Annotated in this window: 119 protein-coding genes and 3 tRNA genes (1 of these 122 running past the window's edge); 53 read left to right on the top strand and 69 right to left on the bottom strand. The window is 59.6% G+C overall.

The window, feature by feature from the left end; genetic code table 11:
• The 15 genes from HUS57_RS02600 to HUS57_RS02530 form a co-directional block, all read right to left on the bottom strand.
• Positions 1-1,234, bottom strand: the 5' portion of a protein-coding gene (locus HUS57_RS02600; RefSeq protein WP_173931379.1) for a terminase TerL endonuclease subunit. 347 nt of this gene lie to the left of the window's left edge; 1,234 of the gene's 1,581 nt are visible here — the first part of the coding sequence; the start codon lies at positions 1,232-1,234; the stop codon falls past the left edge of the window.
• Positions 1,182-1,778, bottom strand: coding sequence for a hypothetical protein (locus HUS57_RS02595; RefSeq protein WP_173931378.1), 597 nt, complete (start codon positions 1,776-1,778; stop codon positions 1,182-1,184). Before HUS57_RS02595 ends, HUS57_RS02600 begins: the two co-directional genes overlap by 53 nt.
• A 119-nt stretch (positions 1,779-1,897) precedes the next feature.
• On the bottom strand, positions 1,898-2,314 hold the full coding sequence (locus tag HUS57_RS02590; protein WP_173931377.1) for a hypothetical protein: 417 nt from the start codon (positions 2,312-2,314) through the stop codon (positions 1,898-1,900).
• A 107-nt stretch (positions 2,315-2,421) separates the two neighbouring features.
• On the bottom strand, positions 2,422-2,706 hold the full coding sequence (locus HUS57_RS02585; protein ID WP_210256047.1) for an HNH endonuclease signature motif containing protein: 285 nt from the start codon (positions 2,704-2,706) through the stop codon (positions 2,422-2,424).
• A 659-nt stretch (positions 2,707-3,365) separates the two neighbouring features.
• Positions 3,366-4,010: a hypothetical protein gene (locus tag HUS57_RS02580; RefSeq protein WP_173931376.1), complete on the bottom strand. Its 645-nt coding sequence runs from the start codon at positions 4,008-4,010 to the stop codon at positions 3,366-3,368.
• The gene (locus HUS57_RS02575) at positions 4,010-4,264 is read right to left on the bottom strand and encodes a hypothetical protein (protein ID WP_173931375.1); all 255 of its coding nucleotides are present in this window, start codon (positions 4,262-4,264) and stop codon (positions 4,010-4,012) included. Before HUS57_RS02575 ends, HUS57_RS02580 begins: the two co-directional genes overlap by 1 nt.
• Before the next feature lie 26 nt (positions 4,265-4,290).
• Positions 4,291-4,800: a helix-turn-helix domain-containing protein gene (locus HUS57_RS02570; protein ID WP_173931374.1), complete on the bottom strand. Its 510-nt coding sequence runs from the start codon at positions 4,798-4,800 to the stop codon at positions 4,291-4,293.
• Entirely contained in the window at positions 4,800-5,189 is a 390-nt protein-coding gene (locus tag HUS57_RS02565) for a hypothetical protein (protein WP_173931373.1), read from the bottom strand. Before HUS57_RS02565 ends, HUS57_RS02570 begins: the two co-directional genes overlap by 1 nt.
• Entirely contained in the window at positions 5,186-5,500 is a 315-nt protein-coding gene (locus HUS57_RS02560) for a hypothetical protein (RefSeq protein ID WP_173931372.1), read from the bottom strand. Before HUS57_RS02560 ends, HUS57_RS02565 begins: the two co-directional genes overlap by 4 nt.
• Positions 5,497-5,688, bottom strand: coding sequence for a hypothetical protein (locus HUS57_RS02555; RefSeq protein WP_173931371.1), 192 nt, complete (start codon positions 5,686-5,688; stop codon positions 5,497-5,499). Before HUS57_RS02555 ends, HUS57_RS02560 begins: the two co-directional genes overlap by 4 nt.
• Positions 5,685-6,554, bottom strand: coding sequence for a DNA (cytosine-5-)-methyltransferase (gene dcm / locus HUS57_RS02550; RefSeq protein WP_173931370.1), 870 nt, complete (start codon positions 6,552-6,554; stop codon positions 5,685-5,687). The genes HUS57_RS02555 and dcm overlap by 4 nt, the downstream gene beginning before the upstream one ends.
• Complete coding sequence (locus HUS57_RS02545; protein WP_173931369.1) at positions 6,551-6,916, bottom strand: VRR-NUC domain-containing protein; 366 nt, start codon at positions 6,914-6,916, stop codon at positions 6,551-6,553. The genes dcm and HUS57_RS02545 overlap by 4 nt, the downstream gene beginning before the upstream one ends.
• Positions 6,913-7,881: a DNA methyltransferase gene (locus HUS57_RS02540; protein ID WP_246727712.1), complete on the bottom strand. Its 969-nt coding sequence runs from the start codon at positions 7,879-7,881 to the stop codon at positions 6,913-6,915. The genes HUS57_RS02545 and HUS57_RS02540 overlap by 4 nt, the downstream gene beginning before the upstream one ends.
• A complete protein-coding gene (locus HUS57_RS02535; protein ID WP_173931368.1) occupies positions 7,878-9,269 on the bottom strand; it encodes a helicase in 1,392 nt (463 codons plus the stop codon). The genes HUS57_RS02540 and HUS57_RS02535 overlap by 4 nt, the downstream gene beginning before the upstream one ends.
• Positions 9,270-9,356: 87 nt before the next feature.
• Complete coding sequence (locus HUS57_RS02530) at positions 9,357-9,743, bottom strand: hypothetical protein (protein WP_173931367.1); 387 nt, start codon at positions 9,741-9,743, stop codon at positions 9,357-9,359.
• A 28-nt stretch (positions 9,744-9,771) separates the two neighbouring features.
• Between HUS57_RS02530 and HUS57_RS02525 the strand changes: the two genes are divergently transcribed.
• A complete protein-coding gene (locus HUS57_RS02525; protein WP_173931366.1) occupies positions 9,772-10,068 on the top strand; it encodes a hypothetical protein in 297 nt (98 codons plus the stop codon).
• A gap of 271 nt (positions 10,069-10,339) precedes the next feature.
• Here HUS57_RS02525 and HUS57_RS02520 read toward each other — a convergent pair whose 3' ends face one another.
• Genes HUS57_RS02520 through HUS57_RS02510 form a run of 3 tightly spaced genes read right to left on the bottom strand, consistent with a single transcriptional unit; the run spans position 10,340 to position 11,300 of the window.
• A complete protein-coding gene (locus HUS57_RS02520; RefSeq protein ID WP_173931365.1) occupies positions 10,340-10,603 on the bottom strand; it encodes a hypothetical protein in 264 nt (87 codons plus the stop codon).
• Complete coding sequence (locus HUS57_RS02515; RefSeq protein ID WP_173931364.1) at positions 10,600-11,079, bottom strand: hypothetical protein; 480 nt, start codon at positions 11,077-11,079, stop codon at positions 10,600-10,602. Before HUS57_RS02515 ends, HUS57_RS02520 begins: the two co-directional genes overlap by 4 nt.
• Complete coding sequence (locus HUS57_RS02510; RefSeq protein WP_173931363.1) at positions 11,076-11,300, bottom strand: helix-turn-helix transcriptional regulator; 225 nt, start codon at positions 11,298-11,300, stop codon at positions 11,076-11,078. The genes HUS57_RS02515 and HUS57_RS02510 overlap by 4 nt, the downstream gene beginning before the upstream one ends.
• A 94-nt stretch (positions 11,301-11,394) precedes the next feature.
• On the opposite strand from HUS57_RS02510, the gene HUS57_RS02505 reads away from it, so the two are divergent.
• Positions 11,395-12,039: a LexA family transcriptional regulator gene (locus HUS57_RS02505; protein ID WP_173931362.1), complete on the top strand. Its 645-nt coding sequence runs from the start codon at positions 11,395-11,397 to the stop codon at positions 12,037-12,039.
• Between the two features lie 130 nt (positions 12,040-12,169).
• On the opposite strand, the gene HUS57_RS02500 is transcribed toward HUS57_RS02505, so the two are convergent.
• Positions 12,170-12,484: a helix-turn-helix domain-containing protein gene (locus HUS57_RS02500; protein WP_173931361.1), complete on the bottom strand. Its 315-nt coding sequence runs from the start codon at positions 12,482-12,484 to the stop codon at positions 12,170-12,172.
• Positions 12,485-12,719: 235 nt separating this feature from the next.
• On the opposite strand from HUS57_RS02500, the gene HUS57_RS02495 reads away from it, so the two are divergent.
• From HUS57_RS02495 to HUS57_RS02420, 14 genes are all read left to right on the top strand, one after another.
• Complete coding sequence (locus HUS57_RS02495) at positions 12,720-12,986, top strand: hypothetical protein (protein WP_173931360.1); 267 nt, start codon at positions 12,720-12,722, stop codon at positions 12,984-12,986.
• On the top strand, positions 12,983-13,243 hold the full coding sequence (locus tag HUS57_RS02490) for a hypothetical protein (protein ID WP_173931359.1): 261 nt from the start codon (positions 12,983-12,985) through the stop codon (positions 13,241-13,243). The genes HUS57_RS02495 and HUS57_RS02490 overlap by 4 nt, the downstream gene beginning before the upstream one ends.
• Entirely contained in the window at positions 13,240-13,743 is a 504-nt protein-coding gene (locus HUS57_RS02485) for a siphovirus Gp157 family protein (protein ID WP_173931358.1), read from the top strand. Before HUS57_RS02490 ends, HUS57_RS02485 begins: the two co-directional genes overlap by 4 nt.
• A 1-nt stretch (position 13,744) precedes the next feature.
• The gene (locus HUS57_RS02480; RefSeq protein ID WP_173931357.1) at positions 13,745-14,419 is read left to right on the top strand and encodes a Rad52/Rad22 family DNA repair protein; all 675 of its coding nucleotides are present in this window, start codon (positions 13,745-13,747) and stop codon (positions 14,417-14,419) included.
• Positions 14,419-14,835 (top strand): single-stranded DNA-binding protein, encoded by a 417-nt coding sequence (locus HUS57_RS02475; protein ID WP_173931356.1) that lies wholly within the window; start codon positions 14,419-14,421, stop codon positions 14,833-14,835. The genes HUS57_RS02480 and HUS57_RS02475 overlap by 1 nt, the downstream gene beginning before the upstream one ends.
• Positions 14,835-15,341: a hypothetical protein gene (locus HUS57_RS02470; RefSeq protein WP_173931355.1), complete on the top strand. Its 507-nt coding sequence runs from the start codon at positions 14,835-14,837 to the stop codon at positions 15,339-15,341. Before HUS57_RS02475 ends, HUS57_RS02470 begins: the two co-directional genes overlap by 1 nt.
• Entirely contained in the window at positions 15,338-15,523 is a 186-nt protein-coding gene (locus HUS57_RS02465; protein ID WP_173931354.1) for a hypothetical protein, read from the top strand. The genes HUS57_RS02470 and HUS57_RS02465 overlap by 4 nt, the downstream gene beginning before the upstream one ends.
• The gene (locus tag HUS57_RS02460; RefSeq protein WP_173931353.1) at positions 15,523-15,942 is read left to right on the top strand and encodes an HNH endonuclease signature motif containing protein; all 420 of its coding nucleotides are present in this window, start codon (positions 15,523-15,525) and stop codon (positions 15,940-15,942) included. Before HUS57_RS02465 ends, HUS57_RS02460 begins: the two co-directional genes overlap by 1 nt.
• Positions 15,935-16,450, top strand: a complete 516-nt coding sequence (locus HUS57_RS02455) for a hypothetical protein (RefSeq protein WP_173931352.1) — start codon at positions 15,935-15,937, stop codon at positions 16,448-16,450. Before HUS57_RS02460 ends, HUS57_RS02455 begins: the two co-directional genes overlap by 8 nt.
• Positions 16,440-17,096: a hypothetical protein gene (locus HUS57_RS02450; RefSeq protein WP_173931351.1), complete on the top strand. Its 657-nt coding sequence runs from the start codon at positions 16,440-16,442 to the stop codon at positions 17,094-17,096. The genes HUS57_RS02455 and HUS57_RS02450 overlap by 11 nt, the downstream gene beginning before the upstream one ends.
• Positions 17,089-17,376: a hypothetical protein gene (locus HUS57_RS02445; protein ID WP_173931350.1), complete on the top strand. Its 288-nt coding sequence runs from the start codon at positions 17,089-17,091 to the stop codon at positions 17,374-17,376. The genes HUS57_RS02450 and HUS57_RS02445 overlap by 8 nt, the downstream gene beginning before the upstream one ends.
• A gap of 367 nt (positions 17,377-17,743) precedes the next feature.
• Entirely contained in the window at positions 17,744-18,061 is a 318-nt protein-coding gene (locus HUS57_RS02430; RefSeq protein ID WP_173931348.1) for a helix-turn-helix transcriptional regulator, read from the top strand.
• Positions 18,054-18,530, top strand: coding sequence for a hypothetical protein (locus tag HUS57_RS02425; RefSeq protein WP_173931347.1), 477 nt, complete (start codon positions 18,054-18,056; stop codon positions 18,528-18,530). Before HUS57_RS02430 ends, HUS57_RS02425 begins: the two co-directional genes overlap by 8 nt.
• 369 nt (positions 18,531-18,899) lie before the next feature.
• Positions 18,900-19,802 carry a tyrosine-type recombinase/integrase gene (locus tag HUS57_RS02420; RefSeq protein ID WP_246727711.1) on the top strand — a complete coding sequence of 301 codons (903 nt, stop codon included), beginning with the start codon at positions 18,900-18,902 and terminating at the stop codon, positions 19,800-19,802.
• Positions 19,803-19,807: 5 nt separating this feature from the next.
• On the opposite strand, the gene HUS57_RS02415 is transcribed toward HUS57_RS02420, so the two are convergent.
• A tRNA-Pro gene (locus tag HUS57_RS02415) sits at positions 19,808-19,884 on the bottom strand.
• Positions 19,885-20,022: 138 nt separating this feature from the next.
• Between HUS57_RS02415 and HUS57_RS02410 the strand changes: the two genes are divergently transcribed.
• Positions 20,023-20,838: a Ku protein gene (locus HUS57_RS02410; RefSeq protein ID WP_173931346.1), complete on the top strand. Its 816-nt coding sequence runs from the start codon at positions 20,023-20,025 to the stop codon at positions 20,836-20,838.
• A gap of 31 nt (positions 20,839-20,869) precedes the next feature.
• On the opposite strand, the gene ligD is transcribed toward HUS57_RS02410, so the two are convergent.
• Together ligD and HUS57_RS02400 are read right to left on the bottom strand one after the other, a co-directional pair.
• On the bottom strand, positions 20,870-23,350 hold the full coding sequence (ligD, locus tag HUS57_RS02405; protein WP_173931345.1) for a DNA ligase D: 2,481 nt from the start codon (positions 23,348-23,350) through the stop codon (positions 20,870-20,872).
• Positions 23,350-24,198, bottom strand: coding sequence for a Ku protein (locus HUS57_RS02400; protein WP_173931344.1), 849 nt, complete (start codon positions 24,196-24,198; stop codon positions 23,350-23,352). The genes ligD and HUS57_RS02400 overlap by 1 nt, the downstream gene beginning before the upstream one ends.
• 289 nt (positions 24,199-24,487) lie before the next feature.
• Between HUS57_RS02400 and HUS57_RS02395 the strand changes: the two genes are divergently transcribed.
• Together HUS57_RS02395 and HUS57_RS02390 are read left to right on the top strand one after the other, a co-directional pair.
• Positions 24,488-24,712, top strand: coding sequence for an EF-hand domain-containing protein (locus HUS57_RS02395; protein WP_173931343.1), 225 nt, complete (start codon positions 24,488-24,490; stop codon positions 24,710-24,712).
• 23 nt (positions 24,713-24,735) lie between these two features.
• On the top strand, positions 24,736-24,903 hold the full coding sequence (locus tag HUS57_RS02390; protein ID WP_173931342.1) for a hypothetical protein: 168 nt from the start codon (positions 24,736-24,738) through the stop codon (positions 24,901-24,903).
• A gap of 70 nt (positions 24,904-24,973) precedes the next feature.
• Here HUS57_RS02390 and HUS57_RS02385 read toward each other — a convergent pair whose 3' ends face one another.
• From HUS57_RS02385 to HUS57_RS02360, 6 genes are all read right to left on the bottom strand, one after another.
• Positions 24,974-25,492, bottom strand: coding sequence for a MerR family transcriptional regulator (locus tag HUS57_RS02385; protein WP_173931341.1), 519 nt, complete (start codon positions 25,490-25,492; stop codon positions 24,974-24,976).
• Positions 25,493-25,582: 90 nt separating this feature from the next.
• Positions 25,583-25,906 (bottom strand): integration host factor subunit alpha, encoded by a 324-nt coding sequence (locus HUS57_RS02380; RefSeq protein ID WP_173931340.1) that lies wholly within the window; start codon positions 25,904-25,906, stop codon positions 25,583-25,585.
• 108 nt (positions 25,907-26,014) lie between these two features.
• A complete protein-coding gene (locus HUS57_RS02375; RefSeq protein ID WP_173931339.1) occupies positions 26,015-26,986 on the bottom strand; it encodes a beta-ketoacyl-ACP synthase III in 972 nt (323 codons plus the stop codon).
• Between the two features lie 9 nt (positions 26,987-26,995).
• On the bottom strand, positions 26,996-28,048 hold the full coding sequence (gene plsX, locus HUS57_RS02370) for a phosphate acyltransferase PlsX (protein WP_173931338.1): 1,053 nt from the start codon (positions 28,046-28,048) through the stop codon (positions 26,996-26,998).
• Between the two features lie 104 nt (positions 28,049-28,152).
• Positions 28,153-28,704 carry a DUF177 domain-containing protein gene (locus HUS57_RS02365; protein WP_173931337.1) on the bottom strand — a complete coding sequence of 184 codons (552 nt, stop codon included), beginning with the start codon at positions 28,702-28,704 and terminating at the stop codon, positions 28,153-28,155.
• Between the two features lie 57 nt (positions 28,705-28,761).
• Positions 28,762-29,343 carry a ubiquinol-cytochrome C chaperone family protein gene (locus HUS57_RS02360; RefSeq protein ID WP_173931336.1) on the bottom strand — a complete coding sequence of 194 codons (582 nt, stop codon included), beginning with the start codon at positions 29,341-29,343 and terminating at the stop codon, positions 28,762-28,764.
• A gap of 177 nt (positions 29,344-29,520) precedes the next feature.
• Here HUS57_RS02360 and HUS57_RS02355 point away from each other — a divergent pair, with 177 nt between their 5' ends.
• Entirely contained in the window at positions 29,521-30,006 is a 486-nt protein-coding gene (locus tag HUS57_RS02355; protein ID WP_246727771.1) for an outer membrane protein assembly factor BamE, read from the top strand.
• A 91-nt stretch (positions 30,007-30,097) separates the two neighbouring features.
• Here HUS57_RS02355 and HUS57_RS02350 read toward each other — a convergent pair whose 3' ends face one another.
• The 8 genes from HUS57_RS02350 to glyA all read right to left on the bottom strand — a co-directional run bounded on the left by HUS57_RS02350 (position 30,098) and on the right by glyA (position 38,495).
• Complete coding sequence (locus HUS57_RS02350; RefSeq protein ID WP_173931335.1) at positions 30,098-32,230, bottom strand: sodium-translocating pyrophosphatase; 2,133 nt, start codon at positions 32,228-32,230, stop codon at positions 30,098-30,100.
• 150 nt (positions 32,231-32,380) lie between these two features.
• A complete protein-coding gene (locus HUS57_RS02345; protein ID WP_246727710.1) occupies positions 32,381-33,601 on the bottom strand; it encodes an MFS transporter in 1,221 nt (406 codons plus the stop codon).
• Positions 33,598-34,092, bottom strand: a complete 495-nt coding sequence (gene nusB, locus HUS57_RS02340) for a transcription antitermination factor NusB (RefSeq protein ID WP_173932234.1) — start codon at positions 34,090-34,092, stop codon at positions 33,598-33,600. Before nusB ends, HUS57_RS02345 begins: the two co-directional genes overlap by 4 nt.
• An 18-nt stretch (positions 34,093-34,110) precedes the next feature.
• A complete protein-coding gene (gene ribH / locus HUS57_RS02335) occupies positions 34,111-34,578 on the bottom strand; it encodes a 6,7-dimethyl-8-ribityllumazine synthase (protein ID WP_173931334.1) in 468 nt (155 codons plus the stop codon).
• Between the two features lie 238 nt (positions 34,579-34,816).
• Positions 34,817-35,431: a riboflavin synthase gene (locus tag HUS57_RS02330; protein WP_173931333.1), complete on the bottom strand. Its 615-nt coding sequence runs from the start codon at positions 35,429-35,431 to the stop codon at positions 34,817-34,819.
• Positions 35,431-36,546 (bottom strand): bifunctional diaminohydroxyphosphoribosylaminopyrimidine deaminase/5-amino-6-(5-phosphoribosylamino)uracil reductase RibD, encoded by a 1,116-nt coding sequence (ribD, locus tag HUS57_RS02325; RefSeq protein WP_173931332.1) that lies wholly within the window; start codon positions 36,544-36,546, stop codon positions 35,431-35,433. The genes HUS57_RS02330 and ribD overlap by 1 nt, the downstream gene beginning before the upstream one ends.
• Positions 36,547-36,674: 128 nt before the next feature.
• Positions 36,675-37,136, bottom strand: a complete 462-nt coding sequence (nrdR, locus tag HUS57_RS02320; protein WP_173931331.1) for a transcriptional regulator NrdR — start codon at positions 37,134-37,136, stop codon at positions 36,675-36,677.
• Positions 37,137-37,178: 42 nt separating this feature from the next.
• Entirely contained in the window at positions 37,179-38,495 is a 1,317-nt protein-coding gene (gene glyA, locus HUS57_RS02315; protein ID WP_173931330.1) for a serine hydroxymethyltransferase, read from the bottom strand.
• A 361-nt stretch (positions 38,496-38,856) separates the two neighbouring features.
• On the opposite strand from glyA, the gene HUS57_RS02310 reads away from it, so the two are divergent.
• Complete coding sequence (locus HUS57_RS02310; RefSeq protein WP_348640551.1) at positions 38,857-40,785, top strand: autotransporter assembly complex family protein; 1,929 nt, start codon at positions 38,857-38,859, stop codon at positions 40,783-40,785.
• Positions 40,782-45,407 carry a translocation/assembly module TamB domain-containing protein gene (locus HUS57_RS02305; protein ID WP_173931328.1) on the top strand — a complete coding sequence of 1,542 codons (4,626 nt, stop codon included), beginning with the start codon at positions 40,782-40,784 and terminating at the stop codon, positions 45,405-45,407. Before HUS57_RS02310 ends, HUS57_RS02305 begins: the two co-directional genes overlap by 4 nt.
• Positions 45,408-46,401: 994 nt before the next feature.
• Here the strand turns inward: HUS57_RS02305 and HUS57_RS02300 are convergent.
• The 7 genes from HUS57_RS02300 to HUS57_RS02270 all read right to left on the bottom strand — a co-directional run bounded on the left by HUS57_RS02300 (position 46,402) and on the right by HUS57_RS02270 (position 50,247).
• Positions 46,402-46,478: transfer RNA gene (locus HUS57_RS02300), tRNA-Arg, on the bottom strand.
• Positions 46,479-46,495: 17 nt separating this feature from the next.
• Positions 46,496-46,801, bottom strand: a complete 306-nt coding sequence (locus HUS57_RS02295) for an ETC complex I subunit (protein ID WP_173931327.1) — start codon at positions 46,799-46,801, stop codon at positions 46,496-46,498.
• A 73-nt stretch (positions 46,802-46,874) separates the two neighbouring features.
• Positions 46,875-46,951, bottom strand: a tRNA-Pro gene (locus HUS57_RS02290).
• 182 nt (positions 46,952-47,133) lie between these two features.
• On the bottom strand, positions 47,134-47,736 hold the full coding sequence (locus tag HUS57_RS02285) for a hypothetical protein (protein ID WP_173931326.1): 603 nt from the start codon (positions 47,734-47,736) through the stop codon (positions 47,134-47,136).
• 153 nt (positions 47,737-47,889) lie between these two features.
• On the bottom strand, positions 47,890-48,582 hold the full coding sequence (gene hdaA / locus HUS57_RS02280) for a DnaA regulatory inactivator HdaA (RefSeq protein WP_173931325.1): 693 nt from the start codon (positions 48,580-48,582) through the stop codon (positions 47,890-47,892).
• On the bottom strand, positions 48,579-49,658 hold the full coding sequence (locus HUS57_RS02275; RefSeq protein WP_246727769.1) for an AI-2E family transporter: 1,080 nt from the start codon (positions 49,656-49,658) through the stop codon (positions 48,579-48,581). The genes hdaA and HUS57_RS02275 overlap by 4 nt, the downstream gene beginning before the upstream one ends.
• 40 nt (positions 49,659-49,698) lie before the next feature.
• Entirely contained in the window at positions 49,699-50,247 is a 549-nt protein-coding gene (locus HUS57_RS02270) for a CDP-alcohol phosphatidyltransferase family protein (protein WP_173931323.1), read from the bottom strand.
• Between the two features lie 193 nt (positions 50,248-50,440).
• Between HUS57_RS02270 and purM the strand changes: the two genes are divergently transcribed.
• Together purM and purN are read left to right on the top strand one after the other, a co-directional pair.
• On the top strand, positions 50,441-51,508 hold the full coding sequence (gene purM, locus HUS57_RS02265) for a phosphoribosylformylglycinamidine cyclo-ligase (protein ID WP_173931322.1): 1,068 nt from the start codon (positions 50,441-50,443) through the stop codon (positions 51,506-51,508).
• On the top strand, positions 51,505-52,215 hold the full coding sequence (gene purN / locus HUS57_RS02260; protein ID WP_173931321.1) for a phosphoribosylglycinamide formyltransferase: 711 nt from the start codon (positions 51,505-51,507) through the stop codon (positions 52,213-52,215). The genes purM and purN overlap by 4 nt, the downstream gene beginning before the upstream one ends.
• A 12-nt stretch (positions 52,216-52,227) precedes the next feature.
• Here purN and HUS57_RS02255 read toward each other — a convergent pair whose 3' ends face one another.
• From HUS57_RS02255 to HUS57_RS02240, 4 genes are all read right to left on the bottom strand, one after another.
• Positions 52,228-53,142 carry a DUF3618 domain-containing protein gene (locus HUS57_RS02255; RefSeq protein WP_173931320.1) on the bottom strand — a complete coding sequence of 305 codons (915 nt, stop codon included), beginning with the start codon at positions 53,140-53,142 and terminating at the stop codon, positions 52,228-52,230.
• Positions 53,139-53,540 (bottom strand): phage holin family protein, encoded by a 402-nt coding sequence (locus tag HUS57_RS02250; RefSeq protein WP_173931319.1) that lies wholly within the window; start codon positions 53,538-53,540, stop codon positions 53,139-53,141. The genes HUS57_RS02255 and HUS57_RS02250 overlap by 4 nt, the downstream gene beginning before the upstream one ends.
• Positions 53,530-54,030, bottom strand: coding sequence for a hypothetical protein (locus tag HUS57_RS02245; protein WP_173931318.1), 501 nt, complete (start codon positions 54,028-54,030; stop codon positions 53,530-53,532). Before HUS57_RS02245 ends, HUS57_RS02250 begins: the two co-directional genes overlap by 11 nt.
• Before the next feature lie 331 nt (positions 54,031-54,361).
• Positions 54,362-54,844 (bottom strand): VOC family protein, encoded by a 483-nt coding sequence (locus HUS57_RS02240; RefSeq protein WP_173931317.1) that lies wholly within the window; start codon positions 54,842-54,844, stop codon positions 54,362-54,364.
• A 230-nt stretch (positions 54,845-55,074) separates the two neighbouring features.
• On the opposite strand from HUS57_RS02240, the gene HUS57_RS02235 reads away from it, so the two are divergent.
• Both HUS57_RS02235 and HUS57_RS02230 read left to right on the top strand, forming a co-directional pair.
• The gene (locus tag HUS57_RS02235; protein ID WP_173931316.1) at positions 55,075-55,500 is read left to right on the top strand and encodes a hypothetical protein; all 426 of its coding nucleotides are present in this window, start codon (positions 55,075-55,077) and stop codon (positions 55,498-55,500) included.
• Positions 55,501-55,523: 23 nt separating this feature from the next.
• A complete protein-coding gene (locus HUS57_RS02230; protein ID WP_246727708.1) occupies positions 55,524-56,195 on the top strand; it encodes a ribonuclease in 672 nt (223 codons plus the stop codon).
• 56 nt (positions 56,196-56,251) lie between these two features.
• On the opposite strand, the gene HUS57_RS02225 is transcribed toward HUS57_RS02230, so the two are convergent.
• Positions 56,252-56,917 carry an outer membrane protein gene (locus HUS57_RS02225; RefSeq protein WP_173931315.1) on the bottom strand — a complete coding sequence of 222 codons (666 nt, stop codon included), beginning with the start codon at positions 56,915-56,917 and terminating at the stop codon, positions 56,252-56,254.
• A 327-nt stretch (positions 56,918-57,244) separates the two neighbouring features.
• Between HUS57_RS02225 and HUS57_RS02220 the strand changes: the two genes are divergently transcribed.
• Genes HUS57_RS02220 through HUS57_RS02200 form a run of 5 tightly spaced genes read left to right on the top strand, consistent with a single transcriptional unit; the run spans position 57,245 to position 61,387 of the window.
• Complete coding sequence (locus tag HUS57_RS02220; RefSeq protein WP_173931314.1) at positions 57,245-58,009, top strand: SDR family oxidoreductase; 765 nt, start codon at positions 57,245-57,247, stop codon at positions 58,007-58,009.
• 2 nt (positions 58,010-58,011) lie between these two features.
• A complete protein-coding gene (uvrC, locus tag HUS57_RS02215) occupies positions 58,012-59,997 on the top strand; it encodes an excinuclease ABC subunit UvrC (protein WP_173932232.1) in 1,986 nt (661 codons plus the stop codon).
• Between the two features lie 53 nt (positions 59,998-60,050).
• The gene (pgsA, locus tag HUS57_RS02210; protein WP_173931313.1) at positions 60,051-60,659 is read left to right on the top strand and encodes a CDP-diacylglycerol--glycerol-3-phosphate 3-phosphatidyltransferase; all 609 of its coding nucleotides are present in this window, start codon (positions 60,051-60,053) and stop codon (positions 60,657-60,659) included.
• A gap of 3 nt (positions 60,660-60,662) precedes the next feature.
• Entirely contained in the window at positions 60,663-60,914 is a 252-nt protein-coding gene (moaD, locus tag HUS57_RS02205; protein ID WP_173931312.1) for a molybdopterin converting factor subunit 1, read from the top strand.
• Between the two features lie 2 nt (positions 60,915-60,916).
• Positions 60,917-61,387 carry a molybdenum cofactor biosynthesis protein MoaE gene (locus tag HUS57_RS02200; protein ID WP_173931311.1) on the top strand — a complete coding sequence of 157 codons (471 nt, stop codon included), beginning with the start codon at positions 60,917-60,919 and terminating at the stop codon, positions 61,385-61,387.
• Positions 61,388-61,471: 84 nt separating this feature from the next.
• Here HUS57_RS02200 and ndk read toward each other — a convergent pair whose 3' ends face one another.
• Positions 61,472-61,894, bottom strand: a complete 423-nt coding sequence (gene ndk / locus HUS57_RS02195; RefSeq protein WP_173931310.1) for a nucleoside-diphosphate kinase — start codon at positions 61,892-61,894, stop codon at positions 61,472-61,474.
• Positions 61,895-62,080: 186 nt separating this feature from the next.
• On the opposite strand from ndk, the gene HUS57_RS02190 reads away from it, so the two are divergent.
• From HUS57_RS02190 to HUS57_RS02180, 3 genes are all read left to right on the top strand, one after another.
• Entirely contained in the window at positions 62,081-62,593 is a 513-nt protein-coding gene (locus tag HUS57_RS02190) for a DinB family protein (protein ID WP_173932231.1), read from the top strand.
• Positions 62,594-62,747: 154 nt separating this feature from the next.
• Positions 62,748-63,620 carry a hypothetical protein gene (locus HUS57_RS02185; protein ID WP_173931309.1) on the top strand — a complete coding sequence of 291 codons (873 nt, stop codon included), beginning with the start codon at positions 62,748-62,750 and terminating at the stop codon, positions 63,618-63,620.
• 139 nt (positions 63,621-63,759) lie between these two features.
• Positions 63,760-65,640 (top strand): ABC-F family ATP-binding cassette domain-containing protein, encoded by a 1,881-nt coding sequence (locus HUS57_RS02180; protein WP_173931308.1) that lies wholly within the window; start codon positions 63,760-63,762, stop codon positions 65,638-65,640.
• Between the two features lie 198 nt (positions 65,641-65,838).
• Here the strand turns inward: HUS57_RS02180 and HUS57_RS02175 are convergent, their stop codons facing one another.
• The 3 genes from HUS57_RS02175 to HUS57_RS02165 form a co-directional block, all read right to left on the bottom strand.
• The gene (locus tag HUS57_RS02175) at positions 65,839-66,618 is read right to left on the bottom strand and encodes an aminoglycoside adenylyltransferase domain-containing protein (protein WP_246727707.1); all 780 of its coding nucleotides are present in this window, start codon (positions 66,616-66,618) and stop codon (positions 65,839-65,841) included.
• Between the two features lie 324 nt (positions 66,619-66,942).
• On the bottom strand, positions 66,943-67,389 hold the full coding sequence (locus HUS57_RS02170) for a DNA polymerase III subunit chi (protein ID WP_246727706.1): 447 nt from the start codon (positions 67,387-67,389) through the stop codon (positions 66,943-66,945).
• Positions 67,390-67,400: 11 nt separating this feature from the next.
• Positions 67,401-68,897, bottom strand: coding sequence for a leucyl aminopeptidase (locus HUS57_RS02165; RefSeq protein WP_173931306.1), 1,497 nt, complete (start codon positions 68,895-68,897; stop codon positions 67,401-67,403).
• Positions 68,898-69,194: 297 nt separating this feature from the next.
• On the opposite strand from HUS57_RS02165, the gene lptF reads away from it, so the two are divergent.
• The 6 genes from lptF to rsmA all read left to right on the top strand — a co-directional run bounded on the left by lptF (position 69,195) and on the right by rsmA (position 76,703).
• Positions 69,195-70,373 carry an LPS export ABC transporter permease LptF gene (gene lptF, locus HUS57_RS02160; RefSeq protein WP_173931305.1) on the top strand — a complete coding sequence of 393 codons (1,179 nt, stop codon included), beginning with the start codon at positions 69,195-69,197 and terminating at the stop codon, positions 70,371-70,373.
• A complete protein-coding gene (lptG, locus tag HUS57_RS02155; protein WP_173931304.1) occupies positions 70,370-71,452 on the top strand; it encodes an LPS export ABC transporter permease LptG in 1,083 nt (360 codons plus the stop codon). The genes lptF and lptG overlap by 4 nt, the downstream gene beginning before the upstream one ends.
• Positions 71,452-73,797, top strand: a complete 2,346-nt coding sequence (locus HUS57_RS02150) for an LPS-assembly protein LptD (RefSeq protein ID WP_173931303.1) — start codon at positions 71,452-71,454, stop codon at positions 73,795-73,797. Before lptG ends, HUS57_RS02150 begins: the two co-directional genes overlap by 1 nt.
• 68 nt (positions 73,798-73,865) lie before the next feature.
• Positions 73,866-74,825, top strand: a complete 960-nt coding sequence (locus HUS57_RS02145) for a SurA N-terminal domain-containing protein (protein WP_246727705.1) — start codon at positions 73,866-73,868, stop codon at positions 74,823-74,825.
• A 40-nt stretch (positions 74,826-74,865) separates the two neighbouring features.
• Positions 74,866-75,879 (top strand): 4-hydroxythreonine-4-phosphate dehydrogenase PdxA, encoded by a 1,014-nt coding sequence (gene pdxA / locus HUS57_RS02140; protein WP_173931302.1) that lies wholly within the window; start codon positions 74,866-74,868, stop codon positions 75,877-75,879.
• Positions 75,876-76,703 carry a 16S rRNA (adenine(1518)-N(6)/adenine(1519)-N(6))-dimethyltransferase RsmA gene (rsmA, locus tag HUS57_RS02135; RefSeq protein WP_173931301.1) on the top strand — a complete coding sequence of 276 codons (828 nt, stop codon included), beginning with the start codon at positions 75,876-75,878 and terminating at the stop codon, positions 76,701-76,703. Before pdxA ends, rsmA begins: the two co-directional genes overlap by 4 nt.
• A 31-nt stretch (positions 76,704-76,734) precedes the next feature.
• Here rsmA and gmk read toward each other — a convergent pair whose 3' ends face one another.
• The 7 genes from gmk to fabD form a co-directional block, all read right to left on the bottom strand.
• Positions 76,735-77,388 (bottom strand): guanylate kinase, encoded by a 654-nt coding sequence (gene gmk, locus HUS57_RS02130; RefSeq protein WP_173931300.1) that lies wholly within the window; start codon positions 77,386-77,388, stop codon positions 76,735-76,737.
• 2 nt (positions 77,389-77,390) lie between these two features.
• Positions 77,391-78,278, bottom strand: a complete 888-nt coding sequence (locus HUS57_RS02125) for a YicC/YloC family endoribonuclease (RefSeq protein ID WP_173931299.1) — start codon at positions 78,276-78,278, stop codon at positions 77,391-77,393.
• A gap of 56 nt (positions 78,279-78,334) precedes the next feature.
• Positions 78,335-79,531: an endolytic transglycosylase MltG gene (gene mltG / locus HUS57_RS02120; RefSeq protein ID WP_173932228.1), complete on the bottom strand. Its 1,197-nt coding sequence runs from the start codon at positions 79,529-79,531 to the stop codon at positions 78,335-78,337.
• Positions 79,532-79,636: 105 nt separating this feature from the next.
• Positions 79,637-80,893 carry a beta-ketoacyl-ACP synthase II gene (gene fabF, locus HUS57_RS02115; protein ID WP_173931298.1) on the bottom strand — a complete coding sequence of 419 codons (1,257 nt, stop codon included), beginning with the start codon at positions 80,891-80,893 and terminating at the stop codon, positions 79,637-79,639.
• Positions 80,894-80,944: 51 nt separating this feature from the next.
• Positions 80,945-81,181 (bottom strand): acyl carrier protein, encoded by a 237-nt coding sequence (locus HUS57_RS02110; protein ID WP_011581104.1) that lies wholly within the window; start codon positions 81,179-81,181, stop codon positions 80,945-80,947.
• A gap of 264 nt (positions 81,182-81,445) precedes the next feature.
• Positions 81,446-82,183, bottom strand: a complete 738-nt coding sequence (fabG, locus tag HUS57_RS02105; RefSeq protein WP_173931297.1) for a 3-oxoacyl-[acyl-carrier-protein] reductase — start codon at positions 82,181-82,183, stop codon at positions 81,446-81,448.
• Between the two features lie 28 nt (positions 82,184-82,211).
• Complete coding sequence (gene fabD, locus HUS57_RS02100) at positions 82,212-83,153, bottom strand: ACP S-malonyltransferase (RefSeq protein ID WP_173931296.1); 942 nt, start codon at positions 83,151-83,153, stop codon at positions 82,212-82,214.
• Positions 83,154-83,474: 321 nt separating this feature from the next.
• On the opposite strand from fabD, the gene HUS57_RS02095 reads away from it, so the two are divergent.
• The 11 genes from HUS57_RS02095 (at position 83,475) to purF (ending at position 94,887) form a co-directional block, all read left to right on the top strand.
• Positions 83,475-84,401, top strand: coding sequence for an ABC transporter ATP-binding protein (locus HUS57_RS02095; protein ID WP_173931295.1), 927 nt, complete (start codon positions 83,475-83,477; stop codon positions 84,399-84,401).
• On the top strand, positions 84,398-85,159 hold the full coding sequence (locus HUS57_RS02090; protein ID WP_173931294.1) for an ABC transporter permease: 762 nt from the start codon (positions 84,398-84,400) through the stop codon (positions 85,157-85,159). Before HUS57_RS02095 ends, HUS57_RS02090 begins: the two co-directional genes overlap by 4 nt.
• 247 nt (positions 85,160-85,406) lie before the next feature.
• Complete coding sequence (gene rpsF, locus HUS57_RS02085; protein WP_173931293.1) at positions 85,407-85,814, top strand: 30S ribosomal protein S6; 408 nt, start codon at positions 85,407-85,409, stop codon at positions 85,812-85,814.
• On the top strand, positions 85,814-86,062 hold the full coding sequence (rpsR, locus tag HUS57_RS02080; protein WP_173931292.1) for a 30S ribosomal protein S18: 249 nt from the start codon (positions 85,814-85,816) through the stop codon (positions 86,060-86,062). Before rpsF ends, rpsR begins: the two co-directional genes overlap by 1 nt.
• Positions 86,063-86,279: 217 nt before the next feature.
• Positions 86,280-86,897 (top strand): 50S ribosomal protein L9, encoded by a 618-nt coding sequence (gene rplI / locus HUS57_RS02075; RefSeq protein WP_173931291.1) that lies wholly within the window; start codon positions 86,280-86,282, stop codon positions 86,895-86,897.
• Positions 86,898-87,175: 278 nt separating this feature from the next.
• A complete protein-coding gene (locus HUS57_RS02070; RefSeq protein WP_173931290.1) occupies positions 87,176-88,423 on the top strand; it encodes a cyclopropane-fatty-acyl-phospholipid synthase family protein in 1,248 nt (415 codons plus the stop codon).
• Positions 88,424-88,639: 216 nt separating this feature from the next.
• Positions 88,640-90,130, top strand: a complete 1,491-nt coding sequence (locus HUS57_RS02065; RefSeq protein ID WP_173931289.1) for a replicative DNA helicase — start codon at positions 88,640-88,642, stop codon at positions 90,128-90,130.
• A 17-nt stretch (positions 90,131-90,147) separates the two neighbouring features.
• Positions 90,148-91,299: an alanine racemase gene (gene alr, locus HUS57_RS02060; protein WP_173931288.1), complete on the top strand. Its 1,152-nt coding sequence runs from the start codon at positions 90,148-90,150 to the stop codon at positions 91,297-91,299.
• 67 nt (positions 91,300-91,366) lie between these two features.
• On the top strand, positions 91,367-92,755 hold the full coding sequence (gene radA, locus HUS57_RS02055) for a DNA repair protein RadA (RefSeq protein ID WP_173931287.1): 1,389 nt from the start codon (positions 91,367-91,369) through the stop codon (positions 92,753-92,755).
• Between the two features lie 68 nt (positions 92,756-92,823).
• The gene (locus tag HUS57_RS02050) at positions 92,824-93,363 is read left to right on the top strand and encodes a CvpA family protein (RefSeq protein ID WP_173931286.1); all 540 of its coding nucleotides are present in this window, start codon (positions 92,824-92,826) and stop codon (positions 93,361-93,363) included.
• A 48-nt stretch (positions 93,364-93,411) separates the two neighbouring features.
• Complete coding sequence (gene purF / locus HUS57_RS02045) at positions 93,412-94,887, top strand: amidophosphoribosyltransferase (RefSeq protein WP_173931285.1); 1,476 nt, start codon at positions 93,412-93,414, stop codon at positions 94,885-94,887.
• Between the two features lie 29 nt (positions 94,888-94,916).
• Here purF and sugE read toward each other — a convergent pair whose 3' ends face one another.
• Positions 94,917-95,234 carry a quaternary ammonium compound efflux SMR transporter SugE gene (gene sugE / locus HUS57_RS02040; RefSeq protein WP_173931284.1) on the bottom strand — a complete coding sequence of 106 codons (318 nt, stop codon included), beginning with the start codon at positions 95,232-95,234 and terminating at the stop codon, positions 94,917-94,919.
• A 180-nt stretch (positions 95,235-95,414) separates the two neighbouring features.
• Between sugE and HUS57_RS02035 the strand changes: the two genes are divergently transcribed.
• Positions 95,415-96,161 carry an SDR family NAD(P)-dependent oxidoreductase gene (locus HUS57_RS02035; RefSeq protein WP_173931283.1) on the top strand — a complete coding sequence of 249 codons (747 nt, stop codon included), beginning with the start codon at positions 95,415-95,417 and terminating at the stop codon, positions 96,159-96,161.
• 178 nt (positions 96,162-96,339) lie between these two features.
• Positions 96,340-97,065: a 2-acyl-glycerophospho-ethanolamine acyltransferase gene (locus HUS57_RS02030; RefSeq protein ID WP_173931282.1), complete on the top strand. Its 726-nt coding sequence runs from the start codon at positions 96,340-96,342 to the stop codon at positions 97,063-97,065.
• Positions 97,066-97,209: 144 nt separating this feature from the next.
• On the opposite strand, the gene pssA is transcribed toward HUS57_RS02030, so the two are convergent.
• The 9 genes from pssA to cysS form a co-directional block, all read right to left on the bottom strand.
• On the bottom strand, positions 97,210-98,028 hold the full coding sequence (gene pssA / locus HUS57_RS02025) for a CDP-diacylglycerol--serine O-phosphatidyltransferase (RefSeq protein WP_173931281.1): 819 nt from the start codon (positions 98,026-98,028) through the stop codon (positions 97,210-97,212).
• Complete coding sequence (locus tag HUS57_RS02020) at positions 98,028-98,723, bottom strand: phosphatidylserine decarboxylase (protein WP_173931280.1); 696 nt, start codon at positions 98,721-98,723, stop codon at positions 98,028-98,030. Before HUS57_RS02020 ends, pssA begins: the two co-directional genes overlap by 1 nt.
• A gap of 113 nt (positions 98,724-98,836) precedes the next feature.
• Positions 98,837-100,717: an ABC transporter ATP-binding protein/permease gene (locus tag HUS57_RS02015; protein WP_173931279.1), complete on the bottom strand. Its 1,881-nt coding sequence runs from the start codon at positions 100,715-100,717 to the stop codon at positions 98,837-98,839.
• 3 nt (positions 100,718-100,720) lie between these two features.
• Positions 100,721-101,083: a metalloregulator ArsR/SmtB family transcription factor gene (locus HUS57_RS02010; protein WP_348640550.1), complete on the bottom strand. Its 363-nt coding sequence runs from the start codon at positions 101,081-101,083 to the stop codon at positions 100,721-100,723.
• A 173-nt stretch (positions 101,084-101,256) separates the two neighbouring features.
• Positions 101,257-103,089, bottom strand: coding sequence for a LysM peptidoglycan-binding domain-containing protein (locus HUS57_RS02005; RefSeq protein WP_246727704.1), 1,833 nt, complete (start codon positions 103,087-103,089; stop codon positions 101,257-101,259).
• Between the two features lie 237 nt (positions 103,090-103,326).
• Positions 103,327-104,940 (bottom strand): citramalate synthase, encoded by a 1,614-nt coding sequence (cimA, locus tag HUS57_RS02000; protein WP_173931278.1) that lies wholly within the window; start codon positions 104,938-104,940, stop codon positions 103,327-103,329.
• Complete coding sequence (locus HUS57_RS01995) at positions 104,937-105,428, bottom strand: GFA family protein (protein ID WP_173931277.1); 492 nt, start codon at positions 105,426-105,428, stop codon at positions 104,937-104,939. The genes cimA and HUS57_RS01995 overlap by 4 nt, the downstream gene beginning before the upstream one ends.
• 21 nt (positions 105,429-105,449) lie before the next feature.
• Positions 105,450-105,833: a VOC family protein gene (locus HUS57_RS01990; protein WP_173931276.1), complete on the bottom strand. Its 384-nt coding sequence runs from the start codon at positions 105,831-105,833 to the stop codon at positions 105,450-105,452.
• A 135-nt stretch (positions 105,834-105,968) separates the two neighbouring features.
• Positions 105,969-107,462, bottom strand: a complete 1,494-nt coding sequence (gene cysS, locus HUS57_RS01985) for a cysteine--tRNA ligase (protein ID WP_173931275.1) — start codon at positions 107,460-107,462, stop codon at positions 105,969-105,971.
• Positions 107,463-107,745: the final 283 nt, after the last annotated feature.

Raw genomic sequence — 107,745 nt, 5'->3', positions numbered from 1 at the left:
GCCGCCAGTTCCAGCGGTCAAAGGCGATTTTGCGTATGTCGCCCTGTTCGCAATCCGCGTAGAGCGTGGCAGCAACAAACTCGTAATCAATCGTCCGCCCCGGAGTGGTGCGAAGATGACCCTGCTCTGCCCACACATCATAGGGCACGCGATCATTACGGGATTTCTCTTTCAGGCCCTCACCCGGAAGCCAAAATGTAGGCTTCACGTGCCAAATCCCATCGACAGGAGCGAGATAGACCTTTGCCGTCAAGTCATTGACGCTGGAAAGATCGAGCCCGCCAAACAACGGAAGACCGCCGAAATCCTTCACTGTTGGATCGCCGCATCCTGCCCATACCGAGCGGGACACAAACGGCGCGAACATCTCAACGCGCTGATTGAGAATGAGGTTGCGATATTCCGGTTCACGGCTTGGCATGCGGCGCGCGTCTTCCGCCATCGCCAGGGTTTCGGCAGCGTTCTGGAAGTCTCCAAATGCTGGATTTGCCAGTTTAATCGTTTCGGCGTCGAACGGGTCGGCATCATCGGGTGCGGTATAGAGGCTCAGCACAACGCGGGGGTCAGCGCCTGTCTGAGCGTCATCTATCAGCACCGAAAGCAGATCATTCGGGTTCGGCGCCTGTGTCGAGATGATGATTGACAACGGGTTGCGCTGAGCACCAGTCGATGTTTCCAATGCCTCATAGAGCTCCGAGCGCGGACCACGCACCTGCCCAAGCTCGTCGTGAATAATCAACGATGGCGAAAGCCCGTATGCCGTGGCGGCCTCGGCGGATAATGCGCCGTAAATAGTCCCAAGCTCCTGGCAGGCAATCTGTTTGGCCGTGTCACGAATGGTCAGGACCGCAGCGAGATCGGGCGAGAACCGCACAGATTTGGCAGCATAGTCGAAAAGGATCGCGGCCTGATGTCGGGCCTGCGCAGCACTGTAGATATTCGAGTTGGGCCTTGCTTCCGGTCCGCATAGGTGCAGAAGCACGATGAATGCGCTTAAGGCCGTTTTCCCATTCTTCCGCCCGAATGAGAGGATCGCGCGGCGTGTCCCCGCCGGATTGTCGTAAATCCGCTTCAGCTCGTCCTTTTGCCAATCCCTGAGCCTGACCGGCTCCCCAACTCCCTCGTCCTTTGGAACGCGACAATAAGTCTCTATCCAGCGAATGTTCCGTTCGGCGCGGGTTTCACCACGGGCGGGCGACGAGCGTTTTCTTTTTCTGCTTTCGTGTCCCGCCATATGAAACCGCATCCATTACCTTGGACACTGCGGAATAATCGCCGAACCCCGCCGCATCTTCTTGCCCCTCGTACACGCGATCAATCAGCGCGTGGTACTCTCGAAAGAGCACAGGGCAATCGCTCACGAGATAATTTTCGATCCGCGCGTTCCTGTTCAGGTTCATCGAAGTGAGAAGCGTCACCGACCAGTCTTCATTGCCGAGAAGGACGAATTTCGCGTGACACCGCGAAACCCTGATATTCTCATCCCCAAAGACGCGGCGGAGATGAGCGCACAGCTCCGGCTGGCGGTTCAGAAAGCTGCGATCAACCATCCATCGGGCACTGGAAAGACGATCTTTCTCAAGCCAGCTATGGACGTGCTTCATTTCCGCCTTTGCGGCTGTCCATGTCGCGATAACGCAATCCGCTTGCCCGGTGTAATCGATAACCGCATCGATCAAATCGATCAGCGAGAATGTCCCCTGATTGAACCCGAAAACTTCCCGCCCGCGCCCAAAGCCCGCACCCGCTAGCGCCTCTTGCGCCGTCTCATTCTTCATCAAAAATGATCCCTGACGGGATACCACATCGCGACCGATTGCAGACCGGGCTCTTTGCATAATATCCTCCTTAAATTATTGGAAATTATAGCAAATCGCCTCTTGCACAGGAAGTAAAATCAAGCCTCCCAGGGCTTTCTAACGCCCCGTTTTCCCTTATCTGCGCGATGCGTGGAAGTCGCCTGCTGACTGATGCGCATCCGCGTCGCCAGCGAAGAAATCGCCCGGCTCTCCCGCTCGGCCATCTTGTAGAGCTTGTCGAGCGTATCGATGTCGATTTCCTCAGCGCTCTCCGCATCGGCAATCAGCTGCGCAATGCGGCGCGATTTCACGACATGCCGACAATATTCAGCTAGCAGAGCGTGTGTCTCACGTGGGAACCAATCTGCCGGGAGGCGATCAACTACAGCCCACCATTCCGCCGCCTGCTCATCCGTCAGGTCGTAGGGAGCGTCGGGGCGCTCGACTGCTTCAACTGCGGCGGGGGAAGATACGATCTCAAGTGATGCCGCAGACTTCCTGCCACGCTTTGCCATGGTTTCAAATTTCCTGAACGGAAAACCTTTTCTGTTACGGTTTATGATTTTTGCGGGCCCGCGCTGGTGTCCGAGGTGAGTGCTTCTGAACTTTCAGGCACCCCCCCCTACTCAACGGGCCAGCCGTCCACGCCGATGGTAACGCGCTTGCGATGCCCGAACTGCTCGGCAGTGACGTCCAGGTGATGATCTCGACAGAGATTGCGTGTGTTCTCGTCCACATCCTCACCGCCATGATCTAGCGGGATGATGTGATCTACCTCGTCGGCTAGCCTTGTGATGCCCTTGGCCTGACACATCTCGCAGAGGTAGTTGGTGCGGAGTAAGCGGCGTCTGCGCAGCTCCTGACCCTTGCGTCCGCGTATGCGCTGTGTCACGCGTGTTTTGATCAATGCAGCCTCGCGCCATCGACAATTCGGTCTACTAGCGCCACTACTTGGAGCGTAGTATACTCCCCTCGCTGGGCGGGCAGCCGGAGCGATGAGAGGACGGCGGACTGGCCGGGGAAGACTGGCTCAGGACGGGCCGGGCGCTACTCCGGCTGCTGGGGCGGCCCTTCTCGAATAGCCAAAGCCATAAGCCTTGCTACCGGTCCTCACCCCGGCTCCACTGATCCGACCAGCGGGACCTGTTCCATTCGCCGCGCTTCTGCTTTCAGCGCCGCCGTCCTGATCTGGTAGCCCGAGCAGCCTACGCCTGTGGGATAGGTGCTGCCAAGAATGTTGCGTGGTGCCGGACTGACTGTGAAATTATTTGGCCGGTTGCCAGCTTCCGGCGTCACTCTTACGCGGTGACGACTCCGCATCTGCGCGGGCAAGGCAAGCAGACCTGACGTCTATCCGTGAGGGCACCTTGCCATACCCTGAGCCACGGCGCGGATGGAATGCGAGGCGGCAGACTTAAGGGGCGGCAGGTTCGCTAGCCTCTGCCTTTCGCCCGCTAGGGGCTACTATCCTTCCCGCATCCGCCTCGCAGCTGCGGATCAAAAAAGGCACTCTACCTACAAAGCGCCCATTATGAGTTTCATCCTTGATCCATTTTGCCGACAAAGTCAAGCAGCCTTTGAGTGCCGGCCCAGCCTATCCACGGCATTGATGGCAAGGCGCAAGTCTCCGATAAGCTTATCGGCGGGCTTATTCTCAAACACTATCGCCTCGACAGCCATCATGCCGAGCGGGCCGCTATCCAGTATTGCCCTGCGTATCTCCTTCCAGCGCTGAATTGCCCTTGCTTCGCGCTTTTCGCGATCCTCATCGAAGGGGTCGCGGCCATCAAAGCCGCCGGGGCCGCTGAAATCGCTCGATGAGCGTATGTTGCGGGAGGCGATAGCGGCGCGATAGCGTTCATAGGCCTCTTGAATGTTCTCGCATATCTGCCGATCATGCTGAGTGAAGCACATCGGATCCGGCTTATCCTCGCCATGCCTCTTGCGAAAGCTGCTGTGCTGCGCTTCCCATCGATGAATCACCGATCCATGCTCCTGCTGTCTGGCCTTCTCCACCGTCAATGACGGATCGATCTGGCGGCGCTTCCATGTGGCTGCTTCCATCATCAGGCGATATTCCATGGCCTTCTCACGAGAGAGGATGATCTGCGCCTCTGCCGATCTTGATATGCGCCCGCTTCCCGGCACGCGGGGGACGCCCTGCTTTAACGGGCGGCCTCCCTTGCGCTTTCGCTTCGATGCTTTCGCCATCACACCCCCGCCTTTCCGTAAGCCACACGCTGCATGCGTCTCTTGCGGGCCTCGATGCAGAGATTGTCGAGCTGCTTATGGAGGCGGCCACTTTCGCGATCTGGAAGTGGGAAGAATTGGATGAATTTGCCCTTCGCGTCCGAGAAATTGAGCTGCAGTGTCCAATCCCCACCATCGCGGAAGATGGCGTAATCGACATGGCGCTCGTCGGCCCAGTCCGCCACGTCATTGATGATCTGTGTAAGCTGTCCCATTATAGTCCCCGCCGCTGTGATGGTGATTATTCCTGACGCGATGCCGTGGGCATGCCCATCCTTCTGAGCGCATGCAGGATAGATGTGTGATCCCGATCAAACTGCCGGCCGAGCTGAGTCAGGGAAAGATCAGGCCGCTCCTTGCGAGCCAGTGCTATCGCCTCATGGCGCGCAAGCACGATGTTCCTCTGCCGCAATGGTCCCTTGATGTCACCGATGGTCAGGCCATGCTTGGCAGCGACTATCGCAATGATATCAATGACGCGGATGGGTGCGGATCGGCGCTTTTCTGAGCGGCTGGATATTTCCGCCATCATCTTCGAGAAACGTATCTCCGCCGCGCGCTGGGCCTTGAGGGTGTCCAGACTCTTTTCCATCTGCTTGGCGCGCTCTGCATATTGCTTAGCTCTTGCCTCGATCTGCCGGCGCATCTCTTCCTTGGCCGCCTTCTTAGCCTCCGCCCGCTTTTTCTTGCGGACTCTGGCAAGAAAGTCAGGGTTGAAGCCGACGCGGTAGGTTTCAGAGCTGTTGTACATTACGCATTCTCCGCTTTCATTCGCTCCCAATATTCGAGGAAGCGCGTCTTCTTGGTTGGGCGCGAGGCAGACATGGAGACGACGTTGGATTGGGATTGGCGCTCTTGCAGGCGGGCCTGGTAGGCGCGCTCCAGCTCGCAATCATCTGCCCACCGCTCTGACCGCAGCCATGTCGAGGCTAGTGGAATGTATGGCGCGTCCCGATCGCTCATATTACGGAGATACCAGCGGGCGCCGTCTATGATGTCCTGCGGGTCTGCCCCTAGCTGCAGCATCTGCTGATAGGCGGGGCGGGCCTTTCCCCTTCCGTCCGTCTTGCGGCAATGGCCTCTCCAGAGCTTCCAGAAGGTATCGAAGCCCTCAAGGTCTGCGTCTAGCTGCCTTCTCATTCTGACGCCCCCTGCCGGTCTTCTGTGCGGTGCGTAATGATGATTTCCTTGTCATTCGCTGACGTAATGAAATCGAGGAACAGCGATGCGTATTTGGCGGTGCCGCGGGAGTACCCTTTGGTCTCTGCTAGATCGAGGGCCCACACGAAGCCGAGCATGCCGACAACGGTGAATGCCAACCGCGCCGACGTGCTTCCCACCTCGCTCCATGTAATTGAGATCATTTGGGCTGAGACTGCGCACACCAGAAAAGGGTAGAGGCTTCTGATTGCATCAAGGACGAGGCCCTTGATTTGTGAGGCGTATTTCATGCCGCTTCCTCCTGTTTCTTAGCAGCGCGCTCAAACATGGCGGCAGCCTGCTCAAGCACAGCCAATTCACGCTTGCGGGTTTCAACTTCATGATAGGGGCGCTTGGAGCCGTGATCAGAAAGCCAAGTGGTCTTGCTCCAGACGAGCTTCTGCAGCTCAAGAGCCATTTCGGAATGAGTGAAGGTCATGCCGGCCGCGCCATGCTTTCGAGTATGGCGTAGCCGATCAGCTCTGGAATTTGTGGGATTACTGCGTTTCCGCAGGACCCAATTCGGTCCACCCAATTGGGAATCCCATCACGGCTTCCGCGAAAGAGGGGTGGAGGTATATCGGATCGTCCTCGCAGATCCTCAGCCCTTCGGACATTTTGGCACCACGAAAATGCGGAGAACCCCGATACCTGTTGCGGCTTGCGCCCTTCGGCTCGTTCTTGCCCAGCGTGGGAAGAAATAACCGCTTCACCGCAGCAGGAAAGCCATTCCGCAACTGATGTATATCGAAGTTGCCTCTCTTTTGACTGTCGTTCTTCCGAGGGGTAGGCAATAATCCAGACGCGCTCTCTAACGTGCGGAGCGCCCAAGGCAGCCGCTGGTATATTCTCCCATTCCGCATCGTACCCGCATTCGGCCAAGTCTCCGAGAACTCGGCCAAACCACCCGCCTGGCTTGTGAGATGGGCCACTAAGCAGGTTTGCAACGTTCTCCACGATGAGGAATTTCGGTCGAATTTCGCAAGCAAGTCGGACGATTTCTGACCAGAGCCCTGACCTAGTGCCCTCGCCCAAGCCGGCCTGCTTCCCGGCGGTGCTGATATCTTGGCACGGGAACCCGCCAGTGATGATATCGGCGGCAATTCCGTCTCTGCGAAGAGTGTCGGCTGTGAGCTCTCGAACGTCATGGTAACAGGGAACCTCCGGCCAATGCTTCGCCAGCACACGGCGGCAGAACGGATCGATCTCGCAGAAGGCTACTGTCTCGAAGCCACCAGTGCGCTCAAGGCCAAGCGAGAAGCCACCGATACCGCTGAACAAATCGAGGACGCGCAGCTTTCTCATGCCGTACACCTCACCGGCACATTCAGATCAATGAGGAAGGCTTGGACATCGCCTATGGAGCGGGCGACACAGTGAGGCACATGCCAGTCATCGCACCATTCCTGATAGGCTTTCTGGGTAGGTGAAAGACGCCCCTTCGGAGCCTTGATCTCGATAACAGCGACAGAGCCCCCGGGACCGATGATCTCTATGTCAGGACGGCCAGCGGTAAGGCCCATCGCCTTAAGACGAGCACCATCCGCCTTGCTGCGCGGGTTATTAAGGTTGCATTCCACCCGATATCCATCAGGAAGCGCCCTGCGCAGGTACTCCACGATGGCTGCATGGATCTGGAATTCAGAGGGCTTGGGAGCAATGGTCATGCAACTGCCTCCGCGAATAGATCCTCCGTCCGCGCCCGGTGAAGCTCTGCGATATTCTTGACGGCCTGCACGAAATAAGATGGCTTAAGCTCAAAGCCGATGCCCTTACGACCAGCGGCAACCGCGCCATAAACCTCGCTGCCAATACCAAGGAATGGCGTTAGTACGGTTTCACCGGGATTGCTCCAAAGGTCGATGCAGCGCTCAATTACGTCGAGTTGCAGAGGCGAGATATGAACTTCGTCCTTCTCGTCCCGAGCATTGCGATATTGGAGCGTTCTCGTCTGGTTGATGTCCATCCAGACAGGCGAGGCATACCGCTGCCAAACCTCAATTGAATACCAATTCCGACCATCGGTCGGCGTGGTGTATTTCGAGCGATCCGGTTCCGGCCCTGATCCGACATAACGACTGAAACAGCCCGCAACAGGCTCGGGGTTTTCTCCCGGCTTACGGAATGTGACGATGTAATCGGCAAGTCCCTGACCGCTGATAGTGCTGTCTTTGACGATCTGCTTGTGCAGTAGGCGGATGGATTTGGTGCGCTGCTGCGCGACGACTGGATCTTTCCAGATGCAGACTTCGCTATGGAATATCCAGCCTGCATCCTCATAAGCGCGAATGACCTCGCCCCGGAAATCCCGCATGCCGATGAAGCCATGTCGGATTTTTGACGCGGGAAGCTGCATCACGTGAACCGCATGGAGCCGCCCCGGCATGGTGACGCGAAGAAGCTCTTGAATGAGGAAGGCATAATGCTGCCAAAAGCTGTCACCCTCATTGTTCGAAATGTCGCGGTCGAAGTTGCTGAATTTGTAAAGCCCCTCGAAAGGCGGGCTATGAATGCCGAAGTGAATGCTGTCGCCGGGAATAGCGCGAATAAGCTCACAGCAATCGCCTTGATAGATCGCATAATCTGGCGTCACGACCTGATCGACCGCCATGATGCTTTCATGCTGGTTCATGCAGCCCTCCGCAAAAACTCTGGAATGATGACAGGCTGTTTCGGGTTGTAGTCGGCTACCGTGCGGGCCATTCCCCTGACCTCGACCGACGAAAGATCAGCCATATGCTTGACCATGGCCGCTGCCATGCGCTCGGCATCGGCCTCCTTGCGCCGGAGGTTGGCGACCACAGCGCCCTCCGTCTCCGCCGCGATGAAATGGACATTGACGGGCTTGGTTTGTCCAAACCGCCAGAAGCGTCGAATGGCCTGAAACACCTGCTCGAAGCTGTCATTCAGGCCAACAAAGCCGGTGTCAGCACAATGCTGCCAGTTCATCCCGAAACCGGCGAGCGATGGCTTGGTGACAAGAACGCGGATGCGACCTTCCGAGAAATCGACAAGGATGCGCTCTTTCTCGATGTCCTTTAGACCACCATGAAGATTGACGGACCCTGGGACGGCCTTTGTAAGCGCATCCGCCTCGGCATTGAGATTGCACCACCAGACGAATGGGCGATCTTCTGGCGTAATGGATGCGGCAAGCGCGACACGCTCTTCAACCGTGTCCCGCCGCGCGGCGATGCGCTCCTGTAGCGTATGCGCCTCGACCGGGAATAGTAGCCCGGTATCCAGCGACGGCGCATAATCCGCAGCAACATGATGCTGCGTCTGCTTGAGAGGCGGCAGGTCATATCCATCATTCGGGTAGCCAAGATCGGAAGGTTGGCGAAGCATGACAGACCATGACGCCATCCACTTCCAGAACTCGTTTTCCGCATGTCCCTTCAGTCGCCATTTCTGCGTTTCTCCGCCGTCATGGACGAAGAAAGTTGCAAGCATGTCGGTGTAGGACATGACGCCCAGGAACTCGGCATGGTTGCCAAGCTCCATGAAGTCGTTCGGCGCGGGTGTGGCGGTAGCTGCGAGCCGGAACGGGACATTGCGGCATTCCTCGATCAGCCGCGTCCGGTAATGGCCGTTCGTGCTTTTGAGAATGCTGCTTTCATCCAGCACGATGCCGCCGAAAGCAGTCAGGTCGAAATGCTCTATCTTCTGATAGTTGGTGACATTCACACCATCGGCGCATTCGCCCTGATCCTTGACGATGCGAGCCGAAAGTCCAAATTTGTCAGCCTCTCGGATATGCTGCTGTGAGACTGCTAGTGGGGCAAAGATCAGGACGGGCTTGCCGGTATGCTTCGCAACCTCATCCCCCCAAACGAGCTCCATTGCCGTCTTGCCAAGGCCAGTGCCAGCAAAGATTGCCGCCCTGCCCCTGCGCAATGCCCAAGCAACAATGTCGCGCTGGTGCGGAAAAAGGAAATTAGGCAGATCGGGAACGTTATCGAGCCCTGTCATAGGATCGACCATGCGCTTGCGCTCTAGAAAGGATGCATAGGCGTCCATCACAGCACCCCCATCGTCCAGACGAGCACGGCAGCGATGGCAGCGTAGAAAACAAGCACCGCCAGAGTGACGCGGAGGAAATGGCGCCTACCCTCCTTCACGACTCTGCCTTTCCGGCTGCCCCACTTGCGGTCCAGCCACAAGATCAGCCAGCCAAAGAACCTTCGAGTTGCGCGCATCGGCCAAATCCCTTTCCACCGCGTAGGCTTTTTCGCTTGCCTCACACGCCGCCCTGTAAGCTTGAACAATCGCGAAGAACGCCGATGTTGGGAGGTCTTTCACTTCGCGATACCGGAGCCTGTGCAGCCATGCTGCAGGGGCGCCAAACATCCGCTCTGCCCGGTGCATGGCTGCGTCCACCGTGTCACCGGGGCCACGATGAGCCTGACGGACAATGAAGTCCGCCATACCCTTTACTTCACTGACATACTCAACACCCATTTTGTCAGATCCTTCAAAACCTTTGTCGGACATTGCATCCCCCTTCGGTTAGCCTCTCTCCATGAACACGAGAGGCGACAGAAGCAGGGAGGTGGAGACGTTGGGTGAGGCCGCGCGCCGCTTGATTGCAGTCATGGACGCAAGGCTGAAAAGGAAGGCTTCGGAGCGCCTGAATAATGGCTCCGAAGAGATCACAGACGCGCTGTCCTCGGGCGCGGAAGGGAGGGAAGCCGGGCACAATGTCCCGCCGCACCGGCTTCCCTCCGCTAGGCCCGCCGCCCGGGAGGCCGATAATGACAACAGACGCGTTCATCTGGTCTGCCACCATTGTGCTTTCGAGACAGACCAGGGCGAATAAGGGGTGGCCGGGGAAGGCGCGGGAGGAGGCATGCCCTCCCCGGCGCTTGCCGCGCGGGAGGAGTAGTCGCGGCAATGAGAATTCGTGGCGGCATGGGGGTCATTGAACGTCCGTGAAGTGTCCGCATCTACGCGGCCCCGATCAACGGCGAGCGACCCACCAGATAGCTCGTCCGCTTTTTGCGCTGCCCGCTGACCCCCTTGGTATGCTGCGCTAGCCGCCGTAGCGCCTGAGGAGTGCGGATCGGGGTGGAATGGAATGATGGTGGCCGTCATGGTTCTTGCCCCTGGGATTTGGAGCGTTCGGCAAGCATGGCGTCGGCGTATTCGTATGCGCCCATCGCAGAGGCCTGAAATGCTTCATGAAAACTCTCAACTCGAACAAACGGGGACTTGCAAATAATGCCCGCCAACGCCTGCCCTGCGAACCAGTCGCGCAAGCTCATCCCGGGAAATAATGCCGATGCGTTGGGGTCTGGTTGACGATTAAAATCCAGAGCCGGAAACGCCGGTCCACCATCGTTGATCTTGGTCATGATGCGCGGGCCCTCCACTTGGTGGGAATTTTGCTGATGTTTTGGGAGGCGATCTGCCGATGCTTCTTCGACATGTCCCGAATACGGCTCAGGAGATCGACAAGCGGGCCGCGCTCGTTTTTCTTCACCACGTCAGGCCAGAGGATGCTTGCGCAATGCCAGAAATCTTCCGCGCTCTTGAGTGCCGACGCCTTGACCCCGCGAGAGCCGAAGAATGCCTTCAAGCTCTCCATGTCGGCATGCGAGAGGCTCGGAATCGCGGCGCGCTTCGACGCCAGCAGCTTCTCAAACTCTGTCAGAAGCTGATCGCCGTTCATGGTTTCAAAGTTGATTGTGCCGACCGCCGCCAAGTCCTCGTCAGTGAACGCGTCTGCGACCATGACCGCGCACCAATAATCCGTCATTTCCGGATCTTCGAGGCGGACATTCATGGCCTTGAGGTAGCCGGAGCAGCGGGGGAAGGAGTGGATGCTCATGCAGCGCTCTCCTTCTTGCAGAGACCTTCCTGGGCCTGCTCGTACCAGTCACGAACAGTCACCTTGCCCTTCGTGGCTCTATCGATCTTCGCGATGATCTGCGGCGACGGGAAGCGCTGGCCATGCATGTAGCGATGAACGTTCACCTGGTGGGTGCCGATCATCCTGGCAAATGCCGCGCCGCTAATTCCGTGTTCTTCGAGGTACACTTTCAGTCTCATGACGATGTCCATACCACATTGGTATGCATCATTCAAGACCAAATATACCACAATGGACTTTGCGCGGTTTAGCGGGCGGTATTATGGCTTAGGAATGAGCATTCTTCGCAACCTTAGAATTAAAAAGGGCCTGTCCCAGTCGGCACTTGCCGAGCTGGTAGGAACATCTCAGCCGCAAATCCGTCGCCTCGAAGCAGGTGAACGCAAACTCACGAAAGAGTGGGCGGAGCGTATTGCGCCGCACCTTGGAGTGACTCCTGAAATGCTCATATTCGAGAAAAAAACAGAACAATTAGAGGTCATAGGGCTGCCAATAATGGGAATTGTAAGGGCAGGAGACTGGAGAGACATTTCCATCCTGGACGCAGAAGAAGAAAGAGAAGTTATTCATGTTGCACGAGATCCGCGGTTCCCCCACGCAAAGCAGTATGCGCTGCTTGTCTCCGGGGACTCGATGAACTTGCGATTTCCAGACGGGTGCTATGTCACCTGCGTCGATTTTGCGGGAAGTGGTCTGGCGCTAAAGAGTGGCATGATCATCCATGTCGAGCGGCAAATGGCCGGCATGCAACTGGTCGAAACAACCTTGAAAGAGGTGCAGTTTTCGGGAGGAAAAACGCTTTTGGTGCCAAGAAGCACTAACAGCGCACACAAACCAATCGTTCTGAGCGGGGGGGAGGACACCGAAATTTCGGTCAAGGGCATCGTCACTGGCAAGTTTGAGCCGGTATCGTTTTAGGCCCCAAATCCTCTAGTAGATATAATACTCCCTCTCTAGAGCCCTATATCTAGAGATAACAACCTTTCCGTAATTCAGCTTTACGTTATTACGGCAGACATATTTGACAGGGGTAGTACCGACATATTTGTCAGGGGTCTGTTGGTAGACGCAGATAGTAGATATTCCCCTTTCCCTCGACTCTGGCGACATAAAGCGCCCTCTCATTCTCCAGCTCGGAAATGGCTCGCGTGACTTGGCGCGATGACCGGTTAAGCATTTTTGCAATGGTTCTGATGTTCGGCCACGCCGATTGATTTCGCACATTCATGCGCATTGCCAGGTGGACACCGACGACCTTCGCCAGCAGTCCCATGTCGCTCTCCACTACCCAGCGAATCCACATATCGCGACGCTGAAGAAATTCTGCAGCAGTGCTGCCGTTTTGCTCGTTGCTATCAACCATACCAAAATTATGCCAGATTGGTATTGCGCTGACAATTCCATTCTGGTATAAAGTTGGTATTGGTCCGGCACGAAGAAGCAACCGCCGATCTGCCGGCAACGCGGGAGAAACCCATGATCGAGAAAGCTGTAGCAGTCCTCATCGTCGCCAGCGTCGCCTTAGTGGGCTTGCTCGAAAGCCCTGAGCACCCCGCTCCGCTCGGCGTTCAAGCCGTCAGCTTCAAGTGAGGCCCGTCATGAAGCTCTATTTCTGCACGCACATCGAAGATCCAGAAACCGGCATCACCGTCATTCCCGACTTCGAATGCGAGGTGGACGCCGATCTGGAATGGCTCCACGGCGAGCCAGTCATCTCCATCGCCAGCGTCTACCGCAACGGCGTCGAGCTGATGCGCAGCAATCAGACGTTCTTCCAGCAGCTTGGTCTGATCGTGGCCGACAAGGCCGAGGACGATGACGAGCTTCTTGCAAGGCTGATCGAAGCGGAAAGGGAGGCGGCATGATCCCCCTCCAGAAGCAGCACGCTCCCCAATGGATGCTGGAGCGCGAGAAGCAGGACGAAAGGGCAGCAGTCAGTTCCGCCTTCTTCTCCCTGGCCATGACGCAGCGTCGCCTTGCTCACAGCTACAAGCGGGATGCCCTCAAAGCCAAAGCGCTCGGCAATGACAAGCGCTTTGAAGAATTCCGCCAGAAGTCGGATCGGCTCTGGAATGACGCCAAGAAGCACTTTTCCTATGCACGTAGCTGGAGGCAGGCATGACAGCCCTTTACGTGGATGCCGCCTATCTCAAGGCCGAGATCACACGCCTTCGCACCGAACTTCCTGAGCTTGCTGAGGATGACATGCTCCGTGAGGACATGTTGGCAGGTGAGACTGATCTGGAATTGATCATCTCCCGCGCCCTCGATGAGCGTCGCGAAGCCGAAACAATGGCAGCGGCCATCAAGGAGCGGGAAGCCGCCCTCGCCTCACGCCGCGCCCGCTTCGAGAAGAAGGCCGAGGCAATGCGCTCCCTCGTAAAGAGCGTGATGCAGGCTGCGGACCTTCCGAAAATAACCCTGCCAGAAGCGACGATCAGCATCCAGAGCCCTAGGGCATCAGTGGCAATCACCGATCTGGACGCCATCCCCCAAGGCTATTTCCGCCTCAAGAAAGAGGCCGACAAGACAGCGATCAAGAAGGCCATCGAGGCCGGTGACAAGATCCCCGGTGCCGAATTGGCGCTTGGTGAAGAAACGCTCTCCATCAGGACGAAGTGACATGAGCTGCACGGTAGAAGATATCAAAAAGCTGTTTGCGGAGTTCCCGCCAGAAGATGTCCACTGGCGCGCCCAGACGGTAACGCGCGACGGCACGAAAGCACTTGCGCTTGCCTATCTCGATGCCAGGGATGTTATGGATCGCCTCGATAGCGTGTGCGGTCCTGAAAACTGGCAGGATCGCTATGAGTTCAACGGTCCCCGAACGGTTTGCTATCTCTCCATCCGCATTGATGGTGAATGGATTACAAAGGCTGATGGTGCTGGTGATACCGCCGTCGAGGCCGAGAAAGGGGCGCTTTCCGACGCCCTGAAACGCGCCGCCGTCAAGTGGGGCATTGGCCGCTACCTCTATGCTCTTGGAGACACGTGGGTCCCCTGCGAAAGCCGTGACGTGCAGGGCAGGAAGCAGTTCGTGCGCTTCAAGGATGATCCATGGAGGCACACCCGCCCCATCGCAAAGGCCGCTAGTGCGGCATCTCAGAAGCGCGGGCTTGCTGAAATTGAGGATGATCTTCTCGACTGCGCAACTATCGCAGCGGTTGATCAATGCGCCGACGAATGGCGGAAGAAGTCCATCGACGAAGGATGGTCGCGTGATTTCAAAATGGCGGCTGCCGAGAAGTTCAAAGCTGCCCGTGAGCGTATTGCAGCACAGGAAAAGGAAGCAGCCTGATGAAAACCATCACTATTGCCGGCCGCATTGGCAAGTCCGCACAGCTTCGCCGCACTCAAAACGGTGATCCGGTCCTTAGCTTTCCCGTGGCCGTCGATGATGGGTACGGCCAGAACAAGAGCACGATGTGGTTCGATTGTTCAGTGTGGGGCAAGCGCGGTGAGGCTCTTGAGAAGCATCTGACCAAGGGAACGCCTGTCACTGTCTCCGGCGATCTTGGGCGCCGGGAGCACGAGGGCAAGACCTATCTCACCATCCGCGTCAATGACGTGACGATGCAGGGCAAGTCATCCAGCGATGAGCGGCCAGCATCAGCGCATCCATCGCAATTCGCGACAGAGCAGAGCGGATACGCGGCAGAAGGCCAGCGCGTCGATCTTGACGACGAAATCCCCTTCGCTCCGGAGTGGCGCTGATGTCTGCCCCGCTTCTATTCCGCTACGAAGGCGAAGGTGAGTTCAGAACCGCCTCAGAATATTGGGCGAAGCGGGCTGATCTCACTTACGTGGTTGGCGAAACATACAAGCTGGTTGAACACCGCGACCGCAGCCAGTCGAGCCACAATCATTTTTTTGCCTTGATCAGCGAGGCTTGGCAGACGCTTCCAGACCATCTTCTGGAAGAATACCCGACGGCAGAGCACTTGCGAAAGAAGATGCTGATCCGCTGTGGCTATGCCGATGAGCGGTCCATCGTCTGTGCCAGCAAGGCGGAAGCTCAGCGCGTGGCAGCATTCATCAAACCCATGGACGAATATGCGGTTGTCATCGTGCGCGAGGCTGTTGTTCGCGTCTACACGGCGCAAAGCCAATCCATGAAGGCCATGGGTGCGAAAGCCTTTCAGGAAAGCAAGGTCAAGGTGATCGACGCGATTGCTGACCTCCTTGGCGTGGAAAGTGACGAGCTTGGGAGGGCGGCATGACATCCCTTCTTCGCGCCCCTCACGACATACGCAGGGACAGGAGGCGCAGCGAAACCTACCTGCAGACACACGAGCTGCTGCGCGGCTACGTCAACCGCAAGAAGGAACAGGAGGCGCTTGACGAGCTAGAGCGCGATATTGAGCGGATATTGGACGACTGGCGAGCGGGAGGGCTTATCTGATGGCCCGCACCGTAAAGGAATGGATCGGTCGCACCGACGATCATCGCGCACCAAAGAGCGTCCGCGACCGTCTCTTGCTCAAACACCCTAACTGCTACCTGTGCAGCCGGAAGATTGTAGCCGGGGAAAGAATGGCGCTGGATCATGTCGTAGCGCTTATCAACGGCGGCGAGAACCGCGAACGCAACCTGCGTCCAGTCCACCAGAAGTGCCATGTGGCCAAGACCCAGGAGGACGTAGCTGAGAAAGCGAAAGTCGCGGCCATCCGCCAGAAACACCACGGCATCGTTGACGGCCCGAAGATGAGAGGCCGTCCATTCAGCATCACAAAAAAGACAGCAGAACGGAAAGCCAAGGCAAGCATCAAGCTGCCTGTCCCCGGACCCAAAAGCCTATTCCAGGAGGCCCGCCATGACTGACACCACACCAGACTATGCGGGGCTAAACCTGCGCCGGAAGCTCAGCCAATACCATGGAGCAGCGCCCAAAGCCATTGCCGATGGGTCACGGGCGCAGATGATATTCTTTGTCGAGGACGCAAAGCACGATATCGCCACACTGGATGCATTCATCCGCACCCTCCTAGAGCGCAACAAAGAGTTGGAGCGGGAGCGGGATGACTGGAAGGCGCGGGTTCAGCGCATCCTTGATCCAGCATACCTCACGGAGAAACTTGACGAGATAGGTGTTGGCGACTTGGAGGCTCGCGCCGAAGCCGCCGAAGCCGCCGAAGCCAAGCTTGCCGAGGCGATGAAGGTGATCGAGCCGTTCGCAGAGGTGGCTGAATGGGACATCGGAGACGGCGAGGATGGCGACGACATTTTCTGGCCCATGAGCAATGCCCGCTATTCCGTGGCCGGACGACTGCGGGTCAAGCACCTCCGCGCTGCCCGAAACTTCCTGAAGGAGAATGGAAATGGTGAGTGAAAGAGAAATCGACGCAGCGCAGATGGCTTTTCAGGAAAAATATGACCGAGGCTGCGATGAGGACGAGATACGAACGGTGCTCGAAGCCGCCGCCCGTGTACGAGCGGAAGCTGATGCCGGGGAGCCGGTGGCGGGGCCGGACTTTAGTCTCCAGTGGCAATCCAAAGAGGCTGAGAGGCGTGCTCTTTATCCTCACCACGCCCCGCAGCCGAGCGGGACGGTGAAGGCGCTGGAGTGGAAGAAGCCGAAGGAACTGCGATTCAGAGCGACCTGCACACATTTCGACTATGAGTATTTTATCGATCAAACACCTAACGGCTGGCTCCTGCAAATGTACCTTTTTGGCGACGAGTATTGGGAGACGCTAGGCAGTTATCCTGCTTTGGACGATGCCATGTATGCCGCACAGGCCGATTACGAGCGCCGCATCCTCTCGGCCCTCACGGCAGGCAAGCCGGAGCGGGAACAGAGTGAGGAGCACCGCTACGCCGAACGGCTTCTCATCGCACTGACGGAAAAGCATTACCCTGATCGCTCGCCGGAGTGGGCACCTCTCCCTGACCTTATGGGCATCCTGACACAAATCGACAACCTCACAACTGGTTTGGTTCGCGCCGCCCCAACGGCAGGAGGTGGCGATGCGTGAGCAACCCGAGATAACACTGGCCGAAGCTCTTGCCATCCGAGAGCGATATGGCCGTGTCGGATATCCAAGTAGGGCGCTCAAGCACATCCTCTACTTGGCCAACCAGGAAGTCGAAAAGCAAGCCTCTATTGCCGTGGCACGCCTCACGGATGGTCTTTGCGTCGAGTGCTGGGGAGATGGATTTAGGCGCATAAGCAGCAGCATGCTCGGTGGGCCGTGCGAGAAGTGCGGCGGAACTGGCCGCACCGCCCTCAACAAGGAGGGCCAGAGCGATGAGTGATTTGCTGCCCTGCCCGTTCTGCGCCGAGACAGAGATGCTTCGGCTTGAATCCCACTCTACTCGCGAAGGCACACAGGAAGGCTGGATAGAGTGCATGAATTGCGGAGCGCGAGGTCAGACGGAATACGGACGATGCCCGCCAGATGAGATGGAGGCTCTAATCCGCTACGGGTGGAACGACCGCACCGCCCTCAAAATCGAGGGCCAGAGCGATGGGTGATCTCACGAGAGAAAATGAGATGATGCGAAGGGCGCTAGAAGAAATCTCCGCACCTGCAATCTTTTTCCTGAGCCGCAAGGACGCAATCAGGATGCGGGATATCGCTCGCGCCACCCTCCGTGCCCTTGAAGCACAGGAGGGCGAGGGATGAGTGCTATTGAGTGCAGATACTGCCGTGGTCGCGGCTGGACCGGCCCTGTTCACGTCAACAGAGGAAGCGGCACTGGCGAATGGCTAGACCGCATGGAATGCGCCCATTGCGGCGGGACAGGCCAGTGGGACGCTGACCACTTAGCTCGATACGAAAAGGGGCAGGCGCACCGCAGGGAGCGGGTTGGGCGTGGTGAAAGCCTTCGCGAAGCGGCTGCGCGGTTAGGCGTCACGCCAGCGCAATTGTCATCCTTCGAGACTGGCCGCCGCTCCCTCGCCCCAGGCTCTAAGGATAAGGAGGGGCGGGATGGGTGAAAAGCGTCCGCCCATCGAGCCGCTTGATTATCTCAGCGGCGTGAAGGTGGTCGATATCGGAGACCTTCGCGTTGCTCGCGGGATGTCTCGTCGGCCACACTCCGCCTGCAAGCACCACCGGCTGCATTACGACAAGGCTGAGCGCCGTGTCTGGTGTCCCGATTGCGAAACTGATGTGGAGCCATTCGACGCGTTCAAATTGCTTGTCGAAAATTTCCACCAAGCATCTGAGAGACTGGAGCGCCGCGCGCAGGAGATCAAGAGCGCCGAGGAACACTCGCTGATTTCCATCGCCGCGAAGAAAATCGACAAAGCGTGGAGATCGCGGACAATGGTCCCTGCATGTCCTCATTGCAAGCAAGGGCTGTTCCCCGAAGATTTCAAGTACGGCATAGCGGCAAGTCTTGGCCGAGAATATGCCGAGGCTCGCCGCCGCGTTCGTGAGGATAAGGAGGGGCGGAGAGAATGACGAAGCCGCTGCGTCATCGTCGCAGTGAGATTGAGAACGCGGCTCGGGTGGCTCGCGATATGGGCCTGACCGTACGCCTTGAGCCCGACGGCGCAATTACCCTTATCCCCGCTGATCACAACAGCCAAGTTGACAGCAGCGCGCTTATGCGCAGCAATTCCCTCCGCGCATGGAGGGACCGACACAATGCGGGTAGATCTCGTGGGAATCCATAAGGTACGCCGCCGCCTCGCTGATGGAAGCCTCAAGACCTACTACTACGCTTGGCGAGGCGGCCCTCGCATTGAGGCCGAACCGGATACGCGAAAATTCACCGAGGAATATCTCCGCCTAACCCGCGAGCGCGAGGATGCACCATATCAGGGGTGCATGGCCGAGATCATCCGCGCCTATCTGAGATCACCACACTACCGCGATCTGAAGCCATCCACACGCGAGGGCTATGATTTCGCCATACGAGCGATTGAGAGCGAATTCTACGACATGACAGCAGAGCAAATTGCTGCGCCTGGCACGCGCTCTCTGTTTCTCGAATGGCGCGATGAGATTGCCGAAGCGCACCCCCGTAAGGCTGATCTCTATATGAGCGTCCTGCAGCGGATTTTATGGTTTGGATTGGATCGAGAGATGGTCGCCCGCCATCCCCTGGAGCGCGTGAGCAAGGTCAGTGACGGCACCAGGCGCGACATCATCTGGACCGACGCGGACATGGAGAAATTCCGGAAGTCAGCACCAGAGCCCTTAGTGCGCGCCATGATGCTTGCCGCATGGACGGGGCAGCGGCAAGGTGACCTGCTTGCCCTCACATGGTCAGCGTATGATGGGCAGGCCATCAGGCTGCGCCAATCTAAAACAGGGGCGCATGTCGCGGTGAAGGTATCGGTAGAGCTAAAAGCCGCTCTGGATGCAGCGAAAGCCGCCAATGAAGCCCGTAACAAACCAGCGGTAACAATCTTAACCAACCGCGGGGGGAAGCCTTGGGCGACAGGTTTCAAGTCGTCCTGGCGCAAAGCTATGGCTAAGGCAGGCATAGTGGGGAAGACGTTCCACGACCTGCGGGGGACATTTGTCACCCTCGCCTATCGCAATGGAGCATCGATAAAAGAGATTGCCGAGGTCACTGGACACTCAGAAAAAGACGCCGAGGGGATCATTCGGAAGCACTATCTCGTATCGAGCGCGGCTGTGGAAAAGATCGAATCAAGAACGAGAAGTGTAAAACGCGCCGAAAACTGTAAAACGACTTCAGGCGGCAGCTGCGTAAGTCATTGATTTAATGGTCGGAGCGGCGGGATTCGAACCCACGACCCCTTGACCCCCAGTCAAGTGCGCTACCGGGCTGCGCTACGCTCCGACGGGGTGACCCTTAGTATAGCCCCCCTTGCTGCGCAAGGAAAAAAGGCGCTTCTCGCCCTGGGCCGCACCGAAAGCGCGTGAAGCAGGAAACTATTAGCGCATTTTGCGCGTTCCCCTCATCTGTCGGAGGGCTCCAATGGCGCCGCGACCATATTGGAAAGGCTATTTGAAGCTTTCGCTGGTGACGTGTCCGGTGTCGCTGACCACGGCCACGAGCGACCGCGATAAGATTCGCTTTCACACCATCAACCGGGAGACCGGTAACCGCCTTCGGAGCCGCTATGTGGACGCCGAGACGGGCAAGCCCGTCGCGGAAGAAGACGAGGTACGCGGCTACGAAACCGCAGAGGGCAAGTATGTCATCTTCGATGAAGAGGAGTTACAAGCCGTCGGCCTGGAAAGCACCCGCACCATTGACATTGAGCAGTTTGTACCCGCCGCTTCCATTCAGTGGGTGTGGTACGACAAGCCTTACTATCTTATGCCGGACGATGAGGTGGCGCAGGAGGCCTTCGCAGTCATCCGCGAAGCAATGGCCGCAACCCGGACGGTAGGCATTTCGCGGCTTGTCCTTTCCCGCCGCGAACGGGCGGTGATGCTTGAGCCGTGCGGAAAGGGCATCGTGCTGTGGACGTTGCGATATGGCGACGAGGTGCGCGACCCTGACGAGGTTTTCGCAGGACTTGAGGACAAGACGGCTGAATCGCGACTCGTTTCACTAGTTGCCACGCTGATCGGGGATCTCACAAAGCCCTGGAGCCGGGATCTGGTCCGCGATCCGGTGCAGGAAAAGCTGAAGGATCTGATCGAAGCCAAGCGAAAGAAGGACAAGCGCCCCGCGTCCCGGAAGAAGAAGAAGGAGGAGGAGGAGCCGGAGGTTCCCGGCAATGTCGTCAGCATTATGGATGCGCTCAAGAAATCGCTTTCGCAGGAGAAGCAGAAGAGCCACTGACGCCATCAGCGAGAGGCCATGACCACGCGCTTCAGGCCGCGCTTTTCATACGCGTCTTGAGGGGCACTGCCGCCTTGAAAAAATCCTCCCATGGATCCGCATCCACCGCGGCAAGCCGCGTAGGGGCATTGGCGACCGTAAAATAATCGGGGCCAATTGCGGGGTTCAGCTCATCCCAGGAGAGTGGCATGGATACGGCTGCGCCCGGCCGGGCACGCGTTGAATACGGAGCTACCGCCGTCGCTCCCCTCCCGTTGCGCAGATAATCGACCAGAATCTTGCCCTTCCGCTTGGCCTTAGTCACCGTGGCGACGAAACGTCTCGGGCTGTCCGCGGCCATGGCGTCGGCAATGGATTTTGCAAAGGCCTTGGTCTCTTCCCAGTTTGCGCGGGGCTTCAGCGGCGCTACGACATGCAGCCCCTTGCCCCCTGACGTTTTTACAAAGCTTGCAAGCCCTGCCCTTGCAAGACGCTCCTTCACTTCCCGCGCGGCATCAATGACGGCCTCCCAAGCAACGCCAGGGCCGGGATCCAGGTCCATATTGATGAGGTCAGGTCTTTCCAGATCATCGAGGCGCGAGCCCCAGGGATGGATTTCCAGCGTGCCGCCCTGCACGAGCCCCAGAAGTCCGGGAAGACCGTCTATGGCAATGACCGGTTCATCGTCCTTGGGGTCCGTGCCCTTCACAATCTCGGACGATTGCCCGCGCCATGCGTGCTTCTGGAAGAAGCATTGGCCGCTAATTCCGTCAGGGCATCGCACAAGCGCCAACGGCCGCCCGACAATGAACGGCCCCATGCGCGGCCAGACCTCCGCATAATATTCGGCGAGGCCCTGCTTTGTAACTCCAGCATCCGGCCAGTAGAGCCGATCCGGATGGGTAAGCCGCACTGCGGGCGAGGGCATTTCCGGCGCTGCGCCAGGTCCACTCTCGCGCCGCACGTCTCCTGGGTTCCTGTCCTCCCGCAGACCACGAAAAGCGGCGTGGCGAATGCTTCCGTCTGCGGTCCAGTTGCGAAACTCCACTTCGGCAACAAGGTCAGGTTGGACAAACTTCACCTGACGCGCCTCGTCTGCGGTAAGCTTCCGTGAAAACGGGCTTTTCGGTACGCGCATGGGCTCCAGCCTTTGAAAAAGCTCCTCCGCCACTTGATGGCTGAAGCCGGTGCCGACACGACCTGCGGGAATGAGTTTGCCATCCTCGTAATAGCCAAGGACCAGGGAGCCAATCGCGCCGCGGAAGGTAGAGGAAGGCACATAGCCGGCAATGACCAATTCCTGCCGGCTGGAACACTTCGACTTTATCCAGCTCCGGCCGCGGCCTGTCGGATATGGCGCATCCCTGTCCTTGGAGACGATGCCCTCAAGCCCCAGACGGCAGGCATGTTTTCGTACCGTTTCTCCGTCTTCCTCGAAGTGCTCGCTGTAGCGCAGGACCCCGGGCGCCGCCTTCAGAAGCGTCTCCAGCACCGTTTTCCTTTCGGTCAGGCTGGCGTGACGCAAATCATAGCCGTCAAGATAAAGTAGATCGAAGAGGTAGAGCACCATCCGGTCGGTTCTGCCGGACGACAGGTCGGCCTGGAGTGCGGAAAAATCCGAAGCGCCCCCTGCGCCTTCAGAAATAAGCTCCCCGTCGATAATGGCTTCCTTCAAGGGGAGCGTGCCGAGCGCGGCCGGTATGGCTGCGCCGAATTTCCCGGTCCAGTCGAGACCGCTGCGCGTATAAAGCTTTGTCTTGCCTGCCCGGATGTGGGCCTGCAAACGATAACCGTCGAACTTGATCTCGTGAAGCCATCTTGCGCCGGGGGGAGCGCTATTCCGAAGGGTTGCAAGCGCCGGCTTGATGAAACCGGGATAGCCTGCCTTTCTTGCACGCTTGGGCAAGACCGCCTGTGACGCCGCTGGTTTTTCTATGCGCCCGGTCTTCGACGACCAGCCGGGTGCCTCGCCCTCGACATCCTTGATCATTCGGCCGGTTTTGACTGATTCCGGCCGCTCTTCGAGAATGTCCGGATCTTCCTCGCTCCGGGCGGCGGGATCATCGCCCTTGATCAGGAGCCAGTTCTCGTTTCGCTCGCGTGGTTTCTTGGCCATCCGCACGAGATGCCAGCGACCTTGCAGCTTTTCCCCGTGAAGCTCGAATTCCAGATGGCCCTTGGCGTAACCCTTCTTCGCATCGCCAATGGGCGACCACCGGCCGCGGTCCCAGATGATCACAGTGCCGCCGCCATATTCGCCTTTGGGGATCGTGCCTTCGAAGTCGCCATATTCAAGCGGATGGTCTTCTACATGAACCGCCAGCCGCTTCTCGCCGGGCACGAGGCTGGGTCCTCTAGTTACGGCCCAGCTTTTCAACACCCCCTCCATTTCCAGGCGCAGATCGTAATGAAGCCGTCTTGCGGCGTGCTTCTGAATGACGTAGCTGTCGCCGCCCACGGATTTTCCGCGCTCTCCTCGTGGTTCGGGCGTTGCGGTGAAATCCCGCTTCTTGCGATACGCGGAAAGAGCCATCAGCCGGCCTTGCGGCGCCGTCCCGCAGCGGACGCGCCTCGCTTGCCCTGCCGAGCCTTCTTCGGAGCTGCCTTGCTGCCCGCTTCTGCGCTACGGCGCAGAGCATCCATGAGATTGACGACCTTGGTTTCCTTGGGCGGTTTTGGAACCTCGATCTTGCGTCCTTCCATCTTCGCCTTCACCAGTTCCTGCAGGGCAAGGTCATAGCGGTCATCGAAACTGCGCGGATCGAACGCACCGCTCTTGGTTTCAATGATGTGCTCCGCAAGATCCAGCATCTCGCCTTCGATCTTCAATTCCGGAAGATCGCCGAAAACTTCCTCCGCCGACCTTACCTCGTAATCGAAATTGAGGGTGTTGGCGACGAGACCTGGACCCTCCGGCCGCAACAATAGCGTACGAAGCCGCCGGAACAGGACGGCCCGGGCAAGCCCGGCAACGTTCTTTCTGCGCATGCCCTCGCGAATGACAGCGAAAGAGTCTGCCGCCACAGGGCCGCTTGGGGCAATATAGTATGGGCGGTCGAGATAGACCGTCTTTACGTCATCGTAAGGAACGAAAGCCTCCACGCGGATGGTCTTGTCGCTATCAGGGATGACGGCGGCGATCTCCTCCGGCTCAAGAACGATATAGCGGCCGTCCTCGATCTCGTATCCCTTCACCTGCTCTTCGCTTTCGACAGGCTCCTCGGTTTCCTCGTCGATATACTGGCGACGGACACGATGGCCGGTCTTGCGATTGATCACGTTGAAGGAGACTCGCTTGGAAGTCGTGGCCCCCGCGTAAAGCGCAACCGGAAAAGCCAACTCGGATACCTTCAAAAATCCTTTCCAGGTCGCCCGGGCCATTCTTCGCCTCCTGAGCTTGCCCGTGGAGACAACGTACTTGGCCGGCAGGATGTTCCGCTGCCAGCATACCTAACCCGGCATTCGCTCCTCATAGTTTTACATCAAGTAATATTACGTTTCTTAAATACCGTTCAGTATCGTAACGTTAAAACCCTCAACAACAATTGATTGATTCATAGTATTAGTTCACATAATTCAAATTCTCGCCGTCATTCTCTATTACTTCTCCCATCGAGCGGGGGCGCCAAGACACGGATATTTCCCTGTCTGAACACGATGGAGGTTCTTAATGAAACACCTTGTTACACTTCTCCTCGCGGCTGGACTTGCTGCTCCCGCATTCGCACAAGCCCCGGACTTCGCCACTGTCGATGCCGATATGAGCGGAGGCGTGACGCTTGAGGAATTGCAGGCGGTGATGCCAGATACCAGCGAGGAACTCTTCAACGCCGCGGATACTGATGGCAGTGGCGACCTTTCAGAAGAAGAATTCGCCACAATCGCCGGCGGCTAATCTAAAGGAGCAAAGTCGTTTCCATGAAGAAAATTGTTCTTTCATCCCTCAGCGCTGTTGCGCTTCTGGCGCTTGCCGCCTGTGACGACGGGGCACAGGCTCCGCAAGGCGGGGTCGGTGCTAGCGATGCCATCGAAACGGTACCCGTGCCGGCGGAGCCTGCCGGCACTGACAGCAGCCCGATGCAGTAAGCAATCGTGGATTTTGCACATATATCAAGGGGCGCCGAGGCGCCCCTTTCTTCTTGCCACGTCCTATGGCTTATCGCACCTGATCGAGCAGCCTCTTGCATTCCAGCAAATCGAACAAGGTCTCCTGTAGAAGCGCCCTGTTATCGCGCGAGAGGCGGCCCTCATCGGCGGATACCGGTCCGTCGTCTTCCCGCCCGAGGCCGAAGAAGCGGCGGCTTGGCTTCACCTTGGGTTGGCCGATAACGATTTCCTCATCCTCGGCGACGGCAGCTTTCTCGGCGAGCTTCTGAGGGGCGATCGCCTGGACCGCTTGAAGATCGCCACGTCCGACAGCGATGATGAACTGGTTGCCATTCTCGCGCAGCAGCTTCTGTACGCCTTTGATCGTATAACCCTGATCGTATAGCATGTGGCGGATGCCCTTGATTAGTTCGACATCCTGAGGGCGGTAATAGCGCCGACCACCGCCGCGCTTCATTGGCTTTATCTGCGTGAAGCGCGTCTCCCAGAATCGCAGAACGTGTTGGGGAAGATCGAGTTCTTCCGCCACTTCGCTGATGGTGCGGAATGCATCGGGGCTCTTTTCCATGCGCTCTTCACCTGTTTTGCGGCTTCATCAGCCAATTCAACCTCAACGAAGGCAACGACAAGGTGCGAAAACCCGCTATCGATGCGTCGGTCAGGACTTTTTGCCTACCTTCCGCTCCTGATGCGCGCGCAGGATGCGATTCTTGAGCACGTTCGAGGCCTTGAACGTCATCACCCGGCGCGGCAGAATCGGCACTTCCTCCCCTGTCTTCGGATTTCGGCCGATACGCTCATTCTTGTTACGCACCTGGAAGGTTGCAAAGGAGGAGAGCTTCACAGTCTCTCCGCGAACAATCGCGTCGCAGACCTCCTGGAGCACCATTTCGACGATCTGGGCAGACTCGGTGCGTGAAAGCCCCACCTTACGGTACACAGCTTCCGCCAGATCGGCACGTGTCACCGTCTTTCCCCCCATCGTCCTTCCAATCATTCGAAACTACTGAAATACAAGCGAGAACTGGACGTTAAGGAATTGCCGGAGCAAGGTCAAGAACCCGCGCACTTTGCGCCAGCATCAAAAATTCTACCAGCGTATGAGCGTTGCGCCCCAGGTGAAGCCACCGCCCATAGCCTCCAACATGACGAGGTCACCCGGTTTTATCTTGCCTTGCTTCACCGCATGGTCGAGCGCAAGCGGGACAGAGGCAGCGGACGTATTGCCGTGCAGATCGACCGTGATCACCACCTTTTCGTCGGCAAATCCGAGTTTCCTTGCCGAAGCATCGATAATGCGCTTGTTGGCCTGGTGAGGCACGAACCAGTCAATATCTTCCGGCGTTACCTTCGCCTGTTCGAGCACATTTTCGACTACGTCCGTGATCATTCCGACAGCGTGCTTGAACACCTCGCGGCCTTGCATGCGCAAATGCCCGACGGTGCCCGTCGTCGACGGGCCGCCATCGACATAAAGCTTGTCCTTCTGAGAGCCGTCAGAGCGCAGTGCCGAGGCGATGATGCCGCGTTCAGCCGCACTCCCTGTGCCATCCGCCGCCTCCAGCACTATCGCGCCCGCTCCATCGCCGAAAAGGACGCAGGTGGTGCGGTCGCTCCAGTCGAGAATGCGCGAAAAGGTTTCCGAGCCGATGACGAGCGCGCGCTTGGCCGTTCCGCCCCGCAGGTAATGATCCGCAGTGGTGATAGCGTAGACGAAGCCTGTGCAGACAGCCTGCATGTCGAAGGCGAAGCCATGACGCATCCCCAGCCGTTCCTGGATCTCTACCGCCGTAGCCGGGAAGGTGTTGTTTGGCGTGGAGGTTGCCAGCACGATGAGGTCGATATCGTCCGGTGTCAGACCGGCATCTGCCAGCGCGGCGCGCGCCGCGGCCTCGCCTAGGGATGCCGTAGTTTCGTCTTCCGCGGCAATATGGCGCTGGCGAATGCCAGTCCGCTGGACGATCCACTCGTCAGACGTATCGACCAGCTTCTCGAATTCCTTGTTCGTCATGATGCGGCGCGGGAGGCTCGAACCGACCCCGCGCACTGCGGACCTGATCATGTTAATATCCTATGCGTTGGATGCCGCGCCGGCGAGGGCGACCGGCCTTCGTGCGTGATAGATATCAAGGGTGGAGCGGGTTTTCTCGAAAACACCGCTTCTGACCATTTCGTATGCGAGTTCTACCGCCGCGGCAAATCCTTCCTCATCAGCAGCGCCATGGCTTTTCACCACGATTCCCTTCAGCCCCAGGAATACGCCCCCATTGGTCTTGCGCACGTCCATCTTCTCACGCAAGCTTTCGAAGGCTTCGCGTGCCAGGAGATAACCCAAGCGCGCCAGCAGGGTACGACCGAGGGCCGCGCGCAGATATTCAGCAATCTGCCGGGCGGTGCCTTCTGCGGTCTTAAGGGCGATATTGCCGGAGAAGCCCTCCGTCACGACCACATCGACGGTCCCCTTGCCAATATCATCTCCTTCCACAAAGCCATGATAGTGCATCGTCTCAAGATTAGCCTCGCGCAGCATCCGGCCTGCTTCCTTCACCTCCTCCTGCCCCTTGATCTCCTCGACGCCGACATTGAGCAACCCGACCGTGGGCTGTTCGATATCGAAGAGCGCATTCGCCATCGCCGCACCCAGTATGGCAAAATCCACCAGTTGCTGTGCGTCCGCGCCGATGGTGGCGCCGACGTCAAGGACAATGCTCTCACCGCGCAGGGTCGGCCAGATGGCGGCTATAGCAGGCCGCTCGATATCAGCCATGGTGCGCAGGCAAAACTTGGACATGGCCATCAACGCGCCTGTATTGCCGGCGGAAACGCAAGCATCTGCCTCGCCTGACTTCACCGCTTCAATGGCCTTCCACATGGAAGATTTCCAGCGCCCCTGGCGCAATGCCTGGCTCGGCTTGTCGTCCATGCGTACTGCGACCTCGCTATGGATGAAGTTGCTGATTTCCTTGAGCCGAGGCAACTGTTCGAGCAGAGGCAGGACTGCGTCTTCGTGACCGAAGATTTGGAACCGGGCGTCGGGCCGACGCTCGGCTACCCGCAGAAGACCTTGAAGGATCACCTCTGGCCCGTGGTCGCCCCCCATAGCATCGATCGATATGCGTATCACGCGCCTTCTGCCTTAAGTCTTACACGGAAGGGAGTCACGGAAAGTGCCGCGAAAATAGCGTTTTTGCACGCACGCACAACCTCGTTTTCAGGCTCGCCACCACTTCAGCGGTTCTCCTGCAGCTTCTTCAAAGCTTCCTGAAGTGAACCTTCCGGCGTTTCCTCCTCCTCTTCCTGCTCCGGCAGATCGGGCACCGCACCCGGCTTGCGCGGATAGGGATCGATGGCGAGGACGAAAAACTCCTCCGCAAGCGAGCCTACATCTATGGAATCACCCTCAAACGGTTCGGGCAGGTCTTCTCCTTCAGCACTGACAATGATTTCCCCACCCTCCTCGTCCTCGCGGGCCAGCCGTGAATTCACGGGCACGAACAAGGCCGCAATCTCCTCACGGATTTGCGCGGGCAAGGGCTCCAGCGTCACAACACAGGTCTGGACGATACTGGCTTCCACATAGCCGGTCACCCGCACGCCATCTCTCTTCCACGGCCGTACCAGCATCTCGGCCTCGAAATGCTCCACCGAGGCCAGGTTGTGAACGCGTGCTAGATCAGCCTTCTGCTCGTCGTCGGCAAGGATAGCTACGGTAATGCCCTTCGCGGGAAGGCGACCTACCCGAACCATGCGCGAGACGGGGCCTGGTCCTTTGCTCACCATTGCTCAAACCTCACTGCAGCGACGTCCTGGCGACCATAGGCAAAAGGACGCTGCACATTACTGAACCTTCCCACTGCGCTTCCGATCCGCCGATTCGGCAATTTCGGAGGATGCGGTGAATCGCAGATGGCCGGCCAGGATGTCACTGTCCGATTGCTCGGCCAGCGCCCTGTAGGCCTCGAGCACATAGGCTGCGAGGACTTCCGCTTCATTCCAGGCTTCGCGCTCTGGCGCAATGTTCCGCTTGAGCGCCGCGGCCAACGCTTCAACGTCGCCCGCATCAATGGCCTCCCCGTAGGCGCTGAGCCGTCCATAGAACATCCGGGCGAGCTTTTTCATGCGCTTGGGCACACCCAGATCCCCGATTCCCAGTTCGCGAAGCGAATGATCGACATCGGTAAAGAACTGATCCGTTACCTCCTGCGCCACCTCACGCAGATCGTCCTTGCCTGACCGCAGGCGATGAAGAAACAGGAACAGATGCAGCGACAGCATTTCGAAACGTCCAAGCGGGGTATCAGCCACCTGCCATTCTGAATAGAAGCGTGGCTGCCGCGCCGCCGCCACGATCTCCCCGTAGAGAGCATCCACGACGATACGCCGGTTGCGCCTTGCGGTTCCGGACAGCCAATGGAACATGATATGCGCTCTCCTTCATGTGGGTTGCTACCCGCAATCGCGTCTTGCGGGCAAGGTCCGGTTGCATCGACGCGAAAGCTGGTTTACCGCTTTTGCCGGACCGTGCAAGAGCGCGCCTCCGGAATGGCCGGAAGCGCAGATGACAAGGAGATGTCGTTGCAGGTGCGGAAATTCAAGATGAAGCATGCCTGCGCATCGGCACTGGCCGTTGCGTTGGGCGGTGCCGGGGTATCGGGATGCGGCAGCGTAGGCTCGACGCTCGACGCGCGGGAGACCATCACCCAGGGATATGTCATCGACGAGCAGGCTCTGGAGCTTGTTCCGGTTGGCTCCAGCCGCGAGCAGGTACTGCTTGCGCTGGGATCGCCATCGACGACTGCGACCTTCGATAACGAGGTTTTCTATTATATTTCGCAGAAGCGGGTGCGCAACGTCGCCTTCATGCGGCCCAAGCTGGTCGATCAGCAGGTGCTCGCGGTCTATTTCGGCTCGGACGGGCGCGTCACCCAGATTGCCCATTACGGGATGCAGGACGGTAAGCTTTTCGATTTCATCTCCCGCACCACACCGACCAGCGGCAAGGATCTGAATTTCCTTGCGCAGATGATTGCGGGCGTGGCCACGGGTGCGCCTCCACTCAATCCCCTCGGCGCCGGAATGTAGGCGCCGCCGGCGGAAATCCGCTGCTTAAGAGAACGAACGAAAAAGGCCCGCGGGCGACCGCGGGCCTTTCCTTCTTCGGCTCCCTTCCCTGTCAGCTTGCAAGGACTGCAAGAAGCAGGAGCGCCATGATGTTGGTGATCTTGATCATGGGGTTCACTGCCGGCCCGGCAGTGTCCTTGTAGGGATCACCCACCGTGTCGCCGGTGACCGACGCCTTGTGCGCCTCGGAACCCTTTACGTGCTTCATGCCGTCCTTGTCGGTAAAGCCGTCCTCGAAGGATTTCTTCGCATTATCCCAAGCGCCACCGCCCGCCGTCATGGAGATGGCGACGAAGAGACCCGTGACGATGACACCAAGCAGCATGGCACCAAGCGCGGCAAATGCCTCGTTCTTGCCGCTGATGAGATAGATCACGCCGAACACCGCGATTGGCGATAGCACTGGAAGAAGTGAAGGAGCGATCATCTCGCGAATGGCCGCGCGCGTCAGGATATCGACGGCCCGCCCGTAATCGGGCTTTTCCTTACCATCCATGATGCCCGGCTTCTCACGGAACTGCCGGCGCACCTCCTCGACAATGGCGCCGCCCGCGCGGCCAACCGCCGTCATGGACAGGCCACCGAAAAGATAAGGCAGCAGTCCGCCAAACAGGAGCCCCACCACCACATACGGGTTGGAGAGGGAGAAGTCGACCATCACTCCTTCGAAGAAGGACCCTGCCTCGGCATTAGCGGCGAAAAACTTCAGATCCTCCGTATAGGCGGCAAACAGAACCAGCGCGCCGAGACCAGCGGAGCCGATCGCATAGCCCTTGGTAACGGCCTTGGTCGTGTTACCTACCGCATCGAGTGCGTCCGTCGTTTGGCGCACCTCGCCCGGCAGGTCAGCCATTTCGGCAATTCCGCCTGCATTGTCAGTGACGGGGCCGAATGCATCGAGCGCTACCACCATTCCCGCCAGCGCCAGCATCGTCGTGACTGCAATTGCGATGCCAAACAGGCCTGCGAGATTGTAGCTCAGGAGGATGCCGGCGATAATCACGATAGCGGGCAGAGCTGTCGCTTCCAGCGAAACAGCCAGGCCCTGTATCACGTTGGTGCCATGGCCCGTTACCGATGCTTGCGCGATGGAACGCACCGGGCGGAAACCAACACCCGTGTAATATTCAGTGATCCAGATAATGAAGCCCGTCACCACAAGGCCGACGATACCGCAATAGAACAGGTCCCTGCCGAGGAACGAGGTTGTCTCGTTGACCCTGAACTCTGTAGACCCGCCTAGCCAACCCCAGACGACAATCGCCAGCGCAATCACCGACAGTATCGCCGTTGCCCAGAAGCCCTTGTAGAGCGCGCCCATGATGGAGTTGTTCGCACCAAGCTTGACGAAGAATGTACCAATAATGGAGGTGACAACGCAGACCCCGCCGATCAGCAGGGGGAAGAGCATCAGCGTTACGGCTTCGGCTCCGGTAAAGAAGATCGAGGCGAGCACCATCGTAGCAACGACGGTCACCACATAGGTCTCGAACAGGTCGGCGGCCATGCCTGCGCAGTCGCCGACATTGTCGCCGACATTGTCGGCGATCGTGGCCGGATTGCGCGGATCGTCTTCGGGGATGCCTGCTTCCACCTTGCCTACAAGGTCGCCGCCGACATCCGCTCCCTTGGTAAAGATGCCGCCGCCGAGACGGGCAAAGATCGAAATGAGGGAAGCGCCAAAGCCAAGGGCCACAAGCGCATCAATGACCGTGCGGTCGGTCGGCTCCAGCCCTACCACGCTTGTCAGCACCCAGAAATAGACGGAGACGCCGAGTAGCGCGAGCCCCGCGACCAACAGCCCAGTGATAGCGCCTGATTTGAACGCTATGTCGAGCCCGGCGGCAAGGCTATTGGAGGCTGCCTGCGCCGTGCGCACATTAGCGCGGACAGAAACGTGCATGCCTATGAAACCTGCAGCGCCGGAAAGCACCGCACCGATCAGGAAGCCGAAGGCCGCTGCCGCAGTGAGCAGCCACCACGCGATCACGAACACGATCACTCCTACGATGGCGATCGTCGTGTACTGCCGTGTGAGATAAGCCTGCGCGCCCTCCCGAATGGCGCCGGCGATTTCCTGCATGCGCGCGCTGCCCTGATCGGCTGCAAGAACCGATTGTGTAGCCCAGATGGCGTAAAGGACAGAAAGCAAGCCGCAGGCGATGACTACATAAAGCATGGTCATTGCCGATATATCCCTTGATTTTGGCCCGCGAACCCCTCCCGGGCCTAGAAAAAGGTGGCAGCCGACTCGGCCGCGACCTCACCGAGCGCTTATGCGAAAGACATCACGGAAGGTCAAGGTCTTGTTATACTTTATTCTTTTGGTGATTGGTCAGGCAAGTTCTGAACGCAGGCGTCGGCGCAAGGCGAACATCCCCAGGATCAGGAAGCAAACGCCGGCAACCGGAAAGATAATCCAGTTCAGCATCTCCCACCCGAAGGCGGTATAGATGCGCCCCGACATGAGTGAAGCAAAGCCCACAATCGAGAAAAGAAGGAAGTCGTGGACGCCCTGCACCTTGTTCCGCTCGGATGGGCGATAACAATCGGCCACCATGGCAGTCGCGCCGATGAAGCCGAAATTCCAGCCGACGCCAAGCAAAATGAGCGCCAGCCAGAATTGCCACAGTGCAGTGCCTGACAAGGCCACCAGTCCGCAGCCGCTGAGAAGCAATAGGCCGAGAGACACGATCCGCTCCTTGCCAAAGCGGGCGATCAGATTGCCCGTCACAAAACTCGGAGCGAACATGGCAAGCACATGCCAGGAAATGCCGAGCGTGGCCTCGTCAGCAGAAAAGCCGCAGCCGATCATTGCCAACGGGGCTCCCGTCATGACGAAGCTCATGAGCGCGAAGCTGCTTACGCCGCAAAGCAGAGCAACTAGGAAGCGTGGCTGCCCAAGAATCTCGGGAAGAGCCCGCGCAGGTTCTTCCGCCTCCATGCCAAGCGTGGCATTTGCGCCATCGTTCCTCAGCCGCAGGAAGGAGAGAATCATCGCACCGACGACAGCAAGACCTACAATGGAAAAAAACGCTCCGGCGAACATGACGGGCTCGAACAGCTCGCGCGTGTGAATAGCTAACTGCGGGCCGAGGATTGCTGCGACCACCCCGCCACAAAGTACCCAGGAAATGGCGCGCGGCTTGAAATCCGCAGGCGCATTGTCAGCCGCCGCGAAGCGATATTGCTGCTGGAACGCGTTACCGGCACCGACCAGCAGTAGCCCGGCAACAAGCATCCAGAAATTGATCTGGAAGAGCGCGAAAGCTGCGATGGCCCCGCCGAGCGCGGTGACCGCAGTGCCGGAAATCAGGCCATTGCGCCGGCCGACGAAACGCATCAGCATCGCGGCTGGTAGGGCACCAAGCGCCACGCCGATATTGAAGCCGGTCACGGGCGCCGTTGCGAGAGATTTGTCAGCATCAAGCAGATAGTAACCGGCAAGCCCTCCCATGGAAATGGCGATCGGGGCGGCGCCTCCCATAACAGCCTGAGCTCCGGCCAGGATCAGAGCGGTCCGCTTCGCCTCACGATACGCCACCACATCCCTCACCCCGGGTCCACTCCCCTGCCCTCCCTGCGCATCCGCTGCGCGACTCTATCCAGCACCGCATGGACGAGCTTACGCTCTTCCTCGTCGCCGTAGAAGGCTCTGGCGATATCTACATACTCAGAGACAATGACGGGCACTGGAACGTCGCTGCGCCGCCAAAGCTCATAGACCCCGGCCCGCAAGATCGCCCGCAGCGTTGAATCCAGCCGTGAAAGCGGCCAGTCCGCCGTTAGCGCCTGGCGGATCACCGGATCAATGATCTTCTGGTCCTCCACCACGCCAGCAAGGATTGCACGGAACCACTGCGGATCCGCTTCGCGGTAGACCGCGCCGTCAATTTCCTTGCCTAGGCGGAAGGCTTCATATTCAGCCGTCGTTTCAAGAAGGCCGGTTCCTCCCACATCCATTTGATAAAGCGCCTGCACCGCGGCGAGCCTTGCTGCGCCACGCTTGTTTGCAGGCCGGCTATTCCCAGATCGGCCCTTTTTTATTGCGGGGTCGGACAATGTTCAGGCTCCCAGCCTTTCCTTAAGTTCGATCATGCTTAGTGCCGCCTGCGCGGCCGCCGCCCCCTTGCCGAGACTTTCGCTGGTACCCTCGCGTCCCTTCACGCGCGCCCATGCCTGTTCTCCATTTTCCACCGTCAGGATGCCGTTGCCGAGGCAAAGTCCGTGCTGGATCGAAAGATCCGTCAGACCGCGCGCAGATTCGTTCGAGACGATCTCGAAGTGGTAGGTCTCGCCGCGAATCACGCAGCCGAGCGCGATGAAACCGTCATACCGGCGGCCGCCATTCGCTGCCGCGCGATGGGCCAAGGCGATTGCAGCCGGAATTTCCAGTGCGCCGGGGACGGTCACGACGTCGTAGGTCGCGCCTGCATCATCCAGAACCGTCTTGGCCGAGGCAAGCAACCCGTCAGCAAGATCGTCATAGAAACGAGCTTCAACAATGAGGAGGTGGCGGCTTTTGGCTGTCATCACTGTTCCTTGTCGGCAGCTATGTGCGCAAAATTACCATTGCACTGCACGATTTAATATCTCACCGCTGGCGACGTCGCGGCTTCGGGTTGGTCGGGCAACACAGCCCGGGAGATTTCGCCACATTCTCCATACCGGCAAGCGTCGGAAAATGCCCCGCTTCATCATCCCTGCGAGCCGGGACCACATTTAAACGGTCCCAATCCGCACGGGAAGCGATCTTGTGGGGCGGTTGCTATTAGGCTTCTTTACCTGCCTCCGCAAGCCTTGCAGCGTAGCGGGCGATAGTATCGACCTCAAGATTGACCAGGTCGCCTACTCGACGCTCTCCCCAGGTCGTAACTGAGAGTGAATGTTGGATAAGCAGCACGTCAAAGCAGTGTCTCTCGACGCTGTTCACCGTCAATGAGGTGCCATCCAGAGCCACCGATCCTTTCGGCGCGATGAACTTCGAAAATTGGGGCGGCGCTTCCAGCAGGAACCGCACCGCGTCGCCCTCCTCCTTCCGTTTGAGGATCCGCGCTGTGCCGTCCACATGGCCGGAAACGATATGGCCGCCAAGTTCATCGCCGATCCTGAGGGCGCGCTCAAGGTTGACATGCGTGCCTTCACGCCAGTTGCCGATCGTAGTGAGCTGCAAAGCTTCGTCCCAGGCCTCCACTTCGAACCACCGTTCGTTGCTGCCCACCTCGGGAAGGGCGACAACCGTAAGGCAGACCCCGGCGCAAGCGATGGATGCGCCGATGGGGATCGTCTCGGGATCGTATCTCGTCCCGATCCGCAGCCGCAGTCCTTTTTCCAGAGGCTGGATGGCGCGAACTGTTCCTATGTCGGTGACCAGTCCCGTGAACATCAACCTGACCTCACATATTCGATATAATGGTCTTCACCGAAGCGCTCCTCGCGCAGCTTACTAAAACCAGATGACATTTGGCCGGGATCGATGGGCGCTGCAATGCCCTGCCCGCCGATCTCCGTCGAACCGATGAAAAGGCAAAGCCTGTCGACCAGGCCTTCCGCTAAAAATTGCCGCGCGGTGATTGCGCCGCCTTCGACCAGCAGGGTCATGAAACCGCGCGCGCCAATGTCTTCCAGCAGCTCCGGAAGGGCAATATGGGCGTCAAGTGATTCCACGGCAAGGAAGCGGACGCCGGCTTCCGTCAGCAAGGCGCGCCGTTCGTCGTGTGCATCTTGGGCCGCCGTCACCAGAAGCGGCACTTGCCGTGCGCTGCGAACGAGTGCCGAAGATGGTGGCAGTCGCATATGCCGATCAAGTACGATGCGCGTTGGAGAGCGCACCTCAAGCCCCGGCAGGCGGCAGGTAAGCAAGGGATCATCGGCAAGAGCGGTATTAATCCCCACCAGGATGGCATCAGCTTCCGCCCGCATGAGATGCACCTGCCGACGGGCGACCTCTCCGGTTATCCAGATTTGTCCCTGACCTTTGATGCCGATCATTCCATCGGCCGAAATCGCAAGTTTCAAAATGACTTCCGGCCTCATCTTCGTAGAGCGAGTCAAATAGCCGCTCATCAAGTCGGCAGCCTGATCGGCCAGCACGCCTTCCACCACCTCGATACCGGCTTGGCGCAGCATGGCATAGCCTTTGCCGCTGACGCGCGGATCCGGATCGCTAGCAGCACCAACGACGCGGGTGATGCCCGCAGTGATCAGCGCGGTCGCACAAGGGGGCGTACGCCCGTGATGAGCGCAGGGTTCTAGAGTCACATAGGCCACCGCACCCCGAGCAGCCTCGCCGGCTTCCTCCAGCGCCTCCCGCTCGGCATGGGGCCGCCCGCCCAGCGCCGTCACTCCGCGCCCCACGATGCGCGGCCCCGCGCCATCGTCCCGTACGATCAATGTCGCCACGGAGGGATTTGTGCCGGTCAGGCCCAGATGCCAGCGCGAGTAGCGAATGGCGGCTGCCATGAAGCGCCGGTCGATCTCAGATGCAAAGCCGCTCTGCATCACAAACTCCCCGCAAGGTGGCGGCGAGAAAGGAACGGTCGAAACCGTGATCCTTCCTCTTTACCTGCCGGACGTCCACTACTCCGAGAGAAGAAAACATGCTTTTTCAGGAGTTCGCCCTTGCATTCCTACTCTTCTTCCGGATCGCCGAGCTCACCGAGGACATTCTGGAAGTCCTTTGCCTCGCGGAAATTGCGATAGACGGAGGCATAGCGGACATAGGCGACGTCATCGAGCAGTTTTAGCGCCTCCATGACAAGATGCCCGATGTCATCGCTTGCCACCTCTGTCTCGCCCGTGCTTTCAAGTTGACGCACAATGCCGGTAACCGCCCGTTCCACGCGTTCGGGATCCACATTGCGTTTCCGCAGGGCAATATCGAGCGAACGGTGCATCTTGTCGCGGTCGAACGGCACCTTGCGGCCGGACTTCTTGACCACGATCAGATCGCGTAGCTGCACGCGTTCGAATGTCGTGAAGCGCCCGCCACAATCAGGGCAGGCGCGGCGCCGGCGTATCGCCGCACCATCCTCAGCAGGACGTGAGTCCTTCACCTGGGTATCTTCGGACTGGCAATAGGGACAGCGCATCTCACACCTGGTTCCGGCTGAGCAGGAATTGCGTCTGCAAGCTTAGCCCAGATACGGATAGAGCGGGAAGCGTTCCGTAAGGGACAGCACTTCCGTCTTTACCTTTTCCTCTACGGCCAGATTGGCCTCATCGGAATTGGCTACCTTCAGCCCGTCCAGTACTTCGGCAATCAGCCCGCCGATCTTGCGGAACTCGGCCTCGCCAAAGCCGCGGGTCGTGCCCGCAGGAGTGCCCAGGCGTATGCCCGACGTCACGAACGGCTTTTCCGGGTCGAAGGGAATTCCGTTTTTGTTGCAGGTGATGTTGGCGCGGCCGAGCGCGGCTTCGGCCCGCTTGCCCGTAACGCTCTTGGGCCGCAGGTCAACCAACATCAGATGGTTGTCCGTGCCACCGGAAACGATATCGAGACCGGTCTCCTTCAGGCTCGCGGCAAGGCTGCGGGCATTTGCGACCACCTGGTGCGCGTAGTCCTTGAACCCCGGCTGCAATGCCTCGCCAAAAGAGACGGCCTTGGCAGCGATGACATGCATCAGCGGCCCGCCCTGAAGGCCAGGGAAAACGGCTGAATTGATCTTCTTGGCGATTGCTTCGTCATTGGTGAGGATCATGCCGCCACGCGGCCCACGCAGAGACTTGTGCGTGGTTGTGGTCACCACATGCGCGTGCGGCAGGGGCGACGGATGGGCGCCGCCTGCCACAAGCCCTGCAATATGCGCCATGTCGACCATCAGATAGGCACCGACGCTGTCGGCGATCTCCCGGAAGCGCTTCCAGTCCCAGATACGGGAATAGGCCGTGCCGCCGGCCAGGATCAGTTTCGGCTTTGTCTCATGTGCCAGCCGCTCGATCTCGTCCATGTCGAGCAGGTGATCGTCGCGCCGTACGCCATAGGAGACGACATTGAACCATTTGCCGGAAAGGTTGACGGGCGAGCCGTGGGTCAAGTGCCCGCCAGCATTCAGGTCCAGCCCCATGAAGGTGTCGCCGGGCTGCAGCAGCGCAAGAAAAACGGCTTGGTTCATCTGGCTGCCTGAATTGGGCTGAACATTGGCGAAGGCACAGTTGAAGAGCTTCTTCGCCCGCTCGATCGCCAGTTCCTCCACCACGTCCACAAACTCGCAGCCGCCATAATAGCGCTTGCCGGGGTAACCTTCGGCATATTTGTTGGTCAGCACAGTACCCTGCGCTTCCATTACGGCGCGCGAAACAATGTTCTCCGAGGCGATGAGCTGGATCTCCTCCCGCTGCCGACCAAGTTCGCTGCGGATCACGGAGAAGATCTCAGGATCGGCGTCTTCGAGCGGCCGGGAGAAAAAGCCCTCGGTATCGGCCGCTGCGGCGGACGGGTTTGCTGCCATGGCGATGTTACCCTTTTCATGTAGTTCAGACTCGCATCTCGCCGAGCCCCGAGCGCCAGTTATCACTTTTCCGGATATGTCACCATGTCCCGCCTGGATTTTTTCCCACCTCTCCCGAAGGCGAGACAGGATGACGCGCCGGCCGCCCGTCGTGCGCGGCCCAAAACACCAAAATGTGAAGAGGACCGCGAACAGAAGACCTTCACTTTTCGGGACTATGGTTCCTTAAAAGTCACGCTCTTGCGCTTGAACCTGCGGTAGAACCTAGGATACTCGTCAGAACGTGTCCGACAGAGGGCGCAGGTTAGGCGGACGCCGAAGAATGAGAGGCATTGCGGGCTCATGCGCGGTGGGAGGGGTATTGCATAAACACTTTGTTCTGGCTGGGAGATACCTGCTGCGGCCATTGCTTACGGTGGCCGCCTGCGGGCCGTTGCTCTTGCCCCCTCCAGCCAGCGCCCTGGAGATTTTCGGCCTCCGCCTGTTCGAGCGGGAACGCCCCCAGGAAGAGGTGATCGGAACGCCGCAGCAGTATGAGCTGGATTTTGTCGTTCTGGGGGATCACGAAGACATTGAAAGGCGGCTGAGAAACGCATCCCGGCTTTGGGGCGAACGCGACAAGCCGGCTTCCGGGTCTTCTGGACTGATCGTCATGGCACGGGGCGACTATCGCCGTCTGCTCGATGCTCTCTATGTCGAGGCGCGGTATGGGGGCACGATTTCTATTCTGGTGGACGGAAGACAAGTGTCGGACCTGCAGCCGGACGCGGAACTGCCCAACCCTGCCACAGTGCAGGTAGTTGTCGATCCCGGACCTCCCTTCCACTTCTCGCGGGCTGAGATCGTCAATGCCGCGCCGCCTGCCACTCATCGGAACGACGCTGTTAACGATCCTGCTGAGGAAGGCTTCCGCGTAGGTGAGCCTGCAAGAAGCAGCGTCATCATCGCCGCGGGCGAATATGCGGAGGCGGCATGGCGTCAGCAAGGCTATGCAAAAGCCGAAATCATAGAAAGGCGGGTGGTGGCCGCCCATCGGTCCAGCACCATCGACGCGACGCTGGTTGTCGAACCGGGACAGCACGCGGTCTTTGGTCCGGTAGCAGTACGCGGGACGGAACGGATGATCCCGGACTTCGTGGCCCGCCAGACCGGCTTGACGCCGGGTGCAGAATACGACCCCGATGATCTGGAGGCGGCACGCAAGCGTCTTTCCCGCCTCGGTGTATTCCGCTCCGCACAAGTCCGCGAGGCCGAGGCTATCAATCCCGACGGCACCCTGCCGATCGACATCATCGTTCAGGAGCGCCCGTTGCGGCGCATCGGCATTGGCGGATCCTATTCGACGGTAGACGGGCTGGGACTAGAAGCGTTCTGGCTCCACCGCAACCTTTTCGGGCGTGCGGAGCGGCTGCGCATCGAGGGCAAGGTCGCCGGGATCGGTGAGACGATCGACCCGAGAGACTTCACCTATCGTGTGGGAACCACCTTCACCAAGCCGGGCATATTCACCCCAGAGACTGATTTCAGCGCCTCTATTTACGGCGACCGGGAGGTGCTCGACCTTTACACACGAACCGCCGTTACCGCAGATACGGGCTTCGTCCACCGCTTCTCCGACGAGCTCAGCGCCCGGATCTTCGCCAATGCCGCCTATGCCGAGTTCGAGGACGATGTCTTCGGCACACGCGACTTCGTGACGGCAGGTTTCCTGGGGGGCATCCTTTATGATTCGCGCAACGACGCGGCCGACGCAACGGAGGGCGTTTATGCCGAGTTGAGCTTTGCTCCGTTCTACGAGTTCGAATATGGCAATCCAGCCGCGCAGGTCATTGCGGAAGGCCGCGCCTATTACGGGCTCGACGAGGATGACGGCTTCGTTCTGGCGGGCCGGCTGAAACTCGGTGCACTGTTCGATCCTCCCATCGCGGAGACGCCTCCGGATCGGCTGTTCCTAGCCGGCGGCGGCGGCTCCGTGCGGGGCTACTCCTATCGCAGCATCGGCGTCGAAACGCCGCTCGGCACTGTCGGTGGCCGCTCTCTGATCGAGGCTTCCGCGGAACTGCGCGTGCGTGTTACCCCCACGATCGGGCTCGTCGGCTTCGTTGACGCGGGCTATGTGAGCGAGAGGGCAGTGCCCGATTTTTCCGAGGATCTGCGCATGGGGGCGGGCGTGGGTCTTCGCTATTTCACCGGCTTCGGCCCGGTCCGGCTTGACGTGGCCGTGCCGCTCGATCCTGGCCCGGATGACCCGGACGTGGCATTCTACATAGGAATAGGACAAGCGTTTTGACCCGGCCGGCTCTCACATTCCTTGTTCTTCTTCTCCTGGCCGCCTTTCCTGTGCTCGCCCAGGACGCCGCTCCCGAGAGTGTGGAGGAAGAACGTTCGCTTTTCATCTCATTCATCGAGAATCAGCTTTCCACGCCCAACCGCCAGATCCGGATCAACGGCATCAATGGCGTGCTTTCTTCCCAGGCTTCGATCGATGAGATCACGGTTGCCGACCGGGAAGGCATCTGGTTGCGCATCAGTGGCGCAAGCATCGACTGGAGCCGCTCAACCCTCCTCCTGCGCCAGCGGCTGGAAATCGCAAGGCTGGCCGCCGAATCCATTGAGGTGAGCCGGCGGCCGCTGCCGGAAGAGGGCCTGCCCTCGCCGGAAGCCCGCTCCTTCGCGGTGCCGCAGTTTCCCATCGCGATCAACCTTGCCGAACTGGAAGTGCCGTCTGTCTCCTTCGGAGCCGGTGTCTTTGGCCTTGAATCGGAACTTTTCGTCGAGGGGCGTCTGAGGCTTGAGGAAGGTTCGCTTGACACTGCGCTGCAGATCGAACGGCTCGACGGGCCCGGCGGCAACCTTTCGCTGGAAGCCGTCTTCGACAACGAAGCCGAAACGCTTGACCTCGACCTGGCGCTTTCCGAGCCGCAGAATGGCGTGCTTGCCAACATGCTCAATATCGAGGGGCGGCCGCCGCTTTCCCTCACGCTGGAAGGTTCCGGTCCCATCGAGCAACTCGATCTTGCGTTGGCGCTTTCAGCCGCAGGCGAACCCGCCCTTTCGGGTAATGCGCGGTTCCGAGAACAACCGGAAGGGCTGCGCTTCACGATTGATGTGGGCGGGCCGATCGCCAGGCTCATACCGTCACAGTTCCGCGACTTTTTCGGCGCGCAGACATCGCTTGCGGTATCCGGCGTGGCCAGGAGCGGCGGCGGCCTGTTTCTGGAAGAGTTCAACCTTGCAAGTGCAGCGCTTGATTTGCAGGCAACGGCGGAGACGGCCAGCGACGGATTCCTGACGCGCCTGTCGGTTGACGCCGATATTGCCGATCCGGCAGGCAGACAGGTTCTGCTGCCCGTTCGTGGCGGCGAGACCTCTTTGGCTTCGGCACAGCTTGCCATCCGCTTTGGAGATGCAGGGGGGGAAGAGTGGACCGCCTCTCTGGATGTGACCGACCTTCGCACTGGCGCCTTTGCCGCAGGCATCGCAAATCTCGAAGCACGCGGAACCGCAAACGGGCTTGGCATTCCCGGCGAGCGCAGCATCACCTTCCGGGCTGACGGAGCCATCTCACACATTACCGCCGAGCGGGCCGAAATTGCCGAAGCTCTCGGCAGCGCGATCAGCCTGGCGGCGGAAGGCGAATGGCAGTCAGGCGAACCGGTTACGGTTCGCACTGCCGAGTTGAGGGGGAATAATCTCCTGGCCAGCTTTGCAGGCACAATCATGGATTATGCCCTGCGTGGCGACTACCGCCTCCTGGCTTCCGACATTGCAGCTTTCTCCGGCCTGGCGGACCGCGAACTCGGTGGCACCGCTGGTCTTGATGCCCACGGAGAGATCCGCCCGATTAGTGGCGCGTTCGACCTTGTGCTGGACGGCACCGCCGAGGGGCTGCGCCTCGATGTGGGACTCCTCGACCCGCTTCTGTCGAACAAGTCTACGATTACAGGCCGGCTGGCACGTACGGTGGAAGGTTTCCTGGCCGAAGGCTTCCGTATTGCCAGCGACGCATTCGAGCTGGGAGCGGACGGCACCATTTCGAGCCAGGCGGCAAATTTCCGATTTGACCTTGCGCTTGAGGATGTTGCAACGCTCACAAACCGGGCGGCGGGCAGGCTTAACGTCAGCGGAGAAGTGGCCGGCGGGGAAGACGCGCTTGGCCTTCGCTTCCTTGCCGAGATGGCAAGAGGACGGCTGCTCGACAGGGTGTTGACGGATGCGAACCTCGTTTTCGATGGAATGGTGCAAGGGTCTGCCGTCACCGGCCTTCTTTCCGGTGACGCTTTTCTCGATGGTGTGAGAGCCAGCCTTCGCACGGGTATCTCCACCAGGCCGGAAGGACAGAGGCTGGAGGATCTATCCTTTACGGCCGGAGGAGCGAGCCTGACGGGCGATCTGATGCGGGACGTAGAAGGGCTTTTTTCGGGCACACTCTCCCTTGAGGCCGCTGACATCTCGACGGCGGCGGCTCTACTGCTTGTGGAAGCGCGTGGGGCGCTCGACGCGAGCATCCTGCTTGAGCCACGCGAGGATAAGCAGCACGCAAGCGTAAAGGCTTCGGCTCGGAATCTGACGGCGGAAGGCTTCTCTATCGAACGGGGCGAGCTGGAGGCGGAGATTGCAGACCTGCTCGGCGTTCCGGCCGTGGAGGGACGGCTTCGCGCGACAAACTTGGTGGCTGCCGGCATCGATGTCGCCACGCTCTCGGCCACGGCTGATACTGTTGGAGGCGCCACGACCTTCTTCGCCGGACAGGCACGGCTTGCAAATGGTGCCGAAATTGACACGCGCGGAATGCTTGCACCGCAGCAGGATGGCTTCCGTGTCACGCTCGACGCAGCCGAGCTTCGGCACGCAGACATTGCAGCGCGGCTCCGCAGCCCTACAAGCCTTGAGGTTTACGGTGGCAGGGTGGCCCTCGGCACTGTCGATCTCGACCTGGCGGGCGGACGCCTTTTGGCCGAGGGCGAGATCGGCAACACGCTTGACCTGACTGCTTCCCTAGAACGGGTGCCGCTTTCGATCGCCAATAGCGTCCGGCCGCAACTGGCTCTTGGCGGTGTGCTCGATGGGCAGGTAACGGTTGGCGGCACGACCGATAGGCCAGTGATTTCCTTCGACCTCGACGGCAGCGGCATCACCGCCGCCGAACTCAGGAACGCTGGCCTGTCCTCGGTCGATTTCGATGCCAGCGGCGAGACGCGCGGCGACAACCTGCGCGTACTATCCCAACTCACGAGCCCCGGCGGCCTTAGGGCACAGGTGGAGGGCGACGTGCCGCTCGGCGATGGCGCGCTGGCAGTCGACGTGCGGCTGCAAGCCTTTCCGTTGTCCCTGCTCAACACCCGAATCCCCAACCAGGACCTGGGTGGCTCGCTGACTGGCTCGGCACGCGTGACTGGCAGCTTGGAAGACCCCCAAGCGGTCTTCTCGCTCCAGGCCTCTGGCGTTACCGCGCTTCCTCTCGCAAGCGTGGGTGCGACCCCCATGCAGATCTCTGCCGAGGGTTCCTATACGGAGCAGCGTATAAGCCTAAGCAGCTTCGATGCCTCCGGCCCGGCCGGTCTCGATATTTCAGGGAGCGGGCAGGTGCCGCTTTCAGGGCCGGGACTGGCTGTGGACCTGCGTGGCAGCGCGCCCCTTTCCCTTGCCAGCCGGCTTTTTTCCGAGCGCGGCACCCAGCTTGCCGGGACGGTGACGGCCAGTGTTGGCATCAGGGGCAGCCTTGCAAATCCCGCGTTTTCTGGAAATCTTTCTATCGCCGAAGGCACTGCGGTGGATCCGCTTACAAACCTGCGGCTTTCCTCGATCCGTGTTGATGCAGGTCTTTCCGGAGACACCGTGACAATCCGCTCCGCCTCGGCCGCTCTGGCGGCAGGCGGGTCCCTTACCCTCTCCGGCAATATCTCAACCAATGCGGCCGCAGGATTTCCGGCCGAGCTCACTGCTCGCCTGGAGGAAGCGCGCTACACAGACGGCGAGTTGGTGAGCGCGACGGTGAACGGAGATCTTCGGCTGAACGGCCCGCTGACGCGCGATCCTCTGCTTTCCGGCAGCGTGTCGGTGAGCCGCGCTGAAATTCTCATACCAGACCAGTTCGGAGGCTGGGCGGCGCAGATCGATGTCCAGCATATCGCCCCTCCCCCCGCAGTGGTCCAGACGCTGGAACGCGCCCGCGCGCTCGACGGTACGCCAATGCCGAGCGAACGGCCGAGCGTGCTGCGCCTTGACGTGAACATAGACGCACCGGCGCGCATCTTCGTGCGCGGACGTGGGCTCGATGCAGAGCTCGGCGGTTCTGTACGCCTGACGGGGCCCGTCACCTCAATCCAGCCCGTGGGCGGTTTCCGCCTCATCCGCGGCCGCCTTTCCATTCTGGCGCAGCGCGTGACGCTGGAGGAAGGCGTTGTAACGCTCGTCGGAGACCTTGATCCCTTCCTCGATTTCACCGCCAGTTCCAGCGGCCGCGACATTACCGTCTTTGTCACGGTCAGGGGACAGGTGTCCGATCTTGCAATCGATTTTTCCTCCCAACCTGAATTGCCGGAGGACGAGGTGCTGGCACGGCTGATCTTCGACCGTGGCATTGACGAGCTTTCACCGCTGCAGCTTGCACAACTTGCTGCCGCCGCAGCCGATCTTGCCGGCGGGGCGGGCAGCGCCTCGCTGCTCGGCTCCATCCGAAGCGCGGCTACATTGGACGATCTGGACATCGTAACCGATGCGGAAGACAACGCCGGCGTGCGCGCTGGCCGCTATATCCAGGAGAATGTCTATCTTGGCGTTGAAGCCGGTGCGCGCGGGCGAACCCGCGCCACGATCAATCTCGACATAACCGATAATCTGACGGCGCGCGGTGGACTTGGCACAAATGGCGATTCCGACATAGGCATCTTTTTCGAACGGGATTACTGAACCCAAAGGAAACCGCCGGTCGCCGCAGGAGAACCCCCAAAAAAAAATGCCGGCTCTGAGGCCGGCAAACGACACGCAATTGTGGGGTTGGGGGGCGGGGGGAGTGCGTGTCGTCGAACATTAAATCCACAAGCACAGGAAAGGTTCCTCAGCTTTCGACAAAATTTTTTTGAAGATTTTTTAACCCTCCTCGCCCCATCCAGATGCTGAAAGGGAGGAGGCACACGGCGCAGGAAAGACGGGTAAATTCCTAGAGCCGGACGAAATGAGGCTGAACGCCTTGGGTTCCTTCTGCGGCGAGTCTACCTCACCATGCTGCTGGATTAGAGGGCAGCGTGGATGACCAAGGCACTTTCCTATGGGGTTGCGATCAGCAGCGCGGCGATCAACCGGGTTGAAGCGCTTCGCTTGGCCAAATGGGAGGTCATCGGCCCAGAATCTTTCTAGACGAGCATGCCCAAAACTGCGGCGGCGTTGCCTCCCTCCTCATGCTGCGCTTGTTAAGGAGCCGATGAGCGTGGCTGATTGTCACCATCGCTCGGTGTGGAAATTCGTCCAAGCCAGAGTTCTGACGCAAAAAAAAGACGCAGAGCGCCAGCAAGCAGGATCGCCCTGATGTCGCCCGACGGCAATGGCCAGGCGCAAAGGGCCAAGTATCAGGCCGGATCAAACTTCGCGCCTTATCCTCATCCTTGGCGGATCAGAAATCGTGGACCCGCCGCTTTCCGCCGGACCAGGACCAACAGTGGGACGTGCCGGGGTACGTGCGGACTGCGGATCAAAGCGAAGTGCCGCGCGGCCTCTGAAGAACGATGGCATTCTGGCCAAGCGACGAGAGCATTCGGCTGTTGAGCTTCATGCACTATGATCTGAGATATATCGACCTGGAACCGAGGACCTTGCAGACAATCGACAATCCGTTCGGCACGAGGTCGTCACCCATGTCGTCGGTATAAAATGTAACCCATGTGTCCAGAACGGACCCCTGTTTGCCTGGCGACCCCGGCAGGATTCGAACCTGCGACCATCGGCTTAGAAGGCCGGTGCTCTATCCAGCTGAGCTACGGGGCCGGACGTGGATGGCGCTGTCAGTGCGTCCACGGAATTTTGCGGTCATAGCGGAAATTTTCCGCATAGGAAACCTGACGCCGCTTAGGCTTCTTCGCCTTCTCCACCTTGAACGGAATGCCGTTCTTGCGAGCATAGGCGATTGCATCTTCCTGGGTAGGAAAGGTCAGGCGCACCTGCCGGCGAGTGTCTGTCGAGCTCGTATACCCCATTAGCGGGTCTATCTTGAGCGGTGTCTGAGGCTCGAACTCCAGCACCCAATGGCCGGTCTTGGCCGTCCCGGACTGCATGGCTGTTCTGGCTGGGCTGTAGATACGTGCAGACACGGTTGTCTCACCTTCAATTCAAGTGGCGAAGCCATGCCGCCAGCGGCATGGGCACCACGCCCGAAAATCAGATTGGTCGGAGCGGCAGGATTTGAACCTGCGACCCTCTGCTCCCAAAGCAGATGCGCTACCAGGCTGCGCTACGCTCCGGCCGCCGGAACACCTATATTCTCAAGGGACAGAGCGCAAGCTCCAAAAACGGCTGCCTACCCCTCATGTGGAACAAACCGGCGCGCTTAGCAAGGCCGCGGTGCACGACAGTCAGCCCACAACGCAATAAAAAAGCACCCGCCGCGAGCGCGGCGGGTGCTCGGATGACGCTTGAGTATGGCTTACTGGAGGGAGCCGCCCTGCTGTTGACTCAGGATATCCATCACCAGCGAATCGGGATTGTTCTCGCATTCCGTCATCACGGTCTCTACAGGAATATCCATAAACCCTCCGGCGGAGGTGCCGCTGGGCGTGCCGGCCGTAGTGGTAGGATCGGTGCCCGCAGACGAATCGTCTTCAGTCATGTCCGACGCCATGTCGGTGCCAGTGTCGGTGCCAGTGTCGGCGCTGGTGTCCAGATCACTGGACGCCGTGGTGTTCGTTTCCTGTTCCTCGGCACCCATGGCTGTGGTGGCCTCTTCATCCGTGCCTATGGGGGAGCTGGTGTCTGAACCTGCCGAAGCAGTGTCCGACCCGCTCAATGCGCTGCCCGTGGCAGTACTTGCCGTATCGGTTCCCGAGCTTTGCTGTGCGGCCTGGTAGCCGGCGAGGAAGTAAAGCCTCTGTTCTGCTTGCTGTCTGTCAAGGTCGACAATATCGGCGCATGTCATGCTTGCGGGCATGCCGCCCGTTGACAGCGAGCCAGAACCCGATTGGGCCAAAGCTATGCCTGCGCCACCCAAAAGCGCCAGTGCCCCAACCGTGGTCTTGAGAAGACTGGTCATGATCAAAATCTCCCGATCAATGTTGTTTCGTGCATCTGGTACACAGGAAGACGAACCATCGATCGGGCCTCAGGTTCCCTGGAAAAACAGGTTTTCCCGTCGTGCCCAGGGTTGATTGCCGTTGAAGGAGCCCATTCGTCCCGCAACATTCGGTCAGTCTACTTCGCCGGAATTAATTTTGGTTCCCGCTGAGCCAATCACTTCTGCTGCAAGGGCCCGCGAGATTCTGGTCTTGCGTTCAAGCGCGATCCTATCGAGCCTCTCCACCGCAGCGCGCGCCGCGGAAAGCGACCGCTCGATGCGGCGTACCACGAACTGCACGACATGTGGCTCGATGACGACCTGCCTATCCGCGAAAAGCTTGATGAGTACCCCGCTGAGCAGCATTTCGTCGGGAGCACCAATCTGCGCCGTGGCGGCGGCGCGCAGGCGGGAAAGCAGATCGGGAAGCGCCACCCCCCATGCCGCCGGAAGACTGCTCGCCGTTATCAAAAGATGTGAATGGGCGCTTCTTGTCGTGTTGATCAGATGGAACAGCCCCCTCTCGTCGCGTTCCTTCATATCAGCGCCATCGATGAGGACCGGACCGCCCTCGGCTGCAGCCAACGCCTCAGGTCCGAGGGCATTCACCGCAAGCGGTACAGCCCCGGAGAGCTCGCGCCAAATCTCGGCCAGATGGGTCTTGCCGGAACCTTTCGGCCCCACCAGAATGACCACTGGAGCCGGCCAGCGCGGCCAACTTTCGATCAACCCGACTGCGGCTTCATTGGCTGGCGTAACCACCAGATCGTCACGCGAACGCCCCTCCTGATGGCACAGGTCCAGGGGCAATTGCTTCTCCCTCATGGCTGCCCGCTGTCCCCTTCGGAGGGTCTGGCTCCACTAAAAAAGGGCGAGGCCATGTAGCGCCCGATCGCAAAGCGTACCAGAACAGCAATGGCCGCTGCCGCCGGCACCGCCACCAACATCCCTACAAAGCCAAAAAGATAACCAAAAGCATAAAGTGCAAACATGAGCCAGACCGGATGCAGCCCCACGCTGGCCCCCACCAGCCGCGGTTGTAGGATATTGCCCTCGACGAACTGGCCGGAGAAGAAGATCGCAGCCACCGCCACGACCCAGTACCATTCCGGCCAGAACTGCACGAGCGCCACGCCAACGGAAAGCGCTAGCCCCATGAACGAGCCCACAAAGGGGATAAAGCTGATCAGGCCGGCGAATATGCCGATAAGAAGTCCAAAATTCAGCCCCACCAGGGTCAATCCTGTGGCGTAGAAGACGCCAAGGATCAGGCACAACGTGCCCTGCCCTCGAACGAAGCCCGCCGTCGCCGCATTGATGTCGCGCGCGATCTGGCGCACTGTTTCCAGGTGCTCGCGCGGCACGCGGTCATCAACGGTGGTAATCATGCGGTCCCAATCGAGCAGCATGTAGAAGGCCACTACCGGGGTGACGATGAAAAGGCTGACCACGTTGACCAGCGCGATCCCGGAGCTCCATACGGAGCGGAACAGCGTGCCAACGAAGCTCGCACCTTGGCCGAGCAGGGTGGAAAGATTATCGCGCAGCGCATCCGGTTCAGAACCCACCACGCCCTCGAACCAGCCCGGATCAAGTTCGTGCATCATTTCCTGAAGGCGGCTCAGATATTCTGGCAGGCGGCTTGCAAATTCTGCGAGCTGATTGCCGAGCACTGGGATCAGCACCATCAATGCAAGGGTGAGGATGACGATGAAGACAATCAGGATCACGATGGTTGCAGCGAGCCTCGACAGCCCGAGACGCTGTAGCCTGTCGGCTACCGGATCGAGAAAATATGCCAGCACCATGCCGGCCAGAAACGGGAGCAGGATGGCGCTGAAGACGTAGAGGAAAAGGACAAGCAACGCGGCCGCCAGCAGCCAGAACACTGCCTGCCGCATGAGGGCCCGGCGCCGTGCGCCTTCTTCGGCCTTCGTCTCGTCAGTCGCCGATGCCGACATAGCCGCCCATATGCTTGATCCAACCCACGAGATAGGCCGCGCCGGAAGCCACGGTCAAGAGGCCGGAAAGGTAGACAAGCCCCCAATAGACAGGACCGAAAGAGAAAGAGAAGGAAAGCGTCGCAAGCACAAAGGCAGCCAGAAGAAGCTGCACAAGCGTATTGGCCTTGGAGACCAGAAGAGGCTTCATCGGTACAGGATTGCCGACAATGGTGGATAGCACAACCCCGCCTACAATCAGCGCATCGCGCGAGACCGCCGCGATTACCAGCCAGAGCGGCAGGTGGTTCATGAAGCCCAGCACCACGAAGACGCAGACGAGCAGAAGCTTGTCGGCCACCGGGTCGAGATAGGCACCCAGCTCGCTCTGCTGGTTGAACTGGCGGGCAATAAAGCCGTCCACCCCGTCGGAAACCGCCGCAGCGACGAAGCCCGCGAATGCCCACTTCACCTCTGCCGAAAGCAGTGCGAACACTACCCCAGGGACAAGGAGGAAGCGCAGAAGCGTGATAAAATTGGGAATGGTCAATCGTTTCTCCTGGCCCCTGTTATACCCATACCCAAGAGCGCGGGCTATAGATGGCCGGCCCCGCCTGGAGCTGCAAGAGGCAAGCGCTGCTTCAGCAGCCAAGGAAGGAGGCTGTGTGACGACGGCAACACTCCTTGCAGCGGCCCCGCCTTCATGCCAATAGCCCGGGGATGAAGCCCCAGCAGAAGACGCCATGACAAAAAAACCGAATAACGGCCTCTCCTACGCCGATGCAGGCGTGAATATAGATGCAGGCAACGAACTCGTGGAACGAATCAAACCGCTGGTGCGCTCAACGCGCAGGCCGGGAGCCGATGGCGAGATTGGCGGCTTTGGCGGCCTTTTCGATCTGAGGGCGGCAGGCTTTTCCGATCCCGTGCTTGTTGCCGCCAATGACGGCGTGGGCACCAAGCTGAAGGTGGCCATAGAAGCGGAAAAGCACGATACGGTCGGCATCGACCTGGTTGCCATGTGCGTCAACGATCTCGTCGTGCAGGGGGCAGAGCCCCTCTTCTTTCTCGATTATTTCGCGACCGGCAGGCTCGACGCCGTCCAGGGCGAGGCGATCGTCTCGGGAATTGCAGAAGGCTGCCGGCTCGCCGGCTGCGCGCTTATCGGCGGCGAAACGGCAGAAATGCCAGGCATGTATGCGAACGGCGACTATGATCTTGCCGGCTTTGCAGTAGGCGCCGCAGAGCGGGGCACTCTTCTCCCCACCAATGACATTGTCGAAGGGGACATGATACTCGGCCTCGCCTCCTCAGGCCTTCACTCGAATGGTTTCTCCCTCGTGCGCAAGATCGTGGCAGGCAGCGGCCTTTCCTGGAACGACCCGGCCCCTTTCGAGCAGGACAAGACACTTGGCGAGGCGCTTCTGGAGCCGACGCGCATCTATGTGAAGTCCATCCTTGCAGCGATCACCGGCACGCATGGCGTGAAAGCGTTGGCCCACATCACGGGTGGCGGGTTCACGGAGAATATCCCTCGCGTGCTTCCAAAGGCTTTCGCCGCTGAAATTGATCTGGACAAGGTGGAAGTGCCGCCTGTCTTCTCCTGGCTTGCCGAACAGGGCGGCGTGGAGAAGACGGAGATGCTGCGTACTTTCAATTGCGGGATCGGCATGATCGCCGTGGTTGCTTCGGGTCAGGCCGCCCAGGTGGCCGCCGTGCTGCAGAAGGCCGGCGAGCACGTGGAAACGCTTGGCCGCATCGTTCCGCGCCGTGACAAGGGAGTGATCTACCGGGGAGCGCTCGACCTATGAGGCAAAGGAAGAAGGTGGCAATCCTGATTTCGGGCCGCGGCTCGAATATGGGGGCGCTCATCCGCGCAGCCGAGGACACCGGATATCCTGCCGAAATAGCCGCGGTGATAAGCGATAAGGCGGATGCGCCGGGATTGCGCATAGCTTCTGCTGCAGGCATCCGCTCAGTGGCCGTGCCGCGCGCCGATTTCCCAGATAAGGCGGCACACGAAAAGGCTATCGAAGAGGCGCTTGCCGCAAGCCGGGCAGAGCTTGTATGCCTCGCCGGCTTCATGCGTCTTCTTTCCGCCGGTTTTGTAGAACGCTGGCAAGGCCGGATGCTCAATATCCACCCGTCGCTCCTGCCCCTTTTTCCCGGCCTTTCCACCCATCGGCGCGCGCTCCAATCCGGTATGCGCATACATGGCTGCACGGTGCATTTCGTCACACACGAGATGGATTCAGGGCCCATCATCGCCCAGGCCGCTGTCCCCGTATTACCCGGCGACACGGAAGACACTCTTTCAGCGCGCGTGCTCGAACAGGAACACCAGCTTTATCCGCTGGCGCTGGCGTTAGTCGCGTCCGGGAAGGCTCGCATAAAAGGCGGCAGAACCATTTACGCAGCAACCGCGGACATAGGTTGGACAGAACGTGCACATCTCATCATTCCTTCTCCTGCGGAAGCCTCGCTGGATCTGGAAGACCTTGCGCGACGCACGCCCTGACGCTCCGGTGCCTTACCGTCCTTTGCGGGGCTCGCTGGACACGTCGGCTTGCGAGCCAGCCCTGGCAGATGATTGATCGCGCTGCGACGGAGTATCGGCAAGGCGCTGACCCGGGTCGTCCGCATCCTCCTGTGAGCTGAGGCTCTCCATAGCTGCTGATACAGCGCTCCGGGTTTGCTCAACCCCGCGATCCATGGCGTTCTTGGCGTTTTCACGCACTTTCTTGCCATAGGGCGCAAGATATTCCGCTTCAGCCTGCGTTCTCGGCAGCATTGCACCGACAGCCGCGCCGACTGCCACGCCCAATGCGCCAAGAATCAATGGCTCCCGTTCCAATACATCGCTTACCATGCTCTGCGCGCGGGTGCCTGCTCCGCGCATCTGGCCCGTCGCACGGCGGCCAGCCTCGCCAGCCCTGCGCAGCCCTTCGCCAAGACTATTTGCGGCCGATGATGCGGCCTCTTTCGAAGAACTGTAGGCCGATCCAACCTTGTCGCCCAGAGAGTTTCCGGTGCCCTCGGAGATGCTGCTGTTATCATAGCCGGCGATGCTGGGCCCTGCATCCGGAGCATCAATGCCGGATGCCCCCTCCCAGATTTCAGCGCCACTCATGCCGTAAGGTTCACCGCCGGCCATGTCCCGCTCGGTTCCCCGGTTCGAGTCCCTCCGCGCACCTGCGGTACCGTTGCCTAGAAGGAGCCACGCGACCCCGGCGCCGATAAGGGCAAGCGGCAGGGGATTATCCCGCACCTGCGTCTTCAAATTATCAAGGGCCACCCGACCGTCCGAGTTGCGGAAATATGCACTCAGCTCGTCGACGATCTGTCCCGGGGAAAGTTTCCTTTGAAGCGATTCGGCAGTTTCCGTCATTCTTGAGCGGGCGAACTCGGCTTCCCGCTCCAGTTCCGCTGATGTTTTCTCGGTCATCTGATCTGTTCCTTCACTGCGCGGGTATCTTTGGCAAGCTGCTCCTGCGTCCGTTCGGGCGTGAGATTGGTCGCCGAGATGTTCGATGTACCCATCCGGACGAGCACGAACCCGATGATTGCCACCACGACACCGACGATCAGGGACGACCAGGCCATCCCAAGTCCAAGCTCAGCGAGGGCCACGACGAGTGCCTGCAAGAGCACCAGGAGAGCCGCTAGAAGGCAAATGCTTCCGGCGACGATCTCCAAGCCCCCGTTCCGCACCTGCTCTAGTTTTTCAGACATTTCCGCACGCAGAAGGCGAAACTCCGTTCGCACAAGCGTCGCAGCCTGATCGGCAAGATCGGTCACCAGAGTCGTAATGCCACGCTGGTCTTCATTCGTATTAGTGCTCATAGCTTCCTCCGGATTCCTGTTCCTGAGCAACGGAGGCCGCCGCGGTGCTCATTTCCGTTCCATCCGGTTGCCGCGCATCAGCGACGGTGGTTTGAGCGAAACGGCCAAGAGCAAACCCGACGAGAGCCGAACCAAGCATGAAGGCGCCTGGATGCTGGCGCCCGAACATGCGGACGTCGTCCACGATTTCGTCGAGCTTCTTCCTCCCTACTGCATTGGATATCTGTTCAAGCCCACCCGCAGCCTGGGCAAGCAGCTGCGCCGCGGCTCCTTGGTCCTTCTCTGAAAGGTCATTGCTGGCGTTGCGGATGGCCTCGGCGAATGCGCGCATGCTTTCGGAGGTAGTCTTCTGGACTTGGCCGGCCTGCTGCAATGCTTCGGTCTTTACGTCGCTCCCCATCTCGCTTGCCGCAGTAAATGGCGCGCCTGCGGCGGTTGATGCGAAGTTCTCCGGCTTCTGCGTGCTGGAGGAACGCGTCCTTGAGTTCATGGCAACTCTCCTATGCGAGCCCGAGGAACGATAGAATCGCAAGGACAACCACAACGAGGCCGATGAGATAGATGATCGAATTCATGGGGCTCTCCTGAAACCTGTTCGAGTGCCGAACCAGCGGGATGGCTGCGAGTTCCAGATGAGCAAAAACTTGCCAGAGAGCGGGCCTTTTGCCTACTCTCAGACAAGGCCGGCACCCTCAATACAGGATGAGCAGGGCAGGATCGGCCAGGTTCAGCATCTTTCGCAGAACCGTCAAAGCCACTGTAGGGTGCGGAGAAAGCGCCGGAGTCGGACCGGGCGTCCCCAAAAGGATCGAGTTGGAGCCCTATCGGGCGGTTTCTCCATTTGCCGCAGCCTCCAGCGTGGCAATGTCGAACTTCACCATCTTGAGCATGGCTTCCGTGACGCGCCTGGCCGTTTCCCGGTCAGCATCACGCATCAGCTCGCCGAGCCGCCTGGGGGTGATCTGCCAGGAAAGTCCCCAGCGATCCTTGAGCCATCCGCATTGCTCCACCGATCCGCCCTCCTTCAGAGCCTCCCAAAGGCGATCGATCTCCGCCTGGGATTCGCACTCGACCATAATCGAGAAGCTATGATTGAACGGATCGAGCGGCCCGGCCTCAATCGCCATGTAACGCTGGTCGCCGAGGGTAAAGGCCGCAATCTTGACGCCATCGGCGGGACCACTTGGGTTATCGGCTGGAACCGTCGAGACCCATGAAAGCGATGAACCAGGAACAAGCCCTGTATAAAATCTTACCGCGTCCTCCATCCCTTTTTCGAACCATAGATGCTGTGTCACTTTCATGGGACATCCTCCCTGTTCGAGTTCACTGCCCAAAGACGCTGGAGCGGTTGCATTTCCGACACGCTGTTTACTTTTTTCTGCAAACGCCCAACCTCGACATGCGCCGACGTGAATGGGCGGTGAGAAGCCCCAGCAAGCGCGGTGGGCGGAGAACGCGCACGTGCATCTTGACCCGAATCTGCGGCTGGCTGAAAGTGGGAGCTGATCCGGTTCTTACCAGAGGTTTAAAAATGGCACGCCTGCCGCTCATCGCCGCCTTCATCTCAGCCTTGCTTGCAGTCACGGTGCCGCAGGCACGTGCCGCCGATTTCATCTATGGAATGGAAGACGCAATATGCGGGCACCACAGCGTGCTCGGCGCCATCGAGCGCGGTTTCCGTCATCAGGTCACGCATGTTCCCCATCTGCCGAATGTCGGCATTGCCGATTTCTACGGCGCGCGGCTGACCCGCTATGAGCCTGCAACTCCCTACAGCCCGATAGAAAGGCGCTATTGTCAGGCGAATGTCCTGCTTACCGACGGCGTCGACAGGCCGATCTGGTTTCTGATCGAGTACGGCCAGGGCTTCGCTTCGATCGGCGACAATGTGGAGTTCTGCGTGTTAGGATTCGACCGCTGGAACGTCTACAATTCGGGATGCCGGGTGCTCCGCTGACCTGAAGGACAGGCCGGCTGAACGTGTTCACCCATTTCGCGACAGGAGTGAGGCGTGCTGGCCTGGCTTTGCTCTTCCTTGGCTCTGCCTTACCTGCCACAGCGCAGGTAAGCGGCGCGCCGCCGGGTGAGTTCAATTTCTACGTCCTGTCGCTCTCCTGGTCGCCGAGCTTCTGTGCCGCCGAGGGTGCGGATGCCAATCGCCAACAATGTGTGCGGAAGCAACCATTCTCATTTGTAGTCCATGGTCTCTGGCCGCAATACGAAAGCGGATATCCAGAGTTCTGTCCGACATCCGAGCCGAGCCGAGTACCCCAGCGCATCGCCGAGGCCTACCTCGATATCATGCCCTCTGTTGGCGTCATCGGCCATCAGTGGCGCAAGCACGGCTCCTGCTCCGGACTATCGCAGAGGGAATATCTGGCCCTTCTGCGTAATGCGAGCGAGCGCATAGAAATCCCGGGCGAGCTTGAGGTGGCCGACGTGGCTATCAAAGCCGATCCCAATGAGGTGGAAGCTCTGTTTCTTGCGGCAAATCCAGGCATGGATGAAGGCGGGATTGCCGTGACCTGCGACGGCAGGCACCTGCGGGAGGTGCGCATCTGCATGACCCGGCAGCTAGATTTCCGGTCCTGTAACGAGATCGACGAGCGGTCCTGCCGCCGTCAGACAATTATCATTCCTCCGGCCCGATAGGGCAAAAGAAAAGCCGGGCGCGAGGCCCGGCTTCAGACTGGAGGTTTTTTCAGCGTCTAGAAGCTTACGCCGAAACCAACGAGAACCTTGTGGCTCGTCGCGTCAACGTCGAAGTCGCCAGCGCCGAGATTGTAGGTCTCGCTGCCGAGATCGGTGTAGCGGTACTCGACGCGCGCAAAGCTGTTCGGAGTGAGCTTTACGTCGGTGCCGACACCGGCCGTCCAGCCCCAGTGGGTCTGGGAATCGGAGGTGACGGCGTTCGACACCTCGTTACGTCCGACCGCACCACCGGCCGTGCCGTAGATCAGCACATCGTCGGTCGCAGCGAAACCGAGGCGGGCGCGCAGCGTGCCGTCCACGCCAGCTTCAGTGTCGAAGCCGGCATCCGAGCCATCCATGCCGTTCCAGCCGATATCGCCTTCAACACCGTAGACGAACGTCCCGGACTGGCCCTGCCAACCGGCGAAGACGTTGCCGACGAAGCCGTCCGTGTCGATCTCAACCCCGGGAACCAGGTCCACTTCCGTGTCGCCCCCAAAGCCATAGCCCAGAGCCACACCGGCGTAAGGACCGGCCCAGGTGGCGACCGGCGCCACAGGCATCGGCGCTGCCGGAGGTGCCGGCGGCTGTTCGTAAACAACATCCGCAGCATGCGCGGGGATCGCTACCAGTGCGAACGCCGCGGCTGTGATGCCTAGAATAGAGTTCCTGTTGGCCTTCATTCGTGAGCTCCTTAGGCACATAAACTATAATGGGACGCTTGCCGAATGGCGACGCCCCCTCCTTACCCCAACCACCCGCACTTTAACTTTCAAGAAGCCGTGCGGTTCCGCCAGGCCCGCGAAGGAAGCGGCGAAAAATGGCCGCAAAATGGCTAGAATGGAAAAGCTCAGCCATCTCTCCTACGTTCGTCATGGCATTGTTGCTATAATGTCACAACCGGTGGCAGCCCGTTAACGATGCATAAATCCTATGCCGGTGGAGGCTGGTGGCTGCCTTGTCTATGAATGGTGCCTTTCGAAACTATATAGGATAGCGAAGGATAGGTGATGCGGCCACAAAACAAGAGCGCCCTCATCACTGGCGGGGCAAAACGAATCGGCCGGGCGATCACGCTTGACCTGGCTCGTAATGGATTTTCAGTTGCCATCCATTGCGGCAGGTCGCGCGAGGAGGCGCAGCGGCTTGCTGACCAGATAAAGGCGGAAGGTGGGCAGGCCTGCATTGTTCAGGCGGATTTAACCTGCGCGGAACGAACGCGGGAGATCGTCGCCGAGGCAGAATCAGACATTGGGAGCATCGGCCTTTTGGTCAATAACGCCTCGGTCTTCGAGGAAGATGAAGTCACGGACTTTAGCGACGAGGTATGGGACCGGCATTTCGCACTGCATGTGAAGGCTCCGGCCATTCTGGCGGGAAGCTTCGCGCGCGCCCTGGGGGCCGATCAGGGCGGCCTGATCGTCAACATGATCGATCAGCGGGTATGGAAGCCGACGCCGCGTTTCTTCAGCTATACGCTTTCCAAGTCCGCGCTATGGACCGCCACCCGCACCATGGCACAGGCGCTTGCTCCGCGTATCCGCGTCAACGCAATCGGCCCCGGCCCTACCCTGCCCGACAAGCATCAGGGAGAAGAAGGATTTCGCCGCGAGACGAAGGCGCTGCCGCTTGGTCACGGACCGGATCTGTCAGAGTTCGGCGCCACCATTCGCTATCTTTGGGACGTTCCCTCCGTTACCGGCCAGATGATAGCGCTTGACGGGGGCAAGCACATTGCCTGGCAAACGCCGGACGATATCGGGACTGACCAATGAGTATGCTTCGCCCGGAAAAGCCGGAGCAGAAAGCTTCAGCGTCTGCTGCCGAGAAGGAGATCCTCTCCGGCGCGAGCATTCATTGGGATAGCGCGGGCAAGGAAAGCGACGCCACGGGCGTGGAGGTAATCCAGGCCATTGTCAAGCGCCTGCCGAACGCGCCGGGGGTCTACCGCATGATAGATGCGTCCGGCGACGTGCTTTATGTCGGTAAGGCCCGCAGCCTCAGAAAGCGCGTCGCGAATTACGCCCAGGGTCGCGGTCACTCCAACCGGATCGAGCGTATGATCCGCGAAACGGCGTCCATGGAGTTCGTGGTCACGCGGACCGAGACTGAGGCGCTCCTTCTGGAAGCCAATCTCATCAAGCGTCTGCGCCCGCGTTTCAACGTGCTCCTGCGCGACGACAAGTCCTTTCCATACATCCTGATGACAGACGATCATCCGGCCCCAGGCATCTTCAAACATCGGGGGGCCCGTTCCCGACCCGGGGATTATTTCGGCCCCTTCGCCTCCGCTGGTGCTGTTGACAGGACGATCAACTCCCTGCAACGCGCATTTCTCATCCGTACCTGCACGGATTCCGTCTTCGAAAGCCGCACCCGCCCCTGCCTCCTTTATCAGATCAAGCGCTGTTCCGCCCCCTGCACCGGAGAGATCAGCGCCGGCGATTACGCGCAGCTTGTCAAGGAGGCGAAGAATTTTCTCGCCGGCCGCTCATCGAAAGTGAAGGCGGAAATCGCCGCTGCCATGCAGGAAGCGTCGGATGCCCTCGATTTCGAGCGTGCCGCTCTCTACCGCGACCGGCTCGCCGCCTTGAGCCATGTGCAGAGCTATCAGGGAATCAACCCGCAGGGCATTGAGGAGGCCGATGTTTTCGCCATCCACCAGGAAGGAGGGCAAAGCTGCATCCAGGTCTTCTTCTTCCGCACCGGTCAGAACTGGGGCAACCGTGCCTATTTCCCGAAGGCGGATCCGGCGCTTGGCCCTTCCGAGGTGCTCGGCTCCTTCCTTGCGCAGTTCTACGACGACAAGCCATGCCCTCGCCTCGTGCTGCTTTCACACGAGGTGGAAGACCAGCTCCTTCTGGCAGAGGCTCTTTCAGCGCGGGCGGGCCGCAAGGTTGAGGTCACCGCGCCGCAGCGCGGTGGAAAGAAGGACCTTACTGACCATGCGCAGCAGAATGCGCGCGAAGCGCTGGCCAGAAGGCTCGCCGAGACCTCCTCGCAGGCGCGGCTTCTTGCATCCTTCGCAGAAACCTTCGGGCTCGACAACATACCGCGGCGAATCGAGGTCTATGACAATTCGCACATCATGGGCACCAATCCGGTCGGTGCGATGATCGTTGCCGGACCTGAAGGCTTCGTGAAGAATCAGTATCGCAAATTCAACATCCGCTCCACGGAGATCACCCCCGGTGATGATTTCGGGATGATGCGCGAGGTGATGCAACGCCGTTTCTCCCGGCTCATCAAGGAGGAAGGACTTCCGGGAAACGGGAACGAAGCCGCCGACGAAAGCGACCTGTTTCCCCCATGGCCCGAGGTTATTCTCATCGATGGTGGCCAGGGCCAGCTATCCGCCGTACGGGACGTTCTGGATGATCTGGGGATTTCCGACCGTGTGAAGGCAATTGGCGTCGCCAAAGGCGCTGACCGCGACGCCGGCCGCGAGCGATTCTTCATGGAAGGGCGACCCCCCTTCTCCCTGCCCGTGCGGGACCCGGTACTTTATTTCGTCCAGCGTCTCCGTGACGAAGCTCACCGCTTTGCAATCGGCTCCCACCGCACACGCCGCAAGAAGGAGATGGTGCGTAATCCGCTCGATGAGATCCCGGGAATCGGGCCCACCCGCAAGCGCGCGCTTCTTCACCATTTCGGTACAGCGAAAGCAGTCAGTCGCGCCGGCGTCGAAGACCTGACCGAGGTGGAAGGAATTTCCGAATCGATGGCGCGGCAGATCTACAATCACTTTCACGAGGGCGGTTAGCCGCAGGGCACATGCTTGACCGGACACCGCCCTCCTGCTTTCACTGATGCACCATGAGCCAGCGATCCATGCAGCAGCAACGCGCATTCAATCTTCCAAACCTTCTTACTTATGCCCGCATAATGGCGGTGCCGCTGATCGTTCTTTGCTTTTTCCTGGAAGGACGGCTGCAATCAAGCGATTTTGCGCGCTGGTCGGCGCTCGGCATTTTTCTTGCAGCAAGCATAACCGATTATTTTGACGGCTATATAGCGCGCATCTGGAAGCAGACCTCCAATATTGGCCGGATGCTGGACCCAATTGCCGACAAGCTGCTTGTGGCCACTTGCCTACTGCTGCTTGCCGCGGATACGGACCGGACGATTGCCGGCTGGACGCTCTGGGCGGCGATCATCATCCTGTGCCGGGAGATCCTGGTCTCAGGTCTGCGAGAGTATCTTGCCGCCCTGAAGGTGAGCGTGCCGGTGACTCAGCTTGCAAAATGGAAGACCACGATCCAGATGATCGCAATCGGCTTCCTGCTCGCGGGGCCAGCAGGCGACAAGGTGCTTCCCTACACCACGGAGGCAGGAATCGTTCTTCTGTGGCTTTCCGCACTTGTCACGCTTTATACTGGCTATGACTATTTCCGCGCGGGCCTGAAACATATCATCGAGGAATAGGCCATGAAGCTCGTCTATTTCGCATGGGTGCGTGAACGCATCGGCAAGGACTCAGAGACCGTGGTTCTTCCAGAAGGAATTTCCACGGTGGCCGAGCTTCTGCGCTGGCTCAAGGGGCGTGGCGAGGGGTATGCCGCAGCACTCGACCAGCCGAATGTCATCCGCGTTGCGATAAACCACCAGCATGTGGACCACGACATGCCTTTGCCTGCCGAAGGCGAAATCGCCCTCTTCCCGCCCATGACGGGTGGCTGAGCATGACGGCAGGCTGCGAGCCCTTCGTGCGCGTGCAGGCCGGTGACTTCCAGATCGCCGACGAGATCGACCGGCTGGTTTCCGGCCGCCCGGAAATAGGCGCAGTCGTCAGTTTCAGCGGCCGCTGCAGGGATGAAGGCGGGCGGCTTGCGGCTCTGGAGCTGGAGCACTATCCGGGGATGGCGGAAGCCGAGATCGGCCGCATTGCCCGGGAGGCGGCTTCCCGCTGGGGGCTATCCGGCCTTACCATTATTCATCGTTTCGGCAGGATCATGCCCGGAGAGAACATCGTGCTGGTCGTGACGGCATCGCCCCATCGCAGGGCGGCGCTGGAGGCAGCGGATTTTCTCATGGACTACCTCAAGTCCCGCGCACCTTTCTGGAAGAAGGAACATCTGGCCGACGGCGAGAGCGGAGGCTGGGTGGCGGCAAAGGCGGAGGACGAGAATGCGCTGGAGCGCTGGCGAGAATGAAAAAAAGCCAGGGCAAGCGCCCCGGCTTTTTCCAGCGCCTGGAGTATCAGGCCCGAACTGCAGAAGCCGGCCTGATGTGATGCGTCAACCGACGATCTCGGTCTCGGAGAACCAGTAGCGGATTTCCTCGGCGGCAGTCTCCGGAGCATCAGAACCATGGACCGAATTTTCGCCGATGGATTTTGCATACTGCTTGCGGATCGTGCCTTCGGCAGCTTCCGCCGGGTTGGTGGCACCCATGATCTCACGGTTCTTGGCGATGGCGTTCTCGCCCTCAAGCACCTGCACGACAGTCGGGCCGGACGACATGAACTCGCACAGTTCGTCGAAGAAGGGACGATCCTTGTGAACGGCGTAGAAGCCTTCGGCCTGACGCCGGCTCATCCAAACGCGCTTTGACGCAACGATGCGCAGGCCCGCATCCTCCAGCATCTTGGTGATGGCACCGGTCAGGTTGCGTTCCGTGGCATCGGGCTTGATCATGGAAAAGGTGCGTTCGATCGCCATCGCATGTCCTTCATATCGGGGAACTCAGGATGCCGGTCTATAGCCCCGCAAGGCGCAACTGTGAAGGGCAGATCAACACAGCGGATGTTCACCAGTTGATCATCGTGCTTTCCGAAGCGTGTATACTTCTTTTCATGGGCGACATGCCGGATGCAGATCGCCTTGGATGGGCCGGAGAAACGGGACATGAAGCAGCACTTCGCAATGATGGCCGAATACAACCGTTGGGCGAACAGGTTACTCTATGAAGCTGCCGCCCAACTGACGGCGGAAGAATACACCCGCGACGCAGGAGCATTCTTCAGATCCATGAAGGGAACGCTCAACCACATTCTGGTGGCGGATCGTATTTGGATGAGGCGCTTTACCGGCGAAGGCGAGGCGCCGTCACAATTGGACGCGATCCTGCATGATGCCCTGCCCGCCCTGCGGCTTGCCCGGGAAGCGGAGGACAAACGTATTATCGGGTGGGTAAAAGGGCTTGACGAAACCGCTCTAAAGGGAAGGTTCACTTACATGACGGTCGTCGCTCCAAGGACGATTTCCCAGCGCCTGTCACCCGCACTGACACACTTCTTCAACCATCAAACACATCATCGCGGCCAGGCCCACATGATCTTGTCGGTCCTCGGCAAAAGCCCGCCATCACTCGATTTGATCTATTTCCACCGTGCGCCCGAAGGTCAGCCATACGCTTGAGAGTCATGATATTTAAATTTTTACATTAAATTATACTACATGCGATATATTTATGAAGTTGGTCATTAACCATCCTTGGATGTTATATATAGATGTTTTTGTACTTATAATTATTATCCGGCATTCGATATTTATCACAGGGGAGAGCAACAGAATGCCGAAACTCAAAAACCGACTTCTCGCAACCATTGCCAGCGGGGCCTTGGCTCTGTCTGTAGCGCTGCCCGCTTCGGCTCTCGATCTGGGCGGAGCAGTTGGCGGCGTCGTCGGCGGAATAGGTGAAACTGTCGGCGGCGTCGTAGGCGGCAATGGCGGAGGCTTGCTCGGCGGCAACGGTGGTGGCGGCTTGCTCGGCGGCGGCGGCGGCCTGCTCGGCGGCGACAACGGAAACACCGGCGTGGACCTTGGTGTCGCTAACGTCAGCGCAGGCCAGCACGATGATGGCGGCCTCAGCGTGGATGGCGGTGTGAACCTGGGGGGTGCTGCGAGCGGCAGCCTCAATGCGTCGGTAGGCGGCGGCCTGTTTGGCGGCAATGGTGGTGGAGGCGGCCTTCTCGGCGGGCTGTTCGGCGGCAACAGCCTGGCTAGCGTCGACCTCTCTGGCAACGCCCTCAATGACGACATAAGCCTGAGCGGCCAGGCCTCGGTCGGCGGTGGCGCCGGTCTTCTGGACGCAAGGAGCAGCGCCAATGTGGCAGGCACACCAGTCAGCGGGAGCGCTAACCTGCTTGGCGGGCAGGGGATTCTGGGCCTTGCCGATATTGATGTTTGCACCGGCGACTGCGATGCAGGCGTGCCTGGTGGTCCAGGCACTCCGGGCGGGCCCGGCGGACCGGGTACTCCGGGCGGACCCGGCACCCCGGGCGGTCCGGGCGTAAGGGCGGGGCTTCCGGGCGTCATCAGCGGCATGTCGTCAGCGGAACTTACGCGCAATAAGAAGCTTTGCCGCGGCATTCTCGCCCAGCCCGGCTCCTATGATCGTGACCTTGTGGAACTCTGCCGCCTGTTGCAGATGGCCAGCCGCTGAGCTGAAAAAGCATCTCTAAATCAAAAGAAACGGCCTGTGCTCTTGCGCGGGCCGTCTTTCTTTCCAAGACCATCTTTTCAAGGGCGCTTGCAACATAGGACTTGAAAGCCCCGCCACACTCGGCCAAAACCGCGACGCCATGCTTGCCATCAACGATCTGTCCCTGCGCGTCGCTGGGAGGCTGCTCATCGAGCATGCTTCGCTCACTCTTCCTGCTGGTATGAAGGCGGGGCTCGTCGGCCGCAACGGTACTGGCAAGACGACGCTGTTCCGCGCGATCACGGGCGATCTCAGCCCGGAAACAGGTTCCATCAGCATGCCCAAGGGCACACGCATCGGCCAGGTAGCGCAGGAAGCACCCGGCACGGAAGAGCCGCTGATCGAGATCGTGCTCAAGGCGGATGCCGAGCGTGAGCGCCTGCTGCGCGAAGCGGAAGTCACGGACGACGCACACCGCATTGCCGAGATCCAGACGCGGCTTGCAGATATCGGTGCACACTCCGCCGAAGCCCGAGCAGCCGCTATTCTTTCCGGCCTTGGTTTCGACGAGAAGGCGCAGAAGCGTCCCGCCTCCTCCTTTTCCGGCGGCTGGCGGATGCGCGTGGCATTGGCCGCTGTGCTCTTTGCCCGACCCGATCTTCTGCTTCTGGACGAGCCGACGAACTATCTGGACCTTGAAGGCACGATGTGGCTCGAAGGCTATCTTGCGCGTTATCCGCATACCGTTCTGCTCATCAGCCACGATCGCGACCTACTGAACAAGGCGGTTTCTTCCATCGTGCACCTGCAGGACAGGAAGCTCACCTTCTGGCGCGGCGGCTACGACCAGTTTGCGCGCCAATACGCCGAGAAGATGGAGCTTCAGGAAAAGTTGCGCGCCAAGCAGGAGGCACAACGCAAGCACATGGAAGCCTTCGTGGAACGCTTCCGTTACAAGGCTTCGAAAGCGCGCCAGGCGCAGTCACGCCTGAAGGCCATCGCGCGCCTTCAGCCCACTGCGGCTGCCATAAACGAGAATGTTGCTCCTTTTCGCTTGCCCGATCCAGTAAAACCCGTCGCCTCCCCCATAGTGGCTATCGAGAAGGGTGCGGTAGGTTACGAGCCGGGCAAGCCGGTGCTTAAAGACCTAAACCTGCGCATCGACAGTGACGACCGCATTGCCCTGCTGGGTTCCAACGGCAACGGCAAGTCCACCTTCGCCAAGCTGATTGCCGGAAAGCTTCCTCTCGGCGCGGGCACAATGACCCTCGCGCCGGGCCTTAAGGTCTCCATCTTCGCCCAGCACCAACTTGACGAGCTCAAGCCTGACGAGGACGCCCGGCAGCATGTACGACGATTGATGCCGGATGCGCCGGAGGCAAAAGTGCGCTCTACGGTGGCCCAGTTCGGGCTTTCCACGGAGAAGATGGAGACGCCTGCACGCGATCTTTCCGGCGGAGAGAAGGCACGGCTACTCATGGGGCTTGCTTCATTCGAGGCCCCGCACCTCTTCATCCTCGATGAGCCCACCAACCACCTCGACATTGACAGCCGCGAAGCTTTGGTTGAGGCACTGAACTCCTATGATGGCGCGGTCATTCTCATAAGCCATGACCGGCACCTGATCGAGGCTTGTGCAGACCGTCTCTGGCTGGTCGACCGGGGAATGGTGACGCCCTTTGACGGCGATCTGGAGGACTATCGGGCGCAGAGGACGGGCGGCCCAAGCCGCAGCCTCACCCGGAAGGACGAGGAGGAAAAAGTCTCCAAAGCCGACCGCCGCCGTGAAGCGGCCCGGCGGCGTGCAGCCTTGGAACCGATTGCGAAAGAAATCAAGGCTACTGAAGGATTGATCGAGCGCACGCGCAAGCGCATCGAGGCAATCGAAGCCCAGATGGTCGATCCAACACTCTATGAAAAGGATCCTGGCAGGATCTCCACGCTCGCGAAGGAACGGTCAGACCTGTCAGCAATGCTTGCCTCTCATGAAGAAAAATGGCTGGAACTTTCAACCGAGTATGAGGAAGGCATGGCGGAATAGGGAGAAGTTCCAGGGAAAAGTGAATATCGATTCTTCGTCCAGAGTCCGAGTCCGACTAGAGAAGCAACCTGCCGATCCGGGTATGCGTTTCAGAGCGGCATCGCGCCGAGTGGATATCGCATCTTCTTTTCCTACATCGGCGAGCAGGATTGAGCCGGGCACGAAACCGTTAGATTCCTGCAGCTAACCTTCGTTGGTCTAAAGGAGTTTTGACACCCTCTCGTAAAGGTACGCCGCCGTTTCGCGCGCCGCAGCTTGCAGGTTTTCCCAATCGACTTCGACCTTTCCTAGGTACTCTTCGTGTGCGGCGTTCAGCGCGACCGCTTCCAGCTCCGGCATGCGAGCCGCTGCCCACGTCGCCGCAGAATCTTTGGCAACAAACTCGCCGGTCATTGCCGTCCGCCACATCCGCGCGAGGGTCAACAGGACGTTGCGCTCATCCCCGTTCAGCCGTTGGAGGAGCGCCGGGAGCGCGTCACGCATGGCATGGCGGATATGCTCCGATTGGATCTTGGGCAGAAGTGCTTTCGCGCTTGGACCGAACAGCGGAAAGGCTTCTCTTGCAGCCTGTGCCAGCACCAACGTGTGCTCCGGATCAGATATGGGCCAGCAAAGTTCGCCAGCTTCGAAGGCACTTCGCAGCCATTCGCCGTAAATGAACTCGGCCCGCGCCGGAAAATCGGGCGGGGCGATGTTTTCCTCCAGAAATACCATCACTTCAATACAGCGCGGGCCGCCCACTGGAGCAGGATAGCGACCGGAGATTTGCAGCAAAGCCGACAAAAGGCCCTTGCGCTGTGCTTCAGTCATTGGGCTGCCGATAACGGCGAGAAGGTCAATATCACTTTGCGGGCGCAGGCACCCTGAGACCGCTGATCCGTGCAGATAAACAGCCAGGAGGGCTTCGTGAAAAAGCGTATGCATGGTCTTCGTCACCGACCATGCCTGCTCAAGATGAAGTGCCGTTTCTTCCCGCATTACAGCGCCGGTTCTAGTGAGTATATCATGGATCGTCCCGACCCTTCATCCAACCTAGAGCTCACTTGGTACAGGGACCGGCGAGGGCAAAGGAGCACCTGGTAGCGGTCCTTCTTTCCTTCATTTTCCTCAAGCGCGGCCGATTCCCGGTTTTTGGCAGAGCCATTGTTGCAGCATCGTCATCAGCCCTGCTGAAGAGACGAAAAGGCGAAGTTCCCTGTCTCAGATTCTCTGGAAAAGACGAAGATCCTGTGGATCGCCGTCCTCCTAGACATCCGCAAGAACAGTAACCAATGACACTTCAGCGGGCGGCCCGCTTCACATCTACGCTTTTTTCTGCCAGCGCCTATTCGGTCCCTGCTGCCAGTAGGTCACTGCATGACCGGCCGCCTTCATGGCTTTCCACTGCTGGCGGGCTGCATCGACCTGTGCCAGGTCATGGCCGTCGAAGATGAACACCGCCCGCTCGTAACCGCGGAGCGATCCTGGCTCTGCTCCTTCGACGAAGAAGCGGATGGTCGCCATGTTGACGTTAGCCTCCGACGTGGTCAACAGCACTGGCTGTTCTGCCGCGTATGGCTCGCTGTCGATGCCGTGCGGAAGGAAGGCGTCGTCACTATAGGTCCACAGCCTTCCATCAAGCGCGTCCCGCCGCTCCTCGCTTGCCGTCTGGATGCCGACGCGCCAGCCCCGTTCCAGGCTTTTCTCCACGAGCGGGGGCAAGGCTTCCTCAAGCGTCGATTCGGTCAGGTGATAGAAGAGGACTTCCACCGCCGCCCGTCTCAGCCTTCGTAATGATCGGCCACTAGGCGGTCGAGCAAACGCACGCCAAAGCCTGAAGCCCATGACTGATTGATATCGGATGACGGGGATGCCATGGCCGTCCCCGCCACGTCCAGATGCGCCCACGGGGTGTCATCCACGAAGCGCTTCAGGAACTGGGCGGCGGTTATGGAGCCGGCATTGCGCCCCCCCGTATTCTTCATGTCTGCATTCTTCGTATCAATCAGCTTGTCGTATTCCGGGCCAAGCGGCATCCGCCACACCCTCTCCCCCGTCGCGTTGCCGGCCGCCGACAGCCGCTCGGAAAGCTGGTCGTCATTGGAGAAAAGACCCGCATAGGAATTTCCAAGTGCAACCAGTATCGCGCCGGTCAGGGTGGCGAGGTTGATCATGAACTGCGGCTGATACTTTTCCTTGCAGTGCCAGAGCATATCCGCAAGGACAAGCCGTCCTTCCGCATCGGTGTTGATGATCTCTATCGTCTGCCCCGACATGGAGGTGACAATGTCGCCCGGACGCTGCGCATTGCCGTCCGGCATGTTCTCGACGAGGCCGATCATGCCAACCACGTTGGCCTTGGCCTTTCGCGCCGCGAGTGCGCGCATCAAACCCGTTACCGCGGCGGCTCCTGCCATGTCGCCCTTCATATCTTCCATGTTGGCAGCAGGCTTGATGGAAATACCGCCCGTGTCGAAAACGACACCCTTGCCGATAAAGGCCACGGGCTTTTCCCGCGCCTTCCCCCCGTTCCAGCGCATTACCGCGAGTCGGGGGGGGCGGAAGGAGCCTTGTGCAACGCCCAGAAGCGCGTTCATCCCAAGCTTTCGCATCTCTTTCTCGGTGAGAATTTCGACCTCGACGCCGAGCTTTTCCAGTTCTTTCGCCTGGGCGGCGAACTCTACCGGCCCCAGAACGTTGGCAGGCTCGTTGACGAGGTCGCGGGCGAGATACACACCATCGGCCACGGCCTCCGCCTGGGCAAAAGCTCGTCGTGCGGCGGCTGGATCGGCACACTGGATGGTGAATTTTACCGACTTTGCCTTGGACGGGGTGCCGTCATTGTTGTTCTTGCGCGTCTTGTATTTCTCGAAGCTGTAGGCGCGCAGCAGGATGCCAAGCCCGATGGATGCAATATTGCGGGCTGTAGGAGTGACGCCGGCAATATCCGCAACGACGGTCACTTCCGTTGCATTCTTCGCCGCCGCAGCCGCTGCCCCGCCGATTTGCAGCCATGCCTGCTCATTGAGCGAATCAGTCTTGCCCGTGCCGATGGCAACAAGCCGGTCGTAACCCGGTCCTTGCGGTGCCAGCGCCTCGACGCTTGCGGCAAGCTTGCCTTTGAATTCAGCGGCAGCGAAAACGCGTGGCAGGATGCCGGCAGGATCGCATGCTTCTGCGGCGTCTGTGAGCCCTCCCCCTTCCGGCGCAAGCACGATCACGCTGCCTTTCTTCGGCGCGGCAAACTTAGCGAAAGCGACGGTAGGTTTTTCAGTCATGGGAGGTCCTGTTCCAGAATTCGGGCGGGATATGATCTTGACGGTTTTAACCAAATTGACAAGAGGTTGGGTTATCGTGAGTCGACAGAGCCCCTCTCGGCAATGGTCGGGGCGAATCCGTGGTAGCGCCTTGTTAACCGTTTCCCTTTCCAATTCCTTAGTGCTGTTGGCACATAGTGAATCGGGGACGTTTTTTAGCTCAAGTTCCTGAACCTGTCGCTTCGCAGGAAAAGGCGCTCCGAAGATCTTCTCCGGACGCCCAAGAGTGGCCACTAACGCAGAGAATATAATGCGCCGATGAAAGTCATCGAGCTCTACATCCTGCGCCGGGCATTGGCGATCTTCCTCGCCGCGATGGCCTGGCTGCTCGTCATAGTCTGGACGACGCAGGTGCTGAACCGAATTGACCTGGTGACGAGCAACGGCCAGTCGGCCGCCACCTTCTTCACCGTGGCTCTTCTTGCACTACCCTCGGTCGTTCCGGTCATCATGCCGTTCGTTATCGGTATTGCCGTGGCCCAGACGCTGGCGACGATGAATGCCGATTCTGAGCTGGCCGTGCTAAGCGCCGCGGGCAGCTCGCGCCTTACCATACTGCGTCCCGTGCTTCTTATCGCCGTCACCGCCAGCATCGCCGCTTTCGCCATCAACAACACACTCGAACCTTATGCGCGCCAGACAATGCGGCAGATCCTAGCGAAGGCAAATGCGGATCTTATAACCACCGTGCTTAGCGAGGGTACTTTCCATAAGGTTGCCGACGGCCTCTTTGTGCAAGTTTCGGAGCGGCTGCCCAACGGCCAGCTTGGGGGCATTTTCGTTGCCGACACGCGCGACAAGGACCTAAAGCTGATTTACCACGCACGGCGTGGCGCTACGGTCGATCGCGAAGAAGGTAGCATTCTCGTCATGCAGGATGGCGAGGTGCATCGCGAGCGCCCAGGCGGCGAGGTTTCTGTCATCCGGTTTAATTCCTACGCTTTCGATCTATCGGAATTCACCAATGGAAGCGGGAAGATCACCCTCTACCCGAAGGACCGCTACCTCCCCGACCTTCTAAATCCTGATCCGAACGACAAATATTATATTTCCCGGCCGCAAACCCTGCGCGCCGAATTGCATATGCGCTTTTCAGAGTGGCTTTATCCGGTCGTGTTCGCGCTTATCGGGGTGGCTGTGGCCGGAGACGCCCGCTCCTTCCGCGAGGCACGCCTGCATCCCATGATCACCACCATGGCGGTCGGCCTTCTGGTGCGATGGGCAGGCTTTTATGCGGGCAATGAGGCGGAAACGAAGCCGCTCTTCACCGTGGTGCTTTATGCGGTGCCCATTGGCATGATCGTGGTCTGCTCCTTCTTCATTGCAGGCAACAAGGTAATGGAACTGCCGACCGCCTGGACCGAAGATCTTTGGATGCGCCTGAAGCGCCTGCATGCTCGCTTCTCCCGGTCCCCCGCACCTGGAGGGCAGGCATGATTGGCGTAACCCTCGGCTTTTACTTCTTCCGGCGCTTCGCAGCGATCACCATGTGGAATTTTCTTGGTGTCGCGGCACTAGTCTTTATCGTCACCTTTACGGAGATTGCCGGACGTGCTGGCGAACTTGAAGGCTATTCGGCCGGATGGGCGCTTTCACTGGCTGCCTTCCAACTGCCCTTCATCATGCAGCAGGCCGTGCCCTTCATCGGACTGATCGCCGCTATTGCCACATTGCTCAGCCTCAACCGGAAATACGAACTCGTGATCGCACGCGCGGCCGGAATCTCTGCCTGGCAGTTTCTGACACCCATCGCAGCCGGTGCCTTTGTATTCGGCCTCCTGTCCATCCTGATTCTCAATCCGATCGCGGCATGGACATTCTCGGCCGCACAAATCGTGGAGGCCGAGGTTCGCGGCGCGCAAACGTCCGCCAGCGCGCCCAATGAGCGCTGGATCAAGCAGCGCACCGGGGACCTGGAGACCGTAATCGGCGCGGAGGCCGTGCTGGAAGGCGGCACCGACCTCATCAATCCCACCTTCATCGTCATGCAAGACAGGCAGATCGTGGAACGTCTCGATGCCTCGCGGGCACGGCTGGGCGAGGGACATTGGGAGCTACATGATGTGGTTCGCCGACGCGGGCGCACGAATCCACAAACCTTCGATTACTACGAATTGCCGACAGAATTGAGGCCGGAACTGATCAGCCAGCAGCTCACGCGGCCCGAATCAGTCTCTATATTCGCCCTGCCAGGCATGATCGACGCAGCCTCTTCGCTGGGATTGCGGGCGGAAGCATTTTCCACACAGCTTCACTCCCTCCTCACCTTGCCCCCGCTCCTCGTAGCGCTGACGCTTATTGCCGCTACTGTTTCAATGCGCTTTACGCGAATGGGGCAATCCGCAACCGTGATTCTGGGTGGTGTCTTTGCTGGCTTTCTGCTTTATGTCGTTTCGGTGCTGGTGCGGGCGTTTGGTAGTGCTGGATTCGTTCCGCCTGTCGTGGCGGCATGGACACCAGTTTTGGTAGCTATGTTTTTTGGGGCGACTTTCCTTTTGTTCAAGGAGGATGGCTAATGTTGGCCGCGGTGCAAGGGCACGGTGCGGCCGCGCGTCTTTCCCGACGGCTCGGGTTAAGGGTCGGCGTAGCTGCGTTGGCGCTTTGCATCCTCACCTTTGCGTCGGGTGCGCAGGATGCAGGCTTCGGAGAGTTCGAACTTCCGAGCAATGAGCAGATGCTGCTGACAGCAGACACGCTCGTCTATGACAACGACCGCAATACCATCTCGGCAGTCGGCGGCGTGCAGATCGACTATGCGGGAAACCGATTGGTGGCGCAGCGCGTAACCTACGACCGCGCCACCTCGCGGGTCATAGCAAGCGGCCATGTGGAGATCATCGAACGGGACGGAAACCGCATCTATGCCGAACGGATCGATGTTACGGACGATTTCAGCCAGGGCTTCGTCGAAGCGCTTCGCGTCGAGACTGTGGACGAAACCTATTTCGCCGCCGAGACTGCTCAACGAACAGGGGGGCGACTGACCACTTTCAACAGAGCAGTCTATACCGCTTGTGAACCGTGCGAGAAGAAGCCCGACAGCCCGCCGCTTTGGCAGATCAAGGCAAGAAAGATCATCTGGGACGGGCAGGCGAAAACGGTGCGTTTCGAAAATGCGCGCTTCGAGATGTTCGGCCTGCCGCTCGCCTGGATTCCATTTTTCGAAATCGCCGATCCAACGGTGAAACGTAAATCCGGCTTCCTGATGCCTGGCATCAAAGGAGGAAGCGAGCTGGGCATTGGGGTGACTGTGCCCTATTACCTGGCCCTTGCGCCAACTTACGACCTGACGGTGGCGGTTACCGGCTATACCAAGCAAGGTTTTCTTGCCGAGGCTGAGTGGCGGCAACGTTTCAATAATGGCCAGTACACGCTGCAAATGGCAGGCATACGCCAGCAGCAGCCCGACAAATGGGGTGTTAACACGGTCGACCACTACGAGACCTATCGCGGCATGATCGGCTCAAAGGGCGACTTTGATATCAATCCGCGCTGGTCTTTCGGCTGGGATGTGCTGGCACAAACCGACAAGAATTTTTCACGCACTTACCGGATCGAAGGGTTCTCCGGCAGCGTGCACCACTCCCAGGCTTATCTGACGGGTCTGAACGACCGGAATTATTTCGATCTGCGCGCCCACCATTTCCAGGTTCAGGAAAAGGCACTGAACGGACGCAACGACGCGCAGCCATGGGTCCTGCCAAGTTTCGACTATGCCTACACGCCGGACGCTCCGGTGGCTGGAGGTGAACTCAACATCGACGTCAATGCCCAGTCCCTCCACAGAGAGGATGGTATGTACGGCACGAAGTTGCAGGGCCTGGAAGGCAATTCGGGCCGTATGACGGCTGAAGCAGAATGGCGGCGCTCCTTCGTGACCGATGGCGGGCTTGTCGTCACGCCGATACTGCATGCACGAGGCGATGCCATCTACACCGATCTGACGCCTGAAGCAGTTAACCGGATAAACAGCTTCACCATAGACGGGGACCCGGTTGCGGCCGATGTGCGCTCAGCGCATTACAGGTCAATGGCGACGGCCGGGCTGGAAGCGCGTTGGCCTGTCCTCTTCTCCGCGGCAAGCTCCACGCATGTGCTGGAGCCTATGGCGCAAATCTTCGCCCGCCCCAACGAGCCCCACCATGACAGGCTCGGCATCCCGAACGAGGACGCGCAGTCGCTCGTCTTCGACGCCACAACCCTGTTCGAGCGTGACAAATTCTCCGGCTATGATCGCATTGAGGGCGGCACGCGCGCCAATCTGGGCGTAAGGTATACGGGGACCTTCCCAGGAGGCTGGACTGCCCATGGCTTGTTCGGCCAGTCCTATCATCTAGCCGGCGTCAACTCCTACGCTGCACCTGACCTGGTCAATGCGGGCGCCTATTCCGGGCTTGAAGAGGATGTCTCCGATTTCGTCGGCATGATCGGCTTCACAGCGCCGCGTGGTATTTCGGCCTCGGCATCCGCCCGCTTCGATGAACAGACGTTTGAAATGCGCCGCGCAGAGGTGAAGGCCGGTGGTGCGCTTGGGCCTGTCTCAGCCAATGTGCAATACGCCTTCATCCAGAACCAGCCGCTTTACGGTTTCAATGAAGACCGCCAAGAGGTAAGTGCCCGGGCATCCGTGCGGTTCAATGAGAACTGGCGCGGTTTCGCTTCAGGCACCTACGACATTCAAAGCCACACCTTGGTGCGCAACGCGATCGGGTTTGCCTATGACGATGAGTGCTTCACATATCTGGCAAGCTTCTCGCAGACGCGCGACCGGGTAACAGGCGAACGCGAGCAGCGGTTCGGCTTCAACATCTCGCTACGCACCCTTGGCGATATCGGCACCAATTCCCTGGGCCCCCGGTAGAAGCGACTGGACGCCACAGTTTTGCCTATCGGCTTAACGATGGTAGGCTGGAAAAACGGTTGTATGCAATGAATGAGAAAATGAAGGAAATGCCAAGCTACCGGACTGGCGTTGCGGCAATGATAATGGCCTTGGCCGTCGCACTTGCGATGGTGACAGGCACTGCTGCCCTATTCCCTGCCAACGCCACCGAGATCCGGTACGTGGTCAACGATCGGCCCGTGACCAGCTACGATATCGAGCGGCGCATCGCCCTTCTGCGGCTGATGCAGCGCCGCGGCAATCTCCAGGAGTTGGCCGCACAGGATATGATTGACCAGACATTGCGCCAGCAGGAAATTGCGCGCGCAGGCATCAATATCACCGACCAGATGGTCAATCAGTCCTATGCAAGTTTCGCCAGCTCCAACAATCTTTCGGAGGCCCAGCTCGATCAGGTCCTCGCACAAGCGGGTGTGACGAAGGAGCACTTCAAGGAGTTTTTGCGGAGCCAAATGGGTTGGGGCCGCGTTTTGCAGAGTCGCAATCGCCAGACCGAAACCTTGAGCGAACAGGACGTAGTCTACCGGATGCTCCAGCAAGGAGGCCAAAAGCCGACGGCCACGGAATACATGCTGCAGCAGGTGATCTTCGTGGTGCCGGCGGCACAGCGCGGACAGCTTCTTGCCAAGCGCAAGCGCGAAGCGCAGGCCATGCGCGACCGTTTCAGCGGCTGCGACAACACCATCCAGTTCGCGGCGGGCCTGGTCGACGTAACGGTACGAAATATGGGGCGTTTTCTTGCGCCCGAACTGCCCTCGGACTGGAAAGACCAGATCCAGAATACCCCCCCTGGAAAGGCGACTCAGGTGCGCGAGACTGAGCGTGGCGTCGAGTTTATCGGTGTATGCAGCTCACGCGAGGTTTCCGATGACCATGTGGCCAGGATGGTCTTCCAGAGCGAAGGGACGAATGACACGTCAATGGAGAAGATGTCGGAGGAGTTTACGGCCGAACTGCGTAAGAATGCCCGCATCATCCGGCGTTGACACCGTCTTCTCCCGCTTATGCAAGGGGTTTGGTGCATAGATGCCGCCTCTGGCGCTTAGCATCGGCGAGCCGGCCGGGATCGGCCCTGAGATTCTTCTTCGTGCGTGGCTTGCGCGCAAGGAAGAGGCACTTTCCCCCTTCTATGTGCTGGGCGATCCTTCACTGATCGCCGCACGCGCCCGCAATCTTGGGTTGGATGTGCCCCTCGTGGAAACGTCGCCCGACAAGGCAGCCGCGCTTTTTGCCGATCGTTTGCCTGTTGTGCCGCTTAACAACCGCCTTGGGGACACGCCAGGCCTCCCCTCCGGCGCAAATGCGGCAGGCGTGATCGAGGCAATCACGCGCGCTGTCGAAGATACACTTGCGGGCCGCGCAGGCGGCATGGTTACCTGCCCAATCGCCAAGAAGCCACTTTACGATGCGGGCTTTGCCTTTCCCGGCCACACCGAATATCTGGGTCATCTTGCCGCTAAAGCTACCGGAAAGCAGGCCCTGCCTGTCATGATGCTTGCAGGGCCGGAACTGCGTACCGTTCCCGTCACGGTGCATATTCCGCTGTCGGAGGTGCCACACCGGCTGACCTCTGAGCTTATAGAGGTGACTGGACGAATAGTGGCACATGACCTTGCTTTCCGCTTTGCAATTCCTGAGCCGCGCATAGCTGTGGCCGGGCTCAATCCCCATGCGGGTGAAGGCGGAACGATGGGGCGGCAGGACCTCGAAATCATCACGCCTGCAATCGCTGCGCTCAGGCAGGATGGGATAGACACCTTCGGCCCCCTCCCCTCGGACACGATGTTCCACGAAACCGCGCGGGCAGGCTTCGACGCCGCCCTTTGCATGTATCACGATCAGGCGCTGATCCCGGTCAAGACCCTTGCCTTTGATGAGACGGTCAATGTGACGCTGGGGCTCCCCTTCATCCGCACGTCGCCCGATCATGGAACGGCGTTCGATATCGCCGGCAAGGGCATTGCGCGCGCGCGCAGCCTCATCGCGGCCATCCGGCTTGGCGGTCGTCTTGCTGCCAATAACCGCGAAACTCAGGCATGAGCGGGGACGGGCTGCCCCCGCTGCGGGAGGTAATCCAACGGCACGGACTCGTTGCGCGCAAAGCGTTGGGACAGAACTTCCTCTTCGACCTCAATCTCACCCGCCGCATAGCTCGGGCCGCTGGTCGGCTGGAAGGCGTTACGGTCATCGAGGTTGGACCCGGTCCGGGCGGTCTAACGCGGGCGCTGTTGATGGAAGGGGCGGAACGCGTGATCGCTATCGAGCGCGACCAGCGTTGCATAGACGCCCTTCAGGCGATCAGCACGCATTACCCGGACCGTCTTGAGATCGTCGAGGGTGACGCCCTTAAGATCGACCATGCCGCTCTCGCAGGTGATGCCGGAAAGGTGAAGGTAGTCGCCAATCTGCCGTACAACATCGGAACGGAGCTTCTTATCAGATGGCTGACCTCCGAGCGTTGGCCACCCTTTTACGAATCGATGACGCTGATGTTCCAGCGCGAGGTCGCCCAGCGCATTGTCGCCCAATCAGGATCAAGCCATTACGGCCGCTTGAGCGTACTGGCAGGCTGGCGCACCGAGGCAAGGATCGTTTTCGACATTCCTGCCCAGGCATTCACTCCACCTCCCAAGGTTACTTCCTCTCTCGTCCATCTCGTGCCCCGCGCGGAACCCCTTGGGGTCCATCTCCAGGCGCTCGCAAGCGTTACGGAAGCGGCCTTCGGTCAGAGGCGCAAAATGCTGCGCCAGAGCCTCAAGAAGCTTGGCGGCGAGGCGCTTTTGGAAAAGGCCAGCATCGACGGCACCCGCCGGGCTGAAACGCTCTCGGTGGAAGAATTCGCAAAACTTGCCAACGCGCTTTGAAATCAGCGCTAGGAGAAAAAAGCTCCTGCCGCTACTCGGGCGTTTCCGACAAAAGGCGAGCCACAAAATCCTCCAGTCCCGGCCGACGCTGGCGCCGCAGGCGCTCTGCTTCGACTATGGCGTTCACAGACTGAAAGGCCTGATCCAGATCCTCATTGATGACGACATAGTCGTAATCACGCCACTGCTCGATCTCAAATCGCGCATTTTTCAGGCGCGTTGCGATCACGTCTTCCGGGTCCTCGGCCCGCCGCTTGAGCCGGGCAAGCAGCTCATTCATGGTTGGCGGAAGGATAAAGATGGACACCACATCTTCCGGCATGGCCTTGCGGAGCTGTGCAGCGCCCTGCCAGTCGATATCGAATAGCATGTCGCGACCTGCCACGATCGCCTCTTCCACCGGTTTGCGAAGCGTGCCGTAAAAATTGCCGTGCACCTCCGCCCATTCCAGCAGTTCCCCGCTCTCCCGCAATATCTCAAACTCGCGGATCGTCTTGAAGTGATAGTGCATACCCGCGATTTCGCTTGGCCGCCGCTGCCGCGTGGTCACGCTGATGGAAAGCTCGAAACCCTGTACATTGTCCAGAAGGCTGCGCGCGATAGACGATTTTCCCGCGCCCGACGGGGAGGATAGAACAAGCATCACTCCCGTGCGGCGGATGTCGGTGATGGACGAGGACTCCATTGCTACTCCAGATTCTGCACCTGCTCACGGAACTGATCGACAATCACCTTCAGTTCCAGCCCGATCGCGGTCACGGACGGGGCATTGGACTTGGAGCAGAGCGTATTGGCTTCCCGGTTAAATTCCTGTGCCAGGAAGTCAAGCCTGCGTCCGACTGGCCCACCATTGGCAAGCAGAGCCCGGGCAGAGGCGACATGGGTTTTCAGCCGGTCGATCTCCTCGCGGATGTCAGCCTTCGTGGCAAGGAATGCCGCCTCCTGGGCCAGGCGTGCTTCGTCAAGGCCTGCAGAAGCATCCTGAAGCAGGCGCACCTGCTCGGCAAGCCGTGCTCGGATGCTGGCTGGCTCCCGTGAAGGATCGGCCTCGGCTTTCAGCCGCAGAGCTTCGATCGCGTTCAGATGGCCCTCCAGCACGGCCCGCAAAGCTGCGCCCTCCGCGCGTCTTGCCGCTTCCAGATCGTCCAGCGCGGCATCGAGCGCCTCGAAAACAAGGGCGTCGATGCGCGCGCCTGTTTCCTCATCTTCGGCCGCATCCGGCATATCCATCACGCCGCGCAAGGCCAGAAGCCCGTCCGCACGCGCAGGCGCAGCGCCATGCTCCTCCTGAAGGCGCCGGGCAACTCGCGCCAGTTCGAAAAGCAGATCCTCATTGACAACCGGCTGGCGTAATGCCTTGCCCCGCAGAAGGGACAGGGTCATCTGGATGTTGCCGCGGGAGAAACGCCGCACGACCCGCTCTCTCGCCGGCTGCTCAAGGCGTTCATAACCTGATGGAAGCCTCATTCGTGCCTCAAGGCCACGGCCATTGACGGATCTGAGCTCCCAACTCACAGCCGCCAGCTCGTTCTCGCGTGAGGCGCGGGAAAAACCAGTCATGCTCTGCAGCATCATCTTATTTCCCGACTGCCCGCCCTGTTGTTCCTTGCTGAGCCAGACTACACGCCCGGTTAATTGCCGCCGGTCTCACTATCTTCTTGCGCGTCGAGTGTTTCAGCCTGTGCGGCAGCTTCGCGCTCGGCAGCGCGTTCCCGCTCGATCCTGCGCCAACGGGCGACATTCTCGTTGTGCTCCTCCAGAGTGGTCGCGAATACATGCCCGCCCGTCCCGTCGGCGACGAAATAGAACTCGTTAGTGCGAGAGGGGTTGGCCACCGCTTCCAGCGCTGCACGGCCGGGATTCGCAATCGGCGTCGGGGGAAGCCCATTGATCACATAGGTATTGTACGGCGTTTCCTTCTGCAGATCCGACCGGTAGATAGGCCGATCAGGCGGTTTACCTGCGCCGCCGAAAAGCCCGTAGATCACGGTCGGATCCGACTGAAGGCGCATGCCGCGCTTCAACCGGTTGAGGAACACGGCAGCAACGCGCGGACGCTCATCAGCTCTGCCCGTCTCCTTCTCCACGATGGAGGCGAGCGTGACAAACTCTTCGATAGTATCGATCGGCAAATTGTCCGCGCGCCGTTCCCAGATACTCTTGATCAGTTGTTCCTGATCCGCCTTCAGCTTAGTGACCACTTCCTGGCGCGACATGCCCCGCGTAAAGCGCAGCGTGTCAGCGGCAAGGCTCCCTTCCGGAGGCAGTTCATTCGGCATTTCGCCGGACAGTTCCTCCGTCTCGGCAATGCGCTTGAAGACCTGTTCGACGGTTAGGCCCTCCGGAATCGTCAGCGAGTAAAGCACGGATTTGCCACTCTCCAACAGCCGCATGATCTCATACATTGAAGCACGGGCCTTGACCTCATATTCACCGGCCTTCAGCTTGCTGTCTGCTCCATGCATGCGGGCGCCGATCAGAAAAATGCGTGCGTCCCTGATCAGTCGTTCACGTTCAAGAAGATTGGCAATCTCCCGCACACCTGTATTGGGTCGAATGAGAATCGTCTCGCTCGCAATGGACGGACCGGCCCGCTCGAACTCGCGCTTCCCCAGGTAAAAGGCGATTGCCGCGAGCACGAGCACGAAGACGGTGGACGAGACGACGAAGTTGAGGAACACCACGAACTGATTGCGCGATTGGCGCGATCTCTTGGGAGGCGGCGGTGTGCCCGCCTCGGGGCGCAGAATGTCCCGCGCTGATCTTGCGACGATCGTTCGTGCCGGCTGTTCGCCCCGCCTGTCCACGCCGCCTGGTTCCCCATTCATCATCGCCGACGGATTCCTCCTATCAATGTCAGGAACAGGTACCAATGTTACAGGTGCAATACAAACGCGACAATTTTCCGGCATTACCCTTCGCTGAGGCTATGCTCAGGGCTCGTAGCGCCGGAAAATGACCGAAGCATTTGTGCCGCCAAATCCGAAGGAGTTGGAAAGCGCTACATCGATTTGCCGCTCACGCGCCTTGTTGGGCACGAGGTCGATCGCCGTCTCCACCTCCGGATTATCCAGATTGATGGTCGGCGGGGCAATATTGTCGCGGATAGCCAGGATGGAGAATATCGCCTCGGCCGCACCGGCAGCGCCTAGAAGATGACCGATGGAGGATTTGGTCGATGACATCGACACCTTGCTCGCGGCATCGCCCACAAGGCGCTCCACGGCCGCCAGTTCGATGGTGTCAGCCATGGTGGAGGTGCCATGGGCGTTGATATAGTCAATGTCCGCAGGGCTCAGCCCAGCCCGTTTCAGAGCAGCGGCCATGCAGCGATAGGCTCCATCGCCATCCTCGGCCGGCGCGGTGATGTGATAGGCATCGCCGGAAAGGCCATAACCGATCACCTCGGCATAGATCTTTGCCCCGCGCGCCTTGGCGTGTTCCAGCTCCTCCAGCACGAGAACGCCTGCGCCCTCACCCATGACGAAGCCGTCGCGGTTCCGGTCATACGGGCGGGAAGCTTTTTCAGGAGTATCGTTGAAGCCGGTGGAGAGCGCCTTGCACGCAGAGAAGCCGGCGATGGAAAGCCTGGTGACAGGTGATTCGGCGCCGCCTGCCAGCATGACGTCCGCATCCCCTAACATGACGAGTCTGGCCGCGTCGCCAATGGCATGTGCGCCAGTGGAGCAGGCGGTGACCACGGCATGATTGGGGCCCTTCAGCCCGTGCCGGATCGATACCTGGCCTGAAACCAGATTGATGATATTGCCGGGAATGAAAAAGGGGCTGATGCGGCGCGGGCCACGCTCGTGCAGGATTAGTGCATTCTCCGCTATGCCCTCAATGCCGCCGATGCCGGAGCCGATCAGCACACCGGTAGCGCACCGTTCTTCCTCAGTCTTCGGCTCCCAGCCTGAGTCGGCCAGCGCCTGATCGGCGGCGGCAACTCCGTAGACGATGAAATCGCCAACCTTCCGCAGTTCCTTCGGTTCCAGGAAAGACTCTGGATCGAATGCTCCCTCGCCTTCACGCGGGATGACGTTGGCAATCTTGCAAGGCAGGTCGTCGACCTCGAACGTGTCGATACGCCTTGCCCCGCTCTTTCCCGCAAGCAGCTTCCTCCAGCTCAACTCGGCCCCAAGACCGAGCGGTGAAAGAAGCCCCATGCCCGTTACGACGACACGTCTCATTCCTAAAACCGCCTCGTCGTGCTTGGGGCAGCCTGCGGCGCATCTTGCATGTCAGGCGGTCGCCTTCTCGATGTACTTTACGGCGTCACCTACGGTGAGAATCGTTTCCGCGGCATCATCCGGGATTTCAACGCCAAACTCTTCCTCGAATGCCATGACCAGTTCGACCGTGTCGAGGCTGTCCGCGCCCAGATCGTCGATGAAGCTGGCCTGTTCGGTCACCTTGTCCGCGTCGACGCCAAGATGCTCGACGACGATTTTCTTGACGCGTTCTGCAGTATCGCTCATGTGAGAACCCTCGACTTCATGATTTCCGGTCTTCGTTAGCGGCAGGCTTGCAGCTAATCAAGTTGAAAGATTAACGGGAGTAGGGCACCGCCCTCATGTTCTTCCCTAAGCCGCGCCCCTACCGGTTGCCGCTTTGGGCGGGCCCTTTAGCATAAGGGATCATGCCAGCCAAGGCCGCTTGAACTGGCATCTGGCCAAATGCCGGAGGACCCTCTGGAAGACGATGGGCTACCCCTCCGGCAGCAAGGCAGTTGCAGAGAAGCCTTAAATCATCGCCATTCCGCCATTCACGTGGATTGTCTGTCCGGTGATGTAGGCTGCTTCGTCTGACGCTAGATAAACAACTGCGGAAGCCACTTCGTCGCCCGATCCCATGCGCTTCATGGGGATGGCCGCCAAGATCGATTCGCGCTGCTTCTCGTTCAGCTTGTCCGTCATCGCTGACTGGATGAAACCCGGCGCAACGCAGTTGACCGTCACATTGCGGCTCGCGATCTCCTGGGCAAGCGACTTGGAAAACCCGATGAGTCCGGCCTTCGAGGCGCTATAGTTCGTCTGGCCCGGATTGCCCGCAACGCCCACGACCGACGAAATGTTGATGATGCGGCCGAAGCGGCGACGCATCATCGCATGGGTCACCTCGCGTGTGAGGCGGAACGCCGCAGTAAGGTTGATCTCCAGAACCGCGTCCCAGTCATCGTCGCTCATGCGCACGAACAACCCATCGCGCGTGATGCCGGCATTGTTGACGAGAATATCAACGCCTTCCAGCTCTGATTCTGCTCTTGCGCCCAACTCTTTGACTTCGCTGCGTGTAGAAAGATCGGCCGGGAAGATCTTCACCCGTTCCGACAACTCTCCCGCAAGTGCCTCGAGTTTCTCCACACGGGTGCCGTGAAGACCGACAAGTGCACCCCGCGCATGGAGCGCGCGCGCTACCGCCTCGCCGATACCGCCCGTCGCTCCCGTGACGAGAGCCTTGCGGCCGCTGAGATCAAACATGGTATATTCCCTCTTCTGAACCGGGACTTTAAAGAAGCGCTTTCATGGCGGCGTCGATATCCGCAGGCGTGTTCACTGCAACCCCCTTGACCTCCCGGTTGATGCGCCGGGCAAGCCCAGTCAGTACCTTACCCGAACCAAGCTCATAGAGCGTGCCGACGCCGTTTTCGCCGAACCATTCCACGGTTTCCCGCCAGCGTACCCGGCCCGTAACCTGCTCCACCAGCAGCGTGCAGATTGTTTCAGGCTCGCTGGAAGGGCTGACGGTCACATTGGGCACGAGGGGGACAACAGGCGCCTGCTTGCGCACCTCGGCCAATGCTTCGCGCATGCGCTCGGCCGCAGGCTCCATCAGTGCAGAATGGAATGGAGCCGATACGGGCAGCATGATCGCCCGCTTTGCGCCCCGTTCCGTAGCCAGGCGTGCGGCCTCCTCCACAGCGGATTTGGTTCCGGAGATGACGAGTTGACCGCCGCCATTGTCATTGGCCACCTGACAGACTGCATCCTTGCCTGCCTCGGCACACACTGTATCCACAGCCTCGGCATCAAGTCCAATGATCGCTGCCATGGCGCCCTCACCCACCGGAACAGCCTCCTGCATGGCATTTCCGCGAATACGCAAGAGCCGCGCCGTATCCGCAAGACTGAACGTTCCCGCAGCAGCGAGCGCTGAATATTCGCCCAGCGAATGGCCCGCGACATAGGCAACCTTGTCTTCTAGCGACAAGCCGCCTGATGCCATAACCTGCATAACCGCCATCGATACAGCCATCAGCGCCGGCTGGGCATTGGCGGTGAGCGTAAGCTCATCCTCGGGGCCCTCCCACATGATCGTGGAAAGCCGCTGCTCAAGCGCATCATCCACTTCCTCGAACACAGCCCGCGCCTCGGGGAAGGCTTCCGCGAGATCGCGTCCCATGCCAACGGCCTGACTACCCTGCCCGGGGAAAGTGAAGGCTATGCTCATCTGGCTCTCCGATTTGACCGCTTATCGCTGTTTTGAACCGTTTTCCGCGACGCAGGTGGTGGCGCAACATGCCGCTTCCGTCAAGCCTCCGCTCGCGCGATAGATACCCTTCTCGCTGACGCGCCGAAATTATTCGAGGGTGCTTGGAAGGCCCGCAGGACTTTGGGCCCTTGCTGCTCCTCCAGTCATTACGTATCGGCCGGGTCTCCGCCCTATGGCAACGTGGTGGGAATCCACATATATGAGGCCAGCCACGGCGACACGCCCGGTCTTCCAGGCAGATCGAATTTATTCGCCCCTCAAGCTCGCTCGACGGTTTCCATGCAACATGCCATTTCTGTCAACAAGCTCACCAAGACCTATGATGGCGGCTTTACCGCCCTCCAGGAAGTCAATCTCGACATAGAAAATGGCGAGATCCTGGCTCTTCTCGGCCCGAACGGGGCCGGCAAGACCACGCTGATCTCCATCATCTGCGGTCTCGTCACTCCGACAACCGGCAGCGTGACGGTCCGCGGCAACGACATCATTCGCGACTATCGTGCAGCCCGTCAGCTCATCGGGCTGGTTCCGCAGGAATTGTATGTAGAGACCTTTGAGACAGTCTGGGCCACGGTCAATTACAGCCGCGGGCTGTTCGGCAAGAAGCCTGATCCCGCCCTTTGCGAGAAGATCCTCCGCGATCTTTCCCTGTGGGATAAGAAAGACAGCAGGATCCTCACACTTTCCGGCGGCATGAAGCGGCGTGTCATGATCGCCAAGGCACTGGCGCATGAGCCGCAAATTCTGTTCCTCGACGAACCGACGGCGGGCGTGGACGTGGAACTGCGCAAGGAGATGTGGCAGCTCGTACGCGGCCTTCGTGACAGGGGCGTCACCATCATATTGACGACACACTATATCGAGGAGGCCGAGGAGATCGCGGACCGGGTTGGCGTCATCAACCATGGAAGGCTCCTTCTCGTGGAAGAGAAAGCGGAGCTCATGCGCAAGCTGGGCAGGAAGCGGCTTACCGTTGCGCTCAGCACCCCGATCAACGTCCTGCCGCAGATGCTCACCCGCTACGATTTGGCCATCGAGGATGGTGGCCGGCAGCTCGTCTATAGCTACAACACGCAGGATGAGCGCACCGGCATCGGTTCCCTCCTTGCGGATCTCAACCGCGAAGGCATTCCTGTCAAGGACCTCGATACCGAGCAGAGTTCGCTTGAGGACATCTTCGTGAGCCTGGTGGAGGAAGCAAGGTGAATTTCGAGGCTGTCAGGTCAATATATCTATACGAGATGGCGCGCATGCGCCGCACCCTGCTTCAAAGCGTGGTCTCGCCCGTGCTTTCCACCTCGCTTTATTTCATCGTTTTCGGCGCGGCCATCGGCAGCCGGATCGACGAGATAGACGGCGTGCCTTACGGCGCCTTCATCGTGCCCGGGCTCATGATGCTGACACTCCTTCAGAACTCCATCTCCAGTGCTTCATTTGCCATCTATTTCCCGAAATTTGTCGGAACGATCTATGAGGTTCTGTCTGCACCGGTTTCCTTTGTGGAGATTCTGCTCGGCTATGTGGGTGCAGCGGCAACCAAGTCACTCATACTCGGCGCCATCATCCTGGCGACTGCGCATCTGTTCGTTCCGATGGAAGTCCGGCATCCCTTCTGGATGCTCTTCTTCATGATACTGACGGCGGTGACCTTCAGCCTTTTCGGCTTCATCATCGGCATCTGGGCGGACAATTTCGAGAAGCTTCAGCTCATTCCATTGCTGATCGTCACTCCCCTTGTCTTCCTTGGCGGCTCCTTCTACTCCATCGAGATGCTGCCGGAGTTCTGGCAGAAGGTCACGCTGCTCAATCCCGTCCTGTATCTCATCAGCGGCTTCCGCTGGAGCTTCTATGAGACCTCGGATGTCAGTGTGGAAGTCAGCATCCTAATGATCATGTTCTTCCTGCTTTTATGCCTGGCGCTGGTGTGGTGGATTTTCAGAACCGGCTACAAGCTGAAAGCGTGATCCGCGTGCCAAGGCTTGCATCGCTGTCATAACGCTGTATATACGCGCCGTCTGCCGGTCTCAGCCGGGGGCTGAACGGAGGGCCGGGCAATATCGCCCGTCGTGAAGACGAAGGTGCTTCCGCCTCCCGTGTCTCCGCTCTCGACCGTCTCGTATGCGCCTTTCTTCTATGCCGAATTTCCGGACAGGAGAGGTCGCTGAGGCTTTAGCCGCTGGATCCGGTGACAGAAAGAAGAAAGGCAAGACAATGGCACTTTACGAACATGTGTTTCTTGCCCGGCAGGACCTCTCGCAGCAGCAGGTCGACGCTCTTGTGGAACAGTTCAAGGGTGTGATCGAGGCTGGCGGCGGCAAGGTTGGCCGGACAGAGAACTGGGGGGTCAAATCCCTCGCCTACCGCATCAAGAAGAACCGCAAGGCTTACTTCACCCTCATGGACCTCGACGCTCCGGCAGAATCCGTCAAGGAGATGGAGCGGCAGATGAGCCTTTCGGAGGACATCCTGCGCTTCCTGACCATCCGCGTCGATGAGCATGAACAAGGTCCTTCGGCCATGATGCAGCGCCGCGATGACCGTAGCGATCGCGGTCCCCGCCGCAGGGATCAGGACGAGGATCGCCCCCGCCGCGCGCGCACCGAGGAGGCCGCTGAGTAATGGTCGACATCAATCAGATTCCAACGCGGCGCCCCTTCCATCGCCGCCGCAAGACCTGCCCCTTCTCCGGCGCCAATGCACCGAGGATCGATTACAAGGACGTCAAGCTTTTGCAGCGCTATATTTCCGAGCGCGGAAAGATCGTTCCGTCCCGGATCACGGCGGTAAGCCAGAAGAAGCAGCGCGAGCTTGCGCGCGCCATCAAGCGAGCCCGTTTCCTGGGCCTGCTGCCCTACGTTGTGAAGTAATGTCAGGGGCGGGCGCTCCTTGAAGCGCCCTCCTCTCCCTTTCCGCCACGGGACGGAAGGGGAATGCAAAAAATCCCGAGTTGGGGCTATGCGGCAGAAGCCTTCAAGCCCCTAACTGCCCTAAAGGCAGGACAGCGAACAAGCCGCAAGGCCCGTTTCCTGACCTGCCTCCCATATTCAGGCCCGGACATTGCCGGGAGTCAAAAGGAAACGGGACATGGAAATCATCCTGCTGGAACGTATCCCGCGCCTTGGCCAGATGGGCGACGTGGTGAAGGTCAAGGACGGCTTTGCGCGTAATTATCTGCTGCCTCAGGGCAAGGCTCTGCGGGCCAGCGAAGCCAACCGCAAGAAGTACGAAGCGCAGCGTGTCGAACTCGAAGCGCGTAATCTGGAACGCAAGAACGAAGCCGAACAGGTTTCCGAGAAACTCGACGGAATGAGCTTCTCCATTATCCGCTCGGCTGCGGAGACCGGGCAGTTGTACGGCTCCGTTTCCGCGCGCGATATCGTTGAAGTGCTTGCCAATGAAGGTTTCAAGATCGGCCGCAACCAGGTCGATCTGAACCAGCCCATCAAGGCAATCGGCATCACCAATGTCGACATCGCCCTTCATCCGGAAGTAACGGCCACGATCTCTCTTAATGTCGCCCGCTCGCCGGAGGAGGCAGAGCGTCAGGCACGGGGCGAGACGCTCGACTCGGCTGAAGCAATCTATGGCGAGGGCATTAACGAGAGCGCGCGGCCCGAGGCATTCTTCGATCCAAATGCCGAGTTCGATGAGGATTCGGAGGAACAGACCGCGCCTTCACAAGGTGGCGGAGAGACCGCCTGAGGTAACAAATAGTCACATGCTAAAACCGGGCGTTACCGCCCGGTTTTTTTATGGCTGGGCCGCGTCTCAAGCGCCACAACCCATTGCTGCACTTACCGGGAAGGGATTAATCAGAGATACGGGGATCGGTCTGGAGATCGCAAAAATGGTACGGCTCCGCCGTACACCCTCCCCGGCGGCAAAAGCATTGCGAGCGGGCCTCTTGAAGCTCATAAGCAAAGGCTTTTCAATGGCAAAGGAACCCTACATAATCGTTATCTCCCAGGATGGGGGTCGTAATGAATCCTTTGCTGCATAAGTTTGTATCGCGCCTGATAAAGACTGGAAAGCTGACCATCACCGATGCCGAAGGAGCTGTGCACCACTTCGGCGACGGATCGGGACAGCCCGTACACATAGTGGTCCATTCCAAACACGCCGAAAGGGCCATAGCACTCGACCCGATGCTCGCGGTGCCTGAAATGTACATGGAAGAGCAGATTGATTTTCTTGAGGGAGACATCCTTGCTCTCCTCAAGATTGCCTATCAGAATTTCGGCCACGGTGGCAGGGAAGCGTTCGCCGTGAGGATCGGCGAAGGCATACGCTACCTTTTCCGCCGGCTGCATCAGTTCAATCCCGCCGGCCGCTCCAAGCGCAATGTGGCGCGCCATTACGACCTTTCAGGCGAGCTGTACAAACTCTTCCTCGACGAGGATATGCAGTATTCCTGCGCCTATTTCCCCCGCTCGGACATGACGCTGGAGGAGGCGCAACGCGCCAAGAAGCACCACATCATGGCAAAGCTCGACCTCAAGCCGGGTCAGAAAGTGCTTGATATTGGATCGGGTTGGGGCGGCCTTGGACTGGAAATCGCGCGGCAGTTCGATGCCGAGGTGCTCGGCGTCACGCTATCAGAAGAGCAGCATGCCGTTGCCCAGAAACGTGCGCAGGAAGCTCAGCTTTCCGACAAGGCTCGCTTCGAGATCGTGGACTATCGCGCGCTCACCGGCCCGTTCGACAGGATCGTATCGGTTGGAATGTTCGAGCATGTGGGCATCAACCATTACCGCACCTTCTTCGACAAATGTGCCCGTCTCATGCCTGACGACGGCGTCATGCTCCTGCATACGATCGGTCGAAGCACCGGCCCTTCGGTGACGAACGCCTTCATCCGCAAGTATATTTTTCCTGGAGGCTACATCCCCTCCCTGTCGGAGATTTTACCTGCAATCGAGAAGTCCGGCCTCATCGTTACGGACATTGAGGTGCTGCGGCTCCATTATGCCGAGACACTGAAGCACTGGCGCGAGCGATTCGCGGCCAATCGCGAAAAGGCGGTGGAGATCTACGACGAGCGATTCGCGCGTATGTGGGAGTTCTATCTTACCGGCTCGGAAGCCTCCTTCCGCTGGCAGGAGATGGTGAACTTCCAGATCCAGCTAGCCAAGCGGCGGGACGCCCTGCCGCTCACCCGCGACTACATCGCAGAAGTGGAAAGACAGCTCGCCTCACCTGGTGGGGTGTTCAAGGCCGCGGCGGAATAGGCATGATACTGGCGCAAGCGTTTCCGATTCGCTGTCAAGCAAAGAAGCGCCTGACAGACATTATCCCCTTCCGTTCGGTGGATATCGGGTGCTTTTTCGCGGAATGTGGGCAAGACGGCTGACAATGCAAGCGTCTGACGGCTAGGAGGGACGCGGGGGGTGCCGGATCCTATCCGCTTGTTTTCCGGCAGCCAGTTCTGACAGTGGAAAGAGTTTATGGCTGACGCAGCCCGCAGGTTGGATACGGCGGAAACGCCTCTTTATCGTGAAGCGCCCAACAACATTGAAGCCGAGCAGGCGCTTCTCGGCGCGATCCTCGTCAACAACGATGCCTTCTACCGGGTTTCCGACTTTCTGAAGCCCGATCATTTCTACGAGCCGTTGCATCGCAAGATCTACTCGGTGGCGGGCGAGCTCATCCGCATGGGCAAGGTTGCCAATCCGGTGACGATGAAGACGTTTTTGCCGGCCAACGAGAAGGTCGGCGAAATGACAGTGGCGCAATACCTCGCCCGCCTCGCGGCCGAGGCGGTCACCGTCATCAATGCCGCCGATTATGGCCGCGCGATTTACGATCTCGCCATTCGGCGCGCGCTTATCACCGTCGGCGAGGATATGGTCAACATCGCCTATGACGCGCCGGTGGACATGGCGCCACAGGCCCAAATAGAGGATGCGGAGCGGCGCCTCTTCGAACTGGCCGAAACCGGCCGCTACGACGGGGGGTTCGAGAGCTTCGGCGATGCCACCAAGACCGCAATCGACATGGCCAATGCCGCATTCATGCGCGACGGCCATCTTTCCGGCATTGCCACGGGCCTTCGCGATCTCGACCTGCGCATGGGGGGGTTGCAACCCTCCGACCTTATCATCCTGGCTGGCCGCCCCGGCATGGGAAAAACCTCGCTGGCCACCAATATCGCCTACAACATTGCTTCCGCTTACGAGCCGGTACAGCAGGCGGACGGCTCCTTCAAGGCGGCCAATGGCGGCGTCGTCGGCTTCTTCTCGCTGGAAATGTCGTCGGAGCAGCTTGCCACGCGTATCATTTCCGAGCAGACGGAAATCCCTTCTTCCAAGATCCGGCGCGGCGAGATTACGGAGGCCGATTTCGAGAAGCTGGTCGGCTGCGCCCAGATGATGCAGAAGATCCCGCTTTTCATCGACCAGACCGGTGGCATCTCCATCGCCCAGCTTGCCGCCCGCGCGCGCCGGCTCAAGCGCCAGCGCGGGCTTGATGTTCTCGTCATTGACTATGTGCAGCTCATGCAAGGCTCCTCGGCCCGCGCCCAGCAGAACCGTGTGCAGGAGATTACCGAAATAACCACGGGGCTGAAGGCGCTTGCGAAGGAATTGGGAGTGCCCATCGTCGCGCTGTCGCAGCTTTCCCGCCAAGTGGAAAGCCGCGACGACAAACGCCCGCAGCTTTCCGACTTGCGCGAATCAGGCTCGATCGAGCAGGACGCCGACGTGGTTCTATTCGTCTATCGCGAGGAATATTATCTCAAGAATCGCGAGCCCAAGCCGGGCACGGAAGAGTATCTGAAGTGGGAAGCCGAGATGAACGAGGCACGTGGCAAGGCCGAAGTCATCATTGCAAAACAGCGCCATGGTCCAACGGGCACCGTTTCGCTAGGGTTCCAAGGCGAGTTCACCCGCTTCTCCGACCTTGCAGACGATTCACACCTGCCGGAGCGTTTCGATTAGTGTCCTATGCGCCGCAAATGACGAGCAAGGGGCCGCCGCCCCATCTGGCAGGCGGCAGGCTCACTGTCGATCTCTCCGCTCTGGCAGCGAATTACCGGCTGCTTTCGCAACGCTCGAAGCCGGCCAGAACGGCCGCCGTGGTGAAAGCCAACGCCTATGGGTTGGGCATCGCTCCGGTGGCCAGAACTTTATGGGCGGCGGGATGCCGCCGCTTCTTCGTGGCCCTCCCCCATGAGGGAGTGGCGCTGCGCGCGCTTCTTCCCGAGGCGGAAATCTTCGTTTTTACTGGGCTTTTCGGGACGGAAGCCGCATCAGCATACCGAGATGCGCGGCTCATCCCCGTCATCAATTCCCAAAGCGATATCTCCATCTGGGAGGCCCATGGCTGGGATGCGAAGCGCCCACGCCCCTGCGTCATCCATGTGGATACCGGCATGAACCGGCTTGGGCTTACGCCCCAGCGAGCACGCGCCTTTGTGGAGGAGAACGCCCTGACGGGCGCGCTCACTCCGCTTCTGATCATGAGTCACCTTGCATGCTCCGATCAGCCCGACCATCCTATGAACCGCTGGCAGCTTGAGTCCTTTCAACAGGTTCGGACGCTTTTTGCAGAAAGCGAATCAAGTCTCGCCAACTCCGCGGGGATCTTCCTCGGAAGTGATTTCCTTGCCGACCTCACGCGCCCGGGAATCGCTCTTTACGGGGGCGCACCATGGAGGGGCATAGCAAATCCCATGCAACCGGTCGTGACCGCTGAAGCCCGCATCGTGCAGATCCGGCAGGTGCGCGCCGGGGCGACCGTCAGCTATGGAGCCGCTCCCCTTACCCGCGACTCCATCATCGCCACATGCGCCGTCGGTTATGCGGATGGCTATCATCGCGCCGCCTCCGGCGCGGGCGTTCCCCTGCGGCGCGTCGATGGACAGGGGGCGGAAGGTTTTATCCAAGGCAGGAAAGTGCCCGTTCTTGGGCGCGTGACCATGGATCTGTCGCTTTTCGACATAACAGATCTTGGGCATGACGCAGTCGCGGTTGGAGACCATATTGAGCTTTTCGGGCCGAACATTTCGATCGACGCGGTTGCCGAAGCGGCCGGCACAATCGCTTATGAACTGCTGACCTCCCTCGGGCAGCGCTACTATCGGGAATATGTGGGAGGCGAAGCGTGAGGGCAGTTGAAAGGGTCATCTCGCCCCCTCCGCCTGCAGCCGTGGAAAGCAGCGGGTCGAATTCCTGATGGCAAGGCCCCGGACTCAATTCATCTGCCAGAACTGCGGCACCGTCCATTCGCGCTGGGCCGGAAAGTGCGATGGCTGCGGCGAGTGGAACACGCTAGTCGAGGAAGGAACCGGCGGTGGCATCGGCGCAGGCCCGCAATCGCTGCGCCGGGCAAGACCCGGAACGCCGGTCGCGCTGACGACGCTATCCGGCGACATCGAGGACGCGCCGCGTATTGTTACGGGCATTGGCGAACTTGACCGGGTGACGGGCGGCGGTTTCGTGCGCGGCTCTGCATTGCTGGTGGGTGGGGACCCGGGTATCGGAAAATCGACGCTGCTCACCCAGGCTGCGGCCGCCCTTGCCTCCCGTGGCCATCGTATTGTCTATGTTTCCGGCGAAGAGGCAGTGGCGCAGATTCGCCTGCGTGCCCAGCGCCTCGGCGTGGCCCATACCGCTGTCGAGCTCGCTGCTGAAACTAATGTGGAGAACATTCTGGCGACCATAGCGGAAGGCAAGCGGCCGGACCTCGTGATTCTCGATTCCATCCAGACGGCATGGACCGATACGGCGGACTCGGCCCCGGGCACGGTCACTCAGGTTCGAGCGTCCGCACAGGGGATGATCCGCTATGCCAAATCCACGGGCGCCGCAATCGTGCTCGTTGGGCATGTCACCAAGGAAGGACAGATCGCAGGCCCCCGAGTAGTGGAGCACATGGTGGACGGCGTGCTTTATTTCGAAGGCGAAGGAGGGCATCATTACCGGATCTTGCGCACGGTCAAGAACCGTTTCGGGCCCACCGATGAGATTGGCGTATTCGAGATGGGCGACAAGGGTCTGCGCGAAGTCCCCAACCCATCGGAGCTTTTTCTCGGTGAACGGAGCGCGGCTGCGCCTGGTGCTGCAGTCTTTGCCGGTATGGAAGGCACACGGCCGGTTCTTGTGGAGATTCAGGCACTCGTGGCGCCTTCGCCGCTCGGCACTCCGCGACGAGCGGTCGTAGGGTGGGATTCAGCCAGGCTTTCCATGGTCCTGGCTGTGTTGGAGGCTCATTGCGGCGTGCGCCTTTCCTCCCACGATGTCTATCTGAACATCGCAGGCGGCTACCGCATCACGGAGCCTGCAGCCGATCTGGCCGTAGCGGCTGCTCTTGTCTCATCTCTCACCGGGCTTGCCCTGCCCGCCGATTGCGTCTATTTCGGCGAAATCAGCCTGTCTGGCGCAGTTCGCCCGGTGGCGCATGCGGCGAGCCGGCTCAAGGAAGCCGAAAAACTCGGCTTCACGCAGGCAGTGATGCCTCCGGGAAATGAGGAGCTTGCCGGCGCAATCCCAGCAGGCGCATTCCGGCCTGAGGGGCTTGCGGATCTGGTGGCGCGGATTGCGGGTCGAGTGCGCCATGAATAGAGTTTGGCGGCACGACCGCCCGGGAGTGGTACGAAGGCAACCAGCCTTACCAAGACGTTGGGGTTACAATGCCAATCACACTGCTTGACGGCATCCTCGTCGGCTTCACGCTCGTTTCGGCGATGCTGGCCATGGTGCGCGGCTTTTCGCGTGAGATTCTTTCGATCGCGTCCTGGATTGTTGCGGCTTTTGCGGCATATTTCCTCTATCCGGTGGTGCTGCCCTACGTCACACCCCACATAGGTAACGCAACCGTTGCTCTAATCGTCTCGGCGGCAGCCGTATTCCTGGTGGTGCTGGTTATCGTCACCATCATCACCATGAAGATGGCAGACTTCATCGTCGATTCGCGGATCGGGGCGCTCGACCGCACGCTGGGGTTCCTCTATGGTGCGGCGCGTGGCATACTGGTGGTTGCGGTAGCGCTCTTGTTTCTCAACTGGCTTCTTGCCTCGAACCCGCCGAGCTGGATCTCCGAGGCGAAGTCGCGCCCCCTTCTTGAAGGTGTTGGCAGCTGGTTGCAGGGGCTCTTGCCCGATGATCCGGAGCGCTCCATCTTCGACCGCCTGTCATCGGGAGCCGGACAAGAGGCGGAAACGACCAACTGACGGCGTTCTGATAAGACCGCCGCAACACTAACGGACACAGGCGGCCGCATGGCTAGTGAAGAGAATTTGCCCCTTTCGGGCGAAGCCGACGACCATTTTCATGATGAGTGCGGCGTATTCGGCATCTATGGCAGGCAGGACGCGGCGGCAATCACGACGCTGGGCCTCCATGCGCTCCAGCATCGCGGCCAGGAGGCAGCCGGCATCGTCTCCTTCGACGGCAGCCAGTTCCATGTTGAACGACATATCGGGCTGATCGGCGACACTTTCACAAAGCCCGCGGTTCTGGAGCGGTTGAAGGGCGCGCGTGCCATCGGCCATACGCGCTATTCCACTAGCGGAGGATCCGGTCTGCGCAATGTGCAGCCCTTTTTCGCCGAGCTTGCAGATGGCGGCTTGGCCGTTGCGCATAATGGCAACATCACCAATGCGATGACCATTCAGCGCCGCCTGCAAAAGGAAGGTGCGATCTTCTCCTCGACCTCCGATACGGAGACGATTCTGCATCTGGTGGCGACCAGTCGGGAGCGGGACCTCAATTCACGCTTTATTGATGCGGTGCGGCAGCTCGAAGGTGCCTTTTCCGTAGTCGCCTTGACCTCCAAGAAAATGATAGGCTGCCGCGATCCGCTCGGGATTCGCCCTCTTGTGCTCGGCGATCTGGACGGGGCCTATATCTTTGCTTCGGAAACCTGCGCTCTAGACATCATCGGGGCCCGGTTCGTGCGTGACGTCAAACCCGGCGAAATGGTGATCGTAACGGAACAAAGCATCGAGAGCCTCTTCCCTTTCGAGAACGCGAGCCAGCGTTTCTGCATTTTCGAGTTTATCTATTTCGCCAGGCCGGATTCCATCCTTGAAGGCCGCAATGTCTACGATGTGCGCAAGAGGATTGGAGCCGAGCTTGCCCGCGAGAATCCGGTGGATGCCGATATCGTCGTCCCTGTCCCCGACTCCGGAACCCCCGCCGCAATCGGATTCGCGCAGGCGGCCGACCTGCCTTTCGAGTTGGGCATCATCCGCAATCACTATGTCGGCCGAACCTTTATTCAGCCAACCGACTCAATTCGCCATATGGGCGTAAGGCTGAAGCACAACGCCAACCGCAAGTCTTTGGAGGGCAAGCGAGTCGTGCTGGTGGACGATTCCATCGTCAGAGGCACGACAAGCCAGAAGATAGTGCAGATGGTGCGGGAAGCCGGCGCGGCCGAAGTGCACATGCGCATCGCCTCGCCGCCTACGCGCGCCTCCTGCTTTTATGGTGTTGATACACCACAGAAGGCAAAGCTGCTCGCTTCACGGATGACGGTCGAGGAGATGGCGGAATTCATCCGCGTCGACTCGCTTGGCTTCCTTTCGATAGACGGGCTTTACCGCGCTGTGGGCGAAGCTGCCCGCAATAACGAGTTGCCGCAGTTCTGCGACGCCTGTTTCACGGGAGAATACCCGACGGAACTGACCGATCACAACGGGACCGACAATGTGCGCCAACTCTCCTTGCTAGCCGCGAACGGGGGGCAATAGGCTCCGGCCGACCGCGGCACAAGGTTAGGCTAGGGTGTGATCAATCTTAGACCGATGATGCCGGTAACTATGAGGCCGATGCAGCCCAGGCGGAGGAGATCCGCAGCCTCGCCGAACAGGAAAATTCCAAGAATGACGGTACCGACGGTCCCGATGCCAGTCCAGACTGCATAGGCCGTGCCCAGAGGCAGGGAGCGCAACGCGATTCCAAGAAGGGCCAGGCTGACGATCATGAATATGATGGTCGCTATAGTCGGCCATAGCCGCGTGAAACCTTCAGTATATTTCAGCCCAAGCGCCCAGCCAATCTCGAACAGGCCTGCTACAAACAGCACGATCCAGGCCATGCTGATTCTCCATCAGATGGCGATGAGGTCGTCCTCATCTCATTTTGGAAGCCTGCGGGGTCGTCCCCGCTGCCGCTGCTATAGAGCTTAGCCCTGCTTTCCGCAAGCAGGCTGTTGTGGGTTCCTCTGGCACGCAATTCGTACTAATAGCTCCAGAACGACGAACTTTGGAAGAGATCCATGTCCCGCTCTATCGACCTTTCTGGCCGTACTGCCCTTGTCACCGGGGCATCGCGCGGCATCGGCTATTTTCTGGCGAAAGGCCTTGCAGCGGCAGGAGCCCATGTCATTGCCGTGGCGCGCACCGTTGGTGGGCTGGAAGAACTGGACGACGAGATCAAAGCGCTTGGCGGAGAAGCAACCCTAGTGCCGCTCGATCTTTCCGATATGGCAGGTATCGACCGCCTTGGGGGTGCGATACACGAGCGTTGGGGCAAGCTCGACATCATGGTCGCCAATGCCGGCATTCTCGGCGTCATCTCGCCCATCGGCCATGTCGAGGCACGGGTCTTCGAAAAAGTGATGGCGATCAACGTCACTTCGGTCTGGCGGCTCATCCGATCCGTTGATCCGCTTCTGCGTGCCTCCGATGCTGGCCGCGCTATCGTCATGTCATCGGGCGCCGCCCACTCCGCCCGGGCGTTCTGGGCGCCTTACGCTGCATCCAAAGCGGCCGTAGAGGCGATGGTGCGCTCCTGGGCAGACGAAACGAAAAATATGCCGCTCAGGGTCAATGCGGTAAATCCCGGAGCCACGCGCACCGCAATGCGCGCACAGGCCGTCCCGGGAGAAGATCCGCAGACCCTGCCCGACCCCTCCGAGGTGGCCGAGAAGATCCTGCCGCTGGCAAGCCCCGCGCTTACCGAAACCGGCCTTATTTTCGATGTCAGGCAGAAGCGCTTCGTGCGGTATCAAATGCCTGAATAAGCCGGCGCGAAAAGTCGATTGACCTCGCCGAACGTTCCGTTACCCTGCAGCCGCAATGGCCAGAAGAAGCCGTACGGGAACGAAGCGATGCCCCAGATTGAGCAACGGCTGCATGGCCCGCTGCCTGTTTACATAAGCCACATAAGGCGAGGAATTTTCCGGTGAGGAGAGATACCGAATGGTAACAGCCGTCGCTCTCCTTTGCGTGGTTCTGGCTTTCTGGCTGCTTCTTGCCACCTACAGCATGGTAAGGCTCGGCATCAGCCTTCATCAGGCCGTCCTTTATGCGCCGCTGAAGCTCATCTTCCGCGTCAAGGACGGGCCCATTATGGAAGCGCGGAAGGCAGAACCGCCCGTTATCTACGCAGTCTGGCACCAGTCTCGGCTGGAGCCAGCTCTGATGCTTGCGCTTTTGCCACAGGATACCTTGCACATTCTCGACGAGGATTCCGCAAGGGCCTGGTGGCTTGATCCCTGGCGCGCGCTTGCCCGAACCATCGTCTTCAACGCACGCCATATTTTTGTCAGCCGCAGGCTGGTGCGCCGTCTCAAGGGAGGTGGACGCCTAGCTGTTTATCTTCCCGACAACGTGTCTCCAGACCCCAAGGCCTTCCGCCTGTTCCGGGCCATAGCACGCATTGCCTCAAACGCCGAGGCACGCATAGTGCCGATCCATGTTGAGGGTGCTGGTCAATCCTTCTTCGCTCTGGAAAGGAAGGAAGGCCGCCATCTTTTGCCGCGTCTCAGGATTGCCACGCTCAAACCGCTTACGATTGCCGAGATGATAGCGATGGCACGGGGCGAGCAGCCAAGGCGTGCCGATGTATTTTTCGAGCGAATGCTTACTGTCAGACAGCTTGCCCGCATTGAGAAGGATGATGGTGGCGACCAGCTCGCCGCGTAGCTTTCTTACCTTTTACGTGAGCGCCAATGCGGGTAGTCCCCAGAGCGCCGGTTCGCCTTCCCCTGCAAGGATGCCATAAAGTCAAGGAAGCGTTGACCGGTGAATGCGCAGCCATTCGCTGAGCGCTTCAAGCTTGTTGCAATATTACAGGGAACCGGCCCCATCTTCCGTCGCAGCATCCTCCTTCTGCGCCCGGCACGAATAAGCGCGCACACTAAAAACGAGGAAGACCATATAGGCGAAGGCCGATACCGTCATGGTCTGCCAGGGATAGCTGACCAGGAGCAGAACATAGAAAACTACGCCCAGCATCAGCGGCATCACCAGTTCGCGACGCACGCGGCTTCCCGATGACTTGCCGGAATATACCGGCAGCCTGCTAACCATCAGGAAGGCCACGATCACGGTGTAGGCACAGGCGGCGAAGGCCACTCCCCGATCTGGGGTAAAACCGAGAAAGCCGAGGTAAATTGGCAGCATGACGAGCGCTGCTCCCGCAGGCGCCGGCACGCCCACGAAATAATCGGCCTGCCAGGCAGGCCGGCCGCCATCCTCCAGCATGACGTTGAAACGTGCCAGCCTCAGCACGCAGGCAATGGCGAAAAGAAGGGCGGCAATCCAGCCGATCGCTCCTGCCTTGTCAAGAATATAAGCATAAAGGACCAGCGCAGGCGCCGCGCCAAAATTGACGATGTCGGCGAGCGAATCCATCTCGGCACCGAACTTCGACGTCGCCTTGAAGGCACGCGCCACGCGGCCGTCCACCGCATCCAGAAAGGCCGCAATCAGCACCATGATCACGGCCGTTTCAACCTCGTTCTCGAATGCCAGTCGGATGCCTGTAAGGCCAGCGCACACAGCAAGGACGGTGATGATGTTTGGCACCATCAGGCGCAACGGGATCTCGCGGATACGCGGGCCGCCGCCGCCATGCTGATCGAAAGGCGCGAAAGGCCCCGCCATCAGGAAACCCGGACGATGGGCGGAGGCGCATCACTACCAAACTCGGCAAGGATTGTCTCCCCGCCCACGGCGACCTGACCGACTGCCACGCGCGGCCGCGCTTCCGCCGGCAGATAGACGTCCACGCGCGAGCCGAACCGGATCAGCCCAAACCGCTCGCCCACGGCGATTTCTTCCGGTGCTTCGACCCAGCAGACGATACGGCGGGCGACGAGGCCCGCTATCTGCACCACCGCTACAGGGCCGTTCGGGCTTTCTATCACGAGGCTGTTGCGCTCGTTCTCCTCGCTTGCCTTGTCCAGCTCTGCATTGAGAAAGCGGCCAGGCCGGTGCTCGATCAGCGAGATACGCCCGCGCACCGGGGCGCGATTGATATGGCAGGAAAATACATTCATGAAGACGGAAATGCGGGTCGTCTCGCCGTCGATCCCCAGTTCCGGAGGCGGCAGCGCTGGCCCTACCGAGGAGATTACGCCATCAGCAGGCGAGACTACCAGCCGGTCGTCCACCGGGGTGACACGCGGCGGATCGCGGAAGAAATACGCGCACCATCCCGTCAGGAGCAAGCCAATCCAGAAGAACGGCTCCCAAAGGATGCCAAGGATGATGGACGCAGCAAGAAAGATCGCGATGAAGCGATAACCCTCGCGGTGAATAGGCACAAACGTGCTCCGAATCGTTTCAGCCAGGCTCATCGGTTCTCCGCCCTGCATTGGCAAGCGCGACTTGGTAACGGAAAGCCCGTCCATCTGCAACGCAGACGAGGCACTTTCCTCTGGCAAGCGCAATCGCAAGCGGGCTGATGCGATCAGTAACTCGGCCGCTTGCGCACCACCACTCCCATCTCGTCGGTCTCGCGGGCGCGGCGCAAGCGTTCCTCGGCTCGGGTTGCCTCTCGCTGCCGGTTCCACATCTCAGCATAAAGGCCCCTGGCCGAAAGGAGAGCGCGATGCGTGCCACGCTCAGCAATCTGGCCCTCTTTCAGAACGATGATCTCGTCCGCGCTGATGACGGTGGAAAGCCGATGGGCGATCACCAGCGTTGTGCGGTCGCGGCTCACAAGATCGAGCGCCGCCTGAATCTCCTGCTCGGTATGCGTATCGAGCGCCGATGTCGCCTCATCGAGGATGAGGATGGGCGGCGCCTTGAGGATGGTGCGAGCAATGGCAACGCGCTGCTTTTCGCCACCTGAAAGCTTCAGGCCGCGCTCGCCGACCATGGTGTTGTAGCCATCTGGCAAGCTCTTGATGAAAGGGGCAATCTGTGCAAGTTCGGCAGCCCTGTGCACCTCTTTCTCCGTCGCCGAAGGCCGGCCATAGCGGATGTTGTAGAGGATCGTGTCGTTGAAGAGCACAGTGTCCTGCGGCACCATGCCAATTGCCGCGCGCAAGCTGTCCTGGGTGATGTCACGCACATCCTGCCCGTCGATCAGGATAGCGCCCTTGTTAATGTCATAGAATCGGAAGATGAGGCGCGAGATAGTAGACTTTCCCGCACCTGAAGGACCGACGACGGCCACCGTCTTTCCGGGAGGAATTTCAAAGCTTACTCCCTTGAGGATCGGCCGGTTTTCATCATAAGCAAAGGAGACGTTCTCGAAACGCACATGGCCTTGCGTAACCTCAATCGGTTTCGCGCCCGGCCTGTCCTTCACCTCCTGCGGCACATCCAGCAGGTCGAACATCTGCTCAATGTCAGTCAGACCTTGGCGGATTTCGCGATAGACGAAGCCGATGAAGTTAAGCGGGATGGAAAGCTGCATCAGCAGCGCATTGATGAAGACGAAATCGCCCACCGTCTGCGTGCCCTGCGTTACCTCCCAGGCGGACATTGCCATCGCCGCCGTCATGCCCAGTCCGAAGATCACGCCCTGGCCGAAATTCAGCCAGCCGAGCGAAGTCCATGTTTTGGTCGCGGCTTCCTCATAGCGCGCCATGGATCGGTCGAATCGGCGCGCCTCCATGGCCTCATTGTTGAAATATTTCACCGTCTCAAAATTCAGCAGCGAATCGATCGCCTTGGTGTTCGCGTCGGTGTCAGATTCGTTCATTTCCCGACGGATGGTGATTCGCCAATCACTGGCCTTTACGGTGAACCAGATATAGAGCCAGACCGTGACGGCCATGATTGCGACATAGATCCAGCCGTAGGCGATGGCGAAAATTGCAGCCGAAAGCGCGAATTCGAGGATCGTCGGCAAGGTGTTGAGCATCGTGAAGCGCACAATCGCTTCAATGCCCTTGGTACCGCGCTCGATGATGCGCGAAAGTCCCCCCGTCTTCCTCTCAAGGTGAAAACGCAGCGAAAGCGAGTGCATGTGCACGAAGGTGCGATAGGCGAGTTGGCGGACAGCATGCTGGCCGACGCGGGCGAAAAGCGCATCGCGCAACTGGTTGAAGCCAAGCTGTATAACCCGCATCAAATTGTAGGCGACAACCAGCATCAGAGGCCCGGCCAAAACTGCCGGAAGAAAGGCTGGCGGCGTACCCTCGCCCGAAAGCACGTTCGTTGCCCATTTGAAAAAATAGGGCACAAGAACGAGGACCACTTTCGCCAGAACGAGGAACGCGCTGGCCTGCAGCACCCGCATCTTCAGGTCTGGCCGGTCGGAAGGCCACATATAGGGCCAGAGATTGAGCAGCGTGCGCAGGGTGGCGCCGGATTCGGCGGAGACGGTCTTCTGGGCCAATGATCAGTCTCGATTGTCGTTGCTATCAGCGCCGGGCGCGCAGAGGGAAAGCAGATCGTCGACTGCTGTACCAATCTCCAGCAGAGCGACAGGGTTGATTTCGTAGCGGGAAGATTGCCCGACCGGTGTTAGGCGCACCAGCCCGGCCTCCACAAGAACCTTCAGATGCTGGGAGACGGTAGACTGGGCAAGAGGCATCTGTCCCACCACATCCTTGCAGCAGCATGCCCCGGCAACTGAAAGGTGGCACAGGATCTCAACTCGGGCAGGATGCGCGAGCGCTGCAAACCGCCGCGCCATCCGGTCTGGCGCGAAGCGTGCAGGCGCTTGCCCATCTAACTGGTGAATTCTGACGAGCGGATTCATCGTTCATCGCCGATAAACGATGAACGATGGGATTGCAACGGTTCCAGGGTTAAAAGGCAATGTGGAACATGCAATCGCCGTAGCCTGCCATACATTGCGCCGGCTTTGGAATGCCTGCCCTAGTACTAACTCGGATGAAGGATGCCTGTGGCGCCGCATGCCAATACCGGCGCCTATTCCTCTTCATCAGCAAGGATGGCCTCTGGCGAGATGGCCTGCTCGCTGACAGCTTCGAGATTCGCCTTTTCTCCCGCATCCGTTTCTTCAGGAACCTTGAAGATCTGCCCCGGCCAGATGAGGTCCGGATCACGTATCTGCTCCTGATTGGCAAGATAGATGGTGGTATATCGAACGCCGCGGCCGTAGATGCGGCGTGAAATCTGCCAGAGCGTATCGCCCCGGCGGATGATCACCGCCCCGTCTGCAGGCTGCAGGGCCTGCGCAACCACTTCCTGGACACCTTCCGGCGCCTGGCTGCGGCCCGGTTCCTTGCCAGCAGCGGCAATGTTTTGCCCGGTTCCACCTTCGCCTGACACCTCGTCCGAACCGGAATTTTCAAAGACCTTCCGCGATTCTCGAAGCGGCGAAGCCGCGGATGCGTCTGCTCCCGAAGCATCTGTATCCTCGTCCGGCAATGTTTCCGCCGGGCGTACCGCATCCGCGCCTTCCATATTCGCTTCATTCGCTGTGTCGGTGAGCGTTTCTGAGGCGACGGCAGCAATCTGTTCGCCCGCGCGGCGATCGAAGGGCACAGCCGCTCGGGCAATGACGCTACTTCCGTCATCGGCCAGCACGTCCGCACGGATGATGTAATCGCCAACCGGCAAATCTCGCTCCGCTTCAAGCAGGAACTGTCCCTGCGGGGACGTGGTGGTCTGGCCAAGGAGCGTCTCGTTGGCATAGATGCGCAGGCGGCTGTTCGGCTTGGCCCTGCCGGCCACGAAAATTTTTCGGCCATCAATCTCGACTGCCTCGATGAAAGGCGCATCGTCTTCTCTTGCGGAAGACTGCGGGGGCGCTTTCCTTACGTCCGCATTCTCCTCCGCCCTGCCGGATTCCGGCTCAGCCGGTGCAACTGCTACCTCTTGCTCGCCGCTTTCTCCCACCTGCTCCTGTCGCACCGTTCCCGAACGTTGCTCTCCCGTCACCTTCGCTACGGCATCCGCATCGTTGGGAGTGGCGGGCGCGAGCGCAGCTTCCCTCCTCTCCCTTGCGGCGTCAGTGTCTCTGGTAGCGGCTTCTTCGGTCTCACCTGCCTCTTCCTCTGCGGACGCCCTGTCCCCAGCGGTCTCCACCGGTTCGGAAGTGCCATCCGCTGCCATGCCGCCATTCTCCGCCAACTCGGCAGCCGGTTCAGTTTCTGGAGCGTTGCCCTCCGCCTCCGCTGGTACTTCGGCATCGCTGTTTGCCAGCTGTTCCGGTTGCGGCACGGAAATCAGCCTGCTGGGCTTGCCCGGCTGCTGAACCAGGGCGACCACCTGGTTGCTACCCGGCGTTGGAATGGAAACAATCGCCGTTTCCATCGATGTCGCTGCCACATTGTTGTCCGGCGACGTGGCCCGCAGTACGATATTGTACTCGCCAGGCTTTAACGGTTCATCCAGCACGGCAGCAAAGTCGCCCGAAGGGCCGGACCTTGCCATTGCAAGGATGGACGATCCGCTTAAAACCTCCACATCCGAGCCGGGTGCCGCCCTGCCCGCCACCACAAGAGATCCGTCCGGCTCGGCACGCAGAAGATCAAAAGCAGGCACGACTACCTGTTCCTGACCAACGCTATCCTTTTCAACGTCAGCACTGGCTTCGGTAGATTTTGCGGAATCTGCTGCGGATTCTTCCTGTTTTTCTTCGGGCTCTTCTTCGGGTAACACGGATTCCGCCATTGTCGCCAGCCCGTCGTCCTGCGCGGAGGGAGGCGTGAACAATCCCGCGTAGAAAGCTACCGCTCCAGCGCCGATCAGACCACCAAATATGAAGAGCAACACCCTGAGCGGAGTCATTGCCATATAACCGCCCTGTTTTCTACTCGAAGCGGTCTATCCTGTTTTCACAGCATGGACAAGAACAAGCCCGCGAACGCTTGTTCCTGGCCATATTGGACAGCATGACCTGAGCAAACGCTGCGCGCATCGAGCGCCCTCGGCGTGCAAGGAGTGCGCAGCATCGGACGATGCATAAAGCCATAACGAAGTAAATGAAACCATATCAGGCAAGCTGATAGGGGGTCGGGCGCTCACGATCGTCTACTCCGCGGCAAGATTTGTCCTCTCGCGATTTTTGACCAGCTTGTAGACGATGGAGTCCATCAGAGCCTGAAAGGACGCGTCGATGATGTTGTCGGAAACGCCAACGGTCCACCAGCGCTCCCCTGTTGAATCATAGGATTCAATAAGGACGCGGGTCACTGCCTCTGTGCCGCCATTCAGAATGCGCACCTTGTAATCGCTCAATGCAAGATCGGCGATTTCGGACTGGTACTTGCCCAAATCTTTTCTCAGCGCAATATCGAGCGCGTTGACGGGCCCATGCCCCTCAGCCACGGAAAGGCGGGTCTCGCCGTCGATGGTCACACGCACCACCGCCTCGGAGACCGTCTTAAGGTTCCCACGTGCATCGAAACGGCGCTCCACCATGCATCGGAAGCCGTCCACCTTGAAGAACTCCGGTACACGCCCAAGGATACGACGCGCCAGGAGTTCGAAGCTCGCATCCGCGCCCTCATAGGCGTAACCGCTTGCCTCACGCTCCTTAACCCGCGCAATCAACGTGTCGAGGCGCGGGTCGGCCTTGTCCACCGCGATGCCCCGCCGCTTCAGTTCGGCAATGAAGTTCGACTTTCCGCCCTGGTCCGATACCATCACGCGGCGGGTATTCCCCACCGCCTCCGGTGCCACGTGCTCGTAGGTTCGCGGCTCTTTCAGGATCGCCGAAGCATGAATGCCGGCCTTGGTCGCAAAGGCGGAGGCTCCGACATAAGGTGCTTGCGCCTCAGGCGCACGGTTGAGCAATTCGTCAAAAGCATGGGAGATGCGTGAAATGCCTGCAAGGGCGGAAGCGCTCACCCCTGTTTCGAAACGCTCGGCATAGGTGGATTTCAGCGCCAGCGTGGGGATGATCGTGGTGAGGTTCGCATTCCCGCAGCGCTCTCCGATGCCGTTGAGCGTGCCCTGGATCTGGCGTGCGCCTGCCTCAATCGCCGCGAGTGAATTGGCAACCGCCTGGCCAGTATCGTCATGGGCATGGATGCCCAGATGGGTGCCGGGGATCCCGGCGGCTATGACGGCGCTGACGATTTCGCGCACTTCGGCGGGCTGTGTCCCGCCATTGGTATCGCACAGCACGACCCAGCGGCAGCCTGCCTCATAAGCGGCTTTCGCGCAGGCGAGCGCATAATCGGGGTTGGCCTTGTAACCGTCGAAAAAATGCTCGCAGTCAACCATGGCCTCCTTGCCCGCCGCGCGAGCTGCGGCCACCGAAGCCCGGATGGATTCCAGATTCTCTTCGTTCGTGCAGCCAAGGGCGACGCGCACATGGTAGTCCCAGCTCTTGGCCACGAAGCAGACGGCGTCGCCGGCAGCCTGAAGAAGCATAGCAAGCCCCGGGTCGTTCTCCGCCGACACGCCCGCACGCTTTGTCATACCGAAAGCCACAAAATGGGCGCGGCGTGAGCGTTTCTGCGAGAAAAACTCGGTATCGGTCGGATTGGCGCCGGGGTACCCACCCTCGACATAGTCCACGCCGAGTTCGTCCAGAAGCGCAGCAATTGCGATCTTGTCCTCGATGGAAAAGTCGATGCCCGGCGTCTGCTGGCCATCGCGCAGGGTCGTGTCGAATAGATAGATGCGCTCGCGGCTCATTTCGCGTTCTCCCGCGGCCATTGGTCAGTATCGTGGTCAGGGTGCTGGTTAGAGATCAAGCTGGCGAGATAATCAGCATGTGCAACATCGTCCATGGTGGCGCGGGCGGGCAGATTGCCCAGCGTATCGACATAGGGGAGCTTCGCCTCGATGCCCCATTGAAGGCGGGGCGCCACCTCTTCGGGCTTGTCGAACGCGCCAATCGCCAGCGCGACTCCATCGGGAGCCTCGTAGGTGAGCGGTGTGCCGCATTCGGCGCAGAAGCCACGCTGCACATGATCGGAGGATCGGAAACGCTTCGGCTCCCCCCGGGTCCAACGCAATTTTGCGCCCCGCACCGAAGCAAGCGGCGCAAAGAAACTGCCGAACGCCTTCTGGCACATGCGGCAATGGCAAATGGAAGGCTCGCCTAGCGCGCCCTCGACTCGAAAGCGCACGGCACCGCACTGGCAGCCTCCCGTATAGACAGGTTCATTATCGAGACTCACTGGCGTCTCCTTTGCGGCGTGTTACTCCGGCGCATGGCATACGGCTTCGATATTGTTCCCGTCCGGATCGAAGACGAAGGCGCCATAGTAGTTAGGGTGATAGTGGGGCCTTAGCCCGGGTGCACCATTGTCCCTGGCGCCCGCGGCAAGCGCCTCGCGATGGAAGGCATCCACCTCCGCGCGGGAGCGGGCGGTGAAGGCTATATGCTTTGGTTCGCCGGAATCGCCGGTCTCATGCAGCCAGAAGTCCGGTTTTTCCCGTCCGTAGCCACCCACCTTCACGCCGCCGGTGTGCTGCGCCGGAACCATCATCAGAAGCGTTGCGCCAAGCGGCGCGAGCGCCTTGTCATAGAACGCCTTCGCCCGGACGAAGTCCGCGACGCGGATGCCGATATGGTCAATCATGCATCACCTCCTGTTTCTGCCGGCCCCTCTCCGCGGGACCATGCGCCCGAATCGCACGGGATACCCGCTCGTTCCGTGGGTGCAAACTGCGCAGAGGCGGCTGGAACACGGCCCCGGCTGAGGGTCCCGTTCCCCTCACCGTTTCACCTCCCATTTCGTCCGGCGCTCACCCGTCTCGGGGTCCTTGTAGTCCATGAGCTGGATTCCTTCGGACGCAAGTTCCTCGCGGATGCGATCGGCCTCGGCGAAGTTTTTCTCCTCGATGAAGGCAAGTCGGGCAGCGACCCTTTCGTCCACCCCATCCTGATCGACGGACGCGCGGGCGGCTTTTGCAGAGAACCAGGTATCCTGCGTCACTTGAAGAAGCCCCAAGAGACCGGCGCCTGACTTCAGGCGCGCCTGCGCCTCATTGCTTCCTTTCGCTGCCTGGCCGCGCAAATCGTGCAGCGCAGCTATTGCACCTGTGGTGCCAAGATCGTCCTTGAGGGCGGCAAGGAATCCGGGAGCGATTTCGTCATCGGCTTCGACATCCTCAACTGCGCGATACCAGCCATCCAGCACGGCTTCCGCTTCTTCCAGTTTGCGTACGGAAAAATCGAGGGGCTCGCGGTAATGCGTCATGAGCATGGCAAGCCTCAGCACCTCGCCCGGCCATTCGCGCCCGCCGAAATTCCCGGTGTGCAGGAGCTCGTGGATAGTGACGAAATTTCCTTCCGACTTCGCCATCTTGCGGCCTTCCACCTGAAGGAAGCCATTGTGCATCCAGTAATTGGCCATTCTGTCTGTGCCATGGGCACAGCGTGACTGGGCGATTTCGTTCTCATGGTGCGGAAAGATGAGGTCCAGCCCACCGCCATGAATATCGAAAACCTCGCCGAGATAGGCCGCCGACATCGCGGAGCATTCGATGTGCCAGCCCGGGCGTCCCCGGATTGAAATCGGCTTGCCGTCAACGGTGAAGCTGGCTTCCCACCCTGGCTCTTCCACGGACGAAACTTTCCAGAGCACGAAATCAGCCGGATTCCTCTTGTGTGGGTCAACGGCGATCCGCACGCCCGCCTGCTGATCGTCGAGCTTGCGCCTTGAAAGGCTTCCATAATCCGGCATGGAGGCCGTGTCGAACAGGACTTCCCCATTTGCCGCATAGGCGTGGCCGCGATCGAGGAGACGCTGGATGAGGCTCACCATGTCGGCGCGCCCGTCCGGGCGCGGTAGCACGAATTCCGTTGCTCGCGGCTCGAAGGTGGGTGGCAGGCAGCCAAGTGCCGTCACATCCGTGCGGAACTGATCGGCCGTCCTTTCCGTAACACGCCGGATAGCTTCGTTGAGGGACAGTTCGCCGTTCCTGATCTCCTCTCCATAGTCCCGTAAGGCACGAGCGTTGATCTTGTCGTCGACGTCGGTGATGTTACGCACATAGGTGACGTGGTCCACGCCATACAGATGGCGTAAGAGGCGAAAAAGCACATCGAAGACGATCACCGGCCGCGCATTGCCGATATGTGCGAAATCGTAGACGGTTGGCCCACAAACATACATGCGTACATTCGCCGGATCGAGGGCAACGAAATCCTCCTTCCGGCGCGTCAATGTATTATAGATCCGCAATCCCTTGAATCCATCGGGCATCTTAATTTCCCAATCCAACACCTCACGCGGTGCTCCGGGCCTCTGGCCAGGGCGTTTTTCGTGTTTGAGGGAAAAGGCGAAAACGACCGGACCAGCGTCAGCGCTAGCCGATAATGCAAATGCCGATAATGGCCAACCGCGTTTTCATTACGCTCTTATCGCCTTCATGCGCGCCGCCGTCAAGCCGCTGTCAGCGCCGGCCGTATGCTACCTTAATGCAGGGCTGAAGAAAGTTTTAAGTCCCCTGTCGTATTCTAATGAACAAGTATCCGGCGGTGCGCGT

This window comes from Chelativorans sp. Marseille-P2723 (assembly GCF_902809845.1).
Taxonomy (GTDB): domain Bacteria; phylum Pseudomonadota; class Alphaproteobacteria; order Rhizobiales; family Rhizobiaceae; genus Chelativorans.
This window is presented reverse-complemented; position numbering and strand designations above follow the sequence as displayed.

What these genes read in the sequence shown, in the direction of transcription:
- HUS57_RS02540 (WP_246727712.1), bottom strand. Translation starts at nt 7,881, where the DNA reads ATGAACCAGCATGAAAGCATCATGGCGGTCGATCAGGTCGTGACGCCA.
- ribD (WP_173931332.1), bottom strand. Translation starts at nt 36,546, where the DNA reads ATGCAGAGCGGCTTTGCATCTGAGATCGACCGGCGCTTCATGGCAGCC.
- HUS57_RS02145 (WP_246727705.1), top strand. Translation starts at nt 73,866, where the DNA reads ATGAATGAGAAAATGAAGGAAATGCCAAGCTACCGGACTGGCGTTGCG.
- HUS57_RS02005 (WP_246727704.1), bottom strand. Translation starts at nt 103,089, where the DNA reads ATGGCAATGACTCCGCTCAGGGTGTTGCTCTTCATATTTGGTGGTCTG.
- HUS57_RS02495 (WP_173931360.1), top strand. Translation starts at nt 12,720, where the DNA reads ATGAAGCTCTATTTCTGCACGCACATCGAAGATCCAGAAACCGGCATC.
- HUS57_RS02515 (WP_173931364.1), bottom strand. Translation starts at nt 11,079, where the DNA reads ATGAGCATCCACTCCTTCCCCCGCTGCTCCGGCTACCTCAAGGCCATG.
- ndk (WP_173931310.1), bottom strand. Translation starts at nt 61,894, where the DNA reads ATGGCGATCGAACGCACCTTTTCCATGATCAAGCCCGATGCCACGGAA.
- HUS57_RS02570 (WP_173931374.1), bottom strand. Translation starts at nt 4,800, where the DNA reads ATGTACAACAGCTCTGAAACCTACCGCGTCGGCTTCAACCCTGACTTT.
- uvrC (WP_173932232.1), top strand. Translation starts at nt 58,012, where the DNA reads ATGCTTCGCCCGGAAAAGCCGGAGCAGAAAGCTTCAGCGTCTGCTGCC.
- HUS57_RS02410 (WP_173931346.1), top strand. Translation starts at nt 20,023, where the DNA reads ATGGCGCCGCGACCATATTGGAAAGGCTATTTGAAGCTTTCGCTGGTG.
- moaD (WP_173931312.1), top strand. Translation starts at nt 60,663, where the DNA reads ATGAAGCTCGTCTATTTCGCATGGGTGCGTGAACGCATCGGCAAGGAC.
- HUS57_RS01990 (WP_173931276.1), bottom strand. Translation starts at nt 105,833, where the DNA reads ATGATTGACCATATCGGCATCCGCGTCGCGGACTTCGTCCGGGCGAAG.
- gmk (WP_173931300.1), bottom strand. Translation starts at nt 77,388, where the DNA reads ATGGAGTCCTCGTCCATCACCGACATCCGCCGCACGGGAGTGATGCTT.
- nrdR (WP_173931331.1), bottom strand. Translation starts at nt 37,136, where the DNA reads ATGCGCTGTCCCTATTGCCAGTCCGAAGATACCCAGGTGAAGGACTCA.
- hdaA (WP_173931325.1), bottom strand. Translation starts at nt 48,582, where the DNA reads ATGAGGGAGAAGCAATTGCCCCTGGACCTGTGCCATCAGGAGGGGCGT.
- HUS57_RS02505 (WP_173931362.1), top strand. Translation starts at nt 11,395, where the DNA reads ATGAGCATTCTTCGCAACCTTAGAATTAAAAAGGGCCTGTCCCAGTCG.
- HUS57_RS02460 (WP_173931353.1), top strand. Translation starts at nt 15,523, where the DNA reads ATGGCCCGCACCGTAAAGGAATGGATCGGTCGCACCGACGATCATCGC.
- pdxA (WP_173931302.1), top strand. Translation starts at nt 74,866, where the DNA reads ATGCCGCCTCTGGCGCTTAGCATCGGCGAGCCGGCCGGGATCGGCCCT.
- HUS57_RS02375 (WP_173931339.1), bottom strand. Translation starts at nt 26,986, where the DNA reads ATGATCAGGTCCGCAGTGCGCGGGGTCGGTTCGAGCCTCCCGCGCCGC.
- purM (WP_173931322.1), top strand. Translation starts at nt 50,441, where the DNA reads ATGACAAAAAAACCGAATAACGGCCTCTCCTACGCCGATGCAGGCGTG.
- cimA (WP_173931278.1), bottom strand. Translation starts at nt 104,940, where the DNA reads ATGAGCCGCGAGCGCATCTATCTATTCGACACGACCCTGCGCGATGGC.
- HUS57_RS02125 (WP_173931299.1), bottom strand. Translation starts at nt 78,278, where the DNA reads ATGATGCTGCAGAGCATGACTGGTTTTTCCCGCGCCTCACGCGAGAAC.
- HUS57_RS02020 (WP_173931280.1), bottom strand. Translation starts at nt 98,723, where the DNA reads ATGAGCCTGGCTGAAACGATTCGGAGCACGTTTGTGCCTATTCACCGC.
- HUS57_RS02150 (WP_173931303.1), top strand. Translation starts at nt 71,452, where the DNA reads ATGTTGGCCGCGGTGCAAGGGCACGGTGCGGCCGCGCGTCTTTCCCGA.
- HUS57_RS02070 (WP_173931290.1), top strand. Translation starts at nt 87,176, where the DNA reads ATGAATCCTTTGCTGCATAAGTTTGTATCGCGCCTGATAAAGACTGGA.
- HUS57_RS02565 (WP_173931373.1), bottom strand. Translation starts at nt 5,189, where the DNA reads ATGAGAAGGCAGCTAGACGCAGACCTTGAGGGCTTCGATACCTTCTGG.
- HUS57_RS02285 (WP_173931326.1), bottom strand. Translation starts at nt 47,736, where the DNA reads ATGACCAGTCTTCTCAAGACCACGGTTGGGGCACTGGCGCTTTTGGGT.
- pssA (WP_173931281.1), bottom strand. Translation starts at nt 98,028, where the DNA reads ATGGCGGGGCCTTTCGCGCCTTTCGATCAGCATGGCGGCGGCGGCCCG.
- HUS57_RS02390 (WP_173931342.1), top strand. Translation starts at nt 24,736, where the DNA reads ATGAAGAAAATTGTTCTTTCATCCCTCAGCGCTGTTGCGCTTCTGGCG.
- HUS57_RS02395 (WP_173931343.1), top strand. Translation starts at nt 24,488, where the DNA reads ATGAAACACCTTGTTACACTTCTCCTCGCGGCTGGACTTGCTGCTCCC.
- HUS57_RS02510 (WP_173931363.1), bottom strand. Translation starts at nt 11,300, where the DNA reads ATGAGACTGAAAGTGTACCTCGAAGAACACGGAATTAGCGGCGCGGCA.
- HUS57_RS02470 (WP_173931355.1), top strand. Translation starts at nt 14,835, where the DNA reads ATGTCTGCCCCGCTTCTATTCCGCTACGAAGGCGAAGGTGAGTTCAGA.
- ligD (WP_173931345.1), bottom strand. Translation starts at nt 23,350, where the DNA reads ATGGCTCTTTCCGCGTATCGCAAGAAGCGGGATTTCACCGCAACGCCC.
- sugE (WP_173931284.1), bottom strand. Translation starts at nt 95,234, where the DNA reads ATGGCCTGGATCGTGCTGTTTGTAGCAGGCCTGTTCGAGATTGGCTGG.
- rpsR (WP_173931292.1), top strand. Translation starts at nt 85,814, where the DNA reads ATGGTCGACATCAATCAGATTCCAACGCGGCGCCCCTTCCATCGCCGC.
- HUS57_RS02035 (WP_173931283.1), top strand. Translation starts at nt 95,415, where the DNA reads ATGTCCCGCTCTATCGACCTTTCTGGCCGTACTGCCCTTGTCACCGGG.
- HUS57_RS02425 (WP_173931347.1), top strand. Translation starts at nt 18,054, where the DNA reads ATGGGTGAAAAGCGTCCGCCCATCGAGCCGCTTGATTATCTCAGCGGC.
- fabD (WP_173931296.1), bottom strand. Translation starts at nt 83,153, where the DNA reads ATGAGCATAGCCTTCACTTTCCCCGGGCAGGGTAGTCAGGCCGTTGGC.
- fabG (WP_173931297.1), bottom strand. Translation starts at nt 82,183, where the DNA reads ATGTTTGATCTCAGCGGCCGCAAGGCTCTCGTCACGGGAGCGACGGGC.
- HUS57_RS02355 (WP_246727771.1), top strand. Translation starts at nt 29,521, where the DNA reads ATGAAGCATGCCTGCGCATCGGCACTGGCCGTTGCGTTGGGCGGTGCC.
- HUS57_RS02520 (WP_173931365.1), bottom strand. Translation starts at nt 10,603, where the DNA reads ATGACCAAGATCAACGATGGTGGACCGGCGTTTCCGGCTCTGGATTTT.
- HUS57_RS02330 (WP_173931333.1), bottom strand. Translation starts at nt 35,431, where the DNA reads ATGTTCACGGGACTGGTCACCGACATAGGAACAGTTCGCGCCATCCAG.
- HUS57_RS02240 (WP_173931317.1), bottom strand. Translation starts at nt 54,844, where the DNA reads ATGAAAGTGACACAGCATCTATGGTTCGAAAAAGGGATGGAGGACGCG.
- HUS57_RS02190 (WP_173932231.1), top strand. Translation starts at nt 62,081, where the DNA reads ATGAAGCAGCACTTCGCAATGATGGCCGAATACAACCGTTGGGCGAAC.
- HUS57_RS02420 (WP_246727711.1), top strand. Translation starts at nt 18,900, where the DNA reads ATGGCCGAGATCATCCGCGCCTATCTGAGATCACCACACTACCGCGAT.
- dcm (WP_173931370.1), bottom strand. Translation starts at nt 6,554, where the DNA reads ATGAGAAAGCTGCGCGTCCTCGATTTGTTCAGCGGTATCGGTGGCTTC.
- HUS57_RS02380 (WP_173931340.1), bottom strand. Translation starts at nt 25,906, where the DNA reads ATGGGGGGAAAGACGGTGACACGTGCCGATCTGGCGGAAGCTGTGTAC.
- HUS57_RS02555 (WP_173931371.1), bottom strand. Translation starts at nt 5,688, where the DNA reads ATGACCTTCACTCATTCCGAAATGGCTCTTGAGCTGCAGAAGCTCGTC.
- HUS57_RS02490 (WP_173931359.1), top strand. Translation starts at nt 12,983, where the DNA reads ATGATCCCCCTCCAGAAGCAGCACGCTCCCCAATGGATGCTGGAGCGC.
- HUS57_RS02220 (WP_173931314.1), top strand. Translation starts at nt 57,245, where the DNA reads ATGCGGCCACAAAACAAGAGCGCCCTCATCACTGGCGGGGCAAAACGA.
- HUS57_RS02450 (WP_173931351.1), top strand. Translation starts at nt 16,440, where the DNA reads ATGGTGAGTGAAAGAGAAATCGACGCAGCGCAGATGGCTTTTCAGGAA.
- HUS57_RS02235 (WP_173931316.1), top strand. Translation starts at nt 55,075, where the DNA reads ATGGCACGCCTGCCGCTCATCGCCGCCTTCATCTCAGCCTTGCTTGCA.
- rplI (WP_173931291.1), top strand. Translation starts at nt 86,280, where the DNA reads ATGGAAATCATCCTGCTGGAACGTATCCCGCGCCTTGGCCAGATGGGC.
- HUS57_RS02010 (WP_348640550.1), bottom strand. Translation starts at nt 101,083, where the DNA reads ATGAATCCGCTCGTCAGAATTCACCAGTTAGATGGGCAAGCGCCTGCA.
- HUS57_RS02250 (WP_173931319.1), bottom strand. Translation starts at nt 53,540, where the DNA reads ATGAGCACTAATACGAATGAAGACCAGCGTGGCATTACGACTCTGGTG.
- radA (WP_173931287.1), top strand. Translation starts at nt 91,367, where the DNA reads ATGGCAAGGCCCCGGACTCAATTCATCTGCCAGAACTGCGGCACCGTC.
- HUS57_RS02485 (WP_173931358.1), top strand. Translation starts at nt 13,240, where the DNA reads ATGACAGCCCTTTACGTGGATGCCGCCTATCTCAAGGCCGAGATCACA.
- mltG (WP_173932228.1), bottom strand. Translation starts at nt 79,531, where the DNA reads ATGAATGGGGAACCAGGCGGCGTGGACAGGCGGGGCGAACAGCCGGCA.
- HUS57_RS02385 (WP_173931341.1), bottom strand. Translation starts at nt 25,492, where the DNA reads ATGGAAAAGAGCCCCGATGCATTCCGCACCATCAGCGAAGTGGCGGAA.
- ribH (WP_173931334.1), bottom strand. Translation starts at nt 34,578, where the DNA reads ATGACAGCCAAAAGCCGCCACCTCCTCATTGTTGAAGCTCGTTTCTAT.
- purF (WP_173931285.1), top strand. Translation starts at nt 93,412, where the DNA reads ATGGCTAGTGAAGAGAATTTGCCCCTTTCGGGCGAAGCCGACGACCAT.
- HUS57_RS02030 (WP_173931282.1), top strand. Translation starts at nt 96,340, where the DNA reads ATGGTAACAGCCGTCGCTCTCCTTTGCGTGGTTCTGGCTTTCTGGCTG.
- HUS57_RS02350 (WP_173931335.1), bottom strand. Translation starts at nt 32,230, where the DNA reads ATGACCATGCTTTATGTAGTCATCGCCTGCGGCTTGCTTTCTGTCCTT.
- HUS57_RS02110 (WP_011581104.1), bottom strand. Translation starts at nt 81,181, where the DNA reads ATGAGCGATACTGCAGAACGCGTCAAGAAAATCGTCGTCGAGCATCTT.
- HUS57_RS02465 (WP_173931354.1), top strand. Translation starts at nt 15,338, where the DNA reads ATGACATCCCTTCTTCGCGCCCCTCACGACATACGCAGGGACAGGAGG.
- HUS57_RS02480 (WP_173931357.1), top strand. Translation starts at nt 13,745, where the DNA reads ATGAGCTGCACGGTAGAAGATATCAAAAAGCTGTTTGCGGAGTTCCCG.
- HUS57_RS02445 (WP_173931350.1), top strand. Translation starts at nt 17,089, where the DNA reads ATGCGTGAGCAACCCGAGATAACACTGGCCGAAGCTCTTGCCATCCGA.
- HUS57_RS02050 (WP_173931286.1), top strand. Translation starts at nt 92,824, where the DNA reads ATGCCAATCACACTGCTTGACGGCATCCTCGTCGGCTTCACGCTCGTT.
- HUS57_RS02430 (WP_173931348.1), top strand. Translation starts at nt 17,744, where the DNA reads ATGAGTGCTATTGAGTGCAGATACTGCCGTGGTCGCGGCTGGACCGGC.
- HUS57_RS02595 (WP_173931378.1), bottom strand. Translation starts at nt 1,778, where the DNA reads ATGAAGAATGAGACGGCGCAAGAGGCGCTAGCGGGTGCGGGCTTTGGG.
- pgsA (WP_173931313.1), top strand. Translation starts at nt 60,051, where the DNA reads ATGAGCCAGCGATCCATGCAGCAGCAACGCGCATTCAATCTTCCAAAC.
- HUS57_RS02180 (WP_173931308.1), top strand. Translation starts at nt 63,760, where the DNA reads ATGCTTGCCATCAACGATCTGTCCCTGCGCGTCGCTGGGAGGCTGCTC.
- HUS57_RS02365 (WP_173931337.1), bottom strand. Translation starts at nt 28,704, where the DNA reads ATGGTGAGCAAAGGACCAGGCCCCGTCTCGCGCATGGTTCGGGTAGGT.
- lptG (WP_173931304.1), top strand. Translation starts at nt 70,370, where the DNA reads ATGATTGGCGTAACCCTCGGCTTTTACTTCTTCCGGCGCTTCGCAGCG.
- HUS57_RS02175 (WP_246727707.1), bottom strand. Translation starts at nt 66,618, where the DNA reads ATGCGGGAAGAAACGGCACTTCATCTTGAGCAGGCATGGTCGGTGACG.
- HUS57_RS02225 (WP_173931315.1), bottom strand. Translation starts at nt 56,917, where the DNA reads ATGAAGGCCAACAGGAACTCTATTCTAGGCATCACAGCCGCGGCGTTC.
- HUS57_RS02200 (WP_173931311.1), top strand. Translation starts at nt 60,917, where the DNA reads ATGACGGCAGGCTGCGAGCCCTTCGTGCGCGTGCAGGCCGGTGACTTC.
- HUS57_RS02575 (WP_173931375.1), bottom strand. Translation starts at nt 4,264, where the DNA reads ATGGGACAGCTTACACAGATCATCAATGACGTGGCGGACTGGGCCGAC.
- fabF (WP_173931298.1), bottom strand. Translation starts at nt 80,893, where the DNA reads ATGAGACGTGTCGTCGTAACGGGCATGGGGCTTCTTTCACCGCTCGGT.
- HUS57_RS02065 (WP_173931289.1), top strand. Translation starts at nt 88,640, where the DNA reads ATGGCTGACGCAGCCCGCAGGTTGGATACGGCGGAAACGCCTCTTTAT.
- HUS57_RS02255 (WP_173931320.1), bottom strand. Translation starts at nt 53,142, where the DNA reads ATGACCGAGAAAACATCAGCGGAACTGGAGCGGGAAGCCGAGTTCGCC.
- HUS57_RS02535 (WP_173931368.1), bottom strand. Translation starts at nt 9,269, where the DNA reads ATGGACGCCTATGCATCCTTTCTAGAGCGCAAGCGCATGGTCGATCCT.
- HUS57_RS02590 (WP_173931377.1), bottom strand. Translation starts at nt 2,314, where the DNA reads ATGGCAAAGCGTGGCAGGAAGTCTGCGGCATCACTTGAGATCGTATCT.
- HUS57_RS02545 (WP_173931369.1), bottom strand. Translation starts at nt 6,916, where the DNA reads ATGACCATTGCTCCCAAGCCCTCTGAATTCCAGATCCATGCAGCCATC.
- glyA (WP_173931330.1), bottom strand. Translation starts at nt 38,495, where the DNA reads ATGGCAGCAAACCCGTCCGCCGCAGCGGCCGATACCGAGGGCTTTTTC.
- HUS57_RS02095 (WP_173931295.1), top strand. Translation starts at nt 83,475, where the DNA reads ATGCAACATGCCATTTCTGTCAACAAGCTCACCAAGACCTATGATGGC.
- HUS57_RS02185 (WP_173931309.1), top strand. Translation starts at nt 62,748, where the DNA reads ATGCCGAAACTCAAAAACCGACTTCTCGCAACCATTGCCAGCGGGGCC.
- HUS57_RS02500 (WP_173931361.1), bottom strand. Translation starts at nt 12,484, where the DNA reads ATGGTTGATAGCAACGAGCAAAACGGCAGCACTGCTGCAGAATTTCTT.
- rpsF (WP_173931293.1), top strand. Translation starts at nt 85,407, where the DNA reads ATGGCACTTTACGAACATGTGTTTCTTGCCCGGCAGGACCTCTCGCAG.
- HUS57_RS02580 (WP_173931376.1), bottom strand. Translation starts at nt 4,010, where the DNA reads ATGGCGAAAGCATCGAAGCGAAAGCGCAAGGGAGGCCGCCCGTTAAAG.
- HUS57_RS02400 (WP_173931344.1), bottom strand. Translation starts at nt 24,198, where the DNA reads ATGGCCCGGGCGACCTGGAAAGGATTTTTGAAGGTATCCGAGTTGGCT.
- HUS57_RS02245 (WP_173931318.1), bottom strand. Translation starts at nt 54,030, where the DNA reads ATGAACTCAAGGACGCGTTCCTCCAGCACGCAGAAGCCGGAGAACTTC.
- HUS57_RS02475 (WP_173931356.1), top strand. Translation starts at nt 14,419, where the DNA reads ATGAAAACCATCACTATTGCCGGCCGCATTGGCAAGTCCGCACAGCTT.
- rsmA (WP_173931301.1), top strand. Translation starts at nt 75,876, where the DNA reads ATGAGCGGGGACGGGCTGCCCCCGCTGCGGGAGGTAATCCAACGGCAC.
- HUS57_RS02275 (WP_246727769.1), bottom strand. Translation starts at nt 49,658, where the DNA reads ATGCGGCAGGCAGTGTTCTGGCTGCTGGCGGCCGCGTTGCTTGTCCTT.
- lptF (WP_173931305.1), top strand. Translation starts at nt 69,195, where the DNA reads ATGAAAGTCATCGAGCTCTACATCCTGCGCCGGGCATTGGCGATCTTC.
- HUS57_RS02560 (WP_173931372.1), bottom strand. Translation starts at nt 5,500, where the DNA reads ATGAAATACGCCTCACAAATCAAGGGCCTCGTCCTTGATGCAATCAGA.
- HUS57_RS02530 (WP_173931367.1), bottom strand. Translation starts at nt 9,743, where the DNA reads ATGTCCGACAAAGGTTTTGAAGGATCTGACAAAATGGGTGTTGAGTAT.
- HUS57_RS02525 (WP_173931366.1), top strand. Translation starts at nt 9,772, where the DNA reads ATGAACACGAGAGGCGACAGAAGCAGGGAGGTGGAGACGTTGGGTGAG.
- HUS57_RS02455 (WP_173931352.1), top strand. Translation starts at nt 15,935, where the DNA reads ATGACTGACACCACACCAGACTATGCGGGGCTAAACCTGCGCCGGAAG.
- cysS (WP_173931275.1), bottom strand. Translation starts at nt 107,462, where the DNA reads ATGCCCGATGGATTCAAGGGATTGCGGATCTATAATACATTGACGCGC.
- purN (WP_173931321.1), top strand. Translation starts at nt 51,505, where the DNA reads ATGAGGCAAAGGAAGAAGGTGGCAATCCTGATTTCGGGCCGCGGCTCG.
- HUS57_RS02165 (WP_173931306.1), bottom strand. Translation starts at nt 68,897, where the DNA reads ATGACTGAAAAACCTACCGTCGCTTTCGCTAAGTTTGCCGCGCCGAAG.
- alr (WP_173931288.1), top strand. Translation starts at nt 90,148, where the DNA reads ATGACGAGCAAGGGGCCGCCGCCCCATCTGGCAGGCGGCAGGCTCACT.
- HUS57_RS02360 (WP_173931336.1), bottom strand. Translation starts at nt 29,343, where the DNA reads ATGTTCCATTGGCTGTCCGGAACCGCAAGGCGCAACCGGCGTATCGTC.